Origin of the sequence: Enterococcus haemoperoxidus ATCC BAA-382, from assembly GCF_000407165.1 — a bacterium.
GTDB lineage: Bacteria > Bacillota > Bacilli > Lactobacillales > Enterococcaceae > Enterococcus_L > Enterococcus_L haemoperoxidus.
Map to the genome: position 1 here is coordinate 658,702 of NZ_KE136479.1, position 115,343 is coordinate 774,044.

Genomic DNA, 115,343 nt, shown 5'->3' on the forward strand with positions numbered 1-115,343 from the left:
CAAATAATGATGGAATAGGGGATATTCAGGGGATTCGAGAAAAGTTACCTTACTTGAAAGAACTGGGGATTACCATGATTTGGATTTGCCCGATATTTACGTCACCAATGGTGGATAACGGCTATGATATCTCTGATTTTGAAGGAATCAATCCTGAATTTGGCACTATGGCTGACTTTGATCAATTGTTAGAAGAAGCGAATGAACTGGGAATCAAAGTGATTTTAGATTTAGTTATCAATCATACATCAGATGAACATCCGTGGTTTCAAGCGGCTTTAAAAGACCAAGAAAGTCCGTATCGTGACTATTACATTTTTAAAAAGGGGAAAACTGAACCAAATAACTGGCGCTCGATTTTTGGCGGTTCAGTTTGGGAAAAGTTACCAGATGAAGAGCTTTATTATTTCCATGCCTTTGATAAAAAACAGCCCGATTTAAATTGGGAAAATCCAGTCTTACGCCAAGAATTATATGGAATGATCAACAGATGGTTAGAAAAAGGAATTGCGGGTTTTCGGATCGATTCGATCACATTTATCAAGAAGGATCAAGATTTTGCTAGTTTACCTGCGGATGGCGTAGATGGTTTAGCGTCTTGTAAAAGTAAAACACGAAATCGTCCAGGAATTGAAGTGTTTTTAAATGAATTGAAAAAAGAAACATTTGAAAAATACAACTGTGTTACCGTAGGGGAAGCGCCAGGCGTTCCTTATGAGGAATATGGGGATTTTATTGGGGATGATGGCTATTTTTCGATGATCTTTGATTTTAATTATTCCGATATCGATGTTGAGTCTGGTTCTGATTGGTTTAAACGGACGAATTGGACAACAAAAGAATTCAAAGAGAAATTGAAGCAATCCCAAGAAGTATTACAAGCCAATGGTTGGGGCGCTAATTTTATTGAAAACCATGATCAGCCACGTGCTGTTTCTAAATTTATCAAACCTGAGTACCAAACCGATGAAGCTGCCAAAGCGTTAGGCATGCTCTATTTCTTCTTACGAGGAACGCCATTTATTTATCAAGCCCAAGAGCTTGGAATGCAAAATGCAAAACGTAAAACGATTGATCAATTTAATGATATTTCAAGTATCGATAACTACTATCGTTCGATTCAAGAAGGGTTTACACCGGAAGAAGCGATGAGCTTTGTTAATCATCGAAGTCGAGACAATACACGTACGCCATTTCCTTGGGATGATAGCCAATATGGGGGATTTTCAACGACCATACCATGGCTTGCTATGACAGAAGAATATCCAAGTCGAAATGCACAAAAGAATCAGGTATTCACACATTATCAAAAGATGATTGAACTTAGACAACAAGGTGCAGTAAGTGATGTTTTAATAAAAGGGAGAATTGTTTTCTTAGAGAATGTGCCAGATAATGTGGTTGCATATAAACGTGAATGTAATGGAATTGAGGTCTATTCTTATACTAATTTAAGTGATACAGAGGAACTGATTCCCTTCGAAAAAAGAATGTTTGATTTACTTTTAAATTCTCATGATGATGTAGCAGTTGAGGTAAACAAATTAAAGCTCCATCCTTATCAAAGTGTTTTGTTTAAAAAAATAAATGAGGTGTGTGACAATGGCAATTAACTACAAACAAATTGGAGAAGAGATCATCGATGTTGTCGGGGAAGAAAATATTACAGGGATCACCCATTGTGCGACAAGGTTGCGTTTAGAAGTAAAAGACCGAGAATTGATTGATGATAAAAAAATCGAAAAAATCGATCAAGTAAAAGGGGTGTTCTTTAATGCTGGACAATATCAAATTATTTTAGGTACTGGCATCGTGAATAAAGTTTATGATTCGCTGGTTCAAAACAATCATGATTTATTAGAAAAAGAAACCTCTTTAGAAGAAATGAAAAAGCCAAGTAATCCAATCAAACACGCGATTCGTACGCTTTCAGATATTTTTGTACCAATTATTCCAGGAATCGTGGCAACGGGGTTATTTTTAGGGTTGAAAGGCGTCTTTTTAAACGAAAGTGTTTTAGCTTTTTTTGGAACATCTACCGATAAAATTCCTGAATTTGCTTTAGTTTTGTTAAGTGTGTTAACAGATACTGTTTTTGCTTTTTTACCTGCGTTGATCTGTTGGTCCGCGTTTAAGAAGTTTGGTGGTACACCGATCATTGGGTTTGTGATTGGGCTGATGTTGGTATCGCCAATGTTGCCGAATGCTTATTCTGTGGCAGACATCAATAGTGGTGTTGAACCGTTGATGGCTTTTGGATTTATTCCGATTGTGGGTTATCAAGGAAGTGTCTTAACCGCTTTAGTCATTGGGTTACTAGGGGCGAAATTGGAAAAAGTGTTACGTCGAAAAATGCCGAATTCTTTAGATTTGATGTTTACTCCTTTTGTAGTTATTTTGGTAATGTTGCTGACGGGATTATTGGTTTTAGGGCCAATTTTACACTTTGTTGAAAATGGTTTGGTTTACCTGATTACTGGCTTGATCAAATTACCATTTGGGATTGGTGGCTTACTGATTGGTTTCTTATATCCTCTAGCAGTCATGACAGGGATGCATCATCTGTTTATTATGATCGAAACAAGTTTATTAGCAACAACTGGCTTTAATCCACTGATTACACTTTGTGCGATGTATGGCTTTGCCAATGCAGCCGTGAGTTTTGCTGTGAGTGTGAAGGCCAAAGATAAGAATGTAAAAGTGATTGGAACGAGTGCAGGTGTGACACAACTTTTAGGCGTAAGTGAGCCAGCGCTATTCGGGATCACGATTCGCTATGGGATGAAACCACTGGGGATCATGTTAGGTTGTTCTGCATTAGGTGGCGCTGTTTTATCATTGTTAAATGTGCAAGCGAATTCATACGGATTAGCGGTTATTTTATCACCATTGATGTATATTTATAGCTCTTATCAATTAGTGACCTATATTGTGGTTGGAATTTGTATCTTTATCTTGTCGTTTGTGTTGACGTATCTATTTGGTGTGCCAAAAGAAGTGATGATGTCAGATGATGAGTATTTAGGAGAAGAACAATAAGCTGGACCAATGAACAACGTTATCACGCGATAACGGATGCTAAGGATCTAGAAGTTTTTTTTCTAGTCGAATCTTTCCAAAAAAAGACAGTCCTTATATTGAAATGTTTGCATAAAACGGAACGGTCTATATCGAGATAGCACAATGAAGTTATGGGAAAAAAAGAAATAAGAATTTTTAAGTATTTAAAGACATTTATAGAAATTGTAAATGTCTTTTTTTATTTTTGTCAAATTTATCCATTGAGAAAACGAAACAAGACTAGCCTTTTCTAGGGAAATCAGTTAATTTTGATTAAACAAGAAAGGGAACGGAGGGGATAGAATGCAAAAAATGACGGTTATCGCTAAAGAGATCAAAGAATTACTCAGCCAAGCTACAGCAAAAAACAAAGTGGACGATGAATTGAAAAAGTATTTAGACTATAACGATCGGATTTTATATCTACAGTGTGACAAGACTATTTTAGTAGGATGCATCGGTATTCAGCTACTGGAAAATAACAGGTGAGAAATCAAACATAAAGCAACTAAAAAAGCGTATAGACACAAACGAATTGGAAACACTATGATAGATTATATACTGAACACATATGCTCCTTTTTGGAAAATTACATATAAGTACGAAGGAATAGATTATGTTGTAATTGTTACAGCAGCAAAAAAGGATAAAATCGAGATGGATGGTAGCCGTCCATTAAGTCAAGAAGATGCAACGGTTGAGAATAAAATGAAGAAAAACGGTCGATATGGTCTTCTTGCTAGTTTACTATTTTTCTTGATCAACGTTTTTGATATTCTTCCTGATAGCACTGGTCCTTTTCTTGCGACCTTCGTTTTAGCCGGAATTGGTGTTTGGATTTATTTTGCAATCAAGCGGCATAGTTTCCTGAGTTCAAACAAAAAACATCTTCAAACTAATTTACATGACTATCCAGAATACATGAGTTTATTAAAACAGTACCCAGAATAAGTTTTAATGAGTATTATGAACATCGACAAAATATAAATGGGAGATTGCTCAATGAGTTGTCTCCTATTTTTTTGTACGATCAATAAAAGTGAACGAAAAGTAAATAATTTTATTCTAAAAGAGGTAGGATTATGCTATTATTACATAGGTTTGGTAAAAAAATATTGAAAGGAGTGTAAAAAATGAAAATAGCAGACATAATAGGGAAATTAAGTGCAAATTCTAGCGGGAATAATAAAATAGATCCGACTAAGATCTCGGTAGAAAAAAATGTTATTGCTCTTGATGATCGAACGCTTCAAATCAGCAATGTCTCTCAAATATTTGTAGCAGAACCAGATTCTAAAATACCGTGGTTGGCAGCACTTTTATTTATCGTTTCTGTAGTTTGGTTTTCAAATCATCATTTTAGTGGCATATTGGGAATGATTGTTACTGGTTTTTATATCTTTTTAGTCATCATGAGTAATCTAAATAAAGGATATTATATGTATGTTAATCTGAACTCTGGATTTACCTATTTGATTCATTGTGAAAACAAAGAGTTTGCTGAAAAGGCACGTGAAGTGATTGAAAGTTGCATCAATAACGTTCATCGCAAAGAAAAAGTAGTGATCAATATGAAACAAGAAAATATCCAGATCGACAATCGAGTCGTGAATGTAGATCAAAGTATCAATGATAGTACAGTTGTATCTGGTGATAATAATGAGGTGGAAAAATGAAAATAAGCAGAAATAATTTTGGTGGTATCAATAATTCAACGGTTGTAATAGGAAATAATAATCGTGTTTCAAATGGAAAAAATGAAGAAATCGATTGGGAGAAATTCTCAGCAGAACTCATGACAACATTGACGAAACTTCCACAAAACAGCGAAGAATTTCGCGCATGTACGCAATTGTTGGTAGAGTCGACGTCAAAAGATGAAGGCAAAGTTTCGGCATTTTTAAAAAAGCATGCACCGCAGTTTACGTCAGATGTATTTAGTAACTTAGCTAGTACGCTGCTTGCTGATACAATCAAGAAACTGATGGTTGTTATGTAGTAGTAGAGATAAATAACGTGAGTGCGAACCCCAAGTGCACATAAAATTACTGGGAGATCCGCACCAGTTTTTGACGGGAAAAGAACCATTTTTAATGATTTTTCTCATCTTTTTCACATTTTATATTTTTTTTTAGGTGAAATTATTGTATTTTTAAAGAGAAATACTGCATTTTCACGGTCTCACTCTGTTTAGAGTGAGTGGATTGAAATTTTTTATATCTAAGGACTAAGGTAAGACCCATATTTCGTCTCACTCTGTTTAGAGTGAGTGGATTGAAATCGCTATCGGGACGCCTGATGGTGCAGCGGAGATGGGTCTCACTCTGTTTAGAGTGAGTGGATTGAAATACTGCTTTTTTAGATAATGCTCCAGAGTTTACGTTGTCTCACTCTGTTTAGAGTGAGTGGATTGAAATTAATCTAAAAATTAATTACACTTCGAGGGTTAATCGTCTCACTCTGTTTAGAGTGAGTGGATTGAAATACGTTGTCCGTTTCATCTCCGTGAACCATGTATTGAGTCTCACTCTGTTTAGAGTGAGTGGATTGAAATTTTTATCTTATGAAGTAAATCATTTCTTTGATTTGTCTCACTCTGTTTAGAGTGAGTGGATTGAAATTGTTAATGCTGATACCAAATTGCTATTATCAATGTCTCACTCTGTTTAGAGTGAGTGGATTGAAATTTTTAAAAGCTTGCCTATATATAAATAATTATAGTCTCACTCTGTTTAGAGTGAGTGGATTGAAATATCAAGTGATAAACGACTGCTAACATTATCAATTGTCTCACTCTGTTTAGAGTGAGTGGATTGAAATAGGAACGCTGCAACGAAAATCAGCAGCAAACAGTGTCTCACTCTAAACAGAGTGAGACAAACATGAAATAAACAATTTGTAAAAAGTATAGACGAGATTTTGTATTTACGATAATATAAATATATCTATCATTTGTATGGATAGTTTTTTATCAATGGAGAGGGAATAATAAAAAAAACAGTAAAAACATCTATGGTTTTGTTGGCCTTAGGGTTAGGTTTGTCGATTGGAACAACTGATGAAGTTGAGGCGATATCAGAATCGCCGTACGCTTTTTTCAATGAGTTGAGCATAAGAGAAACAGTTGGAACAGAGTTAAATCAGGTTTACAAAAATAAACATAAGAAAAAAAACAGATAAATTAAATAATGACTTTGAAAATAGTTTGATCAGCAATGAGGAGTATGAGAAACTTTTTGACAAGTTGACAGAGAAATTTGAAGCCAATTTATTAGAAAAACAATCGTTGTTTAATGATTATCAATTATTTAAAAAAGAAGATATAAAAGATATTACTTTTTTTGGTGGTTAGTTTGAACGTAATTCCTCTTTGAGCGGATTCAATCAATTTTCAAGTTTAAAAATAATTCAAGGAGCAGGTGGAAATTTCAATAGATTTCGAGAACTTAATGGACTAAAGGAATTAAGAGAAGTTTGGTTAGAGGGCAGTAATCAATTAACGTTGAACAGTTTAAAAAATTCTCCTAATTTGGAAACTATCGTTCTTAATTTTAATGGATTTGAAAATTATGACGAACGTTTGAGGAACGAGGGATTTTCACAAACCTTAACAACGGATATCTCAGCATTATCAACTTTAAATAAATTGAAACAAATTAAAATCAATGCTCGTGGCAGAATGGCTACGTTCACCTTAAAAAAAGGAACGACCTCTTACCGATTATTTGATCCTATTGTGGCATCTAAACAATTTGAAGGGGCTGAAATGAACTATTCTTCCAGTATTGAAAATAATGAATGGCTAGAGTGGAATAACTTAGAAGGCAACGAGGAATACTTAGATTTTAGCTGGCGTGTAGATAAGGGCAGCAATTTTTCTTATACTGTTGAAGGTCAAATCCCAATTCGCTGGAAATAGTCGATCAAAAGAAACAAAACTCGCTGAAACCTAGTGAGTTTTTTTATTTATTTATGATTTCTCATAAATTTTAACAATGATCAAAGGAATTGAGAGGTCTTAGTGATAGATTACAAGGTATAATTGAAACAACGTGAAAAATACATAGTAACTTCAATATGAAGTTAAAAGGAGAAGAAGATAATTATGATTCGAAGTGAGTTGAAAAAGAAAGCTCAGAGCTATCTGCATGGTTATTATGGAAATTGGAGTTTGCTCGCTATTATTCCAATTGTGGCCATATTTATCTATTTTTTTTGTGTAATGATTCTGTTTCAAAGTCCGAATAGTACGGCGGATCAATCAAATAATTATCAATCTTGGCAAGATAACTATTCAGGAAAATCAAATCGATTTACTAATGATTATCAAAATGGATACGATGATGGCTATTTTGACGGCTATGACGACGGGTATGATGAAGGTCTTTATCAAGATGATTTTTATAATGAAGAGGATTTTAGAGGGAAAAATCTGGATTCTATTTCTCAAAAGTCGGTCATATCACCATTGAAAAATACCAACCGAATGGTTACGTATGCACAGCCAACAACGGTAAAAACTCGTTTTAAGAGCTTTTTTGCCTTTCTGTTTGGAATATTCTTGATGTTTGTTACGATTTTATATCGTGGTATGATTCAATGGGCAGCTGTTGATAATCTAGAAGGAAATAACTTTAGTCTGAAAACCGTTTTTGCTATGTTTATTAAAGAAAATGGCAAACGAACAGTGAGCGCGAATATTTTAGTGACATTGTATACATTCTTATGGTCTTTATTGTTTGTCATTCCTGGTATTATCAAGCAATTGTCTTACGGCATGACGAATTATTTATTGAGAAAAGATGCTGAACTAACACCAAAAGAAGCGATGCAACTTAGTCAAGCTTTGATGCAAGGCTATAGGCTTGAATATATAATCTTCTCTTATTCTTTTGTACTTTGGCAGTTTGCTACGTTCTTTAGTTTTGGTTTAGCTAGTGTCTATGTTATTCCTTATTATAGCGTATCAGAAGCATTATTTTTTGATCAGATTATTGAGGAGAAACATCATTTATTTACTCAAGAAAAAGAAGCAGGATTTGCAGATTTTTAGATTAATTAAATTGAAAAAACAGGCCGAGACAAAAGCGTTTAGCTCCGAGAAATAAGAGGGAATTCACGAAAATTGCTTTTCAAATTTTTGTGAATTTCAGCTTATTTCCGAATGAGCTGCTTTTTTCTCGCCATTTATTCGGATTTAGAGCGCGAAACAAAACTGTTGTTTAGTTTTATCCCACGCTCTTCTTTTATTTTATGAACCAGAACTAACAAAAGGGCTGATCAGACCAGCTAATCCTTCGATATTTCTTGTTTGGATCATGATCGTTCCTGTACCATTAAATTCATTTACAACACCTTCACCTGTTGTAAAACCAAATAGACCAGAAGCTACTTTGATGTTGTAATCCAACGATTCAGACCAAGCGACAACGTGTTGATTGTCTACAACAAAAGGTTTGCTTCCATCCAAATGGATTTCCACGATATCACCATAGCTATTGATCAATAGTGATCCTGAGCCAGCCGTTTCCATTACGAATAAACCACCAGTCCCGCCAAAAATGGCGCCACTAAGTTTTTGACGTTTCATATTATAAGACACGCTAGCATCACAAGCTAAAAATGCACCTGTGTTTAAGCGCCAATGTTCTGTTCCGACTTGAAGTTCTTTGATCGTACCTGGTGTTGCAGGAGCTAATGCAACTTTGGCTGTGTCTCTTAGACCAGATGCTTTCGTGATAAAGAAACTTTCACCACTGGACATTGAACGTCCTAAAGCCCGTATCGCTCCACCAAAGCCAGATTTCCCGTTGCTGTTCATTTTTCCTTCAAGCGTAATCTCGCTATTGTGGTAAACCATCGCACCACTCTCTAATTGAATGCTTTCACCCGTTCGTAAAGCCACTTCTACTAATGGAAAAACGGTGTTTTCTGTCATTTTATAATCCATTAAAACAACCTCCTTCGATATTCTTATACTAGTATACCTTATCTGTCAGAAACTTTTTCAGATTTTTGTTTTTTTTAGTTGACTAATTTATTCGCAAACAGGCTTATTTTTGTGTAAGAAAGCCACGTTTTATGTTTAATTTATAGGTGTGACAGAAAAATTAAGGTAAGAAATAGTAAAATAGTAATTGACATGTTGCAAGTATGTTTTATAATAGAATAAAAGTTGTAGCTAAAAAATATTTTTTAGTAATGATAAATTTTTAGTTAATTTTATATTGAAAGAGAGGTGGGGATCATACACAAGATACCAAATTGTACAGCAGTCATTTTATGTGGTGGAAAAAGTTCTCGTATGGGGTTTGATAAGTCCTTATTACGAATCGATGGGGAGTTTGTGTTATTGAAAAGGGTGAAGCAGCTTAAAGGGGTCTTTCCTGAAGTGCTGCTGGTAACCGATAAGCGAAGTAAATTTCCAGCAAGTTTTTCACAAGTAGAGATAAAAGAAGATCGCTATTCAGAAAAAGGCCCTCTAGGTGGCTTGGTTACAGCATTAGAAACAGTTAAAACAGAGTATCTGTTCTTACTTGCATGTGACATTCCTAACGTGAATATCGCTTTGATTCAAAAAATGGCAGAATCAATTGCGGCTTATGATGTCGTTATTTGTAGTCAAAATGATCGTCTAGAACCTTTATTTGGTTTTTACCGTCATTCTTGTTTAGCTGTTTTACAGCAACAACTTCAGACAAATGATTGGCGTATTAGAAAAGAATTTAACCGATTTTTAGTGAAAGTAGTGGAATCGTCTCTTGCATTGAACAATGTGAACCTACCAAAAGAATTACCGTTGTGGTGTCAATGAGGCTTATCTAGGTGAAGGGGGTTTACGATGGATTTTGAAAGTAGTCAAGAAGTTGTCACAAGTTTAGGGGATAAAGCGTTAGCAAAGAGTCAGTTGTCTTTTTTTAGGGTAAGTGTGTTAGGAATCATGGCTGGATTTTTTATTGCACTGGGGTACTTATCTTTTATCAGAATTTCTGGAACGATGCCAAAAAGTTGGGGAGGTTTTTCAACATTTTTAGGTGGCTGTTTATTTCCAATTGGATTGGTAGCGCTTACTTTTGTTGGAGGTGAACTGGCTACAGGAAATATGATGGTAATGACGCTCGGTGTTTTACAAAAGAAAATCAGGACTAAAGCATTAATTTATAATTGGCTAGTCGTGTTAGTCACAAATTGTATCGGTGGATGTCTAGTGGCTTATTTCTTTGGACATGTCGTTGGTTTGACTGAGGGGGCATTTTTAGAAAAGACGCTTTCAGTAGCGCAAGCAAAAATCGATGACACAATGCTTGTGGCATTTGTTTCTGGAATCGGTTGCAATATTTTTGTTTGCTTGGCGGTTTATTTGGGTGCAATGGGGAAGAGTTATCTTGGCAAAATGTTTGGTCTTTGGTTTCCGGTGATGGTTTTTGTCGTTTGTGGTTTTCAGCATGTGGTAGCTAATGCCTTTATAATTCCGGCTGCTATTTTTTCAAATGCTTCTCATATTCAATGGCCGGATTATCTTTTAAATACGATCGTTGTATTTTTAGGAAATGCGGTTGGTGGTAGTTTATTTTTTGCTGTTCCGCTGATGTTTGTAAATGCTGAAAAGAAGGAAGCGAGTGAGCCAGATGGTCTTTATGAAAAGTATTGAAATCCTTAATATGATCCAAATTGGATCAACAGGGCGCAATAGTGGTAAGACGACGATCGCCAAAAGAATCATTGCTGAAAATCGTCATCGCTTCACTATTTATGGATTAAAAATCATCACGATCAGTGGTGTAAGAGGCAAATGTCAAAGAGGAGAAATAGGCTGTGGCATTTGTACAAGTATTGATGAAGGGTACGAGTTGATTGAAGAGACAAAGTGTAGTGGCACAAAAGATACAATGGAATTGTTAAAAGCAGGATGTAAGAAAGTGTATCTATTAAAAGTGTTCCATGATCATTTGTTAGAAGGATTTTTATCATTTCTCCAATTTGTTCCAAGAGATACCGTGATCGTTTGTGAGTCAAATTCAATTCGTGAAGTCGTTAAACCGGGATTGTTTCTTATGATGGACAATCAAAAAGCAATCAAAAAAACAGCAGCCAATGTGATTGGTCATGCGGATTTTATTTTAGAGACGTCTAAATCACTGGATACATTTTATCTTATAAAAACAAAAAGCGGTGTTCGTTTTTCTGAGAATAGCGTAGAAGGTAGGAGAGAAAAAGTATGAGTTCATTAAGTTTATCAGAAAAAGAAGCTATTATTTTAGAAAATGATTCAGATCCACGACGCATATTGAATATGTTGATTGCAATTCAATATGCTTCTGAGGAAGGTTTCATCGATGAAGAAACCGCAAAACTTGTGGCAGATCGACTTCATTTATCTGAGGCTCGTGTGTATGAGATTTTAAGTTTTTACGCGATTTTGAAAACAGAGCCTCAAGCTAAATATGTTTTGAAAATTTGTAATAGTACGCCTTGTCTTTTTACAGGGGGAGAGATGTTATCTGAAGTGTTGGAAATGATATTAGAAGTTCCCGCAGATCAGCCAACCCCGGATGGATTGTTTATGTATCACAGCATTCCTTGCATAGGCGCCTGTGACCAAGGGCCAGTAATCAAAATCAAAGATACGGTTTTTGGTGAGTTGACGGAAGCGAAGGTCTATCAATTGATCGATGACCTAAAGTGTGGATGTTATCAAGAGCTATAGGAGGAAGAAAAATGATCGAACGAAATAAACCAGTTTTATTGGCGCGTATAAACAAAATGAAACAAGTGACAGATGTTGAAGAGTATCAGAAATATAATGGATTTTCTGGTCTATTGGAAGCAATTAAAATGGAGAAAGAAAGGATATTAGATGAACTTGATTTAGCTCATTTACGTGGGAGAGGCGGAGCGGCCTTTCCGTTGGGGAAAAAATGGCGGCACTTATATGGAGCTAAGGGCGATACAAAGTATATCGTTTGTAACGCAGACGAAGGAGAGCCGGGAACCTTTAAAGACAAGGCTTTATTAGAACAGGATCCTTTAAGTGTGATCGAAGGTATGGTAATCGCAGGTTATCTTTTCTCTGCCAAAGCGGGCTATATTTACATACGAGGGGAGTATCGACGGATTCAGAAAATTTTTCAAGAAGCGTTGGATAATGCTGAAAAGGCTGGGTTTTTAGGAGAAAATATAGTAGGAATTCAAGGCTTTAATTATACGATCACAATCATCTCTGGTGCTGGTGCATATGTTTGTGGTGAGAATTCAGCGTTGTTAAATTCAATCGAAGGCAAAACCGGCAGACCAAGAGTAAAGCCACCGCATTTGGCAGATGTGGGGTTATATTTACAGCCAACTTTAGTGAATAATGTAGAATCGTTTGCAAGCATTCCCGTTATTTTACGTGAAGGAGGGCAAGCCTATCGTGATCTTGGTACCGAAGATGGCGGTGGAACGAAGTTGATTTGTCTGTCAGGTCATGTTAAAAATCGAGGCTTGTATGAGGTCAATCTAGGTACTCCATTACAAGAGATTCTTTATTCTGAAGAATATGGTGGGGGAACAGCGACAGGTCGACCGTTAAAATTTATCCATTTTGGTGGACAATCTGGACCGATTGGTGCAGTTGAAAATCTTGATGACTGTATCTATTCATATGAAGGATTATGGGACAACGATTTATCCATTGGTTCTGGTGCGATCGTTGTGATGGATGATCAGGTAAGTATTGTTGATTACTTAGTGAATGTCGCGGCTTTTTTTGCACATGAATCATGCGGTAAATGTACACCGTGTCGCCTAGGAACGACACGAATCTTAGAATTGCTGACGAAATTCAACACACAAACTGCTGTTAGTGGTGATCTTGAGCGACTTAGAAAAATGTTGACCCATGTAACAAATCTTTCTGCTTGTGGATTGGGACAATCTGTTGCCAATCCGATGAGAAGTGGATTAACTTATTTTCCTAAAGAATTTGAAGCAGGTATTCGTGAGGCAGTTGCACCGATAAAAGGGGGATTTTGGTAAGATGGAAATAAAAATGAAAACAGCAACAGTCACGATGTCGATCGATAACCAAGCAATTACTGTTCCAAAAGGAACGACAGTATTAGAAGCGGCCGAGATGTTAAATATTGACATTCCTACACTTTGTCATTTGAAAGAGCTGGCACCTGATGGTTCTTGTCGGATGTGTACAGTTGAAGTTGAAGGTGGAAGAAAAGGTGGTTTGACCACAGCTTGTACTGGACATTGCCAAGAAGGAATGGTGGTCCATACAGCTTCACCGAGAGTCAATGATTCCCGCAGATTTGTGCTGGATCTTTTGTTGAGCAATCATAAATTAGACTGTTTTTCTTGTGGGAAAAATGGTGCGTGTAAATTACAAGACTATTGTTTAGAGTATGGGATTGATGAGACGAGCTTTACTGATGGCAAGCGGATGCCGTGCCATCAAGAAGATACGAGCAATCCTTTTTTTGAGTACGACCCTGAAAAATGCATTATGTGTAGACGTTGTTCTAAGGTCTGCCAATTACGTCAAGGTCGAGATGTGATCAGTATTTCTAAACGTGGCTTTGATACAAAAATGACACCGAGTTACGGAGCCTCTTTTGATCAGTCCCTTTGCGAATCGTGTGGCAACTGTGTTTCTGCTTGTCCAACAGGTGCTTTAGTCAGTAAAGACCATAAAAATTACCGTGAGTGGGAAACAAAGAAGATTCCGACGACATGTCCTCATTGTGGAACTGGTTGTCAAATGAATCTTGTTGTAAAAGGTAACAAGTTAGTTGGAGTTGAACCGATCAATGGCGCTGCCAATAAGAATCTTCTCTGCGTTAAAGGGAAATTTGCTTCTTATAAATTTGTTGGTTCAGGAGATCGTTTGACAGAACCGTTGATCAAGCGCAATGGAATTTTTGAACCTGCTAGTTGGGACGAAGCATTGACTTTGGTTGCAAATAAATTTAGCCAGTTGAAAGCGGATCATGGTGCCGATTCATTGGCAGGGTTTTCTTGTTCCAGATCGATTAATGAAGACAACTATGTATTTCAAAAAATGATGCGGGCAGCCTTTGGGACAAATAATGTAGATAATTGTGCTCGTGTTTGTCATTCTGCTTCTGTGCATGGGTTAGCTCATACGCTAGGATCGGGTGCCATGACTAATCCAATTGCTGATATTACGACCGATGTCGATGTGATTTTATTAGTTGGTTCAAACCCGGAAGAAGCTCATCCTGTGATTGGTTCACAAATTCGTCAGGCAATGCAGCGTGGAACGAAGGTAATCGTGGTTGATCCTCGGAAAATCGACTTAGTAAAAAATTGTGAACTTCACTTACAAATTCAAGCAGGAACGAATGTAGCATTCGCCAATGGTATGATGCATGTGATATTAAAAGAAGGCTTAGCTGATCGTGCTTTTATCGAAGAAAAGACAGAAGGATTTGAGGCACTAGAACAACTCGTCGCAGATTATCCTCCTGAAAAAGTAGCAGAAATTTGCCATATTGAAGCAGAAGATTTGGTTAAAGCAGCTAGATTATATGCAAAAGCAGAAAAGGCACCGATTATCTATTGTCTAGGTGTAACGGAGCACTCTACTGGAACGGAAGGCGTTATGAGTATGTCGAATATGGCCATGTTGGTAGGGAAGATTGGGAAGCCTGGATGTGGTGTTAATCCATTACGAGGACAAAATAACGTGCAAGGTGCCTGTGATATGGGCTGTATGCCGTATGATTTTCCAGGGTATCAAAAAGTAGCTAATCCAGAAGTGAGGGCGAAATTTGAAAAAGCTTGGGGTGTGTCACTAAACAAAAAAGTGGGCATGACTTCTACCCAAGTATTACCAGCTGCCACAGAAGGGAAGATCAAAGGCTTATATATTTTTGGCGAAGATCCAATCGTAACAGACCCAGATACGAATCATGTACGTCAAGCCTTGAAAAACTTAGAATTTTTCGTTGTTCAAGAGCTATTTATGACAGAAACAGCAGCTTATGCAGATGTAGTGCTACCTGGAATAAGTTATGCTGAAAAAGACGGAACCTTTACCAATACCGAAAGACGAGTTCAGCGAGTTCGAAAAGCAGTTGAACCAAAAGGGGAAGCTAGAGAAGATTTTGCTATTTTCTGCGATGTAATGACTCGTCTAGGTTATCCTTGTCATTATGATTCTGCTAAGGAAATCATGGATGAAATTGCAGCTGTAACACCAACTTTTGGTGGAATCAACTATGATCGATTAGAAGAAACGGGAGGGCTGCAGTGGCCATGTCGAACAAATGAAGATCCTGGGACACCGATCATGCATGTTGGTGAATTTACCCGAGGCAAAGGCTTGTTTATGGCAATTCCTTATAAAAAATCTAGAGAATTACCAGATGAAATGTATCCATATCTAATGTCTACAGGTAGAATGCTATATCATTACAATACGCGAGCGATGACAGGTCGAACAGAAGGCATCAATCAAATCGCTAACCGTTCTTATATTGAAATCAATACGGTAGATGCTAGCCGTTTAGGAATTGAAGAAGGGGATAAGGTCAAAGTCAAATCTAGACGAGGAACGATTGAAACATATGCTGCTGTGGGCAATCGAGTCTTTCCGCAAGAAGTCTTTATGACCTTCCATTTTCCTGATGGAAATGTAAATGAATTGACCAATGCCGAATTTGATGATATTGCGATTATCCCTGAATACAAAGTATGTGCAGTCGATATTACACCAATCAAGTAAAAAGGAGTTGAGCCAATGATCGAAGTTGAAAAAGCCAGAGAGAAAATCCAGCACGTTTTGGCTCAGCAAAAAGAAGTAGAAACTGTTTCTATTTTAGAAGCAGCAGGACGGGTATGTACTGAAGATATCTATGCAAAAGTAGCCGTACCACATTTTCCAAGAGCTGGAATGGATGGTTATGCAATTGTTGCAAAAGAGAGTCAAGGTGCAAATCCGCAAGAGCCAATTTGTCTAAAAGTGACCGAAACAATCTTTGCAGGTGATGCAGAACAGGCGTTTATAAAAGCGCATGGAACGGCTGTTAGAATCATGACTGGCGCACCGATTCCAAAACCTTATGATGCAGTAATTAAACAAGAATGGACCGATTATGGCGAGACACAGGTCAATATTTACCGAGAAATCACATCAGGTCGTAACTATGGTGAAGTAGGTGAAGATGTTTATCTGAATCAGAAAATTATATCAAAATATCAATTGCTCAATAGTCGAACAGTCGGCATCCTAGCTGCACAAGGGATCACAGAAATCAAAGTCTTAGCGCCTATAAAAGTAGGGATTTTAGCAACAGGAAGCGAACTGATTTCTCCAGGCTCACCACTTGTTTCAGGTAAAATTTATGACAGTAATTTATATACATTAGCTTCTCTCATTCAAACGAGCGGTGGTAAAATCGTATTTAAGGAATATTGCTCAGATGACATTGGTGAAATTTCTCGCATTATTCAGGAAAAAGTAAATGAGGTGGATCTTTTAATTACAACCGGTGGTGTTTCAGTTGGCGAAAAAGACTACATTCCTCATGTTATCCAGCAATTAGAGGGAGAATTGCTATTTCACTTTGTGAATATGAAACCAGGAACACCTGTGATGGCCAGTTTGTACCAAAATAAAGTTCTTTTAAATTTATCAGGGAATCCCTTTGCGGCGGTAGTGAATTTACATGTATTTTATTGGTCGATCTTGGCCTATTTTATGAATTGCCCAGAATTAAATTTAGAAAAACGAACGGTTCAATTAACGGAAGACTTAAAGCCATCCACTCTTCGCCGATTTATTCGAGCATATGAGGAAAATGGATTTGTCTCTTTAAAATCAATCGTACATTATTCCTCTGTTTTTCATAATACTCTAGAAACAAACTGCCTGATCGATCAACCAGCTAAAAAACAATTGAGCAAAGGGGATTACGTCACTGTTTACTATTGGAAATTTTAGTACGTTAATACAAACGAGGTCAAAACAAAAGCATTCAGCTTCAAAAAATAAGAAGAGATTACTTCTGCTCCCACTGCATACTTGGGCTTAGGGTGTGAAACAAAAGTGAACATATCTTTTGTTTCACACCTAATTTTTTATCTAAAAAAATTTATTTATATCAGATTGTTTTTTTTAGCTAGAGTGCTAAACTAAATAGAAAGATAGTGAAATTTATAACTATATTGTCTCAAATGAAAGCGTTTTAAACAGGAGGTCTAAATGAAGGAATCGTTACAATTTACTCATATCAATGATCAAGGAAAAGCTCGCATGGTTGATGTTTCAAAAAAAGAAGAGACTGAACGAACAGCTGTAGCATACGGAGAAATTCATATGAACAAAGAGGTCGCAACGGGAATCAAAAATCAGACGATGAAGAAGGGGGAAGTCCTACAAGTTGCAAGGATTGCTGGAATTATGGCAGCAAAAAAGACCTTTGAACTGATTCCATTATGTCATGTATTAGCTTTAACGAAATGTGAAGTTGATTTTAGTTGGAAAACGAATCAAATTTTATCTGTTCATTGCTTAACCAAAACTGTAGGACCGACTGGTGTTGAAATGGAAGCTTTGACTGGAGTAAATATTGCTCTTTTGACGATTTATGATATGTGTAAAGCAATGGATCGTGAGATGAATATCATGAATGTTTGTTTAGTTGAAAAATCTGGAGGGAAAAGTGGCCATTTTATTTCAACAAATACAGAAGTTGATGAGTAGTGTCACAGGAAAGGCGGACTTAAAATGAAGGACTCTTTTAATCGTGAAGTGGATTATGTACGGCTATCTGTGACAGACCGCTGTGATCTTAGGTGCACATACTGTATGCCGGCTACAGGGATGCGTTTTCTAAAAAAAGCGGAAGTTTTAAGTGTTGAGGAGATTTTATTTCTGATTGAGAATTTGGCCTTACAAGGAATCAAAAAAGTAAAGATTACAGGTGGTGAGCCATTAACAAGAAATGAGATCGTTCCTTTGATTAAGGCAATTAAAGAAGTAAAAGGGATTGAAAAGGTGACTTTAACAACGAATGGTATTCAACTGACAAAATATGCTAATGCTTTAAAAAAAGCCAAATTAGATGGCATCAATATCAGTATTGACACGCTGGATCCCGATGAATTTCGTGCAATCACCAGAGTCGGTGAGTTGAAGCGAGTACTATCAGGATTGGAAAAAGCTGTTGAGGTAGGATTACCTAATATCAAAGTTAATACAGTAGCTAGAGGAGAATTAACAGAAGAAGCCATTTGTGACATTGCAGAACTTACTAAAACAAATCCAATTCACGTTCGCTTTATCGAGTTGATGCCAATCGGTTTAGGGAAGAGTTGTCCTGGTCTAACCAAAGAAGATATTTTTTCTGTTCTGGAATCAAGATATGGAAAGCTTAGTCCATTTGAACATCGTTTAGGAAATGGCCCAGCATGTTATTATTCTTTAGCTGGTTTTAAAGGGAAAATAGGTTTTATCAGTGCTTTAGGCCATTGTTTTTGTGCGGAGTGCGACCGAATCCGTATTACAGCAGATGGTTGTTTGAAGACGTGCTTACATATGGATGACGGGTGTGAGTTAAAAACCGCGTTGCAGACAGAAAACAAAGAATTATTATTACAACAAGTATTTTCAGCAATTCAGCGAAAACCAGAGAAACATCATTTTCTAGAGAGTCAGGGTGATTCTCGATTGATGTCACAAATTGGAGGGTAATGATCATGACAATGGGAGAAATTATCGGAATCAATATCAGTGAACGACGGGGCACACAGAAAAAAGAAATACCGGAAGTGAATTTAATCAAAGGATTTGGCTTAGAAAATGATGCACATGGTGGAAATTGGCATCGGCAAGTTAGCTTATTATCTTTTGAAAAAATTACTGAATTTAACGGGCGAGGTGCTCGTGTAGGCAATGGTGCTTTTGGTGAAAATCTGATTGTTTCGGGAGTGGATTTGCGACAATTACCAGTTGGAAGTCAAATTCGAATTGGTCAGGCAGAACTGGTCGTTACCCAAATTGGGAAAGAGTGCCACAAGCATTGTCAAATCTATGCTCGAGTTGGTGATTGCATTATGCCAAGAGAAGGGATTTTTGCAGTTGTTGTAACACAAGGACATATAAAAAAGGGAGATAAGCTAGAAGTTGTATAAAGCAGGAATCATCACGTTAAGTGATTCAGGATATCAGGGGGTTAGGAAAGATGAATCAGGAAAGGTCATAAAAGAACTGATTCAAGAGCAATTTGAGATAATCAGACAAACAATCTTACCTGATGAAAAAGAAGAATTAAGTTTGTTGCTGATTGAATGGTGCCAATACTGCGATTTAATTTTAACAACTGGCGGCACAGGTTTGGGGGTTCGAGATATCACTCCAGAAGCAACGATAAACATAGCCGAAAAAACGATTCCCGGTATTAGTGAAGGGATGCGTATGCTGAGTATCCAAAAAACACCATTTGCCATGTTGAGTCGTGGTGTTGCTGTACAGCGTGGGAAAACATTAATCATCAATTTACCTGGAAGCCCGAAAGGAGTTACAGAAAATTTAACGTATTTACTGCCGATTTTACCTCATTCCTTAGATATTTTAACAGATCGAAAAACAGAGCATTAAACGGAGGTCAAAAATGAAAATTGTGAAAACAGTCAATGCAGAAGGGTTGATCTTGTGTCAAGATATCACAAAAATTGTTAAGGGAGAGTTTAAAGGGGCACTTTTTTCCAAAGGACATCAAGTCAAAGCAGAAGATATTCCTGTATTACTGTCGTTAGGAAAAGAGCATTTATTTTTAAGATCGAACGCTTCGGAACTGATTCATGAAAATGAAGCAGCAGATTTTTTGTATCATTTGATTGCAGGCAAATTTATGCAACCAACGCCTGTTTCAGAAGGGAAAATCGAAGTAGTCGCTGAAGTAGATGGTTTATTGAAAGTGAATCAAGACTTGTTATTGGAATTGAATTTGATTGGAAAAATTGCTGTGGCAACTCGTAATAGCAACCAAAAGATCTGTAAAGGGCAAAAATTAGCAGGAACTCGGATCATTCCTTTGGAAATTGCGCCAGAAATATTGCTTCAAGCGGAAAAGTTGATTGGACATCAAAGCATTTTATCATTGATTCCGTTTAAACCAGTAACGGTGGGGATTGTTACAACTGGCAGTGAGATTTTTAATGGGCTGATTGAAGATTCTTTTACACCAGTTGTGAAAAATAAGTTATCTAATTATCCAAACGTTGAGATCACATTTCATAAAATCGTTAATGATGATCCAGACTTGATTACAAAAGCAATCAAAAAAATGTTAGCAGCAGGTGCTGATATTGTCTTTTGCACTGGTGGAATGAGCGTAGATCCAGATGACCGAACACCATTCGCAATAAAGCAAACAGGCGCGGCTATTGTTTCTCATGGTACTCCTGTTCTGCCAGGATCGATGTTATTGATCGCCTATTTAGATGGAAAAACAATCGTAGGCTTACCAGGGGGAGTCATGTTTTGTGAACGAACGGTTTTTGATTTATTATTGCCACGCATCGTTGCACAAGACTCAATTACAAAAAAAGAGATCGCTGCTTTGGGATATGGGGGATATTTATAAAATAATGTTGGAGGAGAGAAAACGATGAAACACAATCACAGTGTGAAAATCTTGAGTCTGGTTTTGTTGATCTGTTTATTTCTAACTGCATGTGCCTCAAAGAACAAAAACACAACCATTTCCTCTAGCTCAAACAGTCAGATGGAAGAACATCATTTATTGATTGCAGCCGCAGCCAGTTTGGAATCCGTCATGGAAGAAGAAATCATCCCAGCGTTTGTAAAAAAACATCCAGAAACTAGAATTGAAGGCAATTATGATAGTTCAGGTAAACTACAAACACAAATTGAAAAAGGCTTAGAAGCAGATGTGTTTTTTTCAGCCTCAACCAAACAAATGGAGACCTTAGTTTCTCAAAATTTAGTTGTTAAAAAAAGTGTTGTACCATTATTACAAAATCAATTGGTCATGATTATACCAAGCTCTTCAAAGGTTGATTGGAAAAAATTTAGTGATTTAAAGAAAGCAGAAATGATTGCAGTAGGTGACCCAACAAGTGTTCCAGCGGGTCAATACGCTAAGAAAGGTTTGGACTCTTTAGGATATTGGACATATGTAAAAGAACATGCTAGCTTTGGAACCAATGTCACCGAAGTCCTAAATTGGGTAGCTGAAGGGAGTGCTCAAGCGGGGTTAGTTTATGCTACAGATGCTGCATCAAATGACAAAGTAAAAGTCGTTGCAGTTTTACCAAAGGATACCTTGAATGAACCGATTATTTATCCAGTTGGTTTAATTGGAAAGTCGAAAGAAAAAGCAATGGCCAAAGAATTTATGGCATTTTTAGAAAGCAAAGAAGTTGCAAAATACTTTGAAAATACTGGTTTTATTCTAAATAAGTAGGTGAATTTGATGGAACTGAGCCCAATTATTATTTCGTTTCAGACAGCGATTATTGCAGTTATCTTTACGTTTTTTTGTGGAACTTTGATTGCTTATCTTGTATTTCGCTTGAAAAATCAAGGGCTTAAAGTCTTGTTCAATAGTTTGTTCACTTTACCGCTGGTGCTGCCGCCAACGGTTTTTGGTTTCTTTTTGCTGGATATCTTTGGTGTTCAGCAACCAGTGGGCAAATTTTTGTTGGATTTTTTTGCTATAAAGGTTGTTTTTTCATGGCCAGCTACAGTAATTGCAGCCGTTGCCGTATCATTTCCTTTGATGTATCGTTCAGCGATTGCTGCATTTGAGCAAATTGATCCAGATCTATTGGCTGCGGCACAAACATTGGGATTTTCAGAAAGGAAATTATTTTTTAAAATTGCGTTGCCCTTAGCAATCAATGGGCTTTTGTCTGGAGGCGTGCTAGCTTTTGCCCGAGGGTTGGGGGAATTTGGCGCAACAACAATGTTGGCAGGAAATATTGCTGGAAAAACACGAACACTGCCATTAGCGATTTATTCAGCAGTTGCTGCTGGTGATTGGTCTTTGGCACAAAAATATGTTGCGATTATTGTCATTATTTGTATTCTGATCTTATGTTTAACGGAACTATTTAGTCGAAAATCACGGAGGATGCAAGGTTGAAACTTTTCGTGGATATTCAAAAAAAAATGCGAGATCAACAGTTAAGGGTAAAGTTTGAACTCGATACGACAACATTAGGAATTTTAGGCGCATCTGGTTGTGGGAAAAGTATGTTGCTTAAATGTATTGCGGGGATTGAAGTACCTGATTCTGGTGTGATTCGGCTTGGGAATCGAGTGTTATTTGATAAGAAAAATAGCATCAACCTACCCCCTCAACAACGTAAAATAGGCCTACTATTTCAGCAATATGCGTTGTTTCCCCACTTAACAGTTTATAAAAATTTAAGTAGTGTTACAAAAGATCACCGCTTAATTCTAGAATTACTAGAGTTGTTTCATTTAAAAAATGTTAAGGACAGTTATCCTAGACAACTTTCTGGTGGACAAAAACAACGTGTTGCTTTAGCTCGAATGTTGGCTGCTGCACCTGAATTACTCTTATTAGATGAGCCTTTTTCAGCTTTAGATACCTCTTTAAAAGAAGAACTTCAACTTGAATTGGAAAAGCGTCTAGTCAATTTCAAAGGCAATGTGCTGATCGTTAGTCATAGTTTAGATGAACTTTACAGACTTTGTCCGTTGCTTGGAATCATGACTGGTTCAGGTCTTATTAAGGGCAAAACAACTGATTTGTTTAAGCAACCTCAAACGGTAGAAGCCGCTCGATTGACTGGATGCAAAAATATTTTTCCTATTAAACGCATCGATTCTCATACGGTCCGAGTTCATGGCTGGAAAACACCTTTGATAGTTACGGAAGAAGTCCCGATAGACTGTTGTTATATAGGGATACGAGCACATGATTTATTGTTAAATGATATCAAAGGCAACCGCTTGGACGTAAAGTATATCAGTAGTCAACAAACACCTTTTGAACAGAACGCTTGGTTTACTTGTAATGGACGTGATCTTTGGTGGAAAGGGAGCAAGCAGAGTGAAGCTAATAAAATTAAGCATTTTAGCCTTGATCCGGGGGCAATCATGGTTTTAGAATAAGGTAAATTTTTGCTATTTAAAGAGTCATTGAATGTTAAAGATTGAAGTGACTATGTTACTCATAATAGGCTATTCATGGGTGAATAAAAATGTACAGTGTTAGCAAAGTTAAAAAGAGGAGTGATCAGTATTGAAAGAAGAAGCATTCATGGAGTATGTCACTGTAGCACTTAAAAATTTAGGCTATAATAAAGCGGCTATATTCAATGTTGAAGGAGAAATAAAGCGAATACTCAAATTATATTCTGCTGCCGAGATAAAAGTTAAAGTAGAAAAAATGAAATAGATGAAGAGGGGTGTGGGGTAAATGTCAGAAGAAGTTCTGGTAAATAGTCCACACCCAGTTTTGTTATTTTTGAGCTTAGCTAATAAGTGGGTTGACTATACTGTTGATATTTCTATTTTTATTTGTTTAATATATCTATTTCAAAATAATTTATGTATAATAATGAAATGTAACGATATTAAACGTACTAATTGTCATTTGAATATGTCTAAAAACACCATATTCTTATTTATTTCACATTTAATTCATTGAAAATACAAGGCTATAACAGCAACTTAATGCTAAAATGATAGATAAATACTTGTACATTAGAAATTGAGGAGTAAAATGAAACGTTATGAATAAAATTTTAGAAATCCAAGGACTTACCAAATATTTTGGTGAACAAAGAATTTTAGAAAATCTTGCTTTTTCTCTAGAGGAACCAAAAATCATTGCATTAGTCGCACCTAATGGGACTGGAAAAACAACATTGTTAAATATTATTGCGAATATCGATGTTGCAGAATCGGGAACGATTCAAGTACTTGGTCAACCAAATACAAATTATCAAATGTTTTACGATCTTTCATATTTGCAAGACCCATCTATTTTATATGAACAATTAACAGGCTGGGATCATCTAGAATTTGTTCGTAAAGAACAAAAAAAGTCGAAAGAAGAACTAAATGAACTAGTAAATGAATTAGGTATCGAAAGTTATTTAAAAAAAAAGGTGAAAAATTACTCTTTAGGGATGAAACAAAATTTACTTTTAGCACTATCTCTAGTACCAAAACCAAAGCTGCTTTTAATGGATGAACCGTTAAATGGACTAGATCCAGATAGTATTATCAAGGTTAGAAATATCATGCGCACATTGAATCAAAGAGGAGTTTCTATGATTATCTCATCTCATAATTTAGATGAGATAGAAAAAGTTACGGAGGATGTTTACTTTTTACATGATGGAAAATTGGTGGAAAAAGATGAGGTTACAATTGAAGCGATTGAGTACATCATTGTGTTAAAAGAAATTGAAAAAGCCATGTCTTTTTTGTCAAGAATCAATGTAACCTGTAGGCAACTTTCGGAGTACAAATTACAGGGAAGGTTTACCCAGCAACAAATGAATGTTTTTCATTCGTTTTGTGAAGAACAAGAGCTTACCTTATTTGATTGTCAACCAGCTAGTGGACAATTAGAAAAGATCTATTTTAACTTATTTATGAAAAAGCAGGAGACTCAACCATGAAATTTGAGTGGGAAAAATGGATTAAAAACCCTAAGAACATTGTGTTATTACTTTGTATTTTTTTGTCGATATTTATTTCGTTAGGCACGCTTTATTATGAAAATCAAGCGCAAAATAAAGTGGTGTATGATCATCTAAAAGCGCTTAATGATGAAATTTCTCCCCCTCAAAACTATGTAGGGCCAAAAGATAAATATAAAGAGTTACAACTCCTAGATGATAATGGACAGTTTTCTTCCCCAAACGGAAAAGAAATGCGAAAAATATTATTAAAAATTGTTTCTATGTTAGATGATGAAAATATTGCCCATAGCCACAAAAGATGGTTAGAAAAAAACAAACTTCAAAATGAACGTTTGCACTTACAGCAAAAGTATTTAGACTTAGGCGGAGAAAAGTGGATCAATGAAACAAATATAAAAGAACAGTTAGCAATAAGTACATGGTTACTTAATCGAAAGATTCCTATGCAAAACATAGAGATTGGCCAAAAGGGTTTCTATTTTGTCTATTTCTTACTTAGTCATTGGATGAATTACTTTATTATTATCATGATTGGTTTATTCTTTTTTGATTTTATACCAAGTGAATATGAGCGGAAGAATTATTTGTTTTTGGCTGTACAGCCACTTAAAAAATCAACTATTTTTTTGAGAAAATATATGCTTACGATGATTGTTTTAATTGGTGGTATGTTTGGCTTTTTATTTGTAGGATTTACTGTGGCAAGTATTTTTCATGGAACAGGCTCTTTAGCGTATCCAATGCTTATCAAGCAAGGAACAAGTTTCCACTTAATTCCATTAGGAGAATATTTTCTCAAAACAGTTAGTTTACAAATACTATTTATGTTATTTTCAAGTAGCTTGTTGTTGTTACTTTCAAAATGGCTAAAAAGTGGGCTAGAAGTTTTAGGCTTGTATTTAGCTATAATGTTGATACCAAACTTTTTAGAAAAAATGATTCCTAGTTTGAATAAAGTTACCGCTTGGTTGCCATTTTTTTATATGAATACAAATAGTAAAATTTTAGAAGTGAATAATCATTTTTCCTCTTCTTTTTATTTCCAGTTCCTTATTTTAGTTGGATGGAATTTGATTTTGGGAATAATTTGGTATTGGAATTTGGAGGATAAGCACTCATGAATCTAATATATTTTGAATTAAAAAAAGTTTGGCAAACGCGTAAGACACATTTATTCTTACTATTAAGTCTGTCACTGATCATAGTGCTATTTTTTTTCAATGGATTTATGGCACATAAAGAACAACAAGAAATAGCAGAAGTAAATCCAACTGCTGAAGCATTAAATCAAAAAAGTTTCAACGATAAATTGAAACACTCTTTAGAGGAAATGAACCAAGAAATTTTGATGCAAGAAGAGACTTTTCAAATAATGGCCAATGAAGGAAAACCATTAGACGGAAAATTAACATTGCCAACTTATCCGTTATATCGAATGAACTTAAATGATGAGTTAGTGAAAAAGAAGCTACCACCTCAATCAATGCGTTATGGGACCAAAAATAGTATATTTACTGCGATTTTAGTGTCATATTTAGCTAGTGGTTTGGGGCTGATTATCTTGTTCTTATTATTTGGCGATAGTTTAACTAAAGAAATGGAAGATAATAGTTTGTATTTTTATCTTGCTCAGCCAATCCAAAGAGGTCGCTTGTTTTTGACTAAATATATTTTAACTTGGGCTCAATCAGTTGTAGTGATTGGCTTGTTCTTAGTCTTTGGATTTATCTTTGCAAGTGTTTTTTCAGGGGGAAGCTCATTTTTTTATCCAGTCATTGCATTTTCAAATATGAACATGGACTTTATTCCAATTATTCAGTATATTGGGCAGGTTTATTTATTGTTTACTTTTGTATTGGCGTTTTGTTTTTCTCTCCATTTTTTAGTTAGTATCTTTTTGAAGAAAACAAGTTTGAGTTTAATTATAACAATGGTACTTTTATTTGAGGGCTACTCAATAAGCATGTTAAATAGTGAGTTTACTCGGAAAATAGCTCCGTTCAATCCATTTATTTATTTGAATAGCAGTAAGATATTTGTTGGGTATGATTTCCATCCATTTGCTACACGTTTAGTGGAGAATCAAGAATATTATGCAAATTGGTGTTTACCAAGAACCATTCATAATGCACAAATTAGCAACGTGAATGGAATGATTACTTTAAGTATTGGCACAGCAATTTTGTTATTGATAGGTTATTTTTGTTTTAAAAAGAATTTCCATCTGTGGAAAGAGTGAATACAGATTCAAATCCACGGCGATTCAAGCAGAGTAGAGGTTGTTTAATCTGTCTAATTATGTTGTAAATATCGAAAACTTTGATAAAGTAAAAGGTAAGAGAAACAATTGGAGGCAGAAAATGAGCGTATATTTAGAACGACCAGAGTTTGAAGGAAATCTTCTTTTTAGAGCTTTTATCAATGATGGTATGACAATTGTTTATCCTCATTGGCATAAAGAAATTGAACTCATCTATTCCATACGAGGGACTGTCAATATCGGTGTGGGAGATGAAATCGTGCATGTAGCAGATGGGGAAATCTATTTTTTTGCTAGCGGTGAACCTCATTATTTTCTAGCGTCGCCAAATAGTGAACGAATCGTTTATCAATTTGATTTGAGTCTGTTTGAGGAAATAAACTTGAAATCAACAAATGATTGTTCATTGATTGAATTATTCGAAACAGGAGAAAAACATAGTTCTAAATGGTCAAAATCTTTAGCTATGGACATGAAAAAGCTATTACAGCAATTATTTGAAGAATATGGGAAGCAAGACTTAGGGAAGAATTATGCACTTTTTAGTTTGTTATTTCAATTGGTCACAACTTTTTATAGAAGGCTCCCTCAAACACATACTGAAGTCAAAAAAGGGGCTAAAGCTTCTACTATAAAGTATAAAGAAAATTTAAAACAGCTAGATCGTATCTTTACCTATGTAGAAAATCATTATGAAGAATCGATTACGTTAGAAGAGATAGCAAAATACAGTGGCTTTAGCTCTTATTATTTTACTCGTTTTTTCAAAGCCAATACAGGGACAACTTTTATGAGTTTTTTGACTGAGTATCGTATTAATCAAGCAAAGTTTATTTTAGCCAATGAAAAAGTTCCCATGATCGAAGTCGCTGAAAAAGCTGGTTTTGCTAGTGTGAAGACGTTTCATCATGTGTTTAAAGAGCAAGTTGGAATTTCGCCTTTGAAATATCAGAAAATGATTATAAAGTAAAAAACAGTCAGTAGATTAAGCTATTTTAATCTACAGGCTGTTTTTTTGAGGAGCTAATTGGCCAGTGTAAATGTCGCCGAAAAATATTCTTTATCAAATTGAAGAGAAAAATTTGCTCCTTCATACTGACGGATTGTTTTTACGATAGCAGTGAGTCCATGCTCTTTGTAGAATTTTTTTGATAGTATTGACTCCTCAATTGTTTTTTCTAAGTTTACTTGAGCACTAGTTGTATTGGTAAATTTAATATAAAGCTGATTTACTTCTTTTTCTATTAGCACATATAAATTGTTTTCTTTTCCTTTTTGAGTTTCTTTTACAGCGTATTCAGAGATAACGGATAAACAATGAAGGAAGTCGATCAAACGAATTGAAATCTCACTTTCCTTTATGATATCAGGTATGTTTAGATGAAGTGCTATCTGTTTAGCTGTGCAATCTTCTATCAGATAAAGCAACAATCCTTGAACGGAGGGAATGGGGATATTTCCAAGTTCAACATATGAATCTTCTTCCAAAAGGTTTTTTGAATAATCAGTGATGGATGCAATATAAGTGAGCGCTTCTTGCGATTGATCTTGTTCAATATAATCTGCCAAACTTAGCAAAATATTACGATAATCATGTCTAAATTCATCTGAAATAGTAATTTTTTCCAATTCTTGATTGTACTGCTCAAATAGCACTTGCTTTTTTAATTGTTGTTGATAGTATTTACTATACGAATAAGCAGTCGTATAAACAATTAAGTTTAACGTAAGCATTAAAAAGGTTAGATAGAGAAATGACTCCACAAAAAAATGTTGTACTGCTGATTGTTTAAGTAAAGAAAAAATAGTAAGAAAAAAAAGAGCAACTATCGATTGAATTTTATAATTTTTTTGAATATGTAAAATAGAATCAGTAATCAAATAAGTCTTATCAACTTTTTTGATAGCGAAAATTAATAGAAATAGACCTATTTGTTGTCCAAAGAATGAAAAAGGTACTAGTATTTGGTGTTGATCCGCATTAATATAATGTATTTGGAATAGAAAATTCATTAAGTCGTATGTAAAAAGCCAAGAAATTAGTACCAATGAATTAATCAAAAAAAGAGTGAGAGACATTAAAATCCAATTACCTGTAAAACGTACAATAAAGACAGCTAAGCTGACATAAAAAACAAATAATAATATGTAAATATAAGAGGTTCTAACAAAATAACTAATCAAGATGGTTAAAGCCAATATGATAGATAATATAGTGGAGTGTTTTGTATCAATATATTTTTTATGAAGTAACGTCCATACAATTTGGAGATAATTAATAGCAAATAATTCTGTTGCTAAATAGGTTTCCATAAATATTTACTCCTTTGATTCAGTTTGTTTCATCATATCAAAAAGTCTAGAAAGTCACAATTTATAACTAGTTACTAAATGTATAAATTCCAAACAAAGAGCAATTAAGACAAAAAATGTAGGAATACGAGAGAAAAACTCATTTTCCTACATTTTTATTTAGATATAAGCAGTGGTTCTGACAACTTTGGTACTGAAAAACTAACAATAAAAAAGGAATCTTTTTTAGCAATCTGGTAACTTGCTTTTTTATAATTATCAATCAATTTAGCTAGAATATATAAGCCTTTTCCTTGATGTTTTTCTTTGGTAGAAAAATTATTTTGTAAAAGGGATTGTAGTGAGATATCTTTATCTGCAGTATAGGTATTTTTTACGACTACTTTTACAAAATTTTGGTCACCGGTAATCGCTATTTCAATCATCTTGAGCTCCGTTTCCTGGACAGCTTCATAGGCATTATCTAATAAAATAGAAAAGCAACGAATGAAGTCGACGATATTCATATCAATATCTGTCAGTTTTTCTGTTATTGTGATTTTCAGCTGAATATCTTTATCCGAACAACTTTTTAGAAAACTAGTCAAAAGACCTTGGATCGGTGGATTATGAATCACTGAAATCGTTTTATATAGATTTGGTGTAAGTAGTGAGTTTGAATAGTCAATGATTGTATGCAGTAAATGAAGTGCTTGTTGCGTATCATTTAGTTCCAAATAGGAGGTCAGTCCAATCAAAAGTTGCTTATAATCATGACGAAATTCATTAGAACGGTTGATCTTTTCTCTTTCTTGCTCATATTTCTTGTTAAGGATATTGATATATTGTTGTTCATTTTGCCGTTTAACAATAAGTAGAATATTCCAGCTAAGAAAAGCTGTGAAACAGATGATAATGAAGGTGCTGTAAAAAAATGAATCTGAATAGCCTTCTGACACACTAAATTGCTGCAGAGTAATCGTTACGAATAAGAAAATTAAGAGTAAAACAGATAATAAACGATACTTTTTAGGCAATAGATGAATAGTGGTCGTGATATTGAATCGTTTATTTAAATAATTAGCGAAGAGCAAAAGTAAATAGAAAACAAATTGTTGTAGAAAAATAAAAAGTTTTAAATAGATTGAATAAGTTTCAGCATCAATCAAATGGTTAATAAATAGAATATCCCAAATATCCAATGTTAAAAGCCATGAAAGTAAAACAATCGCATTTTCAAAACTTAAAAATAAAGCAGGAACCACCCAATTTTGAACTTTTCTTACTTGAAAGAAAAATTGTAGAAGAAAAAAAGGAATCAGCAATAGAGTAATAAAATGATCATCTGTAAAAGCACCAACAATAAATTGAACAGTTAAAATGGCACTAAGGATCATTGTTTCTCGAAAGGACAAGATTTTTTTATAAGCAAATAACCAAAGCAATTGTATAAAATTTAGTGATAGTAACGAAATAAAAAAAGGTCTATCTAACATATTGATACTCCTGTAGCCCCTTCTTTACTTTATCAATGATTCGAGTTCCTACAAAAAGATCTTTACCACCATTGAAAGTAATCGTACCATTTTTTCTATTGATCGATGAAATATTTTCAAGATTAATTATGTAGGACTGAAGAGCGGTAAATAAGTATACTTGTTTTAAATTATTTTTGAGTTTACCAATTTTTCCTTCTATAATTAGTTCTTCTGAAATGGTCTTGATCAAAACGCGACTCTTTAAACCTTTCAATGATTCAATATATAAAATATCTTTACAATTAAGATAAATTGCTTCATATCCGTTCATAAAAGTCGTGATATCTTGATCTTGTCTCCAAACGGCTTTAGTCAAACTTTCTACCTTCAGCAGAACATTCTCAATAGTTGATTTTAGTTCTGTTGAGTCAATTGGGTTCTTTACAAGATAGCTAAGCGGAAAAATATCACTATTGATGATTGAAATAGCTTTATCTTCAAAACTAGTCAGAAAAATAATGTTGCATTTTGAATTGATTTGTCGAATCTGATTTGCCAAATCAATTCCTGAATATTGTGTTTTTAAATCGATATCCAAAAAGAAAATATCATTATCAGAAATGTTTAATGTTGGAATCTCTTCCATAAAATGCAAATGATTGTCTGAAGAAGAGATTTTATAGCGAAAAGAATTAGAATCGTAACTCTCAAGATAATGAATGATTCGTTTCCTATATAGATTATCATCTTCAACAACATAAATTGTTGTAGTATTTGTCATTAAGTTTCCTCCTAAAAAATAAATTTTAAAATATTTTTAATATATTCTAGAATATAAAGATAGAAAAAGAAAGGTTTTCATCGATTAAAAATGAAAAAGACTGCATATGTAATAGTATAGCGCTTACTTGCGACTTTTTAATTTGGAAAAAATAAAATTTATAAATAAAAAAGTTAAATGTAATTTGATAGCGCTTACTTGTTGTTTTCTTTGTTATTAGGTAATTGTACTATGAATGAGTTCATTGATAAACAAATACGAACGGCTTATAAAGCAAATTTATTTTTCAATTAAAATCAATTCAGTTTTTAATTTTAGAAAGGAAGTTAAAATGATCGTGCAGTTAAATAAAATCAAAAAATGCGTTAAATATGTTTTCATTACTTTTATTTTATGTATTATTTCACCAATCCATTCAATTGCTGCAAATAAAGAAGCCGACCCATTAGGATTTGTTGTTCAGGCGATTAGGCCGGATACACAAATTGAAACCAATAAATCTTATTTCTTTATTGAAACTCAACCTGATGAGACTCAAACATTGAAGGTCAAGGTTAAATCAACTCAAAAAGATCCTATCAAAATTCAAGCATTTATTGCCAATGGTACAACAGGTTCAACTGGAAATATTGAGTATGACGAATCAACAAAGGATCTAGATAAGAGCTTAAAACATCCATTAACAGAAATGGTCAAAATCAATGAGCCTGAAATCACATTAGAAAACTTTGAAGAAAAAGTGGTTGAACTATCCGTTACACCACCAAAAGAAAGTTATGAAGGAATCAAACTAGGCGCTGTTGTTTTTCAAACAGTAGAGGATAAGGAACAAACCAAAACACAAACAATCTCTAGTAAATACCAATACAAAATTGGTTTGATCACAACTGAAACAGGGGAAGAATATGAAAATGCTAAAAATCTAGAGCTAGCATCAGCCAAACTTGGGTTGAAATTAGGTCGTAAGCAAGTTGCCGCTGTTATACATAATCCAGAATCAAAAATAGCTGATAATTTAAAAATTGAAGCAACCGTAACTAAAAAGGGTTCAGACACAGTTTTAAAAAAACAAACAGTAGAAAATGCTCGCATGGCACCAAATAGCACATATGAATTTTCAGTGGATTGGGGAGTTGATGTCATTGAATCAGGTGACTATACCTTAAAAGTTCATGCTCAAAATGACGAAGAAGACTGGAAATGGCAAAAAGATTTTAGCGTTTCAGCTGAAAAAGCAAAAAAAATGAATGAAGAAACAGTTTTCAAAGTAGAATCACCTGATTGGCTACCTTACGTCGTTATTTTAGCAATTGGTTCACTTGTATTAGTCATTGTAATTTTGACCGCTAGAAATAAACGTTGGAAAAAAATGGTTTATGAACGTGCTAAGAGAAGAAAATCAAAACAGGCGAAAAGAAAGAAGTCAGAACAAAAAAAGGTTAAAAAGAATAAACAAATGAAGGAGTGACAATAGTGAATCAGGGTCTTAATAAAATAGCAAAAAAACAATTAATATCAATAGTACTCTTTTTCAGTCTAACAACCTTTTTTGCACCGACGGTATGGGCTAATCAAGCAGGTGAAGCAGATGTTGGTATCACGTTTAAAAAAACGGAAGATGATACGCCAGCACCTCCACGTGATAATACGCCTACAGCTGATAAAGCCAAACCAATCAATAAACGGGTTCGTTTGCCAAACACCGGGGAAACAGTGAAGCAGTTGACGTTGCTGATTAGCGGAATGATTCTGATTGTGATCAGTTTTGCGGTTATTTTAGATAAGCAAATCAAGCTGAATAGTGACTGATCTATTAAAAAAAAGCTATTTTAAATTTAATCAAGGGAGAATAATTTTATGAGAGTCTATATTTGGCTGTATATATTAGGAGCATGTGGCACTATTTCATTAGGAATGTTCCTCTTCTCCTTAAATCGAGACAGTATTTTAGTAAAAAAATTAAAATTAAAAAAATCAAAAATATTATTGAATTGGTTATTGTTAGCCGTATCGATTATCAGTTTTCTATTACTGATCTATACATTTATCTATATCCAAAAGCAAATGAATATCTTTAATTTAAGTTAAAGATATTCCTATTCAACAGTTTACTATGGTAACTTCCTCAAAAGTAAAATGCGTTAGGAGAAAGATAATGAATAAAAAAGTATTAGGAACATTCGTTTTAGGGTTATCAATTGGGGCAGTATTATTACCACAAGCAGCCCAAGCAGCAGAAAGAGAAACAAATTCAGGAGTAGGTATTGGATTCAGCAATGATGATGCGAATACAGTCATCCCTGGACCATACGATGAAGCATTAAGTTTAATCAACAAACCAACTGCTTTCAAATTTGGTACTGAAAATGAAGCAAGTGCGCTTAGCTCTGTATACTACCAACAAGTACAAGATAAACAATACATCGCAGTATATGAAGATCGTGATGCAGATAAACAAACAAGCTGGAAATTAACTGCTAAGTTGTCTGACCTTGTTAGCACAACAGACGCAACGAAAAAATTAGTATCAACAATGACTATGAATTCGGCAAATATTTCTACTTTTGATTTAACAGATCAAAAAGATAAAGAAACTGGTAAATTACCATCAGTTGTTGAAAAATTACCAGATTTAACAAAATATGCTGAAGATAAAGTAACTGGTGTTGCTAAAGTCTCTCTTGAAGCTGGAGCAACAGGTAGTTCAGATATTATGGTCGGTACAAAACCTGGAAGCAAAGGTTTTGCCGCTGAAATTAGAAATGTACAGTTAGCTGTAAATTCTGGTCAAAAAGATGACACAAACGGTAAGCAATTTACTGGTACTGTTAGCTGGTCTTTAGAAGATACAATCTAATTTAAATATACAATTGATTTTAAAAAAATAAAAACATAATAAATAGTATTCTATCTTTGAGGGAAGTTACCATAGTAAACTGTTGAAAAAATATTGGAGGAATATTTTATGAATAAAAAAATAGTAGCAAATATAGTATTAGCAATGACTTTTGGAGCAATAGTATTACCAGTTTCAGCTAAGGCAGATGAATTGAAATCGGATATAACTGTGACTATTGATGCAGGAACAGGAGCAGGGGCAACGGAAGAAGAAATATCAACTAAAACACCACGTGATGGTGAATTCATCATTAAAGCAGTATCAGACTTTAGTTATCCATCTGTTCCTTTAGGTGAAACAAGATCTGCAACAATTGAAAAAGATAAAGCATATGGTATTGAAGTTGTAGATGTAACAGGGAACGGTACAGGTTGGAATGTCAAAGTGTCAATGGATTCATTTAAAGTAAAAGGTGGAGCAAACGATGGAGAAGAGCTAAAAGGCTGGGAATTAACAATCCCAACGGCTGAAGTTACATCCAAAAGTGCATCAATCCGTCCAGAAAATACACCCGTAGGAAAAGAAGCAAAAATTTCAGGTCAATTATCTAGTACAGTATTTCAAGCTGATGCAGGTAAAGGAATGGGACGTTATACAAATATTTTTGAAAGATACGCCGACAAGCAAGCACCAACTAGAAAAACAGGGGTTCAATTATCTGTTCCAAATACAGCACGTAAAGCAAGCTATATCGGAAAATTAAATTGGACATTAACGAATACACCTAACTAGCATTTTAATTCCTTATTTAGTTAGTTGAATCAAAAAGGGAGGATAGATAATCGTGATATCAAAAAATTATAGAGCCGCTTGGCTAAGTGTTTTCTTATTACTAACAGTCTACAAAGCTGATACTAGTTTAGCAGAAAACTTACCAGTGGACTCTTTAAAATCTGATATTGATGCCGTAGTTATCGAAGGAAAAGAGAATCCTGTTCTGCCAGTATTTGGTCAAGATCCGGAAGATCCAACAAATAACGGTACGAATAGCTCTGGGTTGTTAAAAATTGATCGAGTACCAAATTTTACCTTTGGAAAAGTTGTTAGAAGCGGATTGTATCAAGAAGAATATGCGATGAATTCTAATCCCTATATTCAAGTTTCCGATTTAAGAGGAAGTCTTGGTGGTTGGGCATTGTATGCTAAAATATCTAACTTTGTTTCTGAGCCGACGACAAAGAATCAAAAAAGGTATCTATTAAGTGGAGCTACATTAACCTTAAACAAAGGAGATATTCAGGAATATAAATCTGAATATGCAGCGCCGCCTAAAAGCTACTCAGTTTCATTGAATAAGGATCTGCAAAAAGTTATGTCAGCCGATCAAAATACTGGTCAAGGGGTTTGGGCTTCGAGATGGAAAAGTGAAAAAGGGATAAATAAAAAGATAACATTAGATATTTTGCCGAATACTGCCAAAGTAGGAAGAGATTACACCGCAACAATCTCTTGGAAATTGGCAGATATTCCAAGTACAGAAAACTAAATGGAGAGTAATAAATGACAGTTATAAAAACATTAAAGTACAGCCTAATAACGCTTTTGCTTGTTACGCTATTCAATATTGGAGAAACGGCTTTTGCTGATGGTATGGGCTATTCAGTAAAAGCTGTTATTCCAGAAAACCAAATCGACCAAACCAAAACCTTTTTTGATTTGAAGATGAGCCCTGGACAAACACAAAATTTAGAATTAGAAATAAAAAGTAGCAGTTCAGAAACGTTAAACCTAGCTGTAGAACCATATATCGCTACAACAAATCAAAATGGAGAACTAGAATATAGTGTAGAACCTGAAAAAAATGATTCTACCCTGATTTACCCAATTACTAGATTAATTTCAGGAAAACAAACGGTGACGATTCCACCTAAGGAAACGAAAAGAGTGACTTTTAATTTAAAAATGCCTAAAAAAGCCTTTACTGGAAAAATAGTTGGAGGCTTTAATATCTATGACCAAGAAAATGAGGTAAAAGAAGACTCAACAGCAAAGAAAAATGATGTTCAAATCAAGAATGTCTTCTCAGTTGTAATTGGTATTCAATTAAGAGAAAGTTTGGATAAAATCAAGCCAGAACTCAAACTAAATGCAGTTAAAGCAGGTCTATTTAACTATCGTACCGCAATCACAGCCAATCTCCAAAATATCAAACCAGAATTTGTCAGTGAATTATCTATTGAAGCTAAAGTCAGAAAAAATAACTCTAGAAAAGTGATCTATGAAGCCGAAAAAACAGAAATAGCAATGGCACCTAATTCTAACTTTGACTTTCCCATTTCACTAGAAAATCAAGAACTAGCAGCAGGCGGCTATGAATTAGAAATCACAGCACACTCAAAAAATGATGAATGGACGTTCACAAAAAAATTTAGAATCTCAGAAGAAGAAGCTGCACAACTAAATGAAGAAGCGGTCGAAATTGAGACTGAGCCAAGCAACAAATGGATGATGATTATTATTATATCAAGTGGCGCAGCTATATTATTTTTACTAGTAGTTATATTTTTATTGCGGAGAAGTAAACAATAAGGCTAATCTAAAATGGAGGTTAAGAAAGATGTTACGAAAAAAAATAGGTTATATTATCTTTTTTTTCTTGCTTGTGTCTAGTTTATTTTCTTTACCAAAAATATGTTCTGCTGCTGATTTTATAGACGTGTCTGGATGGAGTCATTTCGGGTATTTGTCAAATGAGTATATTCTGAATGATCAGGGAATTGCTTCTAATCTAACGACAGGAGAACAAATTGATATAACATCAAATGTTATTAATTTAAATTATTTTGGGCAAAATATACAAGACGATGTTAGACTTCAAAATAATGTGCTGAAGTTAGACACGTACTATCGTGTTTATAAGGATCAGGAGCTACGTGTTAAAAATATAGGTATCTATAAAGGGAAAGCATTGGAAATGAGAATTACTTTCTTACATGATGACGGTGTAAAGATAGGATCCATAGGAAAGAGTGATTGTCTAGTTAATTTTATAGATCTCAATGATTCAAAGGGGACCTTTGCACCAGACATTAGTTATTATTTGGTAGATCAGGAATCAGGGGAATTAATAAATGATAACGTTAATGTCATGGTACCTGTCAGCTCAAAAATAGCATATTATGAGTACCCAGCAGCCCTAGTAATCCAAAAAGATATTGGTTTAGTTGTTACAGATACGGGCCTTGAAAAAAATGCATTTAGGTCCAGATTTAATGGTGCTTATACTAATATTGCTTTAGGAGGAGTGACTGGTGGAGGAGGAGGGAAAAGACTTGATGTAAGTATGCTACATCCTCTAAATAAAAAGGGAGAAATAGGCATATATATTCGTCCCGATTTTTATAGTTCAGACTTTAGTTTATTTAATTATGCACCTAGAATAATCAGCCCTCAACAGTACAATAAAATGTCAGTTACATCAATTGACAATGAGCTAGGGAATTTAAATTATATAATTGAGCAAGAACTTCCTAAACAAGGGTTTCCTGTTTATTATCCCGAAAAACTTGAACTAGATTACTCTAAAGAAACCAGCAACTTGAAGTTGTCACAACCAACAATTTTTTCTGAAAATAAGGTCATCGCAGCTAGTGAGTATGATTTTAGTAACAATAAAGTGACCTTACCCAATTCCTTTTTAAAAAAATATGCAGGACAAAAGATACAAATAAAATTTAGCAGCGACATTGATTATTCAGATAAAAAGACATTATCGTACTACGATAAAGACAAGCAAAATTTTAAATTTCCATTGGGACTAAAAAGTACTAGTGTAAAAAATTCTGTTAGTAAAACTGAAATTGAAGTGACAAATAATGGCGTTGTTAAATTTCCTCTGGTGTTAAAAGCAGATGGGCGTAATAAAACAGTGGACATTGAAAGTTCTACTGATAATTATAATGAAAAAGATTTTATTACGAATGTATCTACTAATTTTCCAAATGACACCGTCATTACAACATTTAAAAATAAAGTTGAATTTAATACAGTAGGAAATCTGACTATCCCAATAACATTGGAAAGTGAACTATTAGGAATAAAAAATGAAATCATGGTTCAAGTAAACGTCATTGCACGACCAGTTACCTCTGCTTTTTTTGAGAATCAAGCTTGGCTTATTGATGAAATAAATCGCCAATTCTCAAGTAAGGGGAAGAAAATAGATGAAAATCTGTATATGCCAGATCTACTAGAAATTACTTCAATAACCAACCGAACAGGAGCAGATTTTCTTGATCAGTATATTCCAAAAAATATAGCTGCTCTCGAAAATTTAGAAGTGATAGATCTAAAAGATAAACATCTTAGCGGATATTTGCCTGATGAGCTAGGAAATTTAACCAAGCTGAAGAAATTATCGATATTTGGGAACAGTATCAAAGGAGAAATTCCAAAAACGTTATCTAAATTAGAAAACCTGGAGTTTCTAGCTCTTGATGATAATAAACTCACTGGAACGATTCCGCCTGGATTAGAGAATATATCTACATTAAGACAAGTTTATCTAAATAAAAACAATTTGGTTGGAATAGTACCAACCTTTAGTTTAGGCCCCTTTTCTAATTTTCATATCTGGGAAACACAGTTAACCTACAATGATGATAAGAGGCCCAGTTTTATTAATAAGGTAACACAGTTTAAACAATCGTTTGTTGTAGGAACGGACAGCTTATCTTTGACAGGTAACATAAATATAGCCATTACAACTAAAGGAACGAGCATAAAACCATTTGATCCTTCTGATAGAGGGTTTCTTAACCTGCATGCACAAAAAAATAATAAGACAAGGGTTGAGCTATATTCAGGACATACATTCAAGATCATTAATAAAAAAAGTAAACAGGTATTGTATAATGGGCCAGCTAATAAGAGTTTAGAAATTAAAGTCGATCCTGCTGAAATCTATCAAGTTATCATGGATGGTGCAGATAAAAATCCAAATAATATCACTGAATTTGAAACAACGCTTCGTGAATATAAATTCAGCGAGGTACCTAAAAGTTTATCACTGGATTTAAAATTAGGTGATTTAGAGTATCAACCAGTGAAAATTTCAAGTAAAGATAATTTAATCCTATTTGATAATCGATTGAATAGTCAATGGCAATTGAGGATCAAGACTAGTGAACTAAAAAGTAAAACACGAACCATGGCAGGCAGTTATTTTTATAAGTCAAAAGATGAAGTCCCAGTAGAAATTCCAGTATCTGACACTTTTAAGACGATTGAAAAAGGCAATAGTGAACCAGATATGAACACAATCAATTTATCAAAAGAATGGAATGACAGGCGAGGTTTATTTTATAAACAAGCCAATACAGGAAACTATAAAGACTCATACAGTGGAAAAATTGATTGGCAGTTAATAGATGTTCCAATGGGTGGAAAATAATAACCAAGTAAGGATGTTTTTATATCCACCCGTAGCAATATAAAACTATTTTGAAAGCGTCTAAAATGGTTATCGGACATTTTAGACTATCAAGTACAGCCTAATAACGCTTCTGCTTGTCACACTATTTAATATTGGAGAAACGGCTTTTGCTGATGGTATGGGCTATTCAGTAAAAGCTGTTATTCCAGAAAAACAAATCGACCAAACCAAATTTTTTTTGATTTGAAAATGAGCCCTGGACAAACACAAAATTTAGAATTAGAAATAAAAAGTAGCAGTTCAGAAACAGGCTTTAATATCTATGACCAAGAAAATGAGGTAAAAGAAGACTCAACAGCAAAGAAAAATGATGTTCAAATCAAGAATGTCTTCTCAGTTGTAATTGGTATTCAATTAAGAGAAAGTTTGGATAAAATCAAGCCAGAACTCAAACTAAATGCAGTTAAAGCAGGTCTATTTAACTATCGTACCGCAATCACAGCCAATCTCCAAAATATCAAACCAGAATTTGTCAGTGAATTATCTATTGAAGCTAAAGTCAGAAAAAATAACTCTAGAAAAGTGATCTATGAAGCCGAAAAAACAGAACTAGCAATGGCACCTAATTCTAACTTTGACTTTCCAATTTCACTAGAAAATCAAGAATTAGCAGCAGGCGGCTATGAATTAGAAATCACAGCACACTCAAAAAATGATGAATGGACGTTCACTAAAAAATTTAGAATCTCAGAGGAAGAAGCTGTTCAGTTAAATGAAGAGGCAGTTGAAATTGAAACTAAACCACGCAATAAATTAGTGGTGACAATGATTGTATCTACTGGATTAATTATACTCTTTTTACTCGTAGTTATTTTTATTTTATGGCGTCGTAAAAAAATAATTGTCAAAGTGCAGCAAAGGAGTGATTTTTTGAAAAAAATAGGTTTATATAATATAAGCATTGTAGTAAGTTTTCTTATCTTATTCTGTTTAACTGAACGCTGTTATGCAAGTAAGGAGATAGATGTCGCTGGATGGGAGACTAATTTTGGTCTTACCAAAAATATGTATCGAACAAATGAATACCTTATGGATAATAATGGAATTGCTAAAGGATACGTTTTAGATTCAAGTAATCAAGTAGTTGAGGATAGTATATATGTAGGTAATGCTGTCACTTTGGGCTATTTTGGAGAAGATATTAATTCAGAGGCTACTGTGAATGGAAAATATACTAAAGATAAATATTTTTCTGTGGTAAAAGGCGATGAATTTCGTTTAAAAAATGTAGGTAGTTACAACGGTAGAGCCTTAGAACTTGTGATGAAAGTTACGACTAATACAGATAAGAATAATTTGAAGCTTATATTATTGAATAAGGATCCGAAATTGCCTGCAGTACAGTTTAGAATTGAGCACAATTTTGAAGCATCCTATGATTTTGATTATTACGTTGTGGACCAATTAACTCAACAAAAGATACCTGGATTAAAGATAATGTTTCCAATGAATGTTACGGATGATTTTAGTGGTGAAAGATATAGGAAAGCAACATTATTTTCACCTAATGCGAATTTAATCATGGAAAAAGATGCTCCTGGATTATATCGTTTTTTGAGAAAGCCTAGTAAAGCCCCTTCTGCTATTTACGTAGTTCAAGGTAAGGATAACTCAGCGGTAACATACAGTCTCTCTATATATAATGATGCGAGTGAAACAATATCTATCGGTCAATACATTCCTAATGATACTGCAATTTATGGTACATTAATTTCTTTCTTTGATCCAAATATAAAAAAAATTAGCCCACAAAGCTACGATAAAGTTAAATTGGACTATGTTGAGGATCAAAAAGGACAGGTAGATTTTACAATTAGACAGGACTTACCTTATCAAGCGTTGGATGTATACTATCCAGAAGAACTAGTTTTAGATTATTCTAAAGATACAGCAGATTTAAATTTAACAGAACCAATTCTTTCCTACGGCGATCAGAAGGTTAGCAGGGATGAATATGAATACAAAGAGGGGAAATTTGTTTTTAACAAGGCTTTCTTAAAGAAATATCATGCCTCGGAAACAGAAAAAAATAAAGAGCTCATTATAGACTTTCGTAGTCAGATTGATTACAGTGCTGAAAAAACACTGGTACATCATCAGCCAAATAGCAGAAATTTTACTTATCTTTTCCAGATTCATAGCCACTCTAAAAAGCAAAACCCATTAAATGGAGTTGTTGAAGAATCTACGGAAGCAGAGTATTCAAAAGATATGACGGTTTCATATCCATTGGAGTTAAAAGTAACAGATTTAAAAGCTAAGGTAGATTTAGACTCTAAGATTAGTGATTATGATCTGTCTGAATTTGTTCAAAATCCATCAAGCAATTTTCCTAAAGATAATCTAAAAGTGCTATTAAAAGACGATCAAATAAAATTTAGTAAAGTAGGACCGATTGATGTTCCATTTATACTAAAGAGTAATTTATTGAACGTAGAACAGGAATTTATTGCTAAAGTAACGGTTACAGCTGAACCTATTACCTCGGAGTATTTTGAAAATCAAGCATGGTTAATCGATGAAATAAATAAACAATTTGCAAGTAAGGGAAAGAAAATTGATGTAAATCTTTATATGCGAGATTTATTGTCAATTACATCAATTGTCAATCGATCAGGGGCGGATTTTAAAGGACAGCATATCCCAAAAACAATTGCGTCACTTAAAAACTTAGAAGAGATAGATTTGAAGAATAAGTATCTTGTTGGGACGTTGCCAGATGAATTAGGTAGTTTAACCAAATTGAAAAAACTATCAATATTTGGTAATAGTTTTTCTGGAGAGATTCCTAGATCATTATCAAAATTAGAAAATCTTGAGTTTCTAGCTCTTGATGATAATAAACTGAGTGGAACGATTCCACCTGGTATAGAGAAATTAACGAAACTAAAGCAAGTGTATCTAAATAAAAATCAATTGATTGGCAGCATTCCATTATTTGATTTAGGTCCATTTTCAAACTTTGATATAGGAGAAACTCAGCTAACTTATAATGAAAATAAAAGCCCAAGTTTTATTAGTAAGGTAGCACAGTATAAACAATCGTTTGTTGTAGGAACGGACAGCTTATTTTTGACGGGTAACATAAATCTAGCCATTACAACTAAAGGAACGATTATAAAACCATTTGATCCTTCTGATAGAGGGTTTCTTAACCTGCATGCACAAAAAACGAATAAGACAAAGGTTGAACTATATTCGGAACATACATTCAAGATCATTAATAAAAAAAGTAATCAGGTATTGTATAATGGGCCAGTTAATAAGAGTTTAGAAATTAAAGTCGATCCCGCTGAAATCTATCAAGTTATCATGGATGGTGCAGATAAAAATCCAAATAATATCACTGAATTTGAAACAAAGCTTCGTGAATATAAATTCAGCGAGGTACCTAAAAGCTTATCACTAGATTTAAAATTAGGCGATTTAGGTTATCAACCAGTGAAAATTTCAAGTAAAGATAATTTAATCCTATTTGATAATCGATTGAATAGTCAATGGCAGTTGAGGATCAAGACTAGTGAACTAAAAAGTAAAAAACGAACCATGGCAGGCAGTTATTTTTATAAGTCAAAAGATGAAGTCCCAGTAGAAATTCCGGTATCTGACACTTTTAAGACGATTGAAAAGGGCAATAGTGAACCAGATATGGGCACAATCAATTTATCAAAAGAATGGAATGACAAACGAGGTTTATTTTATAAACAAGCCAATACAGGAAACTATAAAGACTCATACAGTGGAAAAATTGATTGGCAGTTAATAGATGTTCCAACAGGTGGAAAATAACTATAATGCTCACTAAAGGATGTTAAAGTAAATGGTTTTGAAAAAAAGATATTTATGAGATAAAGTCTATTTTAGGCGCTATATTAGAACTTCTATCCTTACTTTGTGTATCTTAACCGTGCTATGTTTTTACAGCGATAAATGCAATAAGATTTTTCAGAACGTTAATTTTATCCATCGTTAACCAAAGGAGTTAATTGATTAAGGATAGTGATTAAAAATTATGAACGATGAATGCTTTAAAAAAATGAAACTGAGAATAGAAGAGACCAGATGATAAAAAGAAGTATTATGTCTTTTACACTTAGCGATAATAGTTATTTGGTCGAAAAAACATAGGAAGTTAAAATGAGAGATTATATGAATGAATAAATGTTTCGTTTATTATGTAAATGGAATGTTTGTTCATTTTCTATCTTAAATAGAACAGGGACATAATATAAGGAATTCAAGTTATAATCTGAATATTATAATCATCTTTAAAAGAAAGGATATACATACAGTGAATAAAAAAATAGTAATCAATCTTATTTTCTCGATTATATTATATGTAGTTGTATGGGGGAACCCTGTAGTTGTCAATGCTCAGAAAACCTTGAATAGTAATATGTATGTGGCGTATTCAAAATCGAATGAAAACTATGTTTTAGATATATCTGCCTATACGGATAATTTGATTACTTATTCATATCACGGATTGGGCAACCAATTATTTTTGTTTAATTACAGATCCGAAAAAGATGGATATATTATCCAAGCTGCTGGGAATGAACAAAAGCTTTTGAAAGACAATTCTACGAAAAATATAGTTACTGCTGTTAAATTAGATAAAGCAGTTAATAGCCTAAGTGTTTTAGAAGATGAATTAATTTGGGATATAAAAAAAGTTTCTGGGAATTATTATTCTATATCTAATAGAAAATCTGGTCTTTATATAACAATTAGTGATTTGGGGTCTAATGCTGATATATCTTTGAAACCATTCATAAATAATGTTTCACAGTTATTTAAGATTGAGACGATGTTAGGCGTCTATACGATTAGAAATCGTTATGATACTGAACAGGTGTGGGATATTCAGGGAGGTGTTGGTGAAAATCGAGACATTATTCCTTATTCTTACGGCGGCTTAGGGAAGAAAAATCAAGAGTGGTTTGTACTATATAAACCTAATGATAATGACTATGTTTTATCAAATGCAGGAAACAAGCAATTGATTGTTTCCCAAAACAGTGCAAGCAGTGCAGCAACGACTGTCTTAAATACTTTAGCATTTACAGATAAGTATGATTTAAAAAATCTATTACGTTTTTCAAAAGAGACTGCGATAAATGGTGATAATGTTGTGACAATAAGAAATGAGCAATATGGTTCATATTACACTCTTACTGATAGTGGAACAATCAACTTGCAAAGCTATATATCAGCGGATCGTACTTCATCAGAGCAGTATAAACAACATTGGATTCTTGATAAAATCAAGGAGTTAGAAGTCCCTGTTATAGATAATATTAAAGTAACTGGTCCAATTTCAGGAGAAAGTTCTACATTCTTTGCAGGAGAAAAATTAGTTGTTGATGGAAGATATTCAGATTCAGAATTTAAGTCATTTGATTTGTATGCTAAGTATGATGTGAATGTAGAAACATTGATTTATAAAAATATGCCTATAGCTAACGGAACGAAAATATTTTCAACAAGTTTTGACACTTCAAATTATAAGGATGGAAATCATTTTTTAGAATTTTCTGCAAGAGGCGATGGAATGTTTCAATCAAATAGAGTGGCTTTAAAATATACTATTATATATCCAACTCCGATAGGTAAGCCGAACCCCCAAATAATAAAACAATACACGGATATTAATTCGTTAAAAGTTTCTGATTTTGTAACGGATTTAACTGATGAAATTGGTAGTACTATTGAAATTTCTGAGTTGAATTTAGATACGAGCATTGAAGGAGACCAAATGGCTGTCGTTTCAATTAAAAATAAATATAAAACAGTGAAAATTGATGTTCCTGTAACAATTGTACCAGATCCAATTGTTATATCAGAATATTTTGAAAATCAAGCATGGTTGATTGGAGAAATAAACAAGCAGCTCTCTCCTAAAAAAATAGACAAAGATGTTTATATGACAGATTTATTGAAAATTACGTCAATCGTCAATCGATCCGGGGCGGATTTTAAAGGACAACATATTCCAAAAACAATTGCGTCACTTAAAAATTTACAAGAGATAGATTTGAAGAATAAGTATCTAATTGGAATGTTACCAGATGAATTAGGTAGTTTATCCAAGTTAAAAAAACTATCAATATTTGGTAATAGTTTCACTGGAGAGATTCCTAGATCGTTATCTAAACTAGAAAAACTTGAATTTTTAGCTTTTGATGATAATAAACTGAGTGGAACGATTCCTCCTGGATTAGAGAATATAACTACATTAAGACAAATTTATTTAAATAAAAATAATTTGGTTGGAATAGTCCCAACATTTAATTTAGGTCCATTTTATAATTTTCATATAGGAGAAATGCAGTTAACCTACAATGATAATAAAAGTCCAAGTTTTATTAGTAAAGTAGCACAATATCAACAATCATTTGTTGTGGGAACGAATAGCTTATCTTTGACTGGTAATACGAATTTAGTCATTGCAAATAAAGAAATGCTCATAAGACCATTTGATTTCGCTGATGAAGGTTTTCTTAACCTACATGCACAAAAAAAGGATAGGACAAATGTTGCGCTATATTCAGGACATACATTTAAGATCATGAATAAAAAAAGTGGTCAGGTACTCTATAATGGACCAGAAATTAAGAATCTAGAAATTAAAGTAAATCCTGCTGAAATTCATCAAGTTATAATGGACAATGCAGATAAAAACCCAAATAATATTTTTGAGTTTAAACCCAATCTGCGTGAATATAAATTAAGCGAAGTGCCTAAAACAATGTCGCTAGATTTAAAAATAGGCGATCTGAATTACCAACCAGTGAAAATTTCACGTGATGATAACTTAAGTATTTTTGATAATCGTGTAGACAATCAATGGCAATTAAAAGTTAAGGTTTATCCATTACAAAATAAAACAAAAAGATTGGCTGGCGATTTTTTTTACAAAGGGTCTGATGCTATACCTAAAATTTTGACGGCTAGTAGCAATTTCCATGTAATCGAAAGTGGAAAGAGTAATCCGAATTCAGAAACAATCGATTTAGGAAAAGAATGGGATGAAAATAGAGGGTTATTTTATAAACAAGCAAGCACTGCCAATTATAAAGATTCCTATACTGGAAAACTTGAGTGGCAAATGGTGGATGCGCCAAATGGAAGTTAATTGCAGCATCTAAGTCAAAAAATCAAATAGAAGTTGCGTTTGTTTATCATAATTATTTTGATTAAAAATGGTTGGGATATAGCTCATAGAGTTATATCTCAGCCATTTTCAATTAAAATTTTGTGAATTTTATATAATAAAAATGCAAATGTAACTTGAAACCGCATTTTTGTTGTTTTTTTTATCTAAAATTAAGTGTAATATAAATATAATGAATTTTTTTAAATAAAAAATAAATATAATGTAGGGTTGTTGTATCGTAATTATTTGAATTAAAAATATATTTTCTTAGAAAAGGGAGGAAAAATCATGTATACGGTTGGATACTTGATAGAAAAAAAACAAGAAGTAAATGTTCATTTAAATTTTTTAACAGATAAAGGCTGGACTTTAGCAGAAATCAATATGAAAGAGCAAGTTGCACATCAAGAGAATTTAGATGCTATCATCATCTTTGAAGATACAATGTCTGAAGCTTGCTTTTGGTTGATGAAACTAAAAAAACATGTGAAAGTACCTATTTATTTATTATCTGCAATCGATGAGTCTCGTTCAAACATTGTCTATCTGCAGTTAGGAGCGGAAGCTTGTTTTTCTATGAAGATGGAATCAGAAGAACTTTATTATACGCTAACTAATTTACTTAGCCATTATTCAAATAAAAGTAGTTATCCATCAGCGAAGAAATCAACCTCACCTAAGCGAAAAGAACTTGAGCTAATGCCCAGAAACTTAAGTGTGCTAATTGACGGGGAAAAAGAGGTTTCTTTAACCAAAAAAGAATACAATGCACTAGAGCTATTATTAAATAGTCCAGGACAAACCATTTCGTATAGTGAGCTCAAAGAAAAACTGTGGAACTCTGAAATGAATGTTGAGGATAAAAACTATCGAGTTGCCAATATTATGTTTCATTTGCGCAATAAAATAGAAATAAGCACAACGAATCCGAGGTTTATTAAAACAGTCCGTTCAAAAGGGTATATGTTGGATATAAAATAATTAGTAGATTTCATAAAAAAGAGGCCGAGACAAACACTCATGAGGGCGATAGCCCTCAAGGGTGTTTGTCCCACACCCTTGTCTTTTATGGTTCTGAAACTAAAGATGCATACTTTAGTGGAAGAGTAAGTATAATCAAGCACTTTTTATGATTAAAGTAAAAAGCAAAAGAAGCTTTTCTGTAATTTTTTAGCATCATTGGTACGGCAGCTATCCCAAATGTTTTTAAATTTTTTTTATCCGTAATCAAGTAATCGGGCTGTTTAATTTCCGAGTATTGTTGTTTAGGAAGATTACTTAGCTCAATAAAAATAGAGTGTGGCTTTTTTTCAAAAGTTAAATAGATTTGCTTCTTTGACTCAGTGTTTTGTTGCTTTATTATGAAATCAAGAAGAGTGGATAAACTTCTAATGGAATCAATCAAACTAATCGAAATATCAGCATCGTAAATCTTTTGAGGAATAGAAATTCTCAAATGAATTCCGTTTTTTTCACAGCTCTCAATAAACTGTAAAAGCAACCCTTGGATTGGAGGAATCATCAATCGCTTTAATTGATCATAACTATCCTCATCTAATAAATTCTTTGAATAATCTGTTACTGATAAAATAAAAGCGGAAGCCTCCTCCATTCGATACTCTTCAATATAGCCCACCAAACTCACCAAAATACTACGATAATCATGTCTAAATTCATCAGCCAAAGTAATTTTATCTAAATCATTATTGTACTGCTGAGACAAAACCAATTTTCGTAACTGTTCTTGATAATATCGACTATATAAATAAACAGTAAAATGAAATACACTATTCAATCCGAGTAAAATCACTGTTAAGTATAAAAATGAGCTATAAGAGATGCTATAAACCGCAAATTGACGTAAAAAATATAAAAAAATCAAAAGAAAAGTAAGGAATAACACTGTCATTTTATAATTTTTTTGGACGTGCGCAATAGAATCGAAAAGCTGTAATTTTTGATCAAGCCATCTAACAAATAAAATGAGCACAAATAATAGGAGTTGTTGTGTACTCAATAAAAAAGGAACAAGCTGTTGGAGTAATTCAGGAGAAATCTTTCCAATCCTTGATAAGTAAACAGGTAAATCGTAGGTAAATAACCAAGATGTAATGATCAAAGAACTTTGTAAATAAAGAAACAAGGCCATCAATAACCAACTGTTTAAATGTCGAACGATGAAAATTGGCTGAAAAACAATAAAAAGAAATAAAAATAGTCCGATAAAAGGTGTATTAAACAGAAAAATAAACAGAATATGAAAAATAAGAAGCGACGAAAGGACAATGGTCTGACGCAGAGTAGTATATTTTTTATTTCCTAAAAACCAAATAAGCTGGAGATAGTTCAATGTTAGTAAACTAGCAAAAAAAGGAAAAGTCATAGATGCCTCCTTTCATGGACAGCTTTCAATAATGTGAAATTAGCAATAAATTGGTTTTCTTTCTGTGTGATCGTATAATCACATTCTGGGTATTGATCTAAAATGGTCATAAAAATATGCAATCCTTTTCCTTGATGTCCTATTTTTGTAGAAAAATTATTTTGTAGCAATGTCTGAAATGAAACTTTTTTTTCTTCATTGTAGGTGTTACGAACCTCTACGGTAAGAAAGTCCTTTGTTCCTTCAATTGTGATGCTGATGAAGGAATGATTGGTCTGTTCAGTGGCTTCATATGCATTATTCAATAAAATCGATAAACATCGAATAAAATCTACAATATTCATTTTTACATTCGTTAAATTATCAGTTACGTTTAAACGGATATCAATATTAGCTGTTAGGCATTTCGTCAAAAAACTAGTTAATAATCCTCTAACAGCTGGATTACTGATACTGGAAATTTTTTTATATAAGTTAGGAGTCAGTAAAGGGTCTGAATAATCAATGATGCCATTAAGTAAGGAGATGGCTTTTTCCTTATCTTTTTGTTCTAAGTAGCTATTTAAACTAAGTAATAAGGTTTGATACTCTTGGCGAAACTCTTCAGAAAGAGTAACCTTATTTTTTTCTTGTTTATAAGCTTCTGAGAGTAATTCAATATATTTTTTTTCATCGTTATACTTGATAGCAAGTAATAAATTAAACGTTATGATTATGGTAGAGCCAATCACAATGCCAGAACTGTATAAAACAGAAATAGGATCTCCTTGAAGAACACTAAATTGCTTGAGACCACTAAGTAAAAGTAAGAGCAGCAGCATTAGAATAGATAGCAACTTATACTTTTTCGGCAGTAATGAAATTGAATTTGATAGTGAAAAACGTTTATTTAAGTAACTGACTAATAGAATCAAAAAGAACAAGAGGAGTTGTTGTAAAAGAATAAACAAGTATAAGTATTTAGAATACGTTAAATCAGTAATTATCTGATTTATATGTAAAATATCCCATGTGTCTAAGGTCGGAATCCATGACAAAAGTATCAAAGAATTTTCAATACTGATCAATAATGATGGGATAAACCAGTTGTTTAATTTCCTCGCAACGAAAATGAATTGTAAGGCAAGAAATAATAACTGAGAAAAAGCAATATAGGATCCGGTGATAAACATTCCTGATATAAACTGAATAACAACAAATCCACTCAAAATAAAGGTTTCACGTAATGAAAGTAGTTTTTTATAAGTGATCAGCCAAATCATTTGTAAAAAATTTACCGCTATTATGGAAGTGACGAAAGACTTATCCATACTAAAGCCCCCCTATAATACTTTTTTCAATTTATCAATAATTTTGATGCCCACCAATAGCTCATCCCCGCTAGAGAAGATAATCATCCCTTTGGCTCTGTCAAGAACAGTAATTGAGGTTAAATTAATGATGTAAGACTGCAATGATGTAAATAGATAAGGCTGATGCTCCACTAGTTTTTTTATTTTGCCGATTTGCCCATTAATGATGATATCTTCATGAAATGTTTTAATTAAAATTTTTCCACGCAATCCTTTCATTGATTCTATGTATAGAATATCTTTACCATTAACGTAGATTTTTTTAGCGCCTGTTTTTATCATAACGATGTTTGGATCTTCTCTCCAACTATTATTTAAATTGTCTTCAATTTTATCTAATAGTTCGTAGAGCGGTTGACTTAATTTTATGGAAGAAACAGTATTTTTTATCAGGTAGCCTATCGGTAAAATATTGCTATTGATGATAGGAATCGCTTGATCTTCTAAACTTGTTAAAAAAATAATCGAACAGTTTCGATTGTGCTTACGTACTTCTAAAGCTAAATCAATTCCTGTAAAAGTTGTTTTTAAATCAATATCAAAAATAAAAATATCTGTATCCGCAATAGAAAGCGATTGAAGCTCCTCCATAAAGAATAAATGGTTATCAATCGAAGAAACATTGAATTGAACAAAATTTGAATGATAATTTTTTAAAGAAAGAATAATTTTCTTCCTATATTCATAGTCATCTTCTACTACGTAAACCGTTGATCTAAATGCCATTGACGACTCCTTTCCTGTATTACGAAAAAATTAAAAATTCAAGTAAATTATTTTAGTATATTTTAGATTAATTTTACAAGAAAAGGAAGTAATTGTTAAATAAAAGTTATAAAAGTGCTCGGAAGGAACGAAAAAACGCTTTCAAAATGTTTTGTGAGATAAAAGTTATCTGTATTATTGAAAGTGTACTACAGCAATAACTCTGATACAAAAAATAACTAAGAACATTTTTTCGTAAAAGAGTGATGTACGAAGGATTAAATAATTATCATGCAAAGAATGAATGAAGGAGTGATTCTATGAGAAAGTTTCGATTACTTGTTTTGTTTACAGTGATTCTTTATTTTGCTTTTATTCCGTTTATCGGGAATGCAGAAGAAGCACACAGTGGGAATAGAGCAAGTAGTCAAGCCAGTATCAAATTTGTCCATGACAACACACCTAAAACATTAAGAGATTCACCTAAAGAACAAAGTGATATCTGGGGAGATTTAGGCTATGGACAAAGAAAAAGATTACCGAACACGGGTGAAATGATGAAAATTTTCGGGACAACTCTTGGTTTTCTATTCATCACGTTGTTCACCATTATTGTAACTTACTACTATATATCAGGGGGAAGAAAAATGAAATTATGGAAATCAATCCTTTTATCTGCAGTTGTGTTAGGAGCTGTTTCGACACCAAGTACTACATTTGCCAATGAGTCAGAAGGAGACGGGAAAGGAAATGCTAAGTCCGTAGGCTCAGTTACGTTAGAACCAGGGGATGAGAATGAAAAACCAGTGGATCCAGAAAATCCTGGTGGAGAAGAAGGAGGAGAAACTGGGAATCCAGGGAATTTAGCCATTTCTTTTGTTTCACCGTTAGATTTTGGTACGGTGAAATTGACTGGACAAGATCAAGTTGTTTCAGCAACCAATGAAGCGCCTAATCTACAAGTGAGGGATTCTCGGGGGACTGCTAAGGGATGGACTGTTCAAGTCGCTATTTCAAACTTTATGAAAGTTAAAGAAGATGGCAAATTAGATGATAAGGCAATTATCAGAGGCGCTTCATTATATCTACCAAAAGGAACAGTCAAATCGGCTAATGGTGGCACAGGGACTAATGCGCCGGTAGCCAGAGAATTAAGTGTTAATAATAAACCACAAACAGTATTTGAAGCACCTGATAAAACAGGAGCAGGTAACTGGATGAATAGCTTTGGTAAAGAAGCTGTCAGTCTAACCATTCCACAAGATGTATTGATTGGCGATTATAAAGCAGAACTAACATGGACAATGTCTGATACACCAGGTAAAAAATAAAAGGAGTGAATAGATAGAATGAAAAAGACAATTTTATTAAGCAGTACTTTACTATTAACGGCACTATTATCGGCTGGAGTAAAAGAAGCAGAAGCTGAAACAACAGAGCCTTTCAACACGAAGGCAACCTTTAATTTTGGAACAGAAGATCCAGAAAATACAGATCCTAACGATCCAGTTGACAAGGATAAACCAGTTGGTCCAGAAACTGGACAAAAAGGGTTGCTGACGATTGACGCTGTGTCAGATTTTAACTTCAAATCAGCAAAAATTACTGGTGGTGAGACAAAAACTACGGCAGAAGTTCCTGACGGGAAAACAGTAGGAATTCAAGTGACCGATAAACGAGGAACTGGCGCTGGCTGGAATGTTCAAGCTAAAGTGGATGAATTTAAAGATACAAAAGAAGCAACAAAAATCTTAAAAGGCGCAACAATTAAAGTGCCAGCAGGAACGTTTAAAACAACAGTAAATGGTGATACAACCAACCCGCCGAAAGCCGCCAATGCAGAAGGAACATTGATTGGAAAATCAGCAACACCAATCTTACGTGCAGAAAAAGACCAAGGGAAAGGATCATGGGTCAACGATTGGGCTGATCAAGTTGAATTAACGATTCCAGGTGGAAACTTACTTGGAAATTATCAAGCGACTGTGACATGGACATTAATCAATACACCAACTGGTAATAACTAAATTTAGTTAGGTGAAGGAGAGCAAGATGAAAAAAACAACTATACTAATGGGATTAACTTTAACTGCAACCTTATTGGTAACAGGACATGATACTTATGCAGAGACACCAACAGAAAAGACGACAATGGCAGAGATTGAAGTTTTAAAATCTGGTGGAATTGAGCCAGGTAAACCAGAAGAACCAGAAGAACCGATAGGACCTGGAATTGGAACGGGAGATTTTACAATCAATGCTGTTTCCGATTTTAAATTTGGGCAAATCAAAATGGGGCAAACTGGGAAAGCACAAGTAGAAGCCGATAAAAAGTTAGGGATTGAAGTAATCGATGAACGAGGAACAGGTTCAGGCTGGAATGTTCAAGTTTCTATGACAAACTTTTCATCCACAATTAATGGAAATCAGGATACGATTGTTAAAGGCTGGGGCTTGTTTATTCCAAAGGGAGAGGTCTCAAGTAAACAAGGGGATATGCAAAATCCTCCAACATCAAGAAGCGTAGTGATTAACTCTGCAAGCGTAAATGAAACGATTTTGACAGCTGATAAGGATAAAGGGATGGGAAGATATACAAGTATTTTTATGGATGATAAGACAACTGATCTTGATAAATCTATTCGTTTAGTGATTCCATCTTATGCTAAAGTCGGTCAATACAAGGCTGAGTTAACATGGTCGCTGATCAATGGACCTGTAAAATAAATGATGGAAAAAGGGAGAGACATTATGAAAAAGAACATCACACTACTTGCTAGTTTAACTATGGCGATTTATGTTGGAAGCAATTTTAGTACAGAAGCGCATGCAGAAAAGTCAGATGCAAATTCAGTCGTGAACATTCAAATGCTAGTTGGGGACGAGAATGAAGAACGCCCTCCTGTGGGACCGACAGATCCAGGAGACGAGGGAAATGATGGAACAGGAAATAAAGGACTTTTAACAATCGACCGTGTACCTAACTTGAAATTTGGTGAAGTCAATATTAGCGGGTCAGACCAAGTAGAATCAGCCATCAATGAGACCCCTTATGTTCAAGTAACAGACGTTAGAGGTACTTCTGCGGGCTGGGCATTATATGTGAAGGCTGATGAATTTTCTAGTGATAAGCAAGAGAAGCTAAAAGGTGCAACGCTAGCATTGAAAAATAGTAGCGTTAGTTCATCAAGTTCGGGTAAAGCGATCACTCCACCAAAAGGAAGTGACCTTGTACTCTCACCAAAAGCACAAAAGATTATGACCGCTGCCAAAGGTTCAGGTGAAGGAACTTGGTTGCAAGCCTGGAATAAAAACGGTTCTGACGAAAAAAATACGAATGTTCAACTATCTATCCTAGCGGGTACTGCTAAAGCAAATACAGAATATAAAACAACTATCTACTGGGAGTTACAAGATACCCCTGGTAAATAATCACAAGTAATGAGAGCAAGACAAAACCAATTGCATACCAAGAAAATAGGAAATTGTTTTGATAAAATCCAATTCTTATTTTCTTGTGTCTAATGCAAGAAACACTAATAAGTCCATTTATTTCCCCATAGACGTAAAACATCTGTTTTAAAAAGTTGGGAGACTGAAAGGTTTAAGTTGTCCCAATCTCATTATTATAGGAGGAAATAAACGATGAAAAACGTCAAAAAAAATCTATATAATTTACTGTTCATTCTTTTATTTTTAATCTGTCCAATTCAATCACAAGCGGCAGATATGGAATATTCTGTTAGCGCAGATATTCCTGAAAATCAAGTGGATAAATCACAAACCTATTTTGATCTCAGAATGAAACCCGAACAAAAACAAGAGTTAACATTAAAAGTTTCTAACTCAGGAGACAAAGAAATTACGTTGAATATCATTCCGAATAGTGCGACAACCAATCAAAATGGTGTGGTTGATTTTAGTGAAAAGGACAGAAAAATCGATTCAAGCTTATCCTGTCCAATCACAAAATTGATTTCAGGAGAACAGAAGGTTAAATTAGCTCCAAAAGAGAAAAAAGCAGTGAAATTTACATTGCAAATGCCTAAAGAAGAGATAGATGGAAAAATTGTTGGCGGCTTTTATGTATACAAAGACGAAGCCAATGATGAGCAGAAAAGTTCAGAAGGCGGCGTTCAAATTAGTAATAAATATGCGATGGTAGTGGGTATTCAACTAACGGAGAAGGACGATCCAGTAAAAGCAGAACTAAACTTAAATGCCATTCAACCAGATCTGATTAACTATAGAACAGCAGTCACCGCAAATATTCAAAATACTAAACCGACATTTGTTAATGATTTAAAAGTTGTGGCAAAAGTAAGCAAAAAAGACTCAGTAGAAATCATCCATCAAACAACTAAAGAAGAGATGGCAATGGCACCTAATTCCAATTTCGATTTTCCAATTAGCTGGGATAATCAAGAACTACTTCCAGGAAAATATACATTGGATTTAGTTGCAACCACAAAAGAGGACGAGTGGGCCTTTAAAAAAGAGTTTGAAATCACATCTAAAGAAGCTAAAAAACTTACGGATGAAGCGATTGAAATTGAGAAAGAACCAAATTATTGGGCGATAGGCGGTATTATCGCTGCAAGTATTTTAGTCGTTGTGGGGATCATTATTCTAGTAGTATTACTGTATAAGAAAAGAAAGAAAAAACTCGAATTAGAAAGAAAACGTCAAGCAAAAAAGCGCAAACAGCAACGAAAAAAACGTACTGAAAAAGACAAACAAAAAGATAGATACAAACAATAACGAAAGAAAGGAGGAAAATAATGAGTAAAAAAAGGAAATTACTGCCGATTATTATTTTTTGTTTCTCCTTTGCAAGTCTCATTTTATTTGATGTTCAACAAGTTGTAGCGGATGATCCTTTGGATTATTATACAGAGATAGATAATAAAGGAGGTATATATGGGTCTATTTTTCATCCAGATAAACCCATGATACGTCCGGAATATCAAGGAGCTACATGGGAAGATATTTTAAAGGACGTTACTGACGAATCTGGTACCCCACTATTTAAAGGATTTGGGGAATCGAATAAAAAAAATTACAAAGTTGGTGATGTGGTTTATTATAACAATGTTGGCATTTACAATAAACGGAAACTTTCGTTAAAGATCAACTACATTACAGGCGGTAATGGAGGGACAGCAGATTGGAAGTATATAGTTTATCTGAATGAGGATGGATCTTTGAGTCAGAAATCAGCAGGGATTAAGGAAGATGTGGAAGGGCTGATGTCTTATCAGCTTGTTTATACAGATGATAAGCAAGTTGTAAAGGATGTATATTTAGAGTTTCCTCAGGTTATTTATATTAAACAAGGGGGAGATCGATCGCCTTCGTTTAATACAATCAGCAAAAACGGTTTAAAAAAAGTTTATCTGAATTTAATAGCTGGAGGCTATACAGGAACCAAGTTAGATTTCTTTGTCGGAGAGAATAAAAAAGATGAAATGTTGAGCATGTCGTTATCAACACTTTATAATGAGAGAGTGCCTCAAAATTATGTTATTGTATCTGATAATAATGAAGCGATTACGATTGGCGCATACAGTGCATTTAGTTATAGTCCGAAATTCAATATATTTTCAAGTTCGATTGAAGCACCAGGTACACCAAGCTATTCTCCGCCAGCAGTAAGAGGTCAGTCAGTTAAAAAAGGACTAGCACCAGAGTACAATATAACCCAAAGTTTAGGCTCTGCTTATGAAAAGTACTACCCAGAAAAATTATCGATTATTTTAGAAGATAAGGAAGCGATTTTTCCTACTGCTGAATTACCAAGTATTCAAGTTTTCAATCGTAATGGAGAATCAATCACAAGCAAAGTAAAGGTTCAAAGGCTTACGACAAGAAAAGTAGTTGTGGAGTTGCCAGATATATTATTAAAGGAACTTAAAAGTAACTCTGTTACGATTAAGGTGAAATATAATGACTTAAACCTTTTGAAAATTATGAAGTATTATGATTCATCTAGTGATACATTCAATATTCCACTGTCTGCATCTAACATCAGAAAAACTGGGACAGAAGAAGTATCGTCTGATACTGAAACGGGCAGCTCAAAACTGATACCCACTATTTCAGCAACTCCAGTTGAGCAAACTGTGTGGATCAATAGTTCAACAAATGATTTAGACCCGACGCAACTTCTGAAAAATATAGAAAGTTCACTTCCAAATGATAGAGTAAATATCGTTGGATTCACAGAAGAAAAAGTATTTAATACAGTAAAAAAAGACTCTGTTCAGATAAAACTTCAAAGTCAACAGTTGAGCCAAATAACTAAAGTAGTAGAAGTTCCGATAAATGTCATCGATGAAGTAGTCACTACTGATTTTTTTGAAAATCAACCATGGATTATTAATAATATTAATAGTCAACTCAGTCCAAAAAAAATTGGAAAAGATGTCTATTTGTCTGATTTAGATAAAATCAAACAAATCAACACGGATACAACCAGACCATTTCCAGAGCAGCATATTCCAAAAAATATTAAATATTTTCAAAATCTGGAACTCTTGTATCTAAGAAATACCAAGATGATTGGAACTCTTCCAGAAGAATTAGGGCAATTAAGAAAAATGAAAGATCTAAGAATCTTTGATAATTCTTTGACGGGAGAAATTCCTAAACAGTTGGGAAATTTAAAAGATTTAGGCTATCTTATTTTGGATAGAAATGGTTTGACCGGGACTGTGCCAAAAGAACTAGTCGACTTACCAAAACTCCATACCCTATATTTAGAGAAAAATAAGTTAGTTGGACAATTACCGGATTTTAGAGATAATTTCAAGATTTTAATAGTAAGTGAGAACCAAATTACACACAATTCAAGCACGGTGCCAAGCTTTTTAAAAACGGCGATTAAAAATGATTACGCTCAAACTTTTATTGGTGAGATGAAGTTAATAGGGAAAGATAAACTAGCCGAAATTAGCCCAGATACTACTGAGATTAAACCTTTTGATCCAGTTGATTCAGGTTATTTTTCACTAATGACAAGTACGCAACAATTACATGCTGAGCATGAATTTACAATCATTGACGAAGAGACTGATGAGATTCTGTATGAAGGGAAAGCCGATGAAAGGGTTGAGATTCCCTATAAAAAAGGAATAATCTATAAAGTCATCATGGATCATGCGGATAAAAATCCAAAAAATCAGTGGCTTGTTAAAACAAAAATACCTGAACTGAAATTAGAGAGTGTACCTTCATCAATGGCATTTTCCATTCCATTGGGAAGAGAGTTGACAAAGCCAGTACAATTAACAGGAAATGTTTCTGTATTCGATAATAGAGACAAAGGCAATTGGCAGTTAAGTATGACACCAAGTGCTCTAAATTCAGATGCTAAAACGCTTAAGGGAACATATAGTTATATTGATTCTAAAGGTGAGCATTCCATCGTTACAGGACAAAAAGTAATCATTGAAAAAGGACAAAGTGACACTGAAAATGAAGTAATCCCAATTTCTAATAAATGGACAGATCAAAAAGGTCTGCAGTTTACCTTAAACGGATCAAATTACCTTGGGAAATATCAAGGAAGTGTGACCTGGACTTTAGAAGATGTCCCAAATTGAAGAACGATCTAAAAAAACATGCTTATAAAAGTATGCATATTTTTTATTTAAGCCACCACTACAATCAAGATTTAGCTGCTGAAAGATGTTTCAATTTGATAGGAACATCTTTCAGAATACATAGGTAGCAATGTCAGCTGAAAGATTAAACATAACTAGTTTAGAAATGTATTATTAATTAGGAAGAGCAAAACAAAGAAATGGAGGATTATCTATGTATACAATCGGTTTTTTTGCTTTAGAAACGACGAAAAAATCTGCCCATGTTGAGTTTTTGACAGAAAAAGGTTGGGACATTGTTTCTCTAACAGAAGATCAATTTTCTATAGATGTTAATAAGTTTGACGCACTGGTGATTCAAGAAGAAGCTATGCCTGTTACTTGTCGTTGGTTAATGGAAATTACTCGTCAAGTAAGTGAACTACCGATTTATTTATTATCTACGAATGGAGGTAAATATTCTAATATTGTTTATCTACAGCTTGGAGTAGATGCCTGTTTTCCATTTGAGATAGACCAGGAAGAATTTTTTTATACACTAACAAATTTGTTGATGAGTTGTGACAAAACTAGGAAATTTGTGGATGAAGGACATACTACTATGTACTCATTGAAATCAGCAGGCTTAGAACTGGTAGCAAGTAATTTAAGTGTTGTAATCGATGGAGAAGAAGAAATCATTTTGACTAGAAAAGAATTTCAAGCAATGGAACTTCTATACAATAATCCCTGTCGTGCAATACCTTACGAAGAGTTTAAAGAAAAGATGTGGAACCCAGAGCAAAATGAACCAGAAAAAAATTATCGCATTGCCAATGTTGTGTTTCATTTAAGAAATAAAATAGAACAAAACCCAATGAACCCAAGGTTTATTAAAACAGTTCGTTCAAAAGGGTATATGTTGGATATAAAATAAAAAAGAGTACTTGCATTTTAGGTTATTAGATGTTATTCTTATCACTCTTAAAAAGTAATCATTACGATTTAGAAAGGGTGAAAGAAAAATGGCTAAAAAATCAAAAATCGCCAAAGCAAAACAGCAACAAGCCTTGATTGAAAAATACGCTGAACGACGTACCGAGTTAAAAGCAAATAAGGATTACGAAGCTTTAGCAAAATTACCAAAAGATTCCAATCCAAATCGCTTGAAAAACCGTGATTTGATCGATGGACGACCAAGAGCCTATATGCGTAAATTCGGCATGTCACGAATTAATTTTAGAACGTTAGCACATCAAGGACAAATTCCAGGTGTACACAAAGCAAGCTGGTAAAGAAACCGAAAAATAGATACCAAGAGGTGATTTTATGGAGAAGCAAGATCTTTCAAGTGCACGAAGAAGATTGAAGTGTACAAATCGAAAAACAAGAAAACGAGCATTGAAAATCATTCAGCAATATAAACGGGAGCAAAGACACCGTGTGATGGCTTCTGGTAATGTTGGTTGAGTGGAGCATTTTTAAGAAACAAGAATAAAGTTCTTCCTTTTTAGAGTAGAAGGGAAGGGCTTTTTTTGTTTTTGTTGAGATTATTTGGATTGTAAATTTTTTTGATTTAATCTGTTCCATTTCTATGGTGTGGCAAATTTGGAGTGATTAAAACTTCTCTCCCGTTGGTCGTCAAGCGCAGTTGCTCTGGCAAAACCAGTCGCAGTGATTCGCAAGTAAGGAGACAACGCTCCTTTTAGTCGCCTTGTACTGTTCAACATCTATTCTGTCTACTTTGTAGCCAATCATAGTGTTTCACAAGTAAGGAAACTTCTCTCCCAAAGGTCGCCAAGTACTGTTCATCATCCGCTCTGGCAAAGCCAGTCGCAGTGATGAACAGCAATATCCAGGAATTTTTTACCCATAATCTAGGAAGAAAGCTCTTTCAAAATTTTGTATAGTAATAGTGTAGAAGTGGAACCGTTTTATTTCTTCCACAAAATAATATGAGCAGATTATTGGAGGTTATTTGAGGATGTTGAAAGTAGGAATTATCGGTTGTGGCGGAATTGCCAATGGAAAGCATTTACCAGCGCTTGCACAGGTTAAGGAAGTGGAACTAGTTGCTTTTTGTGACCTAATCAGTGAACGGGCAGAAGAAGCAAAGATGCATTATGGGACATTAAAAGCGAAAACTTTTACCAATTATCAAAAAATGCTTGAAGAAATGGATTTGGATGTTGTTCATGTTTGTACACCAAATAGCACACATGCCGAACTATCAATTGCAGCAATGGAAGCGGATTGTCATGTGATGTGCGAAAAGCCAATGGCAAAAACATCTGCTGAAGCGCGTAGTATGATCAAAGCTGCAAAGAAAACAGGAAAAAAATTAACCATCGGGTATCAAAATCGTTTTAGAAAAGATTCCACATACTTACACGAGGTTTGTGATGAAGGGGAGTTAGGCGAAGTTTACTTTGCCAAAGCCCATGCCATTCGTCGTCGAGCAGTACCAACTTGGGGTGTTTTCCTTGATGAAGAAGCCCAAGGTGGCGGACCATTGATCGATATCGGGACTCATGCGCTGGATCTGACGCTATGGATGATGGACAATTACAAACCCAAATATGTGGTAGGAAAATCCTATCATAAATTAGCTGAGACTGAAAAGGCAGCCAATGCTTGGGGTTCTTGGGACCCTGAAAAATTCACTGTTGAAGATTCTGCTTTTGGCTTTATCATGATGGAAAATGGCGCGACAATCTTTTTAGAATCTAGCTGGGCATTGAATAGTTTAGACGTAAAAGAAGCCAAAACCACTCTTCACGGTACGAAGGGCGGAGCTGATATGAATGACGGATTGACCATCAATGGAGAAGATCATAGTACACTATTTGAAAAGAAAATCGAATTAGAACCAGGCGGTGTTGATTTTTACGATGGCGCTGGCGACAAACCGGAAGTGTTAGAAGCACAATCTTGGATCGATGCAATCATCAATGATACAGAACCAGTGGTGAAACCAGAACAAGCGTTAGTTGTGACAGAAATTCTTGAAGCCATTTACAAAGCATCCGAAACGAATCAACCGGTATTTTTCGATTAACTCAAGATTATCTAGCTTAATGAGCCAGCATCTCGTAAAAAAGATAAAATATGAATGTGACAAAAAACATCACAGTCATATTTTCCTATTTTTCGTCGATGCTAAACGGCTCATTCAGCTTTTAAATTAGGGGGAAAAAAACGATGATCCAAGTCACAGTATGGAATGAATTCCGTCATGAGAAAACAGATGAAGCAGTAAAAAAAGTTTATCCAGAGGGAATCCATCAACAAATCGCACAATTTTTAAAAGAAGATGATTTTTCAGTACGAACTGCTACGTTAGATGAGCCAGAACATGGCTTGACAGAAGAAGTTCTAGCAAATACGGATGTCTTGATTTGGTGGGGACATGTCGCTCATCAAGAAGTTTCTGACGAAATTGTTCAGCGTGTTTATCAATGTGTCCTTGAAGGCATGGGGTTAGTCGTGCTGCATTCAGGTCATATGTCAAAAATTTTTATGAAATTAATGGGCACCTCTTGCGATTTAAAATGGCGAGAAGCACAGGAACATTGTCGAATTTGGACAGTAGCGCCTAGTCATCCAATCGTTGAAGGCATCGGCGAGTACATTGAACTAGAGCAAGAAGAGATGTATGGCGAGTATTTTGATATCCCAACACCAGATGATTTGATTTTTATCAGTTGGTATCCAGGCGGCGAAGTCTTCCGCAGCGGTTGCACTTATCATCGTGGGAATGGAAAAATCTTTTATTTCCAGCCAGGTCATGAAACGTATCCTTCCTACTATAATAAAGAAGTCCAAAAAGTCATTAAAAATGGTGTCCGTTGGTGTCAACCAACCCAAAACGCATATCCCAATTACGGACATCATGAGCCTTTAGAATCTATTACGAACAAGAAAGGAACTGAACAATGAAACTAGGTGTATTTACTCCCTTATTTAATAATTTAAGCTTTGAAGAAATGATTGATACTGTTTCAAAAGCAGGATTAGAAGCAGTCGAGATAGGAACAGGTGGTTCTCCAGGAAATGCTCATTTAGATATCGACAAATTATTAGCGAGTTCGGAGGCTAGAAAAGAATATTTAGCCAAACTTGCTGACAAAGGCTTAACGATCAGTGCTTTAAGCTGTCATAATAATCCTATTTCTCCATTAAAAGAAACGGCGCAAGAAGCAGATGAATTAGTGCAAAAAACAATCAAACTAGCTTCTCTATTGAATGTATCAGTCGTTAATGGTTTTTCAGGTGTATCAGGAGGTAATTCAACCGATACTCAAGTCAATTGGCCCGTTTTACCTTGGCCAACAGAATATGATGATAATTACAATTATCAATGGGAGAAAAAGTTGATTCCTTATTGGAAAAATATCAATACCATCGCAGAATCTGCTGGTGTGAAAATTGGGGTCGAACTGCATGGCGGTTTCTTATGCCATACACCTTATACAATGCTGAAACTCCGTGAAGCAACGGGAAAAGCAATCGGCTGTAATTTAGATCCAAGTCATTTATGGTGGCAAGGGATCGATCCAGTAGCCGCAGTGAAAATTTTAGGAGAAGCTGATGCAATTCATCATTTCCATGCCAAAGATACGTATTTGGATCAAGACAATATCAATATGCATGGCTTAACCGATATGCAGCCGTATGGGAATGTTAAAACCCGTGCGTGGACTTTCCGCTCTGTTGGATGCGGTCATGATTTGAAAGTCTGGTCAGATATTATTAGTGCACTTAGAATTTACGGATATGATTACGTTTTAAGTATTGAACATGAAGACCCAATCATGTCTACAGAAGAAGGTTTGAATAGAGCAATCACCAATTTGAAAACTATTATGATCAAAGAACAACCAGCAGAAATGTGGTGGGTGTAATTAAGGAAACAACTCAACATCGACTCACCGTATTCCTCGTGGTTCACAGTAAAGCTGAACGAACTCATTCAGTTCGTTCAGCTGGATGTCAAAGAGAAGAATATGACAGTTTCTGACCAACTCTTTCGCCACCCTAAATCAAGCATCCTCTTTAATAGAAAGGACTCAAAAAAATGACAGCAATCAACTTTGCCGTAATCGGCTATGGTGGCATGGGCTCATACCATGTCCATAACATTATGCCAAACGAAAATGAACGAATCCATGTCGTTGGAACTTATGACATTTCTGGCGAACGCCAAAAAATTTCCAGCCAATACAACCATAAAATTTACAATACTCTAGAAGATGTGTTAACAGATGAAACGATCGAAGCATTGCTGATCGCTACACCAAATGATTCTCACAAAGAACTAGCGATTCAGGCACTACAAGCTGGGAAACACGTAGTTTGTGAAAAACCAGTCGCAATGAATGTCGAAGAGTTAGATGCGATCCTAAAAGTGGCCAAAGAAACAGGCAAAATCTTTATGGTTCATCAAAATCGTCGCTGGGACCCAGATTTTCTAATTACACGGGAACTATATAAAAACCACCAAATCGGCGAACTTTTCCAAATCGAAACCCGGGTTCAAGGTGCTAACGGAATCCCAGGAGATTGGCGTCATGAGCTAAAACATGGCGGCGGTATGCTCTTAGATTGGGGTGTTCACTTATTAGATCAGCTATTATTTTTAGTGGATAGCCGAATTGAAAAAGTATCTGCTGATTTAAGCTATATTCTTGGGGATGAAGTGGATGACGGTTTTATTACGTATATTATTTTTGAAAATGGTGTCCGAGCAATTGTTGAAGTGGGTACAACTAATTACACTAAGCTCCCACGTTGGTATTTAAAAGGAACCAAAGGCACAGCCATCATCTATGATTGGGATCTAACGGGCGAAATGGTAATCGAATCAGGGAAACAAAATATTCAAGCACCCAGACCCGTCCAAGCAGGTGTAGGTCTGACTAAAACAATGGCTCCGCCATCAGAAGAGGCGACAGAGACGAAAAACTTGCCACAAGGATCAGCGGAATATGACCCGTTTTATAAAAATTTCTACAATGTTGTGAGAGAACAAGCCGAACCTGTAGTAAAAAATGAAGAGGTCCGTCAAGTAATGGTTCTGATTGAGGAAATTTTTAAAGCAGCTAAAAGATGAGGTTTATCCATTAAAAGTAAAGTTCCCTAAAGCGGGTGCTTTACTTTTTTTTCGTCTAAGCATAAAATATTAGAGGACACTTCAGGAAAAGAAAAGGGAGAATCGTGTGAAGAAAAAATTACAGATAATCAAGAAAAATCCAGTCAAATATTCGCTGATCATCATAGGATTGCTATTATTGGTTTTAATAAGTAACTTATACTTACAATGGTGTCAAAATGAATTATCACTGAATTTAGTGTTTAAATTTGCTTTCTCATGGCATACGGAAAAGTTTATCCTTGGTAGCCTAGTTTTGCTGATATTTTTACTATTTTTATGCAGTTTAGCAGGCTCACTGATTCTTGGAAGTGTACTTTATACAATTACGATCGGTATTTTGGGCTTCGCTAATTATCAAAAAATGTTTTACCGAACGGAACCAATTTATCCAGATGATTTAAAAATGATCACAGAATTTGGTTTATTAAGAGAAATGATTGGAACGATTCCCTTCATTATTATTTTAGTGATTGCAGCAATCGGCTTGTTTTTTTTCGGAAGAGCCATTTACAAAAGTCGTTTGTTGCCGAAAAAAATGCAGATCATACGAATTTCCGGTTTAATTATCACAATGACATTATTACTATATGTCAGTAATTTTAACAACCCCAATAATTTATTACGAAAAGCATACAACAAAACAGCCTTATGGATTCCTTATAGCCAAAAAATGAATTATTATAATACCGGATTTATGGGCGGCTTTTTGTATAATTTAAAAGTGGAAGCCATGGATAAACCGGATAACTATTCCAAAAAGGCTATCGAAGACATTACAAAAAAATATACAAAAACAGCGCAAGAGACAAAAGCTTCGTCGGAAGAACAGCCAAATATCATCTTTGTGATGAGTGAAAGTTTTTCAAATCCGCAAAATTTAAATGGAGTTACCGTCAATAAAGACCCGCTAAAAGATTATTACGATATTGCCAAAACAACGTATAGTGGCCAAATGCTTTCTCAAAATTATGGTGGCGGAACCGCTAATATTGAATTTGAGGCATTGACTAGTTTCTCTATGGAATTATTCAATCCCCAAATGACAACACCTTATACAATGTTGATACCTAAAATAGAAGAAATTCCATCGATTGTTTCGCTTTTGAATCAGCAAGACTATCAAACTACTGCTATCCATCCGTATAATACATCGATGTACAAACGTAAAGATGTTTATCAGACGATGGGATTTGACGAATTTATTAGTGAAGAGACCATGAAATATACAGAAACAATTGAAAATAATCCGTATATATCGGATGAATCGGCCTACAAAGAAGTGCTAGATTTGCTGAAAGAGGATCAAAATCCACAATTTGTCCATTTAGTGACGATGCAAACACATATGCCTTACAGCGATAAATACAAGACCTCAGATTACTCTTCACAAAGCTTAGGAAACAAAAAAGCAATTGACAGTTACATGCAAGATGTTGCATATAGTAGTGAAGCCTTAAAACAATTTACACGTTCATTGAAAGAGTTAAAAAGACGAACATTAGTCGTTTTTTGGGGCGATCATTTGCCTAGTATTTACTCCGATGAAATCAAAGCAGATAATGATGAAGTAAGCATGCACCAAACCGAATTCTTGATGTATGATAATCATGGAAAACTTAGCGAGAAAAACACTCATGATGCCGTTACCAGCCCATTTTATTTTGCCCCTTCATTATTTGAACAAAGTGGGATGCAAATGACCGGTTTTTATCAATTATTATCTGAACTGGAAAAACAAGTTCCAGCTTTTGAGAAAAGCTTCTATTATAAGGACAAAAAATGGCATAAGACCCTTACTTTAAATAAAACGCAACAAGAATTATACGATGATTATCGCTTGATTCAATATGACATTGTTTCGGGTGAAAATTATAGTTTGGAGACTGAATTTTTTAAATGAATGTAGTAGTAAAAAAGGAGTAAACAATGAGTTTTAAAAAGAAAGATAATCAAACCTACTATAACCCGATTCGTCGTGCGGTGTTGAATCATCAAATGATCCAACCAGGTGATAAAGTGGCAATCGGAATGAGTGGAGGCAAAGATAGTACAAGTCTGTTGTATTTTTTAGACAAGATCAGTAAGCAAAAACGATTAGGTTTTGAATTTGAAATCGTACCGATCACTCTAGCAATGGGGTTTGATATGGATATTGCTCCGTTACAAGAATTTGTGGAAGGGCTAGGGTATAAATTAGATGTTGTGCCAACTAATATTGCCCAAGTGGTGTTTGATATTCGGGAAGAACGATCGCCTTGCTCGTTATGTGCCAAGTTACGTCGAGGCATTTTATACAAACGAGCGAAAGACGTCGGTTGTAATAAAGTTGCCCTAGGTCATCATTTGGACGATGCGATTGAAACTTATTTTATGAACTTTCTATTTCACGGTCAAATGGCTAGTTTTGACCCAATCAGCTATTTATCAAAAACTGATATTACGCTGATTCGCCCGTTGCTTTACGTAGAAGAAAAGCAGATCATTCAGTTTGTTGAAAGAGAAGCGTTACCTGTGATTTTTAATCCTTGCCCAGTCGATAAGAAAACGAAAAGAGAAGAAATCAAACATCTTGTAAGTGGATTAGCACAAAGCTATCCTGATATCAGAGAGAAATTTATTATGGGAATGGAACAAGGAGTGTCTGAAAATTTCTGGACAAAATCGCTAGTTGTAGAACAGAAAAAAGGCAATTAAGAATAAACGAACACTTAAAGAGACTAGGATAAATACCTTTGAGGAGATCGCCCTCATGGTTGTTTATCCTAACTTCTTTTCAGTCACAAAAAAGTAAACAGTGAACGTTATTTCAAACCAAACAGAAATTTTTCTGAAAATCAATACGATTTCATTTGAAAAACACTAAAAGAACAGGTATAATTAATTCATCAATAATAGTTGGTGAACGATTTTAATCTGCTACCATTCTATTATTTCATGAGGGAGTAACTGGCGGCGCTAGCTGCGGCAACATCACCAACTCCGAAAGAAATTTCTGGTGTTGTCTTAAACGGTGAGACTTATGTATGTTCTATTTAGCATACAGAGGTCTATTTTTTTTCGTTTTGCTACGAACCAATAAGTTCAAAAACGTGTTCGTTTCGCTAATATGAAGTAAAATAGATTAAAGTAGCTGTAAATTATGAGGAGGAAGAACATGTCAGAAGAGAAAAAGGTTCAACTATCTGAAGCTTTTTACACGCAGTCAGATGAAGAGGTCTTACAAAAATTTGATACAACTGTAGAAGGTTTGTCAGATCAAGAAGCCAAAAAAAGATTGGAAAGTTATGGGGCCAATGCATTAGATGAAGGGAAAAAGAAATCGATCGTTGTAAAATTCTTTGAACAATTTAAAGACTTTATGATCATCGTTTTGTTATTTGCTGCAGTGATTTCAGCAGTATTTTCAGGTGATATGGTTGATTCATTCATCATTTTACTCGTTGTTGTGCTAAATGCGATTTTTGGTGTGATTCAAGAAGCCAAAGCGGAACAAGCAATCGAGGCATTAAAAGAAATGTCTTCGCCAAATGCCAATATTCGTCGTGATGGTCATGTAATCACTGTTAAAAGTGACGAATTAGTACCTGGGGATATTGTTTTGCTAGAAGCAGGCGACGTTGTTCCAGCGGACTTACGTTTATTGGAAGCAGCCAGCTTGAAAATTGAAGAAGCAGCTCTTACTGGTGAATCTGTTCCAGTAGAAAAAGAAGCGACTATTTTAGAAGGTACTGCATCTGATATTGGGATCGGCGACCGAATCAATATGGCTTATTCTAGCAGTAATGTTACTTATGGCCGTGGAATTGGTGTGGTTGTTGGGACTGGTATGAATACCGAAGTGGGTAAAATTGCGGGTATGTTAGCCAACGAAAAAGAAACAGAAACACCATTAAAACAAAACTTGAACCAATTAGGTAAAATGTTGACAATCGCAATTCTAGTGATCGCAGCGATCATGTTTGTGGTTGGTATGATGAATGGTCGCACATGGATCGATATGTTATTAACATCGATTTCATTAGCCGTTGCAGCAATTCCAGAAGGATTACCTGCCATTGTTACGATTATTTTAGCTTTAGGTACACAAAAAATGGCAAAGAAAAATGCCATTGTCCGCAAATTACCTGCCGTTGAAACATTAGGGAGTACAGACATTATCTGTTCAGATAAAACAGGTACTCTAACTTTAAACCAAATGACGGTTGAAGCTCTTTATACAGATAATGAAGTAAAACCTGCGACAGACGCTGTTGCACTAGATAACATGGCCTTAAAAATCATGAACTATACAAACGATACAAAAATTGCACAAGATGGTTCATTGATTGGTGATCCAACCGAAACAGCACTTGTTCAATATGGTTTAGATCACGATTTCAATGTAACGGAAAAAGTTGCAGCGGAACCTCGTGTTGCTGAAATTCCATTTGATTCAGATCGTAAATTGATGACAACTGTTCACCAATTAGCAGATGGTAAATTCTTAGTTGCTGTCAAAGGTGCACCAGACGAATTATTAAAACGTTGTAATCAAGTCCTATTAAATGGTCAAACACCAGCAATGGATGACAAACAACGCCAAGAAATTTTAGCGACTAATACAAAATTAGCGAAACAAGCATTACGTGTTTTAGGAATGGCCTACAAAATCGTAGATGCCGTGCCAGTTGAAATGGATTCTGATATCGTTGAGAAAGACCTAGTCTTCGCTGGTCTTGTCGGTATGATCGATCCAGAACGTAAAGAAGCGGCTGAAGCAGTAAAAGTTGCCAAAGAAGCTGGTATTCGTCCAATCATGATCACAGGTGACCACAGAGATACAGCTGAAGCAATCGCTGCTCGTCTTGGTATCATCAAAGAAGGCGATGATGATGCAGTGATCACAGGTGCTGAATTAAACGAATTATCTGACGAAGCCTTTGCTAAAGTCGTGGAACATTATTCCGTTTATGCACGTGTTTCTCCAGAACATAAAGTACGTATCGTTAAAGCGTGGCAACAAGAAGGTAAAGTGGTTGCCATGACAGGGGATGGCGTGAACGATGCACCAGCATTGAAAGCCGCAGATATCGGTATTGGGATGGGGATCACTGGTACAGAAGTATCAAAAGGTGCCTCTGATATGGTTCTAGCAGATGACAACTTCTCAACGATCATTGTAGCCGTTGAAGAAGGACGTAAAGTCTTCTCAAATATCCAAAAAACGATTCAATATCTACTCTCTGCCAACTTAGGGGAAGTATTAACACTCTTTATCGCAACAATGTTAGCTTGGGATACCTTACTACCGGTTCACTTATTGTGGATCAACTTAGTAACCGATACTTTCCCAGCAATTGCGTTGGGTGTAGAACCTGCTGAACGTGATGTCATGAGCCATGCGCCTCGTGGGAAGAAATCAAACTTCTTTTCTGGTGGTGTCTTGAGTAGTGTAGTCTATCAAGGGATCGCACAAGGTGCATTAACGCTGATCGTCTATAAAATGGCAATTGAATTCCCTGCACATACAGCAGCTAATATGCCAAACTTATCAGCAACAGCATTGTATGATTTACAACACGGTGATGCCTTGACAATGGCGTTTGCAACATTAGGGTTGATCCAATTGTTCCATGCATTTAATGTGAAATCTATTTACCAATCAATCTTTAAAGTTGGGTTGTTTAGAAACAGATCATTCAACTGGGCAATTTTAGTTTCGTTCCTATTACTAGCTGCAACGATCCTAATTCCAGGATTCAACGATTTGTTCAGCGTAACGTCATTAGATGCTTACCAATGGGCAATTGTTGCCGGAACATCATTTGCGATTATTCCAATCGTTGAAATCGTAAAATTTGTTCAACGTAGATTGGGTAAGAGCTAAAAATGTTTAATCAGTAAAAAAGCACAAGTAGACTTCTTCTATAGAAGCTTACTTGTGCTTTTTATTTAAGCTTAAGAATGTAAAAGTGAGACGATTGCTTTGTTAAAATCAGGCAAGTCGTCAGGGGTACGGCTCGTTATAAGGTTATTGTCAATTACAACAGCCTCATCTTTTATATGACCACCAGCATAAGCTAAATCAGGTTGAACTGTAATGTACGAAGTCAACGTACGCCCTTTCGTTAAATCGGTCTGAATAAATAATTGTGGTCCGTGACAAATCGCAAAGAGAGGTAAATTATTTTCTAAAAAGAACTTAGTAAAATCAACAAAACGTTGATCTGCACGAAGTTGGTCAGGTGAAAAACCACCAGGAATCAGTAGTGCAACAAAATCATCAGGCTTAACATCATCAATCGAAACATCAATTGTAAAGGTCGTTCCGTTCTTCCCTGTGATTGTTTTTCCTGCTTCTTTTTCTACAAGGATAACATCATAACCAGCTTTTTCCAATGTTTCTTTAGGGGAGGTCAATTCCACATCTTCCACCAAATCAGTCACTAATACTGCTACTTTTTTTGTCATCTAATCTCCTCTTTCATATTTGGATTACTCATTTATTTATGAGCTTAATTAAAGGGTAAAGGGAATTTTTTATAGATGCAAAAGATATGCATGATTTTAAGGTCAAAACAAGTCAAAAAAGTGGACAAATTTTCAGATTGCGGTATTATTAATATAGAGATTTAGCTTTAAAATATGGAGGTTATTACTTATGAACTATTTAGATGAAAACGAAGAAACAGAAGAAAAACAACAACCCAATGCATTTATGAAAAAACTTTTTGAAGAACGCACCATTTTAATCTACGGTGAAATCAATCAAGACTTAGCAAGAGAAGTGACTTCTCAATTACTATTGCTTGCAGCAATGGGCGATGAACCAATCAAGATTTTCATTAATAGCCAAGGCGGACACGTTGAAGCTGGAGATACAATCCATGATATGATCAAATTTGTGAAACCAGAAGTGATCGTGATTGGTACTGGTTGGGTGGCAAGTGCGGGTATTACGATTTATTTAGCTGCTGAAGCGAAGAACAGATACAGCTTACCTAATACGCGCTATATGATCCATCAACCTGCTGGCGGCGTTCAAGGACAAAGTACAGAGATTCAGATTGAAGCCAAAGAAATCATTCGTATGCGTGAACGTGTGAACCGTTTGATTGCTGAAGCAACTGGTCAAACATATGAAAAAATTGCCAAAGATACAGACCGTAATTTCTGGATGTCAGCTGATGAAGCAAAAGATTATGGCATGATTTCTAAAATCATCCAAACAAGTGATGAAATCAAATAAATAGTTGAAAAAGTTGCAAACAAACTTTTGTTTGCAGCTTTTATTTTTATATTAATAAAAGGAAATAAGCATTTTACAGATTACTCTTGTCATCTACCTATAAAAAAGTGTAAAATTGAGTGATTACTAAAAGAAAGTAGGAAAGAATGTGAAACCAAATTTAGGTTATTATGTCCAAAACATCAATGATATTGTAAAAGAAACAGAAGAAGTCGGCGAAAAAATGAACGACTATTACGAAGAAGTTCGTAAAGCGATCGATGAAGGAAAAGTCACTGAATTAGCACCAGAAAGAATTGCTGAAATTCAACGTATCTTCCAAGATGGAACAAAGGAATATACAATCATGTTAGAGAAAGTCACTCAATTACGTCCGCCAGCACGCGTTATGGGGATACATAAAAAATTCGAACGTTCATACATCGAATATTTAGCTGGATGTAACGAAATGATTTTATCTTTAGATCCTGAAAAAGGGATAGACGTTGATTTATTCAACAACTCAGAAGAAAAACAAGACAAAGCAACAGATGATATTTCATTCGCAATTACACGAATGAGCAATCTTTTGTTGAAAAAATAAAAAAATAAATGAAAAATTGACAAAAAATAGCGATATTTCATTTCGTTTTAATGTTATTTTTAGTAGACAAAGAAAAAAATGTGTTGTATTATATATTCATACCAACAACAACCTTTTTATTTTTCATTTTACTCTTATTGAGTAATACTCCTTTTCCATCGGCCTTTTCAGCCGGTGGTTTTTTATTTTTCATTTCTTTTAGATAAATTATTATTTGTTTAATACATACAAATTATTTGTATTTTAAAATATATTCAGTTATTTTATAAAATAAAAAGTAGTTATTAAGCAATGGATTGTAGGGTAGATGATAGAAATAGTTGGAATACATTTGAAAAATAAAAAAAGACTAAAACAAAACATTTATGTTCTGCTTAAGTCTTAAAAAAATTGCTTTAATGATTCGTATTAATTTTCTACATTACGAACATAATCATCAAAATACTGAACCAAATCAGATTTTATTTTTTGGTATTCAGCTTCTGTGTATTCACGTTCTTCAATCGTTCCATTAAAAAATGGAATCTCCAACTCTTCGCGCAAGCGATCTACAACTTCGCTTTGATCCATTTGGGCACCTTCTTTACCTGTTGTCTACTCTATTATAAAACATTAAAATCATTCGTCAACTGCTCAAAAGAATCTTTCATAGCCGTTAACTTATTATAAAGTAGGATGCTATCATCCTCTTCAAGTAAAAAGACTTGTTTTAACTCAAAATAAAAGTCTTCAAATGCTTTAAAAAAGGGATGAACTTCTGATGCAGTCAGTTCGCTATTGCTGTAGTAAAAAACACGCACACTATGATAATAAGTGAAGACTTCATTGATATTCAAAAGAATTCGAGTATCTTCAGGGCGTGGACGGCTAGTGACTAAATCGTATAAAGATAAGCTTTTTGTATGGATCTCAGATAGATAGGATAAGAGTAATTCCACTTTTTCATTACTTGCTGACATTAAATCGACCTCCAATTTATCTAATTATAATAAAAAATTGCTAGAAAGAGAAATAGGACACTCTGTTGAAAGAAAAAAGTTGGAAAAATTAGGATAAAAGGAAAAAATGTTGACAAAAAAATGAGTTTACTCTAATATTAATACTAATAATAAAACTCATTGAAAAGAAGAGTACACAAGCAGACATTGAAATCTAGCTGATAAATTTGCTTTTTAGCTAGAATGAGAGAGCTTTCGTTTGGTGAAAGAAAGCAATGAACACTTGTCGAAAATGATCTTGGAGAGGAAAAATCAATTCGATTTTTACGGCTGCTACCGTTAACAAGGCACCAAATCAAGAAGTCGTTCTGCGTTTGGGTTGAGATGGATTTTATTTCCAATAAAGGTGGTACCGCGACAGTCGCCCTTTACTAGTATACAGCTAGTAGGGGGCGACTTTTTCGTTTGCTTTTAATGAGAAGAAAGAGAAAGAGGTGGTCATTATGCAAGAAGGTGACATGTACAGCAGGAACGTAAAAATGATAAATAAACTAAAAAACAAAAAAGGAATGAAGCATAATGACAAACTCTAACTATCAATTTGAAACAATCCAAATCCATGGTGGACATACACCAGACAAAGACACGAATTCAAGAGCTGTTCCGATTTATCAAACAACATCCTACACTTTTGACGATACACAAGATGCAGCCGAAAAATTTGCACTATCCAAAGCGGGGAATATCTACACACGAATCACTAATCCAACAACAGCAGTATTAGAAGATCGCTTGAATGAATTAGAAGGTGGTGTTGGAGCCGTCGCAGTGTCGTCAGGGACGGCAGCTGTTACTTATGCAATCCAAAATCTAGCTAGTGCAGGGGATCATATTGTTTCAGCATCCACATTGTATGGGGGAACGTTCAATCTATTTGCCCATACATTACCCGAGTTTGGGATCACAACAACGTTTGTTGATCCAGATCGCTTAACTAACTTTGAAGAAGCAATCAAAGAAAACACGAAAGCGATTTTTGTTGAGACAATTGGCAATCCAATCACAAATGTAGCTGATTTAGAAGCGATTGCGGAAATCTCCCATAAACATGAACTTCCTTTGATCGTCGATAATACTTTTGCAACGGCGTATCTGAATCGTCCTTTTGACTTTGGTGCAGATATCGTTGTTTATTCTGCAACAAAATTTATTGGCGGACACGGTGTTGCTTTAGGTGGGGTGATCATTGATTCAGGTAAGTTTAATTGGGCAAATGGAAAGTTTCCTAAACTAGTCGACCCAGATCCAAGCTATCATGGACTTTCTTATACGAAAGATGTGGGAGCAGCAGCTTATATCACCCGGTTAAGGGTCTCGCTGTTAAGAGATACAGGAGCTGCAATTTCACCGTTCAATAGTTTCTTATTGATTTTAGGGTTAGAAACATTATCCTTGCGATTAGAACGTCATGTGGAAAATGCTTTGGCGGTTGCAGAATTCTTAAATAAACATCCTAAAGTCGAATGGGTCAACTATCCAGGTTTACCAGACAATAAGTATTATGAAGTGGCGAAAAAATATTTACCTAAAGGTGCTGGGTCAGTCTTTACATTTGGTGTGAAAGGTGGCGCTGAGGCAGGTCAAAATTTAATCAATCATGTAGCACTGTTTTCGCTCTTAGCCAATGTTGGGGATGCGAAATCATTGATTATTCATCCTGCTTCAACAACACATTCTCAACTTAGTGAAGAAGAGTTAAAAGCCTCCGGAACTTCACCCGAATTGATCCGCTTATCTATCGGAATTGAGAACATTGAGGATATTATTCGCGATCTAGAACAAGCATTAGACAAATTATAAAAAGTATTTGAAAGCTGAGAAGTTTTTTTCTCGGCTTTTCTTAAAAAATTCTCATAAAACTATTGACTTTGATTATAAAGTTCTGTATCTTTAACACTATAGTTTGAATTATTCAAAAATTCTGACAATAAAGGATGTTGAAGAGGATGAACAAGCAAACAACGACAATTACATTCTTATTATTACTGAAGGACTCATCACACTGATTTCTAGAAACCAGCTGCAGCACAGCTTTTTCTTATCAGACGTTGAGAGTCCTGTTTTCGCATTGCATGAACGGGATGACAAGCATCCCATATCGTGGGGTGCTTTTTTATTGTAAATCACAGCGACTGCTTGCAGAGCTGATGATGCACAATACTTGGCGAGCGAAGCGAGAGAAGTTTCATTCGTCTAAAACACAGCGACTGCTTGCAGAGCTGATGTTGCGCAATACTTGGCGAGCGAAGCGAGAGAAGTTTCATTCGTCTAAAACACAGCGACTGCTTGCAGAGCTGATGATGCACAATACTTGGCGAACGAAGAGAGAGAAGTTTCATTCGTGTCCCCTAACCAAAAAAAATGAAGAAAAACATGTACTCAATTCAGAAGGGAAGTATGAAAAATGAAAAATATCCAATTCTTTGACACTACTCTAAGAGACGGCGAACAAACACCAGGTGTAAATTTCAACACCAAAGAAAAAGTGCAAATCGCCAAACAACTAGAAAAATGGGGCATCGATACGATCGAAGCGGGATTTCCGATCGCATCAGTTGGGGATTTTGAAGCAGTCAAAGCCATCGCAGAAAATGCTGAAAAAATGACCGTCGCAGGTCTGGCGCGGTGCCAAAAAGCTGATATTGATCGCGCTCATGAAGCGTTGCAAAATGCCAAGCACCCACAAATCCATGTGTTCCTTGCAACAAGTCCAATTCATATGGAGTTCAAACTGAAAATGACACCAGATGAAGTGATTGCTTCTATTAAAGAACATGTCAGCTATGCTAAAACCAAATTTGATAAAGTCCAGTTTTCGCCAGAAGATGCAACGAGAACTGACAAACAATTTCTACTAAAAGCTGTTCAAACTGCCATTGATGCGGGAGCGACGATCATCAATGTTCCTGATACAGTAGGTTATTCCAACCCAACAGAATACGGCGGACTATTTAAATTTCTAATCGAAAATATTCAAAGCGACGAAGAAATTATTTTCTCTTCTCATTGCCACGATGACCTAGGAATGGCGACGGCCAATGCCTTAGCAGCCATCGAAAATGGGGCCTGTCGAGTAGAAGGAACCATCAACGGCATTGGCGAACGTGCTGGCAATACAGCACTTGAAGAAGTAGCCTTGGCGCTATATATTAGAAAAGATTTTTACGAAGCCCAAAGCAACATCACATTGAACGAAACCAAAAGAACCAGCGATCTCGTCAGCCGTTTATCAGGCGTGGCAGTGCCAAGAAATAAAGCAATCATCGGAGCTAACGCTTACGCTCACGAATCAGGTATCCATCAAGATGGCGTATTGAAAAATCCAGATACCTACGAAATCATTACACCATCACTTGTTGGGGTAAATGAAAACTCATTGCCACTAGGGAAACTTTCAGGTCGCCATGCTTTTGCCACAAAAATGGATACTCTAGGCTACCAACTAACAGAAGACGAACTAAAAGTTGCCTTCAAACGTTTCAAATCATTAGCAGACAAAAAGAAACAAGTCACAGAAGATGATTTGATTGCGCTAATGGTTGGACAATCCCAAGAATGTAGCGAAGATTATCGTTTGGAGCGTGTTCAATTACAATACGTTTCTGACGGTAGCCAAGGAGCGATCGTTTCCATCAATACTGGAGAAGACGAAAGCAAAACAGAATCAGCAATCGGCTCTGGTAGTATCCAAGCAATCTATAACTCAATCGATAAAATATTTGTCCAAAAACCAGAATTACAAGAGTATTACATCAAAGCCATCACAGGCGGTGAAGATGCCCAAGCAGAAGTTCATGTAACCTTAGCAGATACTGAAAACAACAAACAATTCAACGGCATCGGCATCGATTTTGATGTTTTACAAGCATCAGCGAAAGCCTATGTCAAAGCCAGTGAACAATTTCAAAAAGAAGTGGGGAAAGCGTAATGAGTAAACGAATCGTAGCATTGCCGGGCGACGGCATTGGAGCAGAAATTATGGATAGCACACTAAAAATTGTAGCAGAAATCATGGTTCAAGATAATTTGGATTTTGATATTGAACGTTTTGCCTTTGGCGGCGCAGGTATCGATGAACAAGGTGATCCGTTACCAGATTCAACCTTAAAAGCCTGCGAAAAAGCCGATGCAATTTTACTAGGTGCGATCGGTGGTCCAAAATGGGACAATGCACCAAAACGACCTGAACAAGGTTTACTAGGTCTAAGAAAAGCCTTAGGACTTTTTGCCAATATTCGTCCAATTTCCGTACCTGATGCAGTGGTTCATTTATCTCCATTAAAAGAAGAAAACGTTCGAGGTGTTGATTTTGTAGTCGTTCGTGAACTAACAGGCGGCATCTACTTTGGTGAAAAACAATTAGGCGAAACAGAAGCTTCAGACCTATGTACCTATTCAAAAGCTGAGATCCAACGCATCATTAGAAAAGCTTTTGAAATCGCCCAGACTAGAAGCAAAAAAGTCACCTCTGTCGATAAAGCCAATGTACTAGCGACCAGTAAATTATGGCGTCAAACAGCCGAAGAAGTGGCGAAAGAATTTCCAGATTGTACCTTAGAACACCAATTAGTGGATTCAGCAGCGATGGTCATGATTCAAAAACCAAAAGCCTTTGACGTGATTGTCACAGAAAATCTATTCGGCGATATCCTAAGTGACGAAGCATCGGTGATACCAGGCTCACTAGGGATGATGCCAAGTGCCAGTCACAGCGAATCTGGTCCGTCATTGTACGAACCAATCCACGGTTCAGCACCCGATATCGCCAATCAAAATATCGCCAATCCAATGTCGATGATCTTGTCCGCTGCGATGATGTTACGCCAATCATTTGGCTTAGAAAATTCAGCAAAGAAAATTGAAGAAGCTTGTGATCGTGTCATGAATCAAGGAATCCTAACAACCGATTTAGGTGGTAAAGCCACAACAACAGACTTTACCGAAGCTGTATTAAAAGAATTGAGAGGTGCTTAACATGGGAAAAACACTATTTGATAAACTTTGGGAACAACATGTGGTATCAGGCGTTGCAGGAGAACCACAACTACTATATGTCAATCTTCATCTGATCCACGAGGTCACTTCACCACAAGCCTTTGAAGGACTAAGAGAAGCAGGCCGAAATGTTCGCCGACCAGATAGAACCTTTGGGACAATGGATCATAACGTTCCCACACAAGATATCTTTAATATCACGGACTTGGTGGCAAAAAAACAAATCGAAGCCCTACAGAAAAATTGTGAAGAATTCGGTGTAACGCTGTGTGATAACGGCAGTGATCGTCAAGGAATCGTGCATATGGTGGGACCCGAAACAGGCTTGACACAACCAGGAAAAATCATCGTTTGTGGAGATTCTCATACAGCAACTCACGGCGCATTTGGCGCCTTGGCTTTTGGTATCGGAACAAGTGAAGTGGAACATGTCTTTGCCACACAATGTATTTGGCAAAATAAACCAAAATCAATGGGAGTTAAAATCACTGGAAAACTTGCAAAAGGTGTATATGCCAAAGATATTATTCTCGCTTTGATTGCAAAATATGGGGTTGATTTTGGTGTTGGACATGCGGTTGAATTTTACGGAGAAACGATTGAAAATCTTACGATGGAAGAACGCATGACCATCTGTAACATGGCCATCGAAGGCGGTGCGAAAATGGGAATGATGGCGCCTGATGAAAAAACTTTTGAATATGTGCGTGGTAGAGAATATGCACCGAAAGATATGGATGCTGCAATTGCTGATTGGAAAAAACTACCCAGCGACCCAGATGCAACCTATGATGTGAATCTAGAATTAAACGCAGATGAATTAGTTCCCTTCATTACATGGGGCACGAATCCAGAAATGGGCATCCCAATCACCGGAACATTCCCAGAAATCAAAGATATGAACGACGAGCGTGCCTATAACTATATGGATCTAAAACCAGGACAACGCCCATCAGATATCGAAATCGGCTACGTCTTTATCGGCTCATGTACGAACGGTCGACTATCGGATTTGGAAGAAGCGGCTCGTATCGTAAAAGGTAAAAAAGTCAAAGAAGGCATTACGGCAATCGTCGTACCTGGCTCAAGACCAGTAAGAAAAGCAGCAGAGAAAATCGGTTTGGATAAAATCTTCACCGAAGCAGGCTTTGAATGGCGTGAACCCGGCTGCTCCATGTGTCTAGGCATGAACCCAGATCAAGTACCAGCGGGGGTTCACTGTGCTTCAACCTCTAACCGAAACTTTGAAGGACGCCAAGGCAAAGGGGCAAGAACCCATCTTTGTAGCCCAGCGATGGCAGCAACAGCCGCAATTGAAGGTACATTTAAAGACATTAGAGAGGAGCTTGGTGCATAATGGAGGCATTTACACAACATACAGGAACCATGGTTCCACTAATGAACGACAATATCGATACCGATCAAATCATTCCAAAATCATTTCTAAAACGAATCGAAAAAACAGGTTTTGGCGAGTTTTTATTTGATGAATGGCGTTACTTGCCAGACCGTACACCAAATCCAGAATTTACCTTGAATAAACCGCAATATAAAGAGGCGACGATTTTGATTTCTGGTGATAACTTTGGTTCAGGCTCATCAAGAGAGCATGCGGCCTGGGCGTTGGATGATTACGGGTTTAGAGCAGTTATTGCAGGAAGTTTTAGTGATATTTTTTATATGAATGCCACAAAAAATGGTTTATTGCCGATTGTCTTGAAACATGATGAGTTGGATGCATTGGCAGGACTTGGAGCAGATGAAATGATCACAATCGATTTACCTAAGCAACAAGTTATCACACCAAATGGGCACTACTCGTTTGAGATTGACAGCACTTGGAAGCATAAGTTGGTGAATGGGTTGGATGATATTGCCATCAGTTTGACCCACGATGCGGAGATTGCGGCTTATGAAGCGAAGATTCCAGCTTATTGGCAGTAAAAAATAGTAAGCGTGAGGTTGGGACAGAAGGGATAGCTTATGCGGATTCTAAGTGTCTGGGATATGACTCGCGAAGTTATGACTCAGACACTTTTTTCATTACGTCGTGAGGAGAGTGAAATCAATGGAATGGGATGCGAAAAAATATAATACGACACATGATTTTGTTTTTAAATACGGAGCTGGGTTGTTGGAATTATTGCCGAAAGAGTCAAAAAAAGTGTTGGATATTGGGTGTGGAACGGGAGCGTTGACGAGTCAAATTGCAGAACTTGGTCATGAAGTGACGGGAATCGATCAATCACTAAATATGATCAATCAAGCAAAAGAAAGCTATTCTGATTTGAGTTTTTTACAGGAAGATATTTTAAATCCCTCGGATCAAATTGGACAGTATGATGTCGCTTTTTCGAACGCAGTTTTTCATTGGATTCCTGATCAAGAGTTGCTATTGAAGAATATCAGTGAGCATCTAAACGTGAATGGGCAGTTAATTTGTGAGTTTGGTGCAGTTGGGAATGTACAGTCGCTTAGAGAAGCTTTTGGACGTGAGTTAAATGCATTGGGTGTACCTTTTGAGGAGCCATTTTGTTTTACGTCTGCTGAAGACTATCGGATTTTGCTTGAAAAAAATCATTTTGAGGTTTTGGAGATTTTGGAATATGAACGGCCAACGCTGCTTAAGGGTGGTAAGGATGGTTTGCGACAGTGGATGGAACAATTTTATTCTGTTGAATTAGGGGAATTGTCTGAAGATCAGAAAGAGGAGGTTCTTGAGAATATGGAGCGAGATTTGAAGTCGTGGTTATGGAAAAAGGATCATTGGGAAGCTGATTATCGAAGGTTGAGAATCAAAGCTTATAAAAAATAGGGAAAGTAGTATCTCGGTTGAATAAAAAAGGACAAATAAGACACCGATAAAGCGTTTACATTTTTACGCTCTTGTGGTAAGATATAATTAACAAAAACAAAGGAGTGTTTTTAAATAAAAAAAATAAAAATGTTGTGTGTTGCTATTATGATGGTCTCTTATGGTACCTTGTCAGTAACGAATGTTTATGCAAATGAAGCAGAGCAAACTCAAAGGCTCTCTCAACAATTATCAAAAACTAATGCACAAGAAGTCGTCCAGTTAGCTCAAACATTAGGAATTAAAACAGATAGCGAAGAAATAATTATAACCGATAGTCAAATGGTTCGTTTACTTGAAAAAAGTGGTGTTGATACTAGTCAAATAATGTTACCTAGAAGAGATGGTGTTACAAAAATCATATCACGAGGAAGAGGTTCGTGGGATGTATATATTAGTGCTACATGGATTCAAAATTATTATTGGGTACTTGGAGCAGCGGCTGGTGTTATTGCAGCGATTGCACCGGGAATTGGTTGGGGCTTAGTCTATTCTATAGTAGCTTCTGTTGCAGGTCTTGTTGGACAGAATAGCAAAAATGGTGTAATTGTTCGTGTAAGAAATTGGGAAATTTCTTCTATGTCTTATCAATAAAAAAGAAAGAATGTGCTTGATGATGACGATGAATAAGCAAAAAAGGTTTGTGAGTACACTATTCGTTTTTGTCTTTTATGTAGGAGTAAATTATTTTTTAATTCATGGGAATATCGAAAATAATTATTTGACAAGTTTGTTATTGGTTCTTGTAAATAGCATTTTTATTATAATTTTAAGAATATTATTAAATGGACTGTTTAACGTTAGCAGAAATTTACTCATTTTTTCTATAATAATATTACTACTATTATTAGGAGTACCATTGTTGTTTGTTGTTTTGACTTAGTCATTTACGAATAGAGTGTCTAGAATAAGAATAGAAGAGAAAGCAAGGGAATACCAATTTATGGTAATTCTTGCTTTTTCTTCTATTCAATTTTTTGCGAATTTAAAATGAAAGAATTGATAAATATGCTAGACTAGCTATGAGGAATAAAAAATAGCATGTTATTTTTAATAGTAAGTAGGAGCGGGTAAAAATTGCCGTTATTATTGGAGGTATCATGTTGCAAAAGCAAGCAAACGAGAAAAAAAATCGCTATGGCCCAATAGGATATCACAGTAATTGAAACAGCTACGACGAAAGATGGAGAACTGTATACTGAAGTTAGCGCATTGTTTGATGAGAAAGAGGAGTTTCTAAATAAAGAGATCACACAGGTTACCATCAAAGAAGCAAAAGAGAATCTTTTAAAGAAGCAAACTGAAATCGAAACATTAAAACGTGAGTACAGTAAAAAAATAAATGCTAGCGTAGCAGAAGGCAATGTTCAACTCTTACAGAAAAAGATTGTTTTGGCAAGTAATAAATTAGAGATACAAACAGAGATAAATGATCTGTTCAGCTCAAAAGAATTAGCGATTAAAGGGCAAATCGTGTATACAAGCAATCGAAACGGAATGATCAATGTATATCCAGTACCAAGTCATTGGCAAATAGGTGCAGAAGTTGCCAATAATCCAGAAAAAGTGAGGACATTGGCTCAAGATATTATGGACAATGTTCGAGTGGTAACAGTGGATGTAGGGAAGCCAAGAGATGTGTTATCTTTGATAAAGATACAGAAGTAACTCGATTTAACTTAAAAAACAGGTAGTTTAGAAAATAAAAAATTCTAAACTACCTGTTTGTATATAGCTTTAATATTCTTATATTTGTTTATTATGCATATTTTATTTGGATAAGAAAAAATCCACAATAAAATTTAGTATTATTCGTTTTTCATTAAAAAATATCTTGAAAGAATTAAGTTCAAGATATTTCTGTTTTTTTATTATATGTAATCAAAAGAGTGGAATTGATCACTTATATAAGTATATTCTATTAATTTTATTTAGTCTAGTAGAAAAAACATTGTTTTTTATCATTTTTTTCTGTTTTTTTAAAAAAAATTGATAGAAATCCGTTTATTTATTGATTGATTTCGTTTTAGAAAAGAGATATTTATAGGTATAATTCGTTTTTTAGCCGTCAAAAAACCGTCAAATTTAAAATGTCTAGGAGGAGAAAAGTATGTCAAAAAGAGGAGAAAATATCTATAAGCGAAAAGATGGTCGCTGGGAAGGTCGTTATAGAAAAGGCCGGAATAAGGAAGGTAGAATTATCTATGGATATGTTTATGGAAAACAATATAATGAAGCAAAAGAAAAGTTATCAAAAAAAAATGCAGACTATTCTATATATGGAGAAACAGTTGTGCAAGAAGAAATGATGGTGGATGAATGGTTAAATTATTGGTTAAATATTTTAATGAAAAATAGAATCAAACCGTCTACCTATTCAAATTATAGAGGACGAATTAGACGCCATCTTTCGCCATTTTTTAAAAATAAGCAATTATCTGAGCTAGAAACAGCTGATATAGACAGATTTATTTATTCATTGTATCTATCAGAACTTTCGCCAAATACTATTCGCAGTATTATTAGTATGTTAAGAAGTGCTCTAAAAAAAGCCGTAAATGATAATAGAATTTCAAAAAATCCTTGCCAAGGGGTTCTTTTACCGGCACTCACAAAACCAAAAATAAAAAGCTTAGACAGAAAGCAACAAAAAAAATTGGAACAGATTGCTTTATATAAAAAAGAGTGTTCGGCAGAAATCATTGCGTTGTATACGGGAATGAGGATTGGAGAAATCAGTGGATTAAAATGGGAAGATATCGATTTTAAACACAATAAAATTTTTGTGAAAAGAACCATTTCCAGAATCCCTTCAGTGACAGAACCACACAAAACAGAGATTATTATCGGAAAACCAAAGTCAATTAATGGAGAACGTGCCATACCAATATCTAAAAATTTAAAAAGATATTTATTGGAAAAAAAGCAAAGAAGTACCAGTATATTTGTCATTTCCTGCAAAAATAGTTTTACAGAACCACGTATTATTAACTATCGTTTTAAAAAAATAATAGACGAATCGAAAATAGGACCGGTTCATTTTCACGCGCTTCGTCATACTTTCGCAACGAGATGTGTTGAATCAGGAATTGATATTGCGACATTGAGTAAAATCTTAGGACATGCATCTACCAAAATGACACTCGACATCTATACAGATTCATTGTGGGAAACGAGACGTTCGGCAATGATGGTGATTGATAGACAGCTTAATTATGATGAAAAGATCCACATATAATGGAAGAAAGACATTCAGCACAACGCTGAGTGTCTATTTTTTAGCCGTCAAAAAAATAGTCAAATCTTACCAAGAAATGAGGGATAATCGGATGGATTGAAAGAATATCTTGAACTTAATTCTTTCAGGATATTTATTATTGTGTTTTTTAAAATTAGCGTGATGAGTATAAATTTCAGATCAAAACGTCTTCAATAGTATTTTGCTTTTGAAGGCACACTAAGAAAAGTATTTAGTTCTGGATATAAATTTAGTAGGAGGTACCTGCGATGTACACTATCGGTATTTTTCGAGATTCGTCTCAACCTGTATTGGATTATACCAAAGAATTGGTGAGCTTAGGTCATGAGATTGCAATTTTACAAGTAGGAGATGTAGGTTCTGAACTAGCAAGTATAGATGCATTTATTATTGAAGAATCCACTGTAAGTGAGCTTTCTACTATTTGCAAAAATGTTCTGGAATTAAGAACGAGATTAAATAAATTGATCTGGGTGTTGCTAATTGAAAATGATGAAGAAACAAAAACAAAAAAGAAAATTTACCTACAACTAGGTGCAGATGGTGTCTCTGTTTATGAAGATGAGTTTGTCTTACAATTTTCAAATATCTTAAAACGTATTGAGAATAAGGAAGAACCCAATGTTTTACAGATGATGCCAACGACAGGCCCGTTATTAGAACTACTTCCAGAAAATCTCAGTGTTTTAAAAGAAGGAAAAGTCGAAATCAGTCTAACAAAATTGGAATTTAAAGTCTTGGAACTACTGTTTGATAAGCACGATAAAGCATTGAGCTATGAAGAAATCTATCAACATATTTGGGGAAACGAAAGTGCTGAGAAAAAAGAGTATCGAGTGAGTAATATCATATTCCATTTAAGAGGAAAATTAGAAGAAGACCCCACCACGCCGAAATTTATCAAAACAGTTCGAACAATCGGGTACAAATTAGCACTGAATCCACAAGTAACCAATGTTGGGATGAATAAAGCTTGAAGGAGGTGAAGAAACTGGGAACATTCTTTTTAAACTAATGGGGCAGGAGGGAAAATGAATGAAATGATTAAAAAAAGAAAATTTCAATTAGTTGGAATGAGCATAGCCATTCTTTCGATCCTTATTTTAGCTATGTTTTCACAGCTGCATTCTTCTGCAAATAAAATTTTTGCCAAATCACCGATTTCGTTGACAGCTGTTGAAGATGAACGTTATGCAAATGAAGTATTTCATATAAAAATTTCTGACACAAGATCTGAAAATGAGCTGAAGAAACCGGATGAGAGTGATTCGTCAACTGATTTGGGTGAGTCAAAAAAAGATTGGCAAGTTCGTCTTCCAGAAGGAATAGAATTTAATGAAGCACAAGAAAGAGCCATGCTTTTACAAGAAGACCCAAAAGCAGTGTTTCCTGTTTTTAATTGGAATGAAGAAACACGGATGTTGACGATCACAGTGAATAGTACTCAATCTTCCCTGAAATTAGCATTATTAGCAGAAAAAAGTGGCGATTATTCACTGACCTTGACTGATGAAGCAAGTAGTGTTGGTCAAGAAGAGTTAAAATTTGTCGTCAAAGAATCAAAAGAGGGTACAAAAAATAGTCAAGCTCCTGACAGTTTAAATCTCGCTCAACCAAGGGCATTAAGCACTCGAGCTACTGGAACAGCAGAAGTGACAGATTGGCAAAGTTTTGTTGAGGCGATCGCAGATAACACAGTGAATACTATTTCATTACAAAATGATATTACACTATCGGGCACGTTGAATAACTATAAGGATTTATTTAGTGTTAGTTCGGTTGATCTAGCCAGTGCGCAAAATGTTTATTTATATATTAATAAAAATGCGACTGCACGCTCACTGACGATTGATGGAAATGGTCATAACTTTAACTTTGGCAACTTAGCCATCGGTTTTCTAGACCAATCAAGCTATGTATCAGGAAGTTCCGGTACTACTTTTGGCTATTGGGATTTAAAATTTCAAAACATCAATATGAGTTCTTCAAACTATTCTGGCCCATTTTATATTTCATCTTATACGGCAACTGAAAGTCCAACGAATGGGTTAACGGGAACGAATCGAAGCAATGCGAATATTTCTTATGATCTTACTTCAGCTACCAATACGAGAAATGTGACAGACTTTTTAGGTTACACGATTGGTCTAAATGACCCATGGGTAACGAATGTAGAATTGTTAAATGATATTTACACAACTGCACCAACCTATTCATCTAGTTATTTTATTTACAGTCCGTATTTACGTTACTCGCAAAATGTGACCACAGCAACATCGATTGGAATTGCTTCTGGTGGTGAGTCTCACATGTATTTCCAACTACAAGGAAATGCGCGGACCGTCAAAGTAAATGGAAACAACTACACACTGGACTTTGGTTCGCTCTGTTTTACTTTCCAAGCTTATAATAACTACGGTTCAAAAGCCTGGGATATCCAATTTAGTAATATGACGGTTTATCACGGTAACTATTGGGGCGCGATGATTTTTAACAATGGTGCCAATGGTGGAAAAATGACAATGGATAATTATACTGGGTATGGAACACAGTTTTTAGAATCGCAACAAACCAATTTAACGCTGAAAAACAAAGTCCATTTAGAACAACAACGTACATGGACTTCTGTAAGAAAAGACGGAACAACGATTCGTACGTGGAATGTGAATAATTACCAACAAGGAAGTTTAGCGATTTCCACAGCCGTTGTAGAAGATAATGCGGATGTTTATATTTCTTCACTTGGTTCGAACGTACTTTATATCCCATCAGGCAGTTTTGCTATCGGTAAAAATGTCAAACTAAAACTGGAACGTGGTGATCAAACAACTGCAGCCGAGTATTACAATACCAACTTAAACATTTCAGGTGGGTCATTATCCGTAGGGGAAGGTTCCACGGTAGATATCTTAAACCATCATTCGACATATGGTGGTGCGGTTTACCTAGGATCAGCTTCATCTGAGTTAAACATTGGGAAAGATTCGACGGTAAATATCCAAACAGATGCTTATTCTGGAACGGGTAACAATAATATAAACTTTAATCCAATCTATATGAATGGCGGTTCGATCAACGTTTCAGGGAATTTAAATGTCAAGGGTGTAAACATGGGGGCCAGCACAACGGATCTATTCTATGTTGCAAATAACTCAACCTTTATCGTTCAACCGAATGCTTCGTTTGATATTCAAAGCGATAGCACATCGATCACGCAATATTTATTGCGAATGGGTGGAGCGTCATCAACTTTTAAATTCTCAGATGCTAAACGCGTGAATCTTCAAAAAAATAGCGCATTAACTAGCGGTACATCTACCAATAATGGGTTGATTTGGTCTCAAGGAAACTTAGATATGTCGGTTCAAAATGTCTTCCAATGGTCACTGAATAATGTTGCTGGCGGAGCTGATGGCGATAGTGATTATACGTATGAGTACAATCCGATGAGTAATATGCGATTAGCCTATGGAAGTAGCTTTAATCCTACGATCACAGCATCTAATGCGATGACAAATGAAACGTTAACTAGATTTAACGCGAATTTTACAACGAGAGGACAACAACGGGTTCTCTTTACTCGAGTACCAGATCCAAATATTGCGATTCATAGCATTGCAACCGATAATCGTGGCAATAACAGTTCGATAACGGTATCTGGCTATGCGATTCCAAATGCCTATATCCGTATTTGGGATGTACCAGTCAATAACTCGATCACGGCAGCTTTTGATCCATCAACCGACAACATAAAATCGCCCGTAGAAGATATGTCTACACCAGCTGAATATCGTGCGAATTTTACAACGAAATCAGATGCGGCAGGGAATTGGTCCATAACCGTACCAGCAGGGCATTATTTTACCGCTGGAAGTGTCATCCATGCCTACGGATTTGCGAATTTAAAAGCCGAAGAAGTAACACAAACAGTCTTAGATAAAACACCGCCTACTGCTTCACCGGTGACTTATTATATGACGAAAGGTGATCCTTTGCCTGCACCAAAAGACATGGTGAAAGACGTTAGTGATACAAGTCCTGTCAATACTGGTTTTGATTATGCCTATACGGATCCTACTACGGCAGAAACAGCAGCCAATACGCCAGGAACTCACACGGTACAGATCAATGTATCAGATCAGGCGGTTGATGCTGATGGAAATCCAGCACCGAATACCAAAGTCGTTGAGTCAACGTTAGTTGTCTATGACCAAGCTTCAGGTGTTTCAGGTTCTGACTTTGAAGCATCGTATGTAGATATTCGTAATTTATCAGAAACGGAATTAAAGGATTATATCCTAAAGCATAGTAAACCAGAAGCCTATAAACTGACAAATGGAACCAAAACAAACTTGACTCAATTTGTCACGGTAACAGATTTTGGCGGCTTAAATAATGTGAGCGAACTTCAACCAAAAGCATATCCTGTGACATTAACAGTAAAAGCAGCTGATTCAGGATTGCCTACAGACATTACAACGACGATTCAAGTGACAGTAGTCGATGTCGATGCTGTATTATCAGTTGAATTCTTAAATGAAGCAAACCAAGTGTTACCTGGGTATACCGTTAAACTAAATACCCAAGTCGGAGACACGATTGACTTAACAAAAGAAGAGAGTGTTACCACACAACTTACGAATCTAACGAAAGCCGGGTATGATATTGCCGAACGAGCAGCCAATGAAACAGCGGTGAAGATTAATAATACTGCATTAACCGTTCAATACAAACTACAAGGTGTATTGAGCTTGACCTCGGTACCAAGTGCGTTAGACTTTGGCTCGCTCGCTTATAATGCAACAACCAAACGAGTAGAAGACCCAGAATTTGATAAACAACTAGTTGTTACAGATACTCGAGCAGATGCTGCCAATGGTTGGCGCTTAACGGCTACATTGACAACACCGATGAAAAACGATAGCGGTCAAGAATTAGTCAATGCTCTGCGCTATGTTACGAGCGGTAAGGAAACAATTTTAAATAATAATGCACAGGTCGTTTACACCAATAGTAAGGGCACTGCAGGTAGTTTTGATGTTAGTGACAGTTGGGGCAAAACAGCAAATACTGACGGGATAAAATTACAAATCAATTCATCTGATACAGTGTATACAGGAGATTATGTCGGCGTAATTACCTGGAAAGTCATGGCTGGACAACCATAAAGGAGAGTGGAAAATGAAACATAAAACAATAACATTAATCGTCTGCTCTCTGGTTGTGTTGCTCGGCATGTTTAGTTACTCAAACAGTTCAAGTGCGAATGAAGGAACAGGTGGGCAAGTCAATCGAGGCGGTAAGATTTCATTTTACGAAGAATCGACAGAACCGTCTGATTCCTCTACCAGTACTGAACCAAGTTCATCCACAACGACAACTACGAGTACAACAGTGAAACCAGCTGGAAAAACACTTCCTAGTATGGGGGAGCTGCTAAAAAACTACGGCATTTTCGGTATAGGTATTCTATTCCTATTGCTATTGCTTCTCTTTTTACGAAAACGTAGAAAGGGGGAGCAAAAATGAAGTTAAAACAAGTCGGTATCTGGTCGTTATCAATCGCCAGTTTGTTTCTAGCCATTGAATCAGGCATCATTGCACAAGCTGCCCCTGAGACGCTTGATCAATCAGGTTCAGTCAGCATCAAAGGAAGCGTGGTAACCAATCCTGTTGACCCTGAAAATCCAGAGAATGTTGTTGATCCGGGGGAGAGCCCTTCAACTGAAGGGTCACTTCGTATTGATTACGTTTCTGCTCTTGATTTTGGTGAAAGCAAGATTTCTAAAAATGGACGTGACTATCACGCTCTTGCGCAACAGTTCTTTGGTGAAACTGGTCCTAGAGGGAGCTACATTCAAATTACCGATCAACAAGCAGAATCGTCCGGTTGGACCCTACAAGTCAAACAAAACTATCAGTTTACAAATCCTATTATTCAAGAAACGAATGAGCAGGATTTAAAAGGTGCGGTTCTTTCACTAGACAAAGGCTGGGCAAATTCCAGCGGTACGAGTGAAGCGCCTACCGTGATGCGAGAAACGATTGCCTTAAATTCGATTGGTTCAGCCTATGAAGTCGCAACTGCCAGAGCAGGCAGCGGTAAAGGTGTTTGGACTATTGCATTTGGCGCATCAGATACCAATTCTAGCAAGCAACCTGCAACACTGACACCTGTAGTAGATCAAACGGGAAAACCAGTGATAGACAGTCATTATAGTAAACCAGTGTATAGCAATTCAGCGATCACACTAAGCATACCGGAAACAACAAAAATTCATCCGGTAGAATACCAAACGGAGATAACTTGGATTTTAGCCAAGTTGCCTTAATAAATAACACACAAACAATTAGGAGGAACATCAATATGAAAGCAAAAAGTCTTTGTGCATCAACATTAGTAGCAATTTTAGGAGTAACAGTTCTAGGAGCGGCAACACCTGCATTCGCAGCACCAACTGAATTAACATCAGATGGTACTGTAACAGTTACAGAAGGGACTGCCGGTGGTGGTGAATCTGAAACAGTCGATCCAGAAAATCCAGGTGAAGTATTACCAACGCCAGATCCAGAATCTCCAGATGAAAACACAAACACAGAACAAGGATCATTAGTTATTGAAAAAACGACTGATTTGGATTTTGGTTCTGTTAAAACATCTGCCAACACTGTAACAAGCTATGCCAAACCAATGACATTTAACGGTGGAACAACAAAACGTGGTGCTTATGTACAATGGGCTGACGTTCGTGCCGGAGGCGTTTTCGGATATACAATCACAGCACAATTAACAAAGCAATTCACATCAGGAACAAACGTATTATCTGGTTCAACAATTGACTTCAGCAACGGACTTGCTGCAGCGCAAGGAGATAACACAAATGCTGTCCCTTCAAATGTTAAAACTAGTTTCCAATTGACAGAAGAAGAGAATGATGCACAACCAGTCGTTGTAGCTGACAAAGATAAAAAAGAAGGAAAAGGCCGTCACGTCTTAGAATTTGGTCAAAGTTCATCTTCAACAGCAGGTAATGCTGGAACTGATGCGAATTCTGTAAAATTAACAATTCCTGCAGCAACTGCTTCAAACATGGCTGTAGCGGATTACACTGCTACTGTAACATGGAAAATTACTGCTGCGCCTGCTGCAGAAGAAACACCAGAAGCATAAGCATGATTTTAGATTTTTGCAGAGGAACAAGTTTAACTTGTTCCTCTGTGTACATAGAAAATATACTTTAGAATAAACGAGGTTAGTTATGAAATCACATATAGGATCTATAAAGCAATGGGTAAGTATTTTTTTGAGTATCGTGGTTATTGGGCTCTTTTTTTTAAAAGCAGTTCCTAGTTATTCCGCTGATAAGAATCCAGCAGGTGTTACAGGGTTTACGTACAGTATTACGTTCCCTGATAACCAAGTAAAAAAAGATTTAGGCTACTTTAAATTAAAAATGGACCCAGGTAAAAACCAACAGATTTCTATCACATTAAGCAATCCTGGTACTGAAAAAGTGACGATCGACGTTAAATTGAATGGGGCAAAGACGAACCAAAACGGTGTGATTGAATACGGTGAATCAACAATTAAAAATGATCCATCCTTACAATTTGATTTTACCGATATTGTCACTGGACCAGAATCAGTTGAGCTAGCACCGGGAGAAACCAAGAATCTTGATTTGACCATTCAAATGCCAGAAACAAGCTTTGATGGGGTGATTGCTGGTGGTATCCAGTTGATGAGAGCAAATCAAAATGGCACCTCTTCTAATGAAGGCGGCTCAAAAATCATTAACCAATATGCCTATGTGATTGGTGTTGTGCTACAAGAATCAGAAAAAGTTATTGCACCAGATTTAAAATTGAACAGTGTGAAAGCGGGCCAAAGCAATTATCGCAATGCTATTTTTGTAAATTACTCTAATGTGATGGCAGCGTATTTAGATAATATGACTGTTGAAGTTCAAATTACAGAGAAAGGGAAAGAGACTGTTTTATATGAACGCAAACAAACCGCAATGAGAATGGCACCAAATTCCTTTATTGACTTTCCTGTCAGTATGAATGGTGAGCGGATGGTTGCAGGAGATTATGTAGCAAACATTCTCGTGACCTCTGGCGATAAAAAATGGAAATGGACCAAAGATTTCAGCATTTCAGATAAAGATGCGAACAAATTCAACGAGCGAGATGTTGGTTTAGTGCAAGAAAAAGGGCTGGACTGGAAATTGATTGCCCTAATCGTTGTTGGTATTTTAGCCTTAATTATCCTAATTTTCGTCATTATTCGCATACGTAATAAGAAAAAACAAGAAAAAGAATTAGCCTTAAAAAAAGAACGTAAAAAGAAGAAACAACAAGGGTCATCTAATGGAAAAAGTAGTAAGAAAAAGGATTAGGAAAGTATAGGAGCTGTAGTGTATGTCTGTTTTAGATTGGATTTTCATCATAGGGATAGCACTGTCAATTGTTGCGCTCCTAGGGTCAGGCTATTTTTTAGTACAGTTTTTTCATAAACGTAGTCTGCTAAAAAAACTTCCAAATAAAAAATTTAAAAACAAAAAGAAAAATAGAAAAATCGCACGAAAAAAGCAGCAGTTGATGAAACAGAAAAAAAAGAGCATACGCTTATTTTGGGTAATGTCATTTGTGACAGTTGTTTTAGCTGGTGGGATGTCGTATCTTTCTTATTATCAGTCGATGAATTTAACAACGGAGGATTCAGATTCGGTTGTAAAAGGCTACTACCTTTTGCGGGATTTTGAAGACCAGTTGATTATAGCTCGTGATAAAAGTGATGAGGAAGAAAAATTACAAAAAAATCTTCGTTACTTAGCCACCTCTATGGCAAGCTATGGGACGAAAAAAGCGAGTGATGTCAATTCAGAAGAAGGTCAAATCACCTTGAATCGTTATTATAATTCAGTCAAGCAATTAGGGATGAATGCAAGTACGCAAACCAAAAACTTTTTCGGCAACCAAGAATTGGTGGATAGTTTTTTAGCCGATATCAAGAAAGCGCAAGTCTATGAAAAAGAAACTTTTGATTATTACAAAGTGAATGAATCTGCTTTTAAAGAAGAAAAGTAATCAGAGTGAGTGATTTTCGATGGAGAAAAAATCAAAGCGCACAATAAAAAAGAAACCGACAACCGCAAGAAAAAAACGCCCTTCTCAAAAAGTACCAGCAAAAAAGACAGGAAACAAAAAAAGACAACACCATAATAAAAAGACCAAACGTAAAAAACAACCCGTTAAAAACTATCTAAAGGAACTTATCGTTGCTATAAGTTTGAGTGTCGTATTGATACTTGTCATCAGTTCCTTTTTCCTGACGATCGTAACGGTTCACGGTTTTAGTATGATCCCAACGTTACGAGAAAAAGATCAGGTTCTTGTTCAAAAAACAACTGACTTCAAACGTTTTGATTTAGTTGCCTTTAAAAGTGGCAATGGGAACACGCAAATTAGACGAATCATTGGTCTGCCAGAAGAAAAAATTGCGTACACGGACGATACACTTTTCGTGAATGACCAGCCAGTAGACGAAAAATTTATTATGGATGAAATCAATGAAAGCCAACGCAACGGTAAAAATTATACAGAAGATTTCACGAATCGAACGTTAACTTCTGCTGTTGCGATTCCTGAGGGATACTACTTAGTTTTAGGAGATAATCGACCGTATGCGACCGATAGTCGGCATTATGGTTTGATTGCAAAAGAGAATGTGATTGGGAAAGTGACGATGCAGCTTTTACCGTTTGGTGAGATGAAGAGTTTTTAGAGTGGGAATATAGTATACAGAGTTAGCGAAGGTGAACTAAAGGCATCTCTTGTTAATAGAAGAAAATAATGACAGATATCAAGAGAATGTTTCCCGAAAAAAGCTTGTTTATAGATTAAGTTAATAGGGAACGAAATAGCGATTGAAAAATAGAGAGAATTAAATGTAAGTAAAGTCTTTGAAAAAGCGTATACATATTTATATCTTTTTGTTAGTATATATTTATAGAATAACTATCTCGCAGAGAGGAAGATTATTATGTCAACGATTGTACTTGTAATAGCCCTTCTATCACTTTTTTTAGATAGATTTTTTCCTCAAAAAAATAGTAGTGAGTTACTAAAGTATTATAAATTTGTTTTAATAATCATAGCTGTCTTAGAAATATTGAATGGATGGGTGCTATAGCACCCATCCATTATTTTTGTATGTTCTGAAAACCACCGGCTATGCGGGTGGTTCCATAGAGCTTCCAGCGAGGTAATAAAAAAGGCCCTAAAATGTTAAACTGATATTGGTTTCCCGACCGTATCATCAACATTAAAGGAGGTTCCCTTATGAAAAAGGACAATCAAAGTTTATCACACACCATATGGAAATGTAAGTATCACATCGTCTTTGCGCCAAAATACCGTCGCCAAATCATTTATGGCAAGTACAAGAAAAGTATCGGAGAAATTATTTGAGTATTATGTGAAAGAAAAGGGGTCGACATCATCGAGGCAAATGCACGTCGAGATCACATTCATATGTTGGTCAGTATTCCCCCGAAATTAAGTGTCTCGGGTTTTATCGGTTACCTAAAATGAAGAAAAAAGTTTTAGGGATTTCTATAGGAGTGGTAGCACTTATAGCTGTTATTATTGGAATTATTATGTTCTAACAACAAGCAAAGGAAAAGAAAAAGAAGCAACCAAAGAGGGGGTTCTTTACAAATAAGTAGCTGCACTTTTTGATGAAAAACAAGACTTTTTAAGCAAAGAAATAAAACCTGTGACTATCGAAGAAAAGCTTTTCAAAGAAACAAACAGAAATTGAAAAGTTAAAACGCGAGTATGAAAAGAAAATAAACACGAATACAGCAGAAACGACTATTCAAAATTTACAGAAAAAGGTTACTCTGGCAAACACTAAATTAGAAATACAAACAGAGACAAATGAGTTGTTCAGCTCAAAAGAACGTTCAATCAAAGGGAGCAAAATCAAAAATGAACTGCCGATTTCAGTAGACTTGACAAGAGAAAAGATTATCGAAGTCACAGATACAGTCTCTGAAAATAAAGAATTAAAAGGGCAATGGAAAGAAACTATTGATTCTCTCCTTAAAAATGCGACAGAACAAGTAGAGCAGATAGAGAAAATTAAATAATTATTCAACGAATTCTTTGATGGAAATGTACCAAAAGAAACAGTCCAACAAAGTGATTACGATGTGTTGAACAAAAAAATAGAGAAAGTTAAAAACGAAGAACTAAAAACTACATTTACAGCAAAATTGATTTTAATGAAAACCATGCTTGATACTCAAGGCCAAATAAGTGCGTTAACGCAACAACAAAAGGAAGCTGAAGAAGAAGTCAACAAAGCATTAGAAAAAGCAAAAGCAGACACTACCAAAGCAGCAGAACAAGCGACAGGAGACGATAAATTATTGCTTGGCTATTCAGATGATCAGATTGAATATGCTCGTGTGTGGCTGACATTGATTGGTGTGAAACCGTCAGAACTAAATGCGAAAACAATAACTGCAGGCACACCGCTCGACTCATATGATAAAGGCAGTGCCACTTATCCGACAGATGCCATTATACTTTATGGTGGCTATAGTGCGGAAGGGCAAATCGTTTGTACAAGCAATCGAAACGGAACGATCAATGTATATCCAGTACCAAGTCATTGGCAAATCGGGGCAGAAATTGCCAATGACCCAGAAAAAGTAAGAGCGTTGACTCAGGATATTTTGGATAATGTACGAGTGGTGAATGTGGATGTAAGGAATCCAAGAGATGTGTTGGATGTGATAAAGATACAGAAGTGAATAAACTTGTGTCAACAAAACGGATAGTTTTGAAAATGAAAATTTTCTAGACTATCTGTTTTTATTTCCAATTTAAAAGCTAAAATAGAACGTATACTAGGTTTGGAAATGTATTTTATAATTTTCTTTTAATTAATTATGGTGAACAATTGAAAATTATATATTTACATTGAGTTATTTAAGAATTACAATTAAGTATATATAGTATTATCTAATCTTAGTAACTATACAGTCACCGTAGGTACAAAAACCAGAAGAAGTAAAAAGAGATTGGTAGGATAACAGTCAGCAAATCTTAAGTAATATCGAGAAAAGTTATCAGAAGCTTAATACTATATTTAATCCGACAAAACAAATTACAAGTATATTATAGTTTACTTATTAATGATGAGGTGTAAGGGATGACTAAAAGAAAATTTATAGTGACAGGAGTAGGAATAGTTTTAGTTATTATTCTAGGTATCGGAGGAAAAGTGTATATGGATAATAAACGATTCAATGGTGAAATGATGAGTGTAGTAAAGAGTGGTCAAGCAAAACATATAATTGAAGAAGGATTGAAAAATATAGATTCTAATGCGTTGACACCAGAGGGAGTTATAAAGTCATACGATATAGATTATGAAAGTATTGAACATAATCCTATGGGGGGAATTAATGGTAAATTGTATATAAATAATACAAAAAATTTATATGCTACGTTCATTTTAGATGTTGATTCTGAAGGTAATTTAAATAGAAATCATGGAATTTCAAGTTATTCATCTGAATTAGATAATATGTTAAAGGAGAAAAATATTGGGTAAAGCATATACAGATGATGAACGTGTTCAAATAGCAAAAAAAGAGTATGATAATTTGAATGAGAATGATCCAGTTACCATTAATAACGGAGAAACAATAGGCTATGTATCAAAAGTAGTGAATGATAAAAAAACAGGGGAACAGGCTTTTATCATCACTGACGGCAATCCGAAAGTACAAAAACCGTCTGAAGTGAATAACGTAACGGTGCTGTATCAAGGCTCTACAAGTCCAGAGAAAATAGGCAGTCAAGCTGGAGAAGTGAAGCAGGATTGGTGGGACAACAACAAATCTTAAGTAATATCGAGAAAAGGTATAAGAAGTCTAATACTATATTTGATTCGATAAAAAAAATTGCAAGTATGTTATAGTTTACTTATGAAAAATGATTTTGAGGTGTTTTAGATGAAAAATGATAAAAAAGTGAATGAACGAGCACTCTCTGAGGTGAAAAAAATAAAAAAAAGAACGTTTTGTTCTATTTTAGGAATATGTTTATTGATTGTTATTGTAATAGGAGGAAAAGTGTATATGGATAACAAACGATTTAAAGATGAGATGTTAAATGTGGTAAATAGTGGTCAGGCAAAACAAGTTTATGAAAAAACATTAAAAAATGCAGATTCAAAAGCTTTAACTTCAGAAGGAATAATTAAATCATATAAAGTGGATTATGATAGTGTGGAACATAATCCTATGGGAGGAATAATGCTTAAATTGATTATCAATGATGATAATCAATTGTATATTCGAGTGACTTTAGATCAAGAAGAAAATGGGAGATTAACTAACAGTTCTGGTGGAGGGTCACTGCCCTTGGAAGATATGTTAGAGAAAGGGAATATGAATAATGACTAATTACTCAGATAAGCAACGAGTTGATATTGCTAAAAATGAATATGATGACTATAAAGAAGGCGAACCTGTATACATTGATGATAGAAATACAAAAATAGGCTACGTATCAAAAGTAGTGAACGATAAAAAAACAGGAGAACAAGCTTTTATCATTACAGACGGAGATCCGAAAGTACAAAAACCGTCTGAAGTAAATAACGTAACGGTGCTGTATCAAGGCTCTACAAGTCCAGAGCAAATAGGCAGTCAAGCTGAAGAAGTGAAGCGGGATTGGTGGGACAACAACAAGCAAATCTTAAATAATATCGAGAAAAGTTATAAAAAACCGAATACTATATTCGATCCGACCAAACAAATGAAATCTTCTGCTAAAACGCTAAATAGTGCGATGGACAAATATTCCAATGCTCGCTTTGATGTATATGGTCATTCTCAAGCTTCTTCAAATGCCCAATATGCTTTAGGAGCATTGGATTCAAAAGATAAGTTAAATCGAGTGAATGGTGCCTTTCTTTATCAAGGGCCGAATGCGTATTGTATGATGACAGAAAAGCAACGAAAACGAGTAGCTCAGTTAAAAGATCGTATCTTTAATTTCGTAGATGAAAAAGATATTGTGCCTATTGGCTATAGACATACAGATTGGAACATTAAATTGTCACATGTAGGAATGCTTATTTTTATTGATTCAAAGAAAAAAGGAATGATTGACCAACATATGTGGGGCGGGTATCAGTTTAAGAACGGAAACCTACAAGTAACGAAGGAATCGTTAGTACAATTCCAACAAGCCAAACATGCGTATAATATGTTGATTATGCGTGAGCAAGTGAAGAACTTAGAACAATTAAAGAAGAAATTCATGGCAAGTGGTGGGGGGCTGTCGTCTGGTGAACAAATTTATTTAGATGATAGTCAAGCCTTAGCGGTTGTGAGCCATGCTTCCTCAGAATTTAAAACCGCGATGTTATCAGTTGTGATGGTGTATCAAAAAGGCATACAAAACGCAGAAAAATTATGGACAGAAACGTTAACAGATGCTCGATCGATTGGGACTGATTTATCTGAAGGAGAAATCAAATCTGCCCTAGCAGAAGGTGGTTGTACAGAACAAAGTATTGTGACAGAACCCGTGAATGAGTACAAAGAAAAAATAAATAAAGCCAAAAAAATGGATGAAAAATTCAATCAATTAGCAAAAGAAATAAGAGGTAAGATGACCGAATTAGTACAACGAGACCAAGAATTAGCAAAACAATTAAAAGGACTTGTGTCGTAAATAATAGGAGAAAAAATGAAAGCAGAAGAAGAATTACTAAGAGATTATCAAAAAAATAGGGCAGAATTAGAAGAACAAGAAGATACAGTGAAACGATACATACGAAAAGGACAGGATTACACCCAAGAAATCTTTTTTCAAGTACGTCAGATACTAGGAAAAAGAAGCACTTCTATGGAGTCGATAATGGAAACTCAACGAGAATTACAGCGAAATGAAGACCATTATTTAGAAGAATTAGCACAGGAGCGCAAAGCGCTTATACTGCAACAAGAAGAAGTCGAACAATTTTATCGAAAGAAACGTCAAGAATTAACAAAATAGGAGGAAAAAGTTGTTGGTAAAAGATGAAAAAGAGCGAAAAGAACGAGAAAAAGCATTCCGAAAAGAGAGTCAACGACTCGCAATAAAAGGGCTTGGGAAAAGCACGAATGAACAAAAAAGCAAAGATAAAGAATCAATAAAAACAAAAGGAGAAACCGAACTAAAAGACGCAGCTGCGATGATAGGGACGACAGGAAGCTCATTTCAAGAGTCGGTAAAAGGACAATTCGGTAAAAAAGTGACAGAAGTATTTGAGCAACAAAAACAAACAATGGATCATTTTTAAAAAGAGGAATCGTTTTATCTTTTTAGAACAGTTGAGATAGATAAAGGAATATTGAATAAACTGGTATCCAATGCTCAAAAAGAATAGGGTATTATGGCTAGTGTTGTTCTATCGATGTTGATTGGAAGACCAGTTTACAAACTATCGACTATTTTTTTTCAAGAGCTTGATGTTACTTCTGAACTAGATAAACGTGCAATCTATTTACTGATAACGTTTGGCTGTTTGCTTATTTTTAGATCTATCATTATGTTCTACAATAAGCATAAACTTAGAAAAGTATTATCTGTAGTAGGTTGCAAAGTAACAATTGAGATTGAGAAAAGGAGCATTCCTACATATTACAAGAAGTATAGTATGATTCGATTGATTTTGATAGTTATGATTGCAGTAGGGATAATCTATATAACGATTGTTTATCTGTTTGATTTCATTGTAGTTTTTATTTTAAGTGTACTTATTTTTATATTTATGAATAGAAGTTATTTATTTCCCTATGGTAGTCGTTTTCGTATAAAAGACTAAGAGATTAGAAGAATTAAACGTACAAATAAGAGTCAATAACTTTATGGTTGTTGACTCTTCCTATATACAGGATACAGACGATTAGACTTCTCCAAAACTAAAGTAAAACAATATTAAAATGGATTGGATGTGATAAAACTGGAGTTTACCACTGTAAAACCTCTTTATAATAACCATCGCTATAATGTAATGCATTCTCAATCAAACTACTATCTAATTGATAAAAATAGTTCATTGTTAGGTTATTTCTTTTTCGGATTAAATTGGCTGATGCCACAAAAATCTTATATCTTAAATAAAACCCAAGCTGACGATTTGCTAATTCATCGAGTTGAAACTAAAAATAGAAAAGTGTTAAGCAGTATTTTAATAGTGCTAATGATTTTAATTTTTAATATAGTATTATCCAAGTTATTAACTCTTTTTTATGCTTCAACAAGTATAGAAAATAGCCAACTTATTGAAATTGGAAATATAGTTATGATGATTCCTTCAAGTAGTTACATCTATCTGCTGTTTCTTATAACACTATTTCCAGCTTTGATAATTCGAGTATTCTGGTCTTTTCAATCTAAGAAATCCATGCTGAAAAGAATTAAGTATGATGAATTGTCTGTTACTCAAATTAAGGTGAGGCCGGTTTCTTTAGTTGATACTTTAAAAAAATTAGGTGTGTACTTTATGTTTCTATCATTAGTTATTATAGCGGGATTTTTGCTGGTGATAACGGAAGGCTATTGGATTATCTCTTTATGTTTTGCGATGTTGTGTTTATTATATCTATCGACCAATCATCTATCAATAAATACAGGGAAATAAAAAATATATTGAAAGAGGTAACCGTTCAATAGTCATTGATAGACATACTTGTCATATTTAGAGAGTATTTAAGAGTTAAGGGGTGAGGAGCTAAAATGTGGAAACGATAACGAGTTATCTTGTTCTCAACAATGGGCAAATGATGCAGAAAATATGAATGAGCTCGAGAAAATCAGCCAGCTGACACAGAATGTTTTAGATCAAGAAAGAGTTGTTAAAAAGAATAATTTTGAGTTTGTGGAGAGTTGATCATTTGGAAGGTGATTATCAGTGATTGAGGAATAAAGGTTTGTAAGAGAAATTTTTAAAGCTGAGACTTAACTAGATTTCTTCTATTTTTAAAATACTATTTTAATAGTGTGATAATAATAAAAATATTGTGAAAGTATATTGTATTATGGTTTTTAGTATAATGTACATATGATTTGAAATAATTAATTATTTGGATTGAAAAATATATATAAACAATTATAATATATACGTATGGTTTTATATAATAAACGGAATTCCATTTAGAAAGAGGTATGAAAATGTATAAAAGTAAAGAGTATTACTTAATGTTAAATGATTGTTCTAGAGGTATAATAAATCAAAGTTTTTCATCAGAAAATGAATCATTAAATAAACAATATAATTTTATTCAAGATTTAGATAGTTGGATGGAAGTTCTGAATAATAGACCAGAATGTAATTTATACAAAAATGCTTTTACTGAATATCAACATGCAATAAATTTGAGCTGTCAAGGTATGTATAGACAGGCATTTGTTGCATTACGTTTTTTTTTAGAGCATACTTTCGCAGCTGTTTATTTCTCTGTAAGAGAACTAGAATTTAAGTTATGGCAAGAATCTCTACAAGATATATTTTGGAGTAAGCTTAACGATGAAGATAACGGAGTACTTTCAAGCACAATGTCAAAGATATATTCCCCGTTATTAGTTGAAGAACAAGAAAAATATAGAAAAAGGGCTAAAAGTGTTTATAGAAAATGTTCCGAATATACGCATGGAAACTTTGCAACATATTCTACATTAAAAGAGCATATTTCATTTGATTCAAGTATTTTAAATTTGCTATCTAAGAGAGTAGAAGAATCTCAAGAAATAATAATATTTATTTTGTTTTCAAGGTTTTGGGGTTCTCTGGATAGAAATGAAAAAATTTCTTTAGAAAGTACTTTGAATGATACTATATCAAGTAATTCAGCAGTTCAAAATATTTTAAGTGATAGCCAAGGAGATTAATCAAATGTCTAATTTTTTTTACAGAACAGAGGATATAAAACCTGATGAAGTTCATAATTATTTTGTTGAATCAAATGAGGATAGAAAAATTATTGAAAGTTTGAAAGATGTTCCTCCAGTAATATTAGTAGGTAGCAGGGGAGTAGGAAAATCTTTTTTATTTAGAATGGCTCAATATGAATTAAATAAGGACTTTGAATCAAAAAAAATTCTTCCAGTTTATGTTACTTTTAGGGGGAGTTGTTTAATTGATCGAAGTAACCAAGGACAATTTCATAAATGGATGCTGGCGAAAATTTGTAATGAAATTTTAAGAGCGCTAAGAAAACGAGGATTAATGTCGCTTACTTTAGAAACAACTAGGAGCTTATCTGGGGACAATCAAATATTTGAGGATACAGAAACTTCATTTGAAAAAATTGCTAAAGCCTTTGAAAATTCATGGAAAACACAAAGTAGCGTTATTAATACAGCAATATTACCCGATATAGACGTTTTTCTAAATGCAATAGAAGATATCTGCGAAGAATTAGGAATTCAGCGGATAAAAATTTTTATTGATGAAGCCGCTCATGTTTTTATCGCTGAACAACAGAGACAATTTTTCACCCTTTACAGAGATTTGAGAAGTCCCTATTTGACATGTAATGCGGCTGTTTATCCTGGTGTAACGGTATACGGTGATAGTTTTCAACCCAGTCATGATGCAGTAATGATTAACCTTAGTAGGGATGTACAAGAAGAAAATTATTTAAGAACAATGAAAGAAATTGTGCTAAAACAATCAGAGGGGGATAAACTTGCAAAAATCATTTCGGAACGAGGCGAAAATTTTAAAATTTTAGCCTATGCTGCAAGTGGAAATCCTAGGCATTTATTAAAGACCATTACTAAAGCTCAAAATCTGACTTCTAAAAATGTAAATAATATTTTTAGGGATTATTATAGAGTGGATATTTGGTCTGAACATTCTCAGTTAGCAGAAAAATATTCAGGGCATAAATCTTTAATTGACTGGGGAAGAAACTTTATAGAGGATGAAGTACTACCGTCAATCAAAGAAAAAAATGATTCTAGATTAACTATAGTTGAGCTTGCGAAAAAATCGTCTTCATCATATTTTTGGGTCCATAGAGATGTTCCAGAAAATATAAAAAATTCATTGAGATTATTGGAATATACTGGGATTTTAAAAGAGAATGGTTCAGGTATAAAAGGAACCAGAAAACAAGTGGGGAATCGATATTTTGTTAATCTAGGATTATTGTTGAGTTTAGAATCCACTCCAACTTCAAATGGATTAGAAATAATTAATTTTTTATCACCGAGAATACCAACGGAGTATGGGATCAATAATAAACTATATAAAGAGATAGAAGACCTCAATATTGATATAAAAAATTCTGAGCTTTCTACAATTTTAAAAGATTTATTAGCGAAAAAAATTAACGTCTTAGATTTACCAAAATGGCAAACCGATGAACTAAAAAAAATTGGTATGACTACTATTGAAGATATACTTAGAGCCAGTGAAGATAGATTTAAGGAAATTTTTATGGTTGGTGAGATTCGTGCTAGAAGAATTTCCAATTCAGCAAAATCTGCTGTGTATGAGTATTTATCAGATTGATCTGTCGATTATACTATAAGGATTAGACAATATAAAAATTCTGATTTCAAATTCTATAGTGGAAAAATTAAATATATACCGTTTTATTAATTTACTATGTTTACATTTTTTTTGATAGTTGTGATATAATACATCAAGAAAAATGTTGATGTAAAGACTGAGGTTGTTTAATGTATAATGTAATTGATCTATTTGCTGGAGCTGGTGGATTAAGCTTAGGTTTTAGCAAAAATAAAGAATTCAAAATTGTAGCTGCTGTTGAAAAGGATAAGTACGCACGGGAAACATATCTTTATAATCATAAAAATGAAGATATAAAAATTTTATCTGATGTAAGAGATATAGACTACAATTCACTAAAAAAAAGTTTTAATATAGTTGATGTCATTATAGGAGGTCCACCATGTCAGGGGTTCTCTAATGCTAACAGACAAAAAAGTAATATAATAAATTCTAATAATATATTGGTAAAAGAATATTTTAGAGCAATAAAGGAATTAAAGCCGAAAGTATTTATAATGGAAAATGTTAAAATGTTAAACTCTGAAAAACATAGATTTTATTATTCAGAAATTGATCAAACTGAGATTGATTCTTTGAGTATTGAATTGAGAGAAGATCAGATTATAATAGCTAATAGAAAATATAATGATTTAGATATTATAAAAATTGCAACCCAAAATAGGTATAAAAATTATCTTTTAAGTAATTCGTTATATAGTTTATTAAATACACTATTGCGAAAAGGAAGAGATATTGAAAAAATAGAGAAATTTTTAGAAAAAAATTTGAATAAACTAGCAACTGAAATTCAAAAATCTACAAATGATTTTTTGTTAACCGATTTGAACAGTTTTCTATTGTCAATTAAAGAAAGTGATTTTTCTGATCTATTTTTTGAAAAATTCGAATCATTTATGAATTTTCAAAAAGGAATGAAAATATTAGAAGAATTGGTATTAAATAAAATTATTGTGGATTTTTCTAATGTTGGGGATACAATATATGCTCGTGTTTATTCGTACTCTGTGATTGAATATATAGAGAAAGTTTTAAAAGGTGAATATAAACAATTTTCCGGAGTAGTGAATGCAATTAATTATGGTGTTCCACAAAAACGAAATAGATTTATTTTAACTGGAATTAGAAGTGATTTACAATGTGATGATATGTTGGATTTTTACACTCATAAAGATAATAATTTTTATACTGTAAGAGATGCAATTGAAGATTTGGAAAATATTAATCCTGAAATAGATGTTAAATCGGATCCTAAAAAAATTTTTTTAGAGAAAAGTTCTAAGACTTATTTAAAAAATATTAACGATTCAAAACTTTTATTTAATCATGTAATAACGGCGACTAGAGAAACAGCCTTAGAAAGGTTCAAGGTATTAAAAGAAGGAGAAAATTTTCATAATTTAGAAAAAGAACTAAAGGACACATACTCTAATCCTGAAAGGACTCAAAATACAATTTATTTGAGAATAAAATATGACGAACCATCAGGCACAGTTGTGAATGTAAGAAAATCAATGTGGATTCATCCTGTACTTGACAGAGCAATAAGTATACGAGAGGCTGCAAGATTACAATCATTTCCCGATAGTTTTGTTTTTAAAGGAACGAAAGATTCGCAATATCAACAAATAGGTAATGCAGTTCCTCCCAAATTGGCAACTTTCATTTCCGATAAAGTTTTTGATATACTAAGTGGTAACCGTTAATATGAATAGTTTTTTTGAAAAATAATAGTAAGAGAGTGGACTCTACACTCTCTATTTATTTTAATAATGTTCATAATTTTTTTGACTACAGATAAGAAATCCATTAATATATGTATATATAAACGATAATTTCTTTAATAATTATAGAAAATTTTTTTATAAGTAATGAGGAGGAAAATATGAATAAGCGTAACTGGTATTTCGCAGATAATGGTAAGGGACAAGAAGAGGGGTTTAGTTCACAGGGACTAACCGAATTCAAAAGAGATCATTTCACCCATGTTGCAAGAGAAAACTGTCAAAACTCTATTGATGCCAAGTCAAAACGCAATAATGGCCCTATTGTAATAAAATTTAGTGTTGTTGAAGTTTTGAGTAATGAAATACCAGGCATAGACAACCTTATTACTCACTTAAATGAATGTGCAAGTTATTCTGAAAATGATGATGAAGAGAATTTTTTTAAAAAAGCTATTAAACATTTAACTAGAAATAAAGTTAGAGTATTAAAAATAAGTGATTACGGAACAACTGGTTTAGAAGGGATTGGGGTGCCAAAATCAAGCTGGAACGCATTGGTCAATTCTATTGGAAAAAGTAAAAAAGGAAAAGGTTCAGGAGGTTCATATGGTCTTGGTAAAAACGCGCCTTTTGTTGTTTCTGAAGCAAATACAGTATTTTATTCCACTTTGAACGAAGAAAAAGAATATGGGTTTCAAGGTGTCTCTAAGCTTATGTCACATGAGCATAATGGAATTACAACAAGAGCAACTGGATATTACTACTGTAATGATTCACACAGACCTATCCAGGATCCAAAAGAGATTCCAAATATTTTTCGTAGATCAGAGGTTGGTACAGACATTTTCTCGGTAGCTTTTGTAAATGGTAACAGTTGGAAAAAAAGTATTATAAAATCTACAATAGAAAATTTCTTTGTTGCTATTGAAAGAGGAGAATTAGAAGTATATGTAGATGAAACAGTTATTTCTAAAGAGTCTTTGGACGGTTTAGTTGTAAAATATTTTCCAAAAATTGGAAAAACGTTAGTTAATTTTTATCAATATTATGATGCATATCTAAATGGAAATAAATATTTGATAAATATTTTAGATAAGGGAACTGTAGAGTTGTATTTAAAACAAGGTGAAAATTATAATAGAAAAGTTGCTATGTTTCGCTCAACAGGAATGAAAATAAAAGAACAAAGTCGTTTACCTAAGGAAATATCTTATGCTGGAGTTTTGATTACTAGAAATGACGATGTGAATGAAATTCTCAGAAAAATGGAGCCACCTACGCATACGGATTGGTCAGTTGACTTTTTGTATGATAAAACTCAAATTAAAGAAAGTAAAAAAGTTTTGGATGAAATAATTAGTCAAATTAAAGCAATTATTAATGAATTAGTTTCAAAAAATATAGACGAGAGTATTATTCTTACATTAGATGGATTATTGCCAGATCTAAATGATCAGGAATTACTAAATATAAATAAATCAAATCAAGTTGTTCCAAATAAAAACAGGGTTAATTACTCAAGTGTTGAAGATCCTAATGAATTGAAAATTAAGAAGAAGTCTAACATCGGTAAGAAACTTGCTAAAAATAAGAAAGTAAAAGAAAGAAATAACTCAACGAAGAGAAAAAGTAAAGTTAACAATAGAAGCAATGAAAAACAAGACAGATATACTAACTTAGATTTCAAAAAAGTTCGAAGTTTTAGCAATGATGACACTAAAGATTATACTCTAATATTGGAAACTAGCAATACAGGAAAAGGACTATTTGAAATTTCTTTAATTGGAAAAGGAAATAAAGTGTATAAAGAAACGATTGTTTCGGTTCAAGACAAAAATAATAATGAAATAATTGAAATAAAAGATACAAACATTATAGGACCTATATATTTTATTAAAGGGCAAAGCAGAGTATTAAGTGTAAAAATCCCAGGATATTCTAATTATTCATTAGGAGTAGAAGCTTATGAAATCTAAAAATATTTTATACCCATGGCCTATTTTATCACCACTACATGATGATCTGGTTGACAGTTGTTTTAGAATGGATGTTGCTTTTGAACCTAAACTTGTAGATGGAAATTATCAAGTTACATTAAAAATAGACCTTGATGATAGAAAGCTATTAAGTTTGATAGAAAGTAGAAAAGCAAAGATCACAGTTATTACAGAGTCGAGAAAAACTTATTACTTTGATAAATATGATGTGGATGATATTAATACTAGTTTTCAAATTGATATCCCATATAAAGATGTTGATAATATGACGTACTTAACTGCCTATATTGTAATATCTGTTGAACAGTATAGTTATTCAAATCCTTCATTTAATGAAGATTATTCAAATCAAATATTCGATTTAAAAGTGGGATCGATTCTTGGAATATCTAATACAATTACAATTGAAACGATTCAGGATCCGGTTGAGGTGGCCTCAATTTTTACTATACAAGCAAATTCTGAAAAAGATGATCTGGATTTTAGTGTAGATATTGACTCTGAAGATAAGAAAATAGTAATCAATCTTTCAAAAGACAATAAAAAATTATTTTCTGCTTTGTATAGCGTAGACAAACAGACTATATATGGATTATTGCTTGTTCCCGTACTTACGGATGTACTAATGCAAGTAATTGCTGACTATGATCAGTACAGAGAAAAGAATTGGTTTCATTCACTCAATATATCATTAAAAGAACAGAATATTGATATTAAAGAATATTCATCAAATGATGTAGAAATTCAAGAAATGATTGAAGATAGTAGAACATTTGCTTGGAAATTAATGAAAACCAACTTGGCAACATCTTTTGATGCAATATTAGCACTTCAAAATGATTTGGAAGAAGTTGGTGAAAAATATGTATAATTTTATGAATATAGACAAGCTTTTAGAACTGAAAAATTCAATCGATGAAAATATTAAATATTATCAGAATGGAACACAATTTTTGGAAAATCCGCCTAAAGAAATTTTAGAACATATTGATAAAAAAATTATTTTAAAATTTGATGGTAGTAATTCAAAATCTTTGGAAGTTGAAAATGTAAAACAATTTTATTTGGCATATAAAGATATGGGATTAGTTGATGCTTCTTCAGAAGGAACTTGGACGTTATTGACACATACAATTTTTTGGAACTATGTCCAACAGAGATGGCCTTTGAAAAGTTTAAAAAACTCTGATAAATTTATAAAAGATCATTATTTTAAAGGACAACACTTTCAGTCGAGAAATACTTTAGCACGCTTGTGGTGGCTAGGATATTTTACTTATGATGAGACTTTAGAGAATCCCTGGTATACACTAGAATTGTTAGATCAATATGGTGATAAAGCAGAGTTAAGCCATCTTATTGTTGAAACTATCGAAATTGCCAATAGTAAGGATGCAATACGAATCTTAGTAGAGTCATTATTTGAGATGCAGGAAGACAAGATTAATGGAAAAAAGCGAAGGAAATTTGCTCGGGAGTATATTAAAAAATATAATTTACGAAGTGCTGTAAGAATTTTAGGATCTTTGAGTAAAGAACAAATGAAAAATGATTTGGAAGTATTAAAAAAGGAATTTAAATAATGAAATTTGTCAAATACTTTAAGTTCAAAGTTTATTCTTTTAATCAATAAACTTTTCTTTTGTTATCAAGATATCTTAAAATTGAATCTACTAAAGAGACAAATGATTCAATAACAGTTATGATCAAGGAAATGAAAAATGTGAAGGATCATATAAAATATATTAATTATCATTCTTTATTTCTTTATAATTTATGGAAAGCTTATAGAAAAAATTTAATAACAATTCAGCACAAGGATATTTATGATGTATCCTATTATCTAGTGGAAACAAAAGAAGTTATGTGCATTGAGGTAGAACAAAAAAATGACACAAATATATTATCCGAAAAATTTACTATTTCATTTTATGATAAATTAGATTATTAGACTTCAGAGGATGGATCATCTCCATCCTCTTTTATAACATACGCAATCTATTCCAAATCCAATTTCCTAATCTCAAACTCAGTCTCAACCTTCTCAGCCCTAACCATCTCCATCACCAATTCATCCCCCAACTCAATCAACCGATTGTAATCCTCATAAAAAGCATGGAACATCTGCGCCCGCGCATAATACTCCTTCACAATCCGTTTCTTATTAATCGGCCCAGACCGAAACTGAAAAAAATGATCCAAAATCGCCAAAGGCTCCTGCCAAGAAGCCATCTTCTCCATAAAATCCCGCAACTCAATAATATCCTGATACGTAACCGCCTTTAAATTCTGTCCTTGTTTATCCATTCTCCTGATCTCCTTCAAATAAGGCGGAGAAAAGCCGATAAGCGCCAAACGAAATCCAAGCCCAAACCCAACTTCTCCCGCCAGTTTTCTCACTGAATTTCGTGCTTCAGCAATTCTTTTTCTATATACGCATTGACGAGGCAAACCTATAACCCAGCGCTACAAATGACTTTCAAAGCCTTGCGGTATTCATAACGTTTTGTCCCAGAGTAAAACAAAAAACGATACCGAACCTGTCAATATCGTTATCAATCAGCTAAACCAAACCCACAATTCACCCCTAAATAACCATCAATCCCAAGAAATTCCCAAAACAAACTAGAATTTCAAAAGAAAATTAGGTACAATAAAGAAGCTAGTGCTTCGGTGCTAGCAAATTGGCAACTTGTATAGATTGGCTCTTAACTTTCTATGCAAGGCTTCATCGTTCGGTTGCCGCCAAACGGTGAAGTGCCTTTTTGTTTTATCCAGTTTTTCATCGATTCTTAAAACGTCCCTCCCTTCAAACGTACTCGTAGGACAGAAAAAAACGGCATTGAGCAGATGCCCAATACCGTCGACAATAGCCTAATTTCATATACACAACAACCAATCACACCCAGAAAAAGCAAAGATTCGCTAGAAATCTCACCCTATTTTAGGTACAATAAAGAAGCTAGTACATGTTGCTAGCACTATTGGCAACTTGTTTGGACTTGCTCTTAAAGTCTTAACAAGGCTTCGATCGTAAGGTTGCCGCCGAACGATTGAAGTGCCAATTTTTATTTATATGTCTTGAATCGATCAACGATTCGAATTTCTATCCTACACATTTTATTATACCGAAAGACACCACCCACCGCAACGAAATTCGGCATTTCCACCCATTAAATAACACCAAAAACAGCTTCCTTATATATAAGAAAAAATAACAAAAAAACTTTTTCCTCTTCAACCAATATTCACCCAAAAAAGCCCGAACTCCAGCTATGAGAAAAAACTAATATTCCAACCCGATATCTTTGAAATATTTATTTAGCCATACTATAGTAAAAAGATGGGAGGTAAGATATAAATGAATAAAGTGTACAAAATTTCCCTGAATTACTTAGCCGTTTTGATGTTGGTGATCGCCAACTTGTTACCCACCGCCAGTGTGTTTGCAGAAGGACTGACCAAACCAGATGAAAATATCTTCGACTCAGAATCCTTATATATCAAAGCTGACACCAAGAAAAATGAAACGAACAACAAATTAATCGACGTAAACTACGAAGTAACGAACAAAAGGGATCAACCAATCGATCACGTAGTTCTAAAACAAAAGAACCAAAATGACTCACCAGTAAAATTCGACGCAACAACCCTAAAAAGCGACGACCAATTGGTGGCGCCCGACGATCAATCGATCCAGTTTGATCAAAAAGAAAACCAAGATGAGGGGACAGAACTAACCATCACCACGATCCAACCTCATACCACCAAACATCTGACAATCAGTGCCGAGCAAACAGATGAATCAATCCATCAGTTTGCTGTTGAAATAAATCAGGCAGACGAAAAATTAGGAGACATCACCCTAACACTGCCAAAGAACGAACAAGAAACGAGCAGTACATCATTACAAGAAAAAGAAGCTGACACAGAAGTAGCAGAATCTCAATCAGAAGAGCTAACAACTGCTGCACCAGAAGACTCAGCAGCAACGACCTCAGAAGAAAACAATCAAGTCGCGCCGAGATCCCAAGCAATCGGACCAAGAATTGCGCCAACGCCAGGCCGTGGCTTTGATAAGCCAATTTATAAAAGCATCCACAAAGGGGAATTATTCTCTACAGGAAATACCAACTTAACCCCTGTAAACGAAGCGACAGCGAGCGCTTTTTTGAATACCAGAACGCCACTTAGCGGTCAAGCAATCAATAATTTTCAGTTGAAATTTGCGGATGTCGATGGCGATCCAACGACCTATAACTCAAGTAAAGCCTACATCGATTTAGATGGCGCCAAAGAAGTCGCATGGGCAGGCTTATTTTGGAGTGCATCCCGTTTTAAAGGCCCAGCTACAGCGACGAATATGACCGATGATGAAATCAGTGCTCCTGTTCAATTAACCACACCCAATGGAACAGTAACCCGTGTTGCACCACAAAGATATCATCGAATTGACCAAGATGCTACCAATCCTGGGCAAGGTTTTGGGTTTAATAATACGGGCTTTTCTAACTTTGCGGATGTGACCTCGATCCTTCAAGGAGATAAAAGTGCGACTGGTGCATACACATTAGCAGATATTCCGATGACCGATTTCCTACAAGGCAAATTTCAAAGTTTCAACTTCAGCGGTTGGAGTTTATTTATCGTGACCAAAGACCAAGCCAAACGATCCCGTACCTTCAATGTCTATTATGGCGCTAGAGGGAACAAAGCTGGAACCAACAATGAATTTGTCATGAAAGACTTTCTAACCTCTAAACAAGGAAAATTAAACCCAATCGTGACGTGGTTTACCGTTCAAGGCGATAAATTTTTCACAGGTGACAATGCCCAAATCCAAAATAGTGCAGGAACTTGGGTCAATATCAGCAATACAATCAACCCAGTCGGTAATGTTATGAACGGAACCGTTTCAGATAACGATCAACACATGGTGGATAAATATCCGGGTCAATTTAATCCTGGCTTTCCCAACTTTTTAGATATCGATGTCGATCGTTTGACCTTACCAGAAGGGATCATCACTAACAGTCAGAAACAAATCAACTTTAAAACAACCAGTAGCGGAGATGATTACTCAACCAACGCGATCGGTTTTTCAATCAATGCGGAAACACCCGAACTTGAAGTCACCAAAGAAATTATAAATCCAAAAGAAACCTATAAAATCGGGGATACCGTAACCTATCGTGTCCATCTCAAAAATACCAAAGAAAACACGGAAGCGGTCAACAGTCTTTCTAAAGACCAATTAGATAGCCGTCTAGATTATGTACCCGGCAGCTTATCCATCGTAAGTGGTCCAAATGCTGGCAATAAAACAGATGCCACAGGCGATGACCAAGGGGAATACACAGCAGCCGATCGTGCAATCACGTTTCGTGTAGGAGAGGGCGCCAACGGCACACAAGGCGGTAGCTACAAAGGAACGACCGCGGAAACAGTCTATGAATTTCAAGCAAAAATCAATGATACAGCCAAAGCAGAAGAACTGATTCCAAATAGTGCTACATTCCAAGGCGTAGATTCTGCCACAAGTACAATGATCGATAATACATCCAATGTCGTAGAGGTAAAAATCGCCCCAGAAGAACTGGTCGGCAAACTTGAAAGCTCAAAAACAGTCAACAATCAATCGCCAAAAATCGGCGACGAAATAGAATACACGATTCAATTTAAAAATACCGTACCAAAGGGTATTTTAAATCAAGTGACCGTGACCGATACTTTACCAAAAGGGCTAACTTATATCGAAAACAGTGTCACAAGCACAGGGCCTGATCCAAAACCAACCACATTAACGGTTGTAAATGGTCAAGTAACCGCTGAATACCCAAAAATCGCCGATACCGAAACACGCACCATTTCCTTTAAAGTTCGTGTCAATGAAGAAGCAGTAGTCGGACAACCGATCATCAATAAAGCAACGATCGATGATCACACAAATCCGCCCGATGAACCAGAAGTCCCAGTGACACCAATAAAAACACCGGGAGAATTAGAAAGTACCAAATCCGTCAACAATCAATCACCGAAAGTTGGGGATGAAGTCGAATATCGTTTGTCTTTTCGTAATAAAATTCCGAATGGTGTCTTAAATCAAGTCACAGTGACGGATACTTTACCAAAAGGCATGACCTATGTAGACGGCAGTTTAACCAGCGAAGGCGCTGACCCGCAACCGACAAGTCTAACCATGACTGACGGAAAAGTCGTTGCAGAGTACCAAAAAATTCAAGATACAACAGTACGAACCATTGTCTTTAAAGTCAAAGTCAATGAAGAAGCTATTGTTGGGCAAAAAATCGTAAACAAGATAACTGTAGATGATCATGTCAATCCGCCCGATGAACCAGAAATTCCAGTAACACCTGTTGAAACACCTGGACGATTAGATGTCACCAAATCCGTCAATGATCAAGCACCAAAAATCGGGGACGAAGTCGAATACCGGATTACCTTCAGAAATAAAATCACGAACGGTGTTTTAAACCAAGTTACCGTAACGGATACTTTGCCAAAAGGCGTAACCTATGTAGAAGGTAGCTTGACCAGTGAAGGAGACGATCCAAAGCCAACAAGCTTAACCATGGAAAATGGTCAATTGACTGCTGAATACGGTATGATCAATGACACTAAAGTCCGTTCGATCATTTTCAAAGTCAAGGTCAACGATGAAGCAAAAATTGGCGAAGCAATCGTCAATAAAGCGAAAATCGATGATCACACCAATCCGCCAGATGAACCAGAAGTGCCGATCGTGCCAGTCATCACACCAGGCGAGTTGGAAAGTAGCAAATCAGTGAATAATCAAGCACCGAAAATCGGTGACGAAATCGAGTATCGCATCACATTCCGTAATAAAATCA

The 115,343-nt window shown here is 34.9% G+C and carries 101 protein-coding genes, 1 pseudogene, 1 CRISPR repeat array and 1 other annotated feature (2 of these 104 only partly in view); of the genes and pseudogenes, 91 read left to right on the forward strand and 11 right to left on the reverse strand.

What is annotated here, in order from left to right; genetic code table 11:
• The 8 genes from I583_RS03185 to I583_RS03220 all read left to right on the forward strand — a co-directional run.
• Positions 1-1,613 carry the 3' portion of an alpha-glucosidase gene (locus I583_RS03185; protein ID WP_034683078.1) on the forward strand. 67 nt of this gene lie to the left of the window's left edge, so 1,613 of the gene's 1,680 nt are visible here — the last part of the coding sequence; its start codon lies off the left edge, out of view; it ends in the stop codon at positions 1,611-1,613.
• The gene (locus I583_RS03190; RefSeq protein WP_010763116.1) at positions 1,603-3,039 is read left to right on the forward strand and encodes a PTS transporter subunit EIIC; all 1,437 of its coding nucleotides are present in this window, start codon (positions 1,603-1,605) and stop codon (positions 3,037-3,039) included. Before I583_RS03185 ends, I583_RS03190 begins: the two co-directional genes overlap by 11 nt.
• 324 nt (positions 3,040-3,363) lie before the next feature.
• A complete protein-coding gene (locus I583_RS03195; RefSeq protein ID WP_010763117.1) occupies positions 3,364-3,549 on the forward strand; it encodes a hypothetical protein in 186 nt (61 codons plus the stop codon).
• Positions 3,550-3,606: 57 nt separating this feature from the next.
• Positions 3,607-4,011: a hypothetical protein gene (locus tag I583_RS03200; protein WP_010763118.1), complete on the forward strand. Its 405-nt coding sequence runs from the start codon at positions 3,607-3,609 to the stop codon at positions 4,009-4,011.
• A 182-nt stretch (positions 4,012-4,193) separates the two neighbouring features.
• Positions 4,194-4,736, forward strand: coding sequence for a hypothetical protein (locus tag I583_RS03205; protein WP_010763120.1), 543 nt, complete (start codon positions 4,194-4,196; stop codon positions 4,734-4,736).
• Positions 4,733-5,059, forward strand: coding sequence for a hypothetical protein (locus I583_RS03210; RefSeq protein ID WP_010763121.1), 327 nt, complete (start codon positions 4,733-4,735; stop codon positions 5,057-5,059). The genes I583_RS03205 and I583_RS03210 overlap by 4 nt, the downstream gene beginning before the upstream one ends.
• Before the next feature lie 179 nt (positions 5,060-5,238).
• Positions 5,239-5,880: direct repeats of the CRISPR family, unit length 33 nt; unit sequence GTCTCACTCTGTTTAGAGTGAGTGGATTGAAAT.
• 550 nt (positions 5,881-6,430) lie between these two features.
• Positions 6,431-6,979, forward strand: coding sequence for a hypothetical protein (locus tag I583_RS03215; RefSeq protein ID WP_010763122.1), 549 nt, complete (start codon positions 6,431-6,433; stop codon positions 6,977-6,979).
• Positions 6,980-7,165: 186 nt separating this feature from the next.
• Positions 7,166-8,113 (forward strand): DUF975 family protein, encoded by a 948-nt coding sequence (locus I583_RS03220; RefSeq protein WP_010763123.1) that lies wholly within the window; start codon positions 7,166-7,168, stop codon positions 8,111-8,113.
• A gap of 198 nt (positions 8,114-8,311) precedes the next feature.
• On the opposite strand, the gene I583_RS03225 is transcribed toward I583_RS03220, so the two are convergent.
• On the reverse strand, positions 8,312-9,010 hold the full coding sequence (locus I583_RS03225) for a TIGR00266 family protein (protein WP_010763124.1): 699 nt from the start codon (positions 9,008-9,010) through the stop codon (positions 8,312-8,314).
• A gap of 288 nt (positions 9,011-9,298) precedes the next feature.
• Here I583_RS03225 and mobA point away from each other — a divergent pair, with 288 nt between their 5' ends.
• The 20 genes from mobA to I583_RS03320 all read left to right on the forward strand — a co-directional run bounded on the left by mobA (position 9,299) and on the right by I583_RS03320 (position 27,959).
• A complete protein-coding gene (gene mobA / locus I583_RS03230) occupies positions 9,299-9,874 on the forward strand; it encodes a molybdenum cofactor guanylyltransferase (protein WP_244875456.1) in 576 nt (191 codons plus the stop codon).
• A gap of 27 nt (positions 9,875-9,901) precedes the next feature.
• Positions 9,902-10,711 carry a formate/nitrite transporter family protein gene (locus I583_RS03235; protein WP_010763126.1) on the forward strand — a complete coding sequence of 270 codons (810 nt, stop codon included), beginning with the start codon at positions 9,902-9,904 and terminating at the stop codon, positions 10,709-10,711.
• Positions 10,698-11,282 carry a hypothetical protein gene (locus tag I583_RS03240; protein ID WP_244264859.1) on the forward strand — a complete coding sequence of 195 codons (585 nt, stop codon included), beginning with the start codon at positions 10,698-10,700 and terminating at the stop codon, positions 11,280-11,282. Before I583_RS03235 ends, I583_RS03240 begins: the two co-directional genes overlap by 14 nt.
• Entirely contained in the window at positions 11,279-11,767 is a 489-nt protein-coding gene (locus tag I583_RS03245) for an NADH-quinone oxidoreductase subunit NuoE family protein (RefSeq protein WP_010763128.1), read from the forward strand. The genes I583_RS03240 and I583_RS03245 overlap by 4 nt, the downstream gene beginning before the upstream one ends.
• 11 nt (positions 11,768-11,778) lie before the next feature.
• A complete protein-coding gene (locus I583_RS03250) occupies positions 11,779-13,077 on the forward strand; it encodes a complex I 51 kDa subunit family protein (protein ID WP_010763129.1) in 1,299 nt (432 codons plus the stop codon).
• A gap of 1 nt (position 13,078) precedes the next feature.
• Positions 13,079-15,799, forward strand: coding sequence for a formate dehydrogenase subunit alpha (gene fdhF, locus I583_RS03255; RefSeq protein WP_010763130.1), 2,721 nt, complete (start codon positions 13,079-13,081; stop codon positions 15,797-15,799).
• A gap of 15 nt (positions 15,800-15,814) precedes the next feature.
• Entirely contained in the window at positions 15,815-17,017 is a 1,203-nt protein-coding gene (locus tag I583_RS03260; RefSeq protein ID WP_010763131.1) for a molybdopterin molybdotransferase MoeA, read from the forward strand.
• A gap of 261 nt (positions 17,018-17,278) precedes the next feature.
• Entirely contained in the window at positions 17,279-17,779 is a 501-nt protein-coding gene (gene moaC / locus I583_RS03265) for a cyclic pyranopterin monophosphate synthase MoaC (protein WP_010763132.1), read from the forward strand.
• Positions 17,780-17,803: 24 nt separating this feature from the next.
• Positions 17,804-18,769, forward strand: a complete 966-nt coding sequence (moaA, locus tag I583_RS03270; protein WP_010763133.1) for a GTP 3',8-cyclase MoaA — start codon at positions 17,804-17,806, stop codon at positions 18,767-18,769.
• Between the two features lie 5 nt (positions 18,770-18,774).
• Complete coding sequence (locus I583_RS03275) at positions 18,775-19,209, forward strand: MOSC domain-containing protein (protein WP_010763134.1); 435 nt, start codon at positions 18,775-18,777, stop codon at positions 19,207-19,209.
• Positions 19,202-19,675 carry a MogA/MoaB family molybdenum cofactor biosynthesis protein gene (locus I583_RS03280; protein ID WP_010763135.1) on the forward strand — a complete coding sequence of 158 codons (474 nt, stop codon included), beginning with the start codon at positions 19,202-19,204 and terminating at the stop codon, positions 19,673-19,675. The genes I583_RS03275 and I583_RS03280 overlap by 8 nt, the downstream gene beginning before the upstream one ends.
• A 13-nt stretch (positions 19,676-19,688) precedes the next feature.
• A complete protein-coding gene (locus tag I583_RS03285) occupies positions 19,689-20,663 on the forward strand; it encodes a molybdopterin-binding protein (RefSeq protein WP_010763136.1) in 975 nt (324 codons plus the stop codon).
• Positions 20,664-20,687: 24 nt separating this feature from the next.
• On the forward strand, positions 20,688-21,506 hold the full coding sequence (gene modA / locus I583_RS03290) for a molybdate ABC transporter substrate-binding protein (RefSeq protein ID WP_010763137.1): 819 nt from the start codon (positions 20,688-20,690) through the stop codon (positions 21,504-21,506).
• Positions 21,507-21,515: 9 nt separating this feature from the next.
• A complete protein-coding gene (gene modB, locus I583_RS03295) occupies positions 21,516-22,187 on the forward strand; it encodes a molybdate ABC transporter permease subunit (RefSeq protein WP_010763138.1) in 672 nt (223 codons plus the stop codon).
• Positions 22,184-23,185, forward strand: coding sequence for a sulfate/molybdate ABC transporter ATP-binding protein (locus I583_RS03300; protein ID WP_010763139.1), 1,002 nt, complete (start codon positions 22,184-22,186; stop codon positions 23,183-23,185). The genes modB and I583_RS03300 overlap by 4 nt, the downstream gene beginning before the upstream one ends.
• 130 nt (positions 23,186-23,315) lie before the next feature.
• Positions 23,316-23,471, forward strand: coding sequence for a hypothetical protein (locus I583_RS16840; protein WP_010763140.1), 156 nt, complete (start codon positions 23,316-23,318; stop codon positions 23,469-23,471).
• A 337-nt stretch (positions 23,472-23,808) separates the two neighbouring features.
• A complete protein-coding gene (locus I583_RS03305) occupies positions 23,809-24,705 on the forward strand; it encodes an ABC transporter ATP-binding protein (RefSeq protein WP_010763142.1) in 897 nt (298 codons plus the stop codon).
• Entirely contained in the window at positions 24,702-25,850 is a 1,149-nt protein-coding gene (locus tag I583_RS03310; RefSeq protein ID WP_010763143.1) for an ABC transporter permease subunit, read from the forward strand. The genes I583_RS03305 and I583_RS03310 overlap by 4 nt, the downstream gene beginning before the upstream one ends.
• On the forward strand, positions 25,847-26,968 hold the full coding sequence (locus I583_RS03315) for an ABC transporter permease (RefSeq protein WP_010763144.1): 1,122 nt from the start codon (positions 25,847-25,849) through the stop codon (positions 26,966-26,968). The genes I583_RS03310 and I583_RS03315 overlap by 4 nt, the downstream gene beginning before the upstream one ends.
• A gap of 121 nt (positions 26,969-27,089) precedes the next feature.
• Complete coding sequence (locus tag I583_RS03320; protein ID WP_010763145.1) at positions 27,090-27,959, forward strand: AraC family transcriptional regulator; 870 nt, start codon at positions 27,090-27,092, stop codon at positions 27,957-27,959.
• A gap of 53 nt (positions 27,960-28,012) precedes the next feature.
• Here I583_RS03320 and I583_RS03325 read toward each other — a convergent pair whose 3' ends face one another.
• The 3 genes from I583_RS03325 to I583_RS03335 all read right to left on the reverse strand — a co-directional run bounded on the left by I583_RS03325 (position 28,013) and on the right by I583_RS03335 (position 31,540).
• On the reverse strand, positions 28,013-29,302 hold the full coding sequence (locus I583_RS03325) for an ATP-binding protein (protein WP_010763146.1): 1,290 nt from the start codon (positions 29,300-29,302) through the stop codon (positions 28,013-28,015).
• A gap of 155 nt (positions 29,303-29,457) precedes the next feature.
• Positions 29,458-30,777 (reverse strand): sensor histidine kinase, encoded by a 1,320-nt coding sequence (locus I583_RS03330; protein ID WP_010763147.1) that lies wholly within the window; start codon positions 30,775-30,777, stop codon positions 29,458-29,460.
• Positions 30,767-31,540 (reverse strand): LytR/AlgR family response regulator transcription factor, encoded by a 774-nt coding sequence (locus I583_RS03335; protein WP_010763148.1) that lies wholly within the window; start codon positions 31,538-31,540, stop codon positions 30,767-30,769. Before I583_RS03335 ends, I583_RS03330 begins: the two co-directional genes overlap by 11 nt.
• Before the next feature lie 331 nt (positions 31,541-31,871).
• Between I583_RS03335 and I583_RS03340 the strand changes: the two genes are divergently transcribed.
• The 11 genes from I583_RS03340 to I583_RS03390 all read left to right on the forward strand — a co-directional run bounded on the left by I583_RS03340 (position 31,872) and on the right by I583_RS03390 (position 48,013).
• On the forward strand, positions 31,872-33,008 hold the full coding sequence (locus tag I583_RS03340; protein ID WP_010763149.1) for a WxLIP family cell surface protein: 1,137 nt from the start codon (positions 31,872-31,874) through the stop codon (positions 33,006-33,008).
• Positions 33,009-33,013: 5 nt separating this feature from the next.
• Positions 33,014-33,349: an EF2685/EF0750 family sortase-dependent surface protein gene (locus tag I583_RS03345; protein WP_010763150.1), complete on the forward strand. Its 336-nt coding sequence runs from the start codon at positions 33,014-33,016 to the stop codon at positions 33,347-33,349.
• Positions 33,350-33,397: 48 nt separating this feature from the next.
• On the forward strand, positions 33,398-33,628 hold the full coding sequence (locus I583_RS03350) for a hypothetical protein (RefSeq protein ID WP_010763151.1): 231 nt from the start codon (positions 33,398-33,400) through the stop codon (positions 33,626-33,628).
• Between the two features lie 67 nt (positions 33,629-33,695).
• Positions 33,696-34,397, forward strand: a complete 702-nt coding sequence (locus tag I583_RS03355; RefSeq protein WP_010763152.1) for a hypothetical protein — start codon at positions 33,696-33,698, stop codon at positions 34,395-34,397.
• Positions 34,398-34,505: 108 nt separating this feature from the next.
• Positions 34,506-35,171, forward strand: coding sequence for a WxL domain-containing protein (locus I583_RS03360; protein ID WP_010763153.1), 666 nt, complete (start codon positions 34,506-34,508; stop codon positions 35,169-35,171).
• A 52-nt stretch (positions 35,172-35,223) separates the two neighbouring features.
• On the forward strand, positions 35,224-35,925 hold the full coding sequence (locus I583_RS03365; protein ID WP_010763154.1) for a WxL domain-containing protein: 702 nt from the start codon (positions 35,224-35,226) through the stop codon (positions 35,923-35,925).
• Positions 35,926-35,939: 14 nt separating this feature from the next.
• Complete coding sequence (locus I583_RS03370) at positions 35,940-36,968, forward strand: WxLIP family cell surface protein (protein WP_010763155.1); 1,029 nt, start codon at positions 35,940-35,942, stop codon at positions 36,966-36,968.
• A gap of 28 nt (positions 36,969-36,996) precedes the next feature.
• On the forward strand, positions 36,997-39,831 hold the full coding sequence (locus I583_RS03375) for a leucine-rich repeat domain-containing protein (RefSeq protein ID WP_010763156.1): 2,835 nt from the start codon (positions 36,997-36,999) through the stop codon (positions 39,829-39,831).
• Positions 39,832-40,062: 231 nt separating this feature from the next.
• A complete protein-coding gene (locus tag I583_RS03380) occupies positions 40,063-43,662 on the forward strand; it encodes a DUF3324 domain-containing protein (protein ID WP_016249894.1) in 3,600 nt (1,199 codons plus the stop codon).
• Between the two features lie 502 nt (positions 43,663-44,164).
• Complete coding sequence (locus tag I583_RS16410) at positions 44,165-47,011, forward strand: RICIN domain-containing protein (RefSeq protein ID WP_010763159.1); 2,847 nt, start codon at positions 44,165-44,167, stop codon at positions 47,009-47,011.
• Between the two features lie 309 nt (positions 47,012-47,320).
• Positions 47,321-48,013, forward strand: a complete 693-nt coding sequence (locus tag I583_RS03390) for a response regulator transcription factor (protein ID WP_010763160.1) — start codon at positions 47,321-47,323, stop codon at positions 48,011-48,013.
• An 85-nt stretch (positions 48,014-48,098) separates the two neighbouring features.
• Here the strand turns inward: I583_RS03390 and I583_RS03395 are convergent, their stop codons facing one another.
• Genes I583_RS03395 through I583_RS03405 form a run of 3 tightly spaced genes read right to left on the reverse strand, consistent with a single transcriptional unit; the run spans position 48,099 to position 51,493 of the window.
• Positions 48,099-49,415, reverse strand: coding sequence for an ATP-binding protein (locus tag I583_RS03395; protein WP_010763161.1), 1,317 nt, complete (start codon positions 49,413-49,415; stop codon positions 48,099-48,101).
• A complete protein-coding gene (locus I583_RS03400; protein ID WP_010763162.1) occupies positions 49,412-50,725 on the reverse strand; it encodes a GHKL domain-containing protein in 1,314 nt (437 codons plus the stop codon). Before I583_RS03400 ends, I583_RS03395 begins: the two co-directional genes overlap by 4 nt.
• 12 nt (positions 50,726-50,737) lie before the next feature.
• Positions 50,738-51,493: a LytR/AlgR family response regulator transcription factor gene (locus I583_RS03405; RefSeq protein ID WP_010763163.1), complete on the reverse strand. Its 756-nt coding sequence runs from the start codon at positions 51,491-51,493 to the stop codon at positions 50,738-50,740.
• 299 nt (positions 51,494-51,792) lie between these two features.
• Between I583_RS03405 and I583_RS16275 the strand changes: the two genes are divergently transcribed.
• From I583_RS16275 to I583_RS03480, 16 genes are all read left to right on the forward strand, one after another.
• Positions 51,793-52,803, forward strand: a complete 1,011-nt coding sequence (locus I583_RS16275) for a WxL domain-containing protein (protein ID WP_010763164.1) — start codon at positions 51,793-51,795, stop codon at positions 52,801-52,803.
• A gap of 18 nt (positions 52,804-52,821) precedes the next feature.
• Positions 52,822-53,499: a WxL domain-containing protein gene (locus tag I583_RS03415; protein WP_010763165.1), complete on the forward strand. Its 678-nt coding sequence runs from the start codon at positions 52,822-52,824 to the stop codon at positions 53,497-53,499.
• A gap of 25 nt (positions 53,500-53,524) precedes the next feature.
• Entirely contained in the window at positions 53,525-54,199 is a 675-nt protein-coding gene (locus tag I583_RS03420; protein WP_010763166.1) for a WxL domain-containing protein, read from the forward strand.
• Between the two features lie 24 nt (positions 54,200-54,223).
• Positions 54,224-54,904, forward strand: coding sequence for a WxL domain-containing protein (locus I583_RS03425; protein ID WP_010763167.1), 681 nt, complete (start codon positions 54,224-54,226; stop codon positions 54,902-54,904).
• Between the two features lie 213 nt (positions 54,905-55,117).
• On the forward strand, positions 55,118-56,233 hold the full coding sequence (locus I583_RS03430; protein ID WP_010763168.1) for a WxLIP family cell surface protein: 1,116 nt from the start codon (positions 55,118-55,120) through the stop codon (positions 56,231-56,233).
• A gap of 20 nt (positions 56,234-56,253) precedes the next feature.
• Positions 56,254-59,076, forward strand: a complete 2,823-nt coding sequence (locus tag I583_RS16280) for a leucine-rich repeat domain-containing protein (protein ID WP_010763169.1) — start codon at positions 56,254-56,256, stop codon at positions 59,074-59,076.
• A gap of 214 nt (positions 59,077-59,290) precedes the next feature.
• Entirely contained in the window at positions 59,291-59,992 is a 702-nt protein-coding gene (locus I583_RS03440; RefSeq protein WP_010763170.1) for a DNA-binding response regulator, read from the forward strand.
• A gap of 88 nt (positions 59,993-60,080) precedes the next feature.
• The gene (gene rpsN / locus I583_RS03445; RefSeq protein ID WP_010763171.1) at positions 60,081-60,350 is read left to right on the forward strand and encodes a 30S ribosomal protein S14; all 270 of its coding nucleotides are present in this window, start codon (positions 60,081-60,083) and stop codon (positions 60,348-60,350) included.
• Between the two features lie 34 nt (positions 60,351-60,384).
• Entirely contained in the window at positions 60,385-60,525 is a 141-nt protein-coding gene (locus I583_RS16845) for a putative metal homeostasis protein (protein WP_010763172.1), read from the forward strand.
• Positions 60,526-61,039: 514 nt separating this feature from the next.
• Positions 61,040-62,113, forward strand: coding sequence for a Gfo/Idh/MocA family protein (locus tag I583_RS03450; protein ID WP_010763173.1), 1,074 nt, complete (start codon positions 61,040-61,042; stop codon positions 62,111-62,113).
• 143 nt (positions 62,114-62,256) lie between these two features.
• Positions 62,257-62,994: a ThuA domain-containing protein gene (locus I583_RS03455; protein ID WP_010763174.1), complete on the forward strand. Its 738-nt coding sequence runs from the start codon at positions 62,257-62,259 to the stop codon at positions 62,992-62,994.
• Positions 62,991-63,959, forward strand: coding sequence for a sugar phosphate isomerase/epimerase family protein (locus I583_RS03460; RefSeq protein ID WP_010763175.1), 969 nt, complete (start codon positions 62,991-62,993; stop codon positions 63,957-63,959). Before I583_RS03455 ends, I583_RS03460 begins: the two co-directional genes overlap by 4 nt.
• A 173-nt stretch (positions 63,960-64,132) precedes the next feature.
• Positions 64,133-65,167 carry a Gfo/Idh/MocA family protein gene (locus I583_RS03465; RefSeq protein ID WP_010763176.1) on the forward strand — a complete coding sequence of 345 codons (1,035 nt, stop codon included), beginning with the start codon at positions 64,133-64,135 and terminating at the stop codon, positions 65,165-65,167.
• Positions 65,168-65,273: 106 nt separating this feature from the next.
• Positions 65,274-67,109 carry an LTA synthase family protein gene (locus I583_RS03470; protein ID WP_010763177.1) on the forward strand — a complete coding sequence of 612 codons (1,836 nt, stop codon included), beginning with the start codon at positions 65,274-65,276 and terminating at the stop codon, positions 67,107-67,109.
• A gap of 26 nt (positions 67,110-67,135) precedes the next feature.
• On the forward strand, positions 67,136-67,903 hold the full coding sequence (locus I583_RS03475) for a tRNA 2-thiocytidine biosynthesis TtcA family protein (RefSeq protein WP_010763178.1): 768 nt from the start codon (positions 67,136-67,138) through the stop codon (positions 67,901-67,903).
• A 460-nt stretch (positions 67,904-68,363) separates the two neighbouring features.
• Positions 68,364-71,075 carry a cation-translocating P-type ATPase gene (locus tag I583_RS03480; protein WP_010763179.1) on the forward strand — a complete coding sequence of 904 codons (2,712 nt, stop codon included), beginning with the start codon at positions 68,364-68,366 and terminating at the stop codon, positions 71,073-71,075.
• 71 nt (positions 71,076-71,146) lie between these two features.
• Here the strand turns inward: I583_RS03480 and I583_RS03485 are convergent, their stop codons facing one another.
• Positions 71,147-71,659, reverse strand: coding sequence for a type 1 glutamine amidotransferase domain-containing protein (locus tag I583_RS03485; RefSeq protein ID WP_010763180.1), 513 nt, complete (start codon positions 71,657-71,659; stop codon positions 71,147-71,149).
• A 190-nt stretch (positions 71,660-71,849) separates the two neighbouring features.
• Between I583_RS03485 and I583_RS03490 the strand changes: the two genes are divergently transcribed.
• Both I583_RS03490 and I583_RS03495 read left to right on the forward strand, forming a co-directional pair.
• On the forward strand, positions 71,850-72,437 hold the full coding sequence (locus tag I583_RS03490) for an ATP-dependent Clp protease proteolytic subunit (RefSeq protein WP_010763181.1): 588 nt from the start codon (positions 71,850-71,852) through the stop codon (positions 72,435-72,437).
• 148 nt (positions 72,438-72,585) lie between these two features.
• Positions 72,586-73,020, forward strand: coding sequence for a hypothetical protein (locus I583_RS03495; protein ID WP_010763182.1), 435 nt, complete (start codon positions 72,586-72,588; stop codon positions 73,018-73,020).
• A 408-nt stretch (positions 73,021-73,428) separates the two neighbouring features.
• Here I583_RS03495 and I583_RS16850 read toward each other — a convergent pair whose 3' ends face one another.
• Positions 73,429-73,590: a hypothetical protein gene (locus I583_RS16850; protein ID WP_010763183.1), complete on the reverse strand. Its 162-nt coding sequence runs from the start codon at positions 73,588-73,590 to the stop codon at positions 73,429-73,431.
• 32 nt (positions 73,591-73,622) lie between these two features.
• Complete coding sequence (locus I583_RS03500; protein ID WP_010763184.1) at positions 73,623-73,979, reverse strand: hypothetical protein; 357 nt, start codon at positions 73,977-73,979, stop codon at positions 73,623-73,625.
• A 150-nt stretch (positions 73,980-74,129) separates the two neighbouring features.
• Positions 74,130-74,390: a binding site (T-box leader), on the forward strand.
• Positions 74,391-74,537: 147 nt separating this feature from the next.
• Between I583_RS03500 and I583_RS03505 the strand changes: the two genes are divergently transcribed.
• The 33 genes and pseudogenes from I583_RS03505 (at position 74,538) to I583_RS16285 (ending at position 110,054) form a co-directional block, all read left to right on the forward strand.
• A complete protein-coding gene (locus I583_RS03505) occupies positions 74,538-75,818 on the forward strand; it encodes an O-acetylhomoserine aminocarboxypropyltransferase/cysteine synthase family protein (RefSeq protein ID WP_010763185.1) in 1,281 nt (426 codons plus the stop codon).
• Positions 75,819-76,422: 604 nt separating this feature from the next.
• Positions 76,423-77,946, forward strand: coding sequence for a 2-isopropylmalate synthase (locus I583_RS03515; RefSeq protein WP_010763186.1), 1,524 nt, complete (start codon positions 76,423-76,425; stop codon positions 77,944-77,946).
• A complete protein-coding gene (gene leuB, locus I583_RS03520) occupies positions 77,946-78,992 on the forward strand; it encodes a 3-isopropylmalate dehydrogenase (protein ID WP_010763187.1) in 1,047 nt (348 codons plus the stop codon). Before I583_RS03515 ends, leuB begins: the two co-directional genes overlap by 1 nt.
• 1 nt (position 78,993) lies before the next feature.
• Positions 78,994-80,370: a 3-isopropylmalate dehydratase large subunit gene (gene leuC, locus I583_RS03525; protein ID WP_010763188.1), complete on the forward strand. Its 1,377-nt coding sequence runs from the start codon at positions 78,994-78,996 to the stop codon at positions 80,368-80,370.
• Positions 80,370-80,957, forward strand: a complete 588-nt coding sequence (gene leuD, locus I583_RS03530; RefSeq protein WP_010763189.1) for a 3-isopropylmalate dehydratase small subunit — start codon at positions 80,370-80,372, stop codon at positions 80,955-80,957. The genes leuC and leuD overlap by 1 nt, the downstream gene beginning before the upstream one ends.
• 124 nt (positions 80,958-81,081) lie before the next feature.
• Complete coding sequence (locus tag I583_RS03535) at positions 81,082-81,828, forward strand: class I SAM-dependent methyltransferase (RefSeq protein ID WP_010763191.1); 747 nt, start codon at positions 81,082-81,084, stop codon at positions 81,826-81,828.
• A gap of 147 nt (positions 81,829-81,975) precedes the next feature.
• On the forward strand, positions 81,976-82,461 hold the full coding sequence (locus I583_RS03540) for a hypothetical protein (protein WP_010763192.1): 486 nt from the start codon (positions 81,976-81,978) through the stop codon (positions 82,459-82,461).
• A gap of 618 nt (positions 82,462-83,079) precedes the next feature.
• Positions 83,080-83,535 carry a hypothetical protein gene (locus tag I583_RS03545; protein ID WP_010763193.1) on the forward strand — a complete coding sequence of 152 codons (456 nt, stop codon included), beginning with the start codon at positions 83,080-83,082 and terminating at the stop codon, positions 83,533-83,535.
• 442 nt (positions 83,536-83,977) lie between these two features.
• Positions 83,978-85,105, forward strand: a complete 1,128-nt coding sequence (locus I583_RS03550) for a tyrosine-type recombinase/integrase (protein ID WP_010763194.1) — start codon at positions 83,978-83,980, stop codon at positions 85,103-85,105.
• A gap of 269 nt (positions 85,106-85,374) precedes the next feature.
• Positions 85,375-86,103, forward strand: a complete 729-nt coding sequence (locus I583_RS03555) for a winged helix-turn-helix domain-containing protein (RefSeq protein WP_010763195.1) — start codon at positions 85,375-85,377, stop codon at positions 86,101-86,103.
• Positions 86,104-86,157: 54 nt separating this feature from the next.
• On the forward strand, positions 86,158-90,294 hold the full coding sequence (locus I583_RS03560; RefSeq protein ID WP_010763196.1) for a pectate lyase-like adhesive domain-containing protein: 4,137 nt from the start codon (positions 86,158-86,160) through the stop codon (positions 90,292-90,294).
• A 13-nt stretch (positions 90,295-90,307) separates the two neighbouring features.
• Positions 90,308-90,655 carry an EF2685/EF0750 family sortase-dependent surface protein gene (locus I583_RS03565; protein ID WP_010763197.1) on the forward strand — a complete coding sequence of 116 codons (348 nt, stop codon included), beginning with the start codon at positions 90,308-90,310 and terminating at the stop codon, positions 90,653-90,655.
• Complete coding sequence (locus I583_RS03570; RefSeq protein WP_010763198.1) at positions 90,652-91,458, forward strand: WxL domain-containing protein; 807 nt, start codon at positions 90,652-90,654, stop codon at positions 91,456-91,458. Before I583_RS03565 ends, I583_RS03570 begins: the two co-directional genes overlap by 4 nt.
• A 35-nt stretch (positions 91,459-91,493) precedes the next feature.
• The gene (locus I583_RS03575; protein ID WP_010763199.1) at positions 91,494-92,297 is read left to right on the forward strand and encodes a WxL domain-containing protein; all 804 of its coding nucleotides are present in this window, start codon (positions 91,494-91,496) and stop codon (positions 92,295-92,297) included.
• Positions 92,298-92,385: 88 nt separating this feature from the next.
• Positions 92,386-93,528: a WxLIP family cell surface protein gene (locus tag I583_RS03580; RefSeq protein WP_010763200.1), complete on the forward strand. Its 1,143-nt coding sequence runs from the start codon at positions 92,386-92,388 to the stop codon at positions 93,526-93,528.
• A gap of 202 nt (positions 93,529-93,730) precedes the next feature.
• Positions 93,731-94,219 carry a hypothetical protein gene (locus I583_RS03585; RefSeq protein WP_244264860.1) on the forward strand — a complete coding sequence of 163 codons (489 nt, stop codon included), beginning with the start codon at positions 93,731-93,733 and terminating at the stop codon, positions 94,217-94,219.
• A 19-nt stretch (positions 94,220-94,238) separates the two neighbouring features.
• Positions 94,239-94,916 (forward strand): signal peptidase I, encoded by a 678-nt coding sequence (gene lepB / locus I583_RS03590; RefSeq protein WP_010763202.1) that lies wholly within the window; start codon positions 94,239-94,241, stop codon positions 94,914-94,916.
• A gap of 557 nt (positions 94,917-95,473) precedes the next feature.
• Positions 95,474-95,722, forward strand: a pseudogene (gene tnpA / locus I583_RS16415) (IS200/IS605 family transposase); the annotation flags it as partial.
• Positions 95,723-96,078: 356 nt separating this feature from the next.
• Positions 96,079-96,285: a hypothetical protein gene (locus I583_RS03600; protein WP_010763204.1), complete on the forward strand. Its 207-nt coding sequence runs from the start codon at positions 96,079-96,081 to the stop codon at positions 96,283-96,285.
• A gap of 63 nt (positions 96,286-96,348) precedes the next feature.
• Complete coding sequence (locus I583_RS03605; protein WP_010763205.1) at positions 96,349-96,954, forward strand: hypothetical protein; 606 nt, start codon at positions 96,349-96,351, stop codon at positions 96,952-96,954.
• Positions 96,955-97,355: 401 nt separating this feature from the next.
• Positions 97,356-97,760, forward strand: coding sequence for a DUF1310 family protein (locus I583_RS03610; protein ID WP_010763206.1), 405 nt, complete (start codon positions 97,356-97,358; stop codon positions 97,758-97,760).
• Positions 97,753-98,055, forward strand: a complete 303-nt coding sequence (locus I583_RS03615; RefSeq protein ID WP_010763207.1) for a hypothetical protein — start codon at positions 97,753-97,755, stop codon at positions 98,053-98,055. Before I583_RS03610 ends, I583_RS03615 begins: the two co-directional genes overlap by 8 nt.
• Positions 98,056-98,163: 108 nt before the next feature.
• A complete protein-coding gene (locus I583_RS03620; protein WP_010763208.1) occupies positions 98,164-98,616 on the forward strand; it encodes a DUF1310 family protein in 453 nt (150 codons plus the stop codon).
• Complete coding sequence (locus tag I583_RS03625; RefSeq protein WP_010763209.1) at positions 98,609-99,895, forward strand: Mbeg1-like protein; 1,287 nt, start codon at positions 98,609-98,611, stop codon at positions 99,893-99,895. Before I583_RS03620 ends, I583_RS03625 begins: the two co-directional genes overlap by 8 nt.
• Before the next feature lie 15 nt (positions 99,896-99,910).
• Positions 99,911-100,219 carry a hypothetical protein gene (locus I583_RS03630; protein WP_010763210.1) on the forward strand — a complete coding sequence of 103 codons (309 nt, stop codon included), beginning with the start codon at positions 99,911-99,913 and terminating at the stop codon, positions 100,217-100,219.
• Positions 100,220-100,229: 10 nt separating this feature from the next.
• On the forward strand, positions 100,230-100,505 hold the full coding sequence (locus I583_RS03635) for a hypothetical protein (RefSeq protein ID WP_010763211.1): 276 nt from the start codon (positions 100,230-100,232) through the stop codon (positions 100,503-100,505).
• 654 nt (positions 100,506-101,159) lie between these two features.
• Positions 101,160-101,849 (forward strand): DUF443 family protein, encoded by a 690-nt coding sequence (locus I583_RS03645; RefSeq protein WP_010763213.1) that lies wholly within the window; start codon positions 101,160-101,162, stop codon positions 101,847-101,849.
• Between the two features lie 530 nt (positions 101,850-102,379).
• Positions 102,380-103,096 (forward strand): hypothetical protein, encoded by a 717-nt coding sequence (locus I583_RS03650; protein WP_010763214.1) that lies wholly within the window; start codon positions 102,380-102,382, stop codon positions 103,094-103,096.
• 4 nt (positions 103,097-103,100) lie between these two features.
• Positions 103,101-104,726: an ORC-CDC6 family AAA ATPase gene (locus I583_RS03655; RefSeq protein ID WP_010763215.1), complete on the forward strand. Its 1,626-nt coding sequence runs from the start codon at positions 103,101-103,103 to the stop codon at positions 104,724-104,726.
• Between the two features lie 170 nt (positions 104,727-104,896).
• Complete coding sequence (locus I583_RS03660) at positions 104,897-106,453, forward strand: DNA cytosine methyltransferase (protein ID WP_010763216.1); 1,557 nt, start codon at positions 104,897-104,899, stop codon at positions 106,451-106,453.
• A gap of 179 nt (positions 106,454-106,632) precedes the next feature.
• Positions 106,633-108,450, forward strand: coding sequence for a hypothetical protein (locus I583_RS03665; protein WP_010763217.1), 1,818 nt, complete (start codon positions 106,633-106,635; stop codon positions 108,448-108,450).
• A complete protein-coding gene (locus I583_RS03670) occupies positions 108,440-109,342 on the forward strand; it encodes a hypothetical protein (RefSeq protein WP_010763218.1) in 903 nt (300 codons plus the stop codon). Before I583_RS03665 ends, I583_RS03670 begins: the two co-directional genes overlap by 11 nt.
• Positions 109,335-110,054 (forward strand): DUF6339 family protein, encoded by a 720-nt coding sequence (locus tag I583_RS16285; RefSeq protein WP_244264876.1) that lies wholly within the window; start codon positions 109,335-109,337, stop codon positions 110,052-110,054. The genes I583_RS03670 and I583_RS16285 overlap by 8 nt, the downstream gene beginning before the upstream one ends.
• A 415-nt stretch (positions 110,055-110,469) precedes the next feature.
• Here the strand turns inward: I583_RS16285 and I583_RS03685 are convergent, their stop codons facing one another.
• Positions 110,470-110,871, reverse strand: a complete 402-nt coding sequence (locus I583_RS03685) for a hypothetical protein (RefSeq protein WP_244264861.1) — start codon at positions 110,869-110,871, stop codon at positions 110,470-110,472.
• 961 nt (positions 110,872-111,832) lie between these two features.
• Here I583_RS03685 and I583_RS03690 point away from each other — a divergent pair.
• On the forward strand, positions 111,833-115,343 hold the 5' portion of the coding sequence (locus tag I583_RS03690; RefSeq protein ID WP_010763222.1) for an isopeptide-forming domain-containing fimbrial protein. The gene runs 3,179 nt beyond the window's last position; 3,511 of the gene's 6,690 nt are visible here — the first part of the coding sequence; its start codon is at positions 111,833-111,835; its stop codon lies beyond the right edge, outside the window.

What these genes read in the sequence shown, in the direction of transcription:
- I583_RS03190 (WP_010763116.1), top strand. Translation starts at nt 1,603, where the DNA reads ATGGCAATTAACTACAAACAAATTGGAGAAGAGATCATCGATGTTGTC.
- I583_RS03195 (WP_010763117.1), top strand. Translation starts at nt 3,364, where the DNA reads ATGCAAAAAATGACGGTTATCGCTAAAGAGATCAAAGAATTACTCAGC.
- I583_RS03200 (WP_010763118.1), top strand. Translation starts at nt 3,607, where the DNA reads ATGATAGATTATATACTGAACACATATGCTCCTTTTTGGAAAATTACA.
- I583_RS03205 (WP_010763120.1), top strand. Translation starts at nt 4,194, where the DNA reads ATGAAAATAGCAGACATAATAGGGAAATTAAGTGCAAATTCTAGCGGG.
- I583_RS03210 (WP_010763121.1), top strand. Translation starts at nt 4,733, where the DNA reads ATGAAAATAAGCAGAAATAATTTTGGTGGTATCAATAATTCAACGGTT.
- I583_RS03220 (WP_010763123.1), top strand. Translation starts at nt 7,166, where the DNA reads ATGATTCGAAGTGAGTTGAAAAAGAAAGCTCAGAGCTATCTGCATGGT.
- I583_RS03225 (WP_010763124.1), bottom strand. Translation starts at nt 9,010, where the DNA reads ATGGATTATAAAATGACAGAAAACACCGTTTTTCCATTAGTAGAAGTG.
- I583_RS03235 (WP_010763126.1), top strand. Translation starts at nt 9,902, where the DNA reads ATGGATTTTGAAAGTAGTCAAGAAGTTGTCACAAGTTTAGGGGATAAA.
- I583_RS03240 (WP_244264859.1), top strand. Translation starts at nt 10,698, where the DNA reads ATGAAAAGTATTGAAATCCTTAATATGATCCAAATTGGATCAACAGGG.
- I583_RS03245 (WP_010763128.1), top strand. Translation starts at nt 11,279, where the DNA reads ATGAGTTCATTAAGTTTATCAGAAAAAGAAGCTATTATTTTAGAAAAT.
- I583_RS03250 (WP_010763129.1), top strand. Translation starts at nt 11,779, where the DNA reads ATGATCGAACGAAATAAACCAGTTTTATTGGCGCGTATAAACAAAATG.
- fdhF (WP_010763130.1), top strand. Translation starts at nt 13,079, where the DNA reads ATGGAAATAAAAATGAAAACAGCAACAGTCACGATGTCGATCGATAAC.
- I583_RS03260 (WP_010763131.1), top strand. Translation starts at nt 15,815, where the DNA reads ATGATCGAAGTTGAAAAAGCCAGAGAGAAAATCCAGCACGTTTTGGCT.
- moaC (WP_010763132.1), top strand. Translation starts at nt 17,279, where the DNA reads ATGAAGGAATCGTTACAATTTACTCATATCAATGATCAAGGAAAAGCT.
- moaA (WP_010763133.1), top strand. Translation starts at nt 17,804, where the DNA reads ATGAAGGACTCTTTTAATCGTGAAGTGGATTATGTACGGCTATCTGTG.
- I583_RS03275 (WP_010763134.1), top strand. Translation starts at nt 18,775, where the DNA reads ATGACAATGGGAGAAATTATCGGAATCAATATCAGTGAACGACGGGGC.
- I583_RS03285 (WP_010763136.1), top strand. Translation starts at nt 19,689, where the DNA reads ATGAAAATTGTGAAAACAGTCAATGCAGAAGGGTTGATCTTGTGTCAA.
- modA (WP_010763137.1), top strand. Translation starts at nt 20,688, where the DNA reads ATGAAACACAATCACAGTGTGAAAATCTTGAGTCTGGTTTTGTTGATC.
- modB (WP_010763138.1), top strand. Translation starts at nt 21,516, where the DNA reads ATGGAACTGAGCCCAATTATTATTTCGTTTCAGACAGCGATTATTGCA.
- I583_RS03305 (WP_010763142.1), top strand. Translation starts at nt 23,809, where the DNA reads ATGAATAAAATTTTAGAAATCCAAGGACTTACCAAATATTTTGGTGAA.
- I583_RS03310 (WP_010763143.1), top strand. Translation starts at nt 24,702, where the DNA reads ATGAAATTTGAGTGGGAAAAATGGATTAAAAACCCTAAGAACATTGTG.
- I583_RS03315 (WP_010763144.1), top strand. Translation starts at nt 25,847, where the DNA reads ATGAATCTAATATATTTTGAATTAAAAAAAGTTTGGCAAACGCGTAAG.
- I583_RS03320 (WP_010763145.1), top strand. Translation starts at nt 27,090, where the DNA reads ATGAGCGTATATTTAGAACGACCAGAGTTTGAAGGAAATCTTCTTTTT.
- I583_RS03325 (WP_010763146.1), bottom strand. Translation starts at nt 29,302, where the DNA reads ATGGAAACCTATTTAGCAACAGAATTATTTGCTATTAATTATCTCCAA.
- I583_RS03330 (WP_010763147.1), bottom strand. Translation starts at nt 30,777, where the DNA reads ATGTTAGATAGACCTTTTTTTATTTCGTTACTATCACTAAATTTTATA.
- I583_RS03335 (WP_010763148.1), bottom strand. Translation starts at nt 31,540, where the DNA reads ATGACAAATACTACAACAATTTATGTTGTTGAAGATGATAATCTATAT.
- I583_RS03340 (WP_010763149.1), top strand. Translation starts at nt 31,872, where the DNA reads ATGATCGTGCAGTTAAATAAAATCAAAAAATGCGTTAAATATGTTTTC.
- I583_RS03350 (WP_010763151.1), top strand. Translation starts at nt 33,398, where the DNA reads ATGAGAGTCTATATTTGGCTGTATATATTAGGAGCATGTGGCACTATT.
- I583_RS03355 (WP_010763152.1), top strand. Translation starts at nt 33,696, where the DNA reads ATGAATAAAAAAGTATTAGGAACATTCGTTTTAGGGTTATCAATTGGG.
- I583_RS03360 (WP_010763153.1), top strand. Translation starts at nt 34,506, where the DNA reads ATGAATAAAAAAATAGTAGCAAATATAGTATTAGCAATGACTTTTGGA.
- I583_RS03370 (WP_010763155.1), top strand. Translation starts at nt 35,940, where the DNA reads ATGACAGTTATAAAAACATTAAAGTACAGCCTAATAACGCTTTTGCTT.
- I583_RS03375 (WP_010763156.1), top strand. Translation starts at nt 36,997, where the DNA reads ATGTTACGAAAAAAAATAGGTTATATTATCTTTTTTTTCTTGCTTGTG.
- I583_RS03380 (WP_016249894.1), top strand. Translation starts at nt 40,063, where the DNA reads ATGAGCCCTGGACAAACACAAAATTTAGAATTAGAAATAAAAAGTAGC.
- I583_RS03390 (WP_010763160.1), top strand. Translation starts at nt 47,321, where the DNA reads ATGTATACGGTTGGATACTTGATAGAAAAAAAACAAGAAGTAAATGTT.
- I583_RS03395 (WP_010763161.1), bottom strand. Translation starts at nt 49,415, where the DNA reads ATGACTTTTCCTTTTTTTGCTAGTTTACTAACATTGAACTATCTCCAG.
- I583_RS03400 (WP_010763162.1), bottom strand. Translation starts at nt 50,725, where the DNA reads ATGGATAAGTCTTTCGTCACTTCCATAATAGCGGTAAATTTTTTACAA.
- I583_RS03405 (WP_010763163.1), bottom strand. Translation starts at nt 51,493, where the DNA reads ATGGCATTTAGATCAACGGTTTACGTAGTAGAAGATGACTATGAATAT.
- I583_RS16275 (WP_010763164.1), top strand. Translation starts at nt 51,793, where the DNA reads ATGAGAAAGTTTCGATTACTTGTTTTGTTTACAGTGATTCTTTATTTT.
- I583_RS03415 (WP_010763165.1), top strand. Translation starts at nt 52,822, where the DNA reads ATGAAAAAGACAATTTTATTAAGCAGTACTTTACTATTAACGGCACTA.
- I583_RS03420 (WP_010763166.1), top strand. Translation starts at nt 53,525, where the DNA reads ATGAAAAAAACAACTATACTAATGGGATTAACTTTAACTGCAACCTTA.
- I583_RS03425 (WP_010763167.1), top strand. Translation starts at nt 54,224, where the DNA reads ATGAAAAAGAACATCACACTACTTGCTAGTTTAACTATGGCGATTTAT.
- I583_RS03430 (WP_010763168.1), top strand. Translation starts at nt 55,118, where the DNA reads ATGAAAAACGTCAAAAAAAATCTATATAATTTACTGTTCATTCTTTTA.
- I583_RS16280 (WP_010763169.1), top strand. Translation starts at nt 56,254, where the DNA reads ATGAGTAAAAAAAGGAAATTACTGCCGATTATTATTTTTTGTTTCTCC.
- I583_RS03440 (WP_010763170.1), top strand. Translation starts at nt 59,291, where the DNA reads ATGTATACAATCGGTTTTTTTGCTTTAGAAACGACGAAAAAATCTGCC.
- rpsN (WP_010763171.1), top strand. Translation starts at nt 60,081, where the DNA reads ATGGCTAAAAAATCAAAAATCGCCAAAGCAAAACAGCAACAAGCCTTG.
- I583_RS16845 (WP_010763172.1), top strand. Translation starts at nt 60,385, where the DNA reads ATGGAGAAGCAAGATCTTTCAAGTGCACGAAGAAGATTGAAGTGTACA.
- I583_RS03450 (WP_010763173.1), top strand. Translation starts at nt 61,040, where the DNA reads ATGTTGAAAGTAGGAATTATCGGTTGTGGCGGAATTGCCAATGGAAAG.
- I583_RS03455 (WP_010763174.1), top strand. Translation starts at nt 62,257, where the DNA reads ATGATCCAAGTCACAGTATGGAATGAATTCCGTCATGAGAAAACAGAT.
- I583_RS03460 (WP_010763175.1), top strand. Translation starts at nt 62,991, where the DNA reads ATGAAACTAGGTGTATTTACTCCCTTATTTAATAATTTAAGCTTTGAA.
- I583_RS03465 (WP_010763176.1), top strand. Translation starts at nt 64,133, where the DNA reads ATGACAGCAATCAACTTTGCCGTAATCGGCTATGGTGGCATGGGCTCA.
- I583_RS03475 (WP_010763178.1), top strand. Translation starts at nt 67,136, where the DNA reads ATGAGTTTTAAAAAGAAAGATAATCAAACCTACTATAACCCGATTCGT.
- I583_RS03480 (WP_010763179.1), top strand. Translation starts at nt 68,364, where the DNA reads ATGTCAGAAGAGAAAAAGGTTCAACTATCTGAAGCTTTTTACACGCAG.
- I583_RS03485 (WP_010763180.1), bottom strand. Translation starts at nt 71,659, where the DNA reads ATGACAAAAAAAGTAGCAGTATTAGTGACTGATTTGGTGGAAGATGTG.
- I583_RS03490 (WP_010763181.1), top strand. Translation starts at nt 71,850, where the DNA reads ATGAACTATTTAGATGAAAACGAAGAAACAGAAGAAAAACAACAACCC.
- I583_RS16850 (WP_010763183.1), bottom strand. Translation starts at nt 73,590, where the DNA reads ATGGATCAAAGCGAAGTTGTAGATCGCTTGCGCGAAGAGTTGGAGATT.
- I583_RS03500 (WP_010763184.1), bottom strand. Translation starts at nt 73,979, where the DNA reads ATGTCAGCAAGTAATGAAAAAGTGGAATTACTCTTATCCTATCTATCT.
- I583_RS03505 (WP_010763185.1), top strand. Translation starts at nt 74,538, where the DNA reads ATGACAAACTCTAACTATCAATTTGAAACAATCCAAATCCATGGTGGA.
- I583_RS03515 (WP_010763186.1), top strand. Translation starts at nt 76,423, where the DNA reads ATGAAAAATATCCAATTCTTTGACACTACTCTAAGAGACGGCGAACAA.
- leuB (WP_010763187.1), top strand. Translation starts at nt 77,946, where the DNA reads ATGAGTAAACGAATCGTAGCATTGCCGGGCGACGGCATTGGAGCAGAA.
- leuC (WP_010763188.1), top strand. Translation starts at nt 78,994, where the DNA reads ATGGGAAAAACACTATTTGATAAACTTTGGGAACAACATGTGGTATCA.
- leuD (WP_010763189.1), top strand. Translation starts at nt 80,370, where the DNA reads ATGGAGGCATTTACACAACATACAGGAACCATGGTTCCACTAATGAAC.
- I583_RS03535 (WP_010763191.1), top strand. Translation starts at nt 81,082, where the DNA reads ATGGAATGGGATGCGAAAAAATATAATACGACACATGATTTTGTTTTT.
- I583_RS03540 (WP_010763192.1), top strand. Translation starts at nt 81,976, where the DNA reads ATGATGGTCTCTTATGGTACCTTGTCAGTAACGAATGTTTATGCAAAT.
- I583_RS03550 (WP_010763194.1), top strand. Translation starts at nt 83,978, where the DNA reads ATGTCAAAAAGAGGAGAAAATATCTATAAGCGAAAAGATGGTCGCTGG.
- I583_RS03555 (WP_010763195.1), top strand. Translation starts at nt 85,375, where the DNA reads ATGTACACTATCGGTATTTTTCGAGATTCGTCTCAACCTGTATTGGAT.
- I583_RS03560 (WP_010763196.1), top strand. Translation starts at nt 86,158, where the DNA reads ATGAATGAAATGATTAAAAAAAGAAAATTTCAATTAGTTGGAATGAGC.
- I583_RS03565 (WP_010763197.1), top strand. Translation starts at nt 90,308, where the DNA reads ATGAAACATAAAACAATAACATTAATCGTCTGCTCTCTGGTTGTGTTG.
- I583_RS03570 (WP_010763198.1), top strand. Translation starts at nt 90,652, where the DNA reads ATGAAGTTAAAACAAGTCGGTATCTGGTCGTTATCAATCGCCAGTTTG.
- I583_RS03575 (WP_010763199.1), top strand. Translation starts at nt 91,494, where the DNA reads ATGAAAGCAAAAAGTCTTTGTGCATCAACATTAGTAGCAATTTTAGGA.
- I583_RS03580 (WP_010763200.1), top strand. Translation starts at nt 92,386, where the DNA reads ATGAAATCACATATAGGATCTATAAAGCAATGGGTAAGTATTTTTTTG.
- I583_RS03585 (WP_244264860.1), top strand. Translation starts at nt 93,731, where the DNA reads ATGAAACAGAAAAAAAAGAGCATACGCTTATTTTGGGTAATGTCATTT.
- lepB (WP_010763202.1), top strand. Translation starts at nt 94,239, where the DNA reads ATGGAGAAAAAATCAAAGCGCACAATAAAAAAGAAACCGACAACCGCA.
- I583_RS03610 (WP_010763206.1), top strand. Translation starts at nt 97,356, where the DNA reads ATGACTAAAAGAAAATTTATAGTGACAGGAGTAGGAATAGTTTTAGTT.
- I583_RS03620 (WP_010763208.1), top strand. Translation starts at nt 98,164, where the DNA reads ATGAAAAATGATAAAAAAGTGAATGAACGAGCACTCTCTGAGGTGAAA.
- I583_RS03625 (WP_010763209.1), top strand. Translation starts at nt 98,609, where the DNA reads ATGACTAATTACTCAGATAAGCAACGAGTTGATATTGCTAAAAATGAA.
- I583_RS03630 (WP_010763210.1), top strand. Translation starts at nt 99,911, where the DNA reads ATGAAAGCAGAAGAAGAATTACTAAGAGATTATCAAAAAAATAGGGCA.
- I583_RS03650 (WP_010763214.1), top strand. Translation starts at nt 102,380, where the DNA reads ATGTATAAAAGTAAAGAGTATTACTTAATGTTAAATGATTGTTCTAGA.
- I583_RS03655 (WP_010763215.1), top strand. Translation starts at nt 103,101, where the DNA reads ATGTCTAATTTTTTTTACAGAACAGAGGATATAAAACCTGATGAAGTT.
- I583_RS03660 (WP_010763216.1), top strand. Translation starts at nt 104,897, where the DNA reads ATGTATAATGTAATTGATCTATTTGCTGGAGCTGGTGGATTAAGCTTA.
- I583_RS03665 (WP_010763217.1), top strand. Translation starts at nt 106,633, where the DNA reads ATGAATAAGCGTAACTGGTATTTCGCAGATAATGGTAAGGGACAAGAA.
- I583_RS03670 (WP_010763218.1), top strand. Translation starts at nt 108,440, where the DNA reads ATGAAATCTAAAAATATTTTATACCCATGGCCTATTTTATCACCACTA.
- I583_RS16285 (WP_244264876.1), top strand. Translation starts at nt 109,335, where the DNA reads ATGTATAATTTTATGAATATAGACAAGCTTTTAGAACTGAAAAATTCA.